Genomic DNA, 114227 nt, shown 5'->3' on the forward strand with positions numbered 1-114227 from the left:
CATGCTCTATCCGTGTACGATCCTGAAGGGTCGCGGCTCGACGGACACCCACATCACCATCGCCTTCGCGGGCGAGGGCCAGGACATCGACACCGGCGCGAAGGTCTACCACAACGCGCCCGACACCAGCTCGACGATCGAGTCCAAGTCGATCTCCAAGGACGGCGGGCGCACCAACTACCGCGGCCTCGTCCACATCGCCGACGGCGCGGAGAACTCCTCGACGGCCGTCGAGTGTGACGCGCTGATGTTCGACAACGAATCGACCTCGGACACCATGCCGTACATGGAGATCGAGGAGTCGAAAGTCGACGTTGCCCACGAGGCCACCGTCGGCAAGATCGGCGACGAGGACATCTTCTACCTCCAGTCGCGCGGACTGGACGACGACGACGCCAAGAAGATGATCGTCGCCGGCTTCATCGAGCCGATCACGGAGGAACTGCCGATCGAGTACGCGGTCGAACTCAACCGTCTCATCGAACTCGAGATGGAGGGGAGCCTCGGCTGATTGGGTCGATGAGCGAACGGAACTCACCCCGTCGAACGCGGTCGAACGGCCGATCGAACAGTGTCGTCAGCAGGCCGGCCCCGGCAGAACCGGCTTCGAGAGCCAGATACGCATGACAGGCGGAACGAACACCGGGACGACGCGGCTTCGGTGTTTCGACTGCGGATACGAGTACGGCTATCTGGGATCGAAACCGCACCCGGGTCGGTGTCCGTCGTGTGACTCGAGGTGCGTGTCGCCGGCCGGCGAACTCGTCGTCGTTGACGTCAAAAAGTGGCAAAACGCCACCGGGCTCTCGAAAATCTGGGTCCACACGATCGACGAACGGGACCGCCGGTTCCGGTTCGAGATCGCAGCGGCCGGAAGCGAGGGGAAGGTCGTCGCCGTGATCGTCGGAGAGACCGCGTTCGATCCGGCGATCGATCCGTCGCTCCGGCATCTCCCCCCTGTCGTTTCGGAGGTGGTCGCTCACCTCGGCGTCTCCGACCTCGAGCCGAGGCGGACGTCGCCCGCTTGAGTTCCAACGGGGGCGCCGTAACTGCCCGTAATGTTTAGCCGCTCGTTTGTTGATGATAGCGAGGCGAACCGAGGCGGCGATGGACAACCATTAGTTCCGGCCTGCGAACAGTCATCTATGGAGACGACGGACGCCTTTGCCGGCCTCGAGTGTGTCGACTGCGGGGGGAGCTACGACCCGGCCGACGTATCCCACCGCTGTCCCGACTGCGACGGCTTTCTCGACCCGACCTACGACTACGACGCGATCGATCTCGATCGGGAGACGCTCGCCGCTCGGCCGTTCGACTCGCTGTGGCGCTACGAGGAACTACTCCCGTTTACGCGTGAGTCCGCGGTGACGACGAACGAGGGCGCGACGGCGCTGGTCGACTGTCCCGACCTGGCCGACGAACTGGGTATCGACCGGCTCCTCATCAAGGATGAGGGCCGGAATCCAACCGGATCGACGACCGATCGCGGCCTGTCGGTCGCCCTGACGGCCGCCAGCCAGCACGGCGCGAGCGACGTCGCCCTCGCGACGACGGGCAACGGCGGACAGGCTGCCGCCGCGTACGCAGGGCGAGCCGGACTCGAGTCACACTCCTACGTCCCCTCGCGCTCGAGTTTCTCGAACAAGGCGATGATCAACGTCCACGGCGGCGACATGAACGTCGTCGGCGGCCGGTATGACGACGCCGTCGGCGCGTTCGAGGAGGGGCTGGCCGAAAACGACGACTGGTACTCGGTGCAGTCGTTCGTCATGCCGTACCGCCACGAAGGGGCCAAAACGACGCTGTACGAAATCGTGGAGGGACTCGAGTGGGAGGTCCCCGATATCGTGGCCTATCCGACCGGCGTCGGCGTCGGTCTCATCGGCGCGTATAAGGCCGCGACGGAGCTCCGAGAGCTCGGACTGGTCGACGACCTCCCCGGACTGTACGCCGCCCAAGCCGACGGCTGTGCGCCCATCGTCGACGCGTTCGAGAACGGCCACGACGAGCACGAGCCGGTCGAAACGCCGGATACGATTTGCGGCGAAATCGAGATCGCCGATCCGCCGGCGAGTGCGCGGGTGCTCGAGGCGCTGGCCGAGACCGACGGCGGTGCGGTTGCGACCGAGGATCGGGACATCCTCGAGGCCGCGGTGCAGGTGGCCCAGCACGAGGGCCTCGAGATGGCACCGAGTCCGGCCGCGGCCGCAAGCGGGGTCTGGGAACTCGCCGAGCGCGGCGAGTTCGACGGAAGCGAAACGGTCGTCATCGTTAACACCGCCTCGGGGAACAAAGAGGGGGACGTGCTGCGCAGTCACCTGATGAGTCAGGGCGTGTAGCGACGGTTGCGAGGCGCTCGACATCCGGCTACGGTTCGCTGCGCTGCGAAACTCGATTCGAGGAGAGTGCGGTTTCGGTATTCCGGAGTACCCGTGCAATTCGCAGTAGTACAGAGAAACAATCTAACGCAGCGGACTGTGATCTATCCACAACTGGCCGGAACTCCGTACAAGAGACAGGTCATGAAGAGATCTGGGCGTCTATCGGGCTCTCAAGGTACTTTCAGACTCATTCTTGATAGACTGCTTCGGGGTCAAGAGCGACGCAGTGGACCGTCCAGCAGTCACCCCGCTCGATGCCAACCTTGTGACCATTTCGACAATCCGTATTGGGTCCCCGCCCTCCATCGGGGCCACAACAGCCACGGTAGACCTCCAGATCTAGTGTCGTTTCGACCATGTCCTCCGGATTTAGCAGGGGCCAGCCGTCTGCCCCCGGAATGGGACTATCATCAGGGCTCTCCAGATAGCGTCCTTCCGAGACGTAATCCGGCTCACCAGCGCCCAATTCTGCCAGCTGCATCGGGCTTTTCTTCTCGGAGAGTAACGTCTCGTCAGTGAATTTGGTTATCGACCGAGTTACGGCTGTATCGCATTCCAGACATCGATAGACGACCATGGTTTCAGCTTTAATCTCTCCTGATAATAACTATGTCCGATTTACGCCCTGTCTCCTGCACGGCAGAGAGTATCTATCCTATCCGGCAGGTTGACCTGCGGTACATTGGCATTTGCAGTTGCGGAACCGGCTGTCGTATTTCCACAGCGAGTTTTCGATACCGAAATCACATCACCGACTACTGGCAACCACTGAACGTCAGCGAGGACTGAATCGGCCGGTCCGATAGCCGTCGCCGGCGTCCTCGTCAGTGTTCTGCTCGTCGGCGTTTTGCTCTCCACTCTCGTCGATATCGTCGTAGATGTCGATGTGGTGGACCGCACTCGGCGAGAGGAGTCGACCGCCCTCGAGTTCGAGCCAGCCGTTCCCGTGAACGACGATCGGTCCTTCGTAGAGTGGCTCGGCATCGGCGGCGGCCTCGTCGTAGATAACGACGTCTCGATAGGCGCGCGTAAGCGGGTTCATGTCGCCGCTGAATATCGATTCGGTGGAGGCTACCGGAAACATCGATACTGAGAGATGATAGCCGCCCAACTGATAAGTGTATCGCGATCGACAGCCGCGAGGTTAGTGTCGGCGTCAGTCGCCGTCAGTCGTCATTGTTCTCCGCCGTCGCACCGTCACCGGGCCCCTTCTTCGAGTTCTCGAGCGAGCCGGCTTTCGCCTCGTCGACGACGTCGATCGAGACGCCGGCTTCCATCCCGCGATTCCGGTTCGCGTCGCCGAACCCGGCGCTCAGCACGCGGGTGAGGGCGTCCTCGACGTCCTCGTCGAGTTCGGTGATCCGGTCGGATTCGACCTCGATGACGAACCCGGTGGTGATGTTCGGCGAGGTCGGGAGGAACAGCACTTCTCGCCCGTCTTCGGTGATTTTTCCGGTCTTGAACGCCGTCATCCGAAGGCCGTTCCAGGTCTCGAGTTTGACGGGTTTCTGGAGGGAATCTTGCTCGCCGAAGGCCGTTTCGGCGGCCATCTTCGAGGCGTTGTAGACGACTCGCATGACGGGGACGCGGTTCGCGACGTTATCGACGACGCGTTCGACGAGGCCGCCGACGGTCGTTCGCATGAGGTAACCGACGGAGAAGGTGAGAATGGTAAAGACGGTCAGTGCGACGATGACGCGGAGAAACTGTGCGAGCTGTTCGCGAGTCTGCTGGGCCTGCCCCCCGTCGCCCGGGATCAGCGGCTCGAGGGCCTCTGCCTCGAGGATGAGGCCGGGAGTGAGCCCCGCGACGAGCCCGTAGAGCCAGTAGATAACGTAGAGGGTGACGAGAATCGGGCCGAGGACGATGAGCCCGCTCGCGAAATCTCGCTTCCACGAAGCCATGTACACCAACTCACACTAGGGGATTATGAGCCCTTCCCTTTAGCGTCCGAGGATCGCCCGCAGGGCGAACCAGACGTTTTCCTTCCGTTCGGTGAGGCGACGATACATGTACGACTTCCACCGGTCGCCGTAGGGGATGTACTGGTAGACCGGATACTCCGCGGCGAGTTCGTACTGGGCGTCGTCTCGAACGCCCATGAGCATCTGAATCTCGAACTCGGTGCCGTGTTCTTCGTGGAGTTCGATCGCGCGCTCTATCATCGCCGGATCGTGGCTGCCGACCGCGATTCCGCGGTCGTAGTGTTCGAACGCGTACTCGAGCAGCGCCTCGTACTCGTGGTTGACTCGCGCCGAACTCGAGTACGAGATCTTGTCGGGTTCGTCGTACGCTCCTTTGACGAACCGGACCTTTCCGGGGACGTCTGCGAGCCGTTCGACATCCGCCCGAGTCCGTTTCAGGTTCGCCTGCACGCAGACGCCGACCCGGTACTCGTCGTCGCTGCCGTACTCGCGAGCGAGGTCTTCGAACGCGTTGAGCGTCACGTCGGTCGTCGTGTGGTCCTCCATGTCGATCCAGACGAAGACGCCGTGGTCGGCCGCCGCGGCGACGACGTCCTCGAGTTCCTCGCGGAAGACGTCCTCGCCGAGGTCGAGTCCGAGCTGGGAGGGTTTGATCGAGATCGCGGCCTCTAGATTCGAGTTCGCGATGTCGCCGGCCAGCGCGCGGTACTCCGCGGCGTCGGATCGCACGGGCGGGCGTTCGTCGTAGTGTTCGCCCAGCAGGTTGACGATCGCCCGGACGTTGCGGCCGTTGAGTTGCCGGACGTGATCGAGCGCCTGTGCGGGGGACTCTCCGGCAACGAAGCGGTTCGCGATCGGTGGAATCATGTTCTCTAGTTGGATTGCCAGTCCTAAGGGAGTTTGTGTGCGGAACGGTCCGTTCGCATTGGCCGTGGCGGATCGCTCCCGGCCGACGCTACAGCCAGAGATTGAGTGCGACGATCAGACACTGCGCGACCAGCACTGCGGCGAAGACGGCCAGCGTGGTGGCATCGAGGAGGAGCCGGAGTTCAGCCGACTCGTCGACTCCCGCGAGGGTTCGACCGAGCCAGCGGAAGCCTACGTACAGTCCGAGCAAGGCGATCGGAAAGGCCACGAGCACTGCCAGCGTCGATGCGTGCTTGGGACCGTACCGGTAGTGGGTGTCGACGGTAAAGCGGATACGTACCGTCTCAGCGAGGGTGCCGTACGACAGAGCGCTCACGATGGCGCTCGCACAGACGATGAACAGCCCGCCGAACGACGTCGGTCGAATCCGTGCCGCGGTACCGGTAGTGTTGTGTATTCCCATCGCGAATGGACACACGACGCGGCCCTGCAAAACGGCTCGAGCACGACTTCAGGTCGCGTAACTGCGACAGTCGCTTTCGCTCTGTAGTTCGGGAACACACCTACCGCAAGCGGGAAGGGTGGCGTCTGTCGGTCCCGTCGCCTCCGAAACGACGTTCGACGCGATCCCGTTCCCCATGTGTATTCAAAATCTGTATATGCTCTGTATGGATACTGTGGATAAGATATTAATATCTGTTTCACCTGAGGTCACGTATGACGGCAGGACCGCCGATTGACGACATCCACTTCGATGACGCACCGAACGTCGACTCCGTTCCCGGACCGAACACGCGAGCACTGCTCGAGAAACAACAGGAGATCGACAGCAGCGCGGTCGCCTATCCCAACGACATTCCGATCGCCTTCGAGGAAGGGAAAGGTGCGACGGTTCGCGACGCCGACGGCAATACCTACATCGACATGTTCGCCGGGATCGGCGTACTCAACGTCGGTCACTCGAACCCCTATGTCTTGGAGGCCGTCCACGAGCAGGCCGACAAGTTCGTCCATACCGTCGATTTCCCGACGGAAGCGCGACTCGAGTTGATCGAGAAGCTCAACGAGATCGCCCCGGCAGGCCTGAAGGACAACAACCGAGTCGTTTTCGGCGGTCCGACCGGCAGCGATGCGGTCGAGGCGTCGATCAAACTCGCCAAGTACAACACGGGCGGTGACGGCCTCATCGCGTTCCGGGGCTCCTACCACGGGGCGACGCCGGGCGCGATGAGCCTCACCTCGAACAAGAAATTCAAGGAGGCGTACACGCCGATGCTCCCCGAAGTTACTCACGTCCCCTACCCCTCGACGTTCGCCGACAACGAGGTCGGCGACGCGGAATCGATCTGCTCCCGGCCGGCCTCGGAGTGCTGTGGCTCTTACTCCTGTGCCCGCGCGCTCGAGGAGGTCCAGCAGGTCCTCGAGGATCCGTACGGCGGCCTCGCGAACCCCGCCGGGATTTTCGTCGAGCCAATTCAGGGCGAGGGCGGAATCATCGTGCCGCCGGAGGGATTCTTACAGGGGCTGCGCGATCTCGCCGACGACAACGATATCCCCCTGATGTTCGACGAGATTCAGAGCGGCCTCGGTCGGACGGGCGAGTGGTGGGCCAGCGACTGGCACGGCGTCACGCCCGACATTATGACCACTGCGAAAGCACTGGGAGGCGTCGGCTTCCCGCTTTCCGCGACGATGTACAAGGAAGAACTCGACACGTGGGGGCCGGGCGACCACGCCGGAACCTACCGCGGCCACGTCGTCGGCATGCGGGCCGGGACCCGCGCCATCGAGTACATCCAGGACCACGACCTGCTCGCACACGCCCGCGAACTGGGCGAGTACATTCGCGGTCGACTACAGGAAGCGGCCGACGGGAACGACCGCCTCGTCGACGTCCGTGGTAAGGGTCTCTTCATCGGTGCTGAGTTCGTCGACGCCGACGGCGCACCCGATGACGACGCCGTCGATGCGATCCAGCAGTACTGCTTCGAGCACGGGGTCCTGATCTGGACGGCCGGCCGACACGGCAACGTCGTTCGATTCGTCCCGCCGCTCGTGCTCACCCACGACCTCGCCGAGACCGCACTCGACGTGGTCGTCGAGGCCATCGATCACGTGACCGACGCGTAACGACCGACCGCAACTCACCGCAGTTCCACACCCCATTTCGAGCGTTTCTATGTCCGATACGGATCCCATCGAAACCGACGGCGCACCGAGCAACGACAACCCCTACTCCCAGGGCGTCCAGGCCGGCGACACGCTGTACGTCTCCGGCTACGGCCCCGTCGATCCGGAGACCGACGAGGTTGTCGATGGCGATATTCGAGAGCAGACCGAGCGCGTCCTCGAGAACATCGCGGCTGTCGTCGACGAGGTCGGCGGTGACGGTCTCGAGGATGTCGTCAAGGTCACGGTCTACCTGACCGATCTCGAGGACTACGACGCGGTCAACGAGGCCTATGGCGCGATGTTCGGCGAAGAGCCACCGGCTCGAGTCTGCGTGGAGGTCTCGCGGCTCCCGGAAGACGTTCGCGTCGAGCTAGACGCCATCGCGTACCTCGGGTAGTTCGCGTCGAACCCCGATCTGCTGTTCGATACGCTTACTGAACGGACCTATTTGTGGGGCCGGTCCGAAGGGGTACGTCCAGCACCGATACTCGACGCAGCTCCTGCAGACCGCACGGTGGAGCGGTAAACGTCGTTTCGACCACGGTTAAGTAGCTCCCCCGCCTACAACCGGCAAGAATGGCCTACGACGTGCGAAACAGGTTGACCGACCTCCGGCGGGAGCTCCACCGCTACCCCGAACCCGGCTGGCGGGAGTTCCGGACGACCGGCCGGATCGTCGAGGAACTCGAGCGGATCGGCGTCGACGAGATCGCGATCGGCCGCGACTGCCTCGCGAGCGACGCCCGAATGGCCGTCCCCGACGAGGCGGAGATCGAACCCTGGCTCGAGCGCGCCCGCGAGGCCGGCGTTCGCGAGGACGTACTGGAGCGGACGGCCGACGGACACACCGGCGTCGTGGCCGTCCTCGAGCGCGGCGAGGGGCCGTCGGTCGGCTTGCGGGTCGACATGGACGCCACGGCGATCAGCGAGTCAGACGAACCCGGTCACCGGCCCGCAGACGAGAGCTTTCGCTCGGAGCACGACGGTTACATGCACGCCTGTGGTCACGACGCCCACGTCGCGATGGCACTCGGCACGCTCGAGGCGGTCGCGGCGAGCGAGTTTACGGGGACGTTTACGGTGTTCTTCCAGCCCGCCGAGGAGATTTCGGGCGGCGGCAAGGCGATGGCCGAAGGGGGCTATCTCGACGACGTCGATTACCTGCTCGCCATCCATTTGGGGCTCGATCACCCGACGGGGTCCGTCGTCGCCGGCGTCGAGAAGCCGCTCGCGATGGCCCATATTACGGTGACGTTCGAGGGTGCGAGCGCACACGCGGGGAAAGCCCCCAACGAGGGTGCCAACGCAATGCAGGCGGTTGCGACCGCGATTCAGAACGCCTACGCGATTCCGCGCCACGCCGAGGGGATGACCCGCGTGAATTTCGGCTGCATCGAGGGCGGCACCGCGAGCAACGTCATCGCCGAGGAGATCACCATCGAGGGTGAGGTCCGCGGGGAGACGACGGCGCTGATGGAGTACACGCGGACGGAACTCGAGCGCGTCTGCTACGCCGCCGCGGAGATGCACGACTGCGACGTGACCCCGCGGATGATCAGCGAGTCGCCGAGCGTCGACAGCGACCCCGCGCTGCGGGATCTGGTCGGCGAGGTCGCGCGACGGACCACCGGCGTCTACGAGGTCATCGAGACCGCCGAACTCGGCGCAAGCGAGGACGCGACCTACCTCATGGAACGCGTCCAGGAGTCCGGCGGACTGGCCTCGTACGTCCTCGTCGGCACGGACCACCCGACCAACCACCAGACGCCCACCTTCGACATCGACGAGGAGAGCCTCGGGATCGGCGTCTCGGTGTTGACCGACACCGTCCTCGAGTGCGCCCGTCGACGACCCTGATCCCGCTCGCCGGCGTCCGTCGTTCTCGGTACGAACGCCGCGTCGCCACATGTGTTTCAAAACACATGTCTATCGAATCAGAAACATTAATTCGCGGGATGCCCGTGTACCCTGTATGAGTCAGGATGACGTGCCGGCGTCTCTGGAGACGGCAGCCGATGCCGACCGACCGCGCGGAATTCTTACGCCCTCCGATCGCGACTTCCTCCTCGGGCGAAAGACGGATTACACTGATCACTCGAAGAAACAGAAGCGCAACCGGATTCGCCGCCGCGTCCGAAACGCGGTTCTCGATTTCAGCATTCTGTTCGAGTACATGGAAGAGCGGGACCGAAAGACTGTCTTCGATCCCGACGACGACGAACGCGACGCCTACACGCAGGGGATCACCGATATGCTCGCCTTTCTGCACCTCGGGACGATCGGGTATCACACCCCCTTCAAGGACATGCTCTCGGAGGGCGTCGGCCAGGCCGAACAGCGTCTCGCAGGCTCGAACTACCGGATGGTCAACGTCGAGTTCAACGTTGAACCGGTGGGCCAGATCGACGTCGACGAAGTCGTCGCAAAACTCGAGAACGAGGAGTTCGCCCAGCTTACCGACGAGGAACTCCGCGCGTTCGTGCGCCTGTTGACTATGTCCGACGAGTTCTCGCCCGAGTCGGCCCGCGAGGAGATCAAGGACCGCGTCGACGAGTACACCAGTCAGGTCAGCGAGAGCGCCGCAGAGCGCGAGCGAAAACTCGAGGAACTCACGAACTGACCGTCGAGTGACGGCGTGACGTCGACTCGAGCCGAAGACGTCGAGATGACGTTTCGGTTCCGGCTTCGCCTTTTGTGACTTTCCGTCGTAACTCGGTTGCTGGCTCGAGCACGACGCCGTCCGTTCGAGCTCGTTTCTGTCCTCCGTCCGGCTCACTCCTGTTGTCTGTGATGACTATAGTATGTGGTTCGGTTTGTACTCAGAACGTTCATACGAACGCGTGCTTCCAGTAGATATCTAGTTACAACTTTCGCGTAGCCTCGGGTAGCGCATTACAATTGTGGGTTAATATGGAAATAATAAAACGACCGGTCGATATATCGCATCGTTGAATATCTCCGTAACCGACGCATCCGATAAACGTAATCTGTGTATGTTAGATACAAAAAGGAAATATTTATGCGAGAGACTGACAATTGGTCCGGTATGCTATCGCGAAGCATGGTAGATGCAACACGGGGACGGTGTGTGCAAACGGTAACCGGTTGCTCGAGTAGCGGGGGTGTTGAACCGTGAGCGACGCCGAGAAGGGGGCGATCGATCGGTTCTTCGACGAGCTCGATCCGATCGTCTTCGCGTTCGGTGCGCTGCTGACGGTCGGCGTGATCGTCGCGTTCTTCATCGATCGGAACTTCGTCGCAAATGGAATCCAGACCGTCCAGGGGGAGATGGTCGGCTACCTGAACTGGGCGCTGCTGGTGATCGTCTTCCTGATCGTCCTCTTCCTGTTGTTCCTGATCGTCGGCCCGTGGGGGAAGATCAAAATGGGGGACGAGGACCCCGAGTACAGCTTCTTCTCGTTTTTCACGATGCTATACTCGGCCGGATTCGCCGCGGGTGTCGTGTTCTGGGGACCGACGGAGGGGCTGTTCTACTACGCCGATCCGAACCCGCTGTTCGGCGTCGAAGCCGAATCCGGTGCAGCAATGTCGTACGCGATCCAGCAAACGCTGTTCCACTGGGCCCTGCCACAGCTCGCAGTGTTTACCATTATGGGAATCGCGATCGGCTACTTCGCGTACAACTACGATAACGTTCCGCTGCGGGTGTCCTCGGCGCTTACGCCGATTCTCGGGAAAGAAAACCTCGACGGCCCGGCCGCCAAGGTGATCGACATCCTCGCCGTCTTCGCGACGATCGGTGGGGTCGCAACCTCGCTGGGGTTCATCGGTAGCCAGTTCATCAGTGGACTGGACTACCAGTGGGGGATCGACATGGGCGACGCCGGCATCCTGATCGTGGTGACGACCATGACGATCCTGTTTACGATCTCGATGGTGCTCGGGGTCGACAGGGGGATCCGGCGACTGTCGAACTTCAACATGGGGCTGTTCGCTGTGATCATGGTCGTGACGTTTATTGTGGGGCCGACGATGTTCCTCCTGTTACTCGGTTCGCAGGCCTTGGGTGGGATGATCAGCGACTTCGTGTCGATGAGCCTCTACACCGGTGCCGGAGAGGAGGGTGCCACCGGCTGGGTCGAGGCTTGGACCGTTTTCTACTGGGCCTGGGCGCTCTCGTGGTCTCCGTTCGCGGGGCTGTTCATCGCCCGCATCTCGAAGGGCCGAACCGTCCGCGAGGTCGCGTTTACCGGGATCGTCGCGACGTCAGCGGCAACCATCCCGTGGTTCACGTTCGTCGGCGGTACTGCGGTGTGGGCACAGCACACCGGCGTCGCCGACTTCGGTGAAGTGATCGCGGGTGACGTCGGACCGGAGGTCGCCGGGTTCATCTTGTTCGATTCGCTCTCGCTCTCGATTGCCGGGGTCTCGATACCGATCGGTTCATTCCTGATACTCGGCTTCATGGTCATCGTGACGACGTTCTTCGTCACCTCGGCGGACTCCTCGACACTCGCCGTCTCGATGATGACCACCGGCGGTAAAGCGTCTCCGTCGACCATCAACCGCCTCTTCTGGGGAGTCGTCCTCGGTCTGACCGCCGCGATCCTCATGATCCTCGGCGGTGAGGGCGGTGCCGGCGCCCTGCAGGACGCAGTCGTCATCACGGGCGCGCCGTTCGCGATCGTCTGTTTCCTCGCCCTGCTCTGTCTAGTCAAGGACTTCAGCGGCAAGCGCGGTCGCGTGTTGCTTCAGGACAAGACGGTCATCTTCGGCTCGGCTCGAGGCCAGTCCGACGACGAGCCGTCGGCGGCCGCCGAACCTAGCGACGACGACTGACTCGTCTGCGAATTTCGTTTTTGTGCGTTACACTCCGAACAGTCACGTAGAACGTCGAGGGGGTGTCGTTGCTGCCCCGATGGGGCGTCTCCGTTGGCGACTATCGTGCTCATCTATAACAACATTTAATGTACGACGTACACATTATCTGTGTATGGATAGGGACACAGCGGAACCGAACGTGGACGCCTTCCCCGGCCCCAACGCCCAGGAGTGGGTCGAGTTCCACGGCGCGAACGCGGCACCGAGCGAGTACTCCCACGAGTTCGTCTGGGACGTGACCCGGGAAGCCGACGGCCCGTTCGTGACCGACGTCGACGGCAACGTGTTGCTCGACTTTACGTGCCACATTGGCGCGGCACCCCTCGGCTACAACAATCCGAAGCTTACCGACAAGCTTCGGGAGTTCGACCTCGTCGAGCCGATGAAGATCGCCGGCCAGGACATGTACTTCGGTGCCGGCCCGACCCCCGAGGAGTCCGACGTACCGGGCTCGAGTCACCTCATGGACAAACTCGTCGAGGTCTCGAGCCAGTACGATATGGACACGGTCTTTCTCTCGAACTCCGGCGCGGAGGCGATGGAGAACGCGATGAAGATCACTAGCGACTACCGTGCGCCGTCGAAGTACGGCGTTGCGTTTTCGGGGAGCTTCCACGGTCGCACCTTCGGCACGCTCTCGATCACGAAATCGAAGGAGGTCTACACGCGCCACTACCCACAGATCGACGGGATCGAGACGATCCCGTTCTGTGCCGATCGGGGCTGTGACGCGAGCACCTGCGACTGCGGCTTCTTTACGGGTGCCGGCTCGCAGCTTCGAAACTCCCTGTCGCCCGAGGGCGGGCACATCAACCCCGACGAAATCGCCTTCCTTACCCTCGAGCCCATCCAGGGTGTCGGCGGCTACCGCTTCCCCAGCGAGGCGTTCATGCAGGAGGTCGCAGACGTCACGGACGAGTACGACATCCCGCTGGTCGTCGACGAGATCCAGTCCGGCGTCGGCCGCACCGGCAAAATCTGGGCTTCGGATCACTACCCCATCGATCCCGACGTCATCTCCGCCGCGAAGGCGCTTCGCGTCGGCGCGACCATTTCGCGCTCCGAGATCTTCCCCAGCGAAAAGAACCGGCTGGGGTCGACGTTCGGCGGCGGCGATCTCCTGGGATCGATGATGGGGACGTTCACCCTCGAGGCCATCCAGGAACACGATCTGCTCGACAACGCAACCCAGCGCGGGGAGCAGGCCAAGGAACTGCTGCGCGACGACTCGCCCGACCACGTCCAGGACGTCCGTGGCAAGGGCCTGATGCTCGCGGTCACCTTCGATACGCCCGAACGGCGCGCCGCCGTGGTCAAAGAGTCGCTAAAGCGTGGGTTGTTGACGCTCGGCTGCGGAAAGAAGACGATTCGACTCCTCCCGCCGCTGGACTCGAGCGAGCGCGAGATCGAACTCGGAATCGGGATTTTCGTCGAGGCGATCGAGGCGGCCGGTGCGAGCGTGAAAGCCGCGTAATCGGATTTCGTTTTTTCGCCTCGAGCTTTGGGTTCGACATCCCTCCAGTGCCACGTTACCTACGTGTGGTGGCGCGCGCTGGACCGCGGTGAACGAAAGCGAGGCGCAACCATCGGGAGCGCCTCGAAAAGCGAACGGTGACCAGCGGGAACCGTGAGTCGAGTGAACCGCGGTCCGAAACTGCGCGAGGGACGAGCGAACGAACGGTGTGAGTGAGCGAGTCGGTTGGGGAGGATGTGGAATCCCTAGTCGCCAGTGTGAGCAGCCCACCTCGCTTTGTGAGTTATGGCCAACAGCTCTCAAATCGTGGCACCTAGGGTTTCCACACCCTCCCCAGCCGATTCGCTCGGTCGCTTCGCTCCCTCACTCATCCACCGGAAGACGCTTCGCGCCTTCCGAGCCATCATTCACTCCGTTCGTGATGACCTCGCGGTATTCGAACCGCGACTCACTGCCGTTCATCGCGGTTCAGCGCGCCACCAGTGTGCTCGGAGCGATTACTCGAGCGAGCGCTCGAGGACGGAAATCCCATCGAGTCCGTCCAGTGCCTCGAACACCCCCTCGAGATGCTCCCGGCCGCTCCCCTCGAGTCCGATGGTCACGGGAACCCGATTCGGTTCGTCGACGGGGCCTCGACGCGCACGCTCGAGGACATCCAACTCGGCCCCCTCGGACTCGACGGTCTCGACCACCGCACCGACAGTCGACGGCCACCCCGCGACGGCCAGCCTCGCGTCGGCGTAGCGTTCGAGTTCGTGGAGTCCGGTTCGGGTCAGTTCGGCGTGCTCGGTGAGATTGACGTTACCTCCCGAAATGACGACGCCAACGTGATGACCCTCGAGATTCAGATCGACCGAATCCGACAGCGCGGCCGCCAGCGGCGCGGCCCCGGCGCTCTCTACTACCGTCTTTGCGCGCTCGGCCAGCAGCGTTACGGCGGTCGCAATTTCGCGGTCGCTGACGCTCACCACGTCGTCGACGACCTCGCGGGCGTTCAGGAAGGTGGCCTCGAGCAGTCGCGTGTCCGCGATGCCCTCCGCGACGGTGTCGACGTCCTCGAGTTCGCGGATCTCGTCGGCCTCGAGCGACGGTTTCGCGTGATACGCGCCTTCGGGCTGGACCCCGATAACCCGAGTGTCCGGATCGTGGGCCTTGAGCACCGTCCCGATACCCGAGATCAGTCCGCCGCCGCCGATCGCCACGAGAACGGTATCGAGCTCCGAATACTGCTCGAGCAACTCGAGCCCGATCGTCCCCTGGCCGGCGATGACCGCCGGATCGTCGAAGGGGTGGACGAACGTCTCGCCGGTCCCGTCGGCGCGCTCTAAGGCGTACTCGTAGGACCGCTCGTAGATGTCGCCCTCGACGACGACCTCGGCACCGTAGCCGCGCGTCGCCTCGATCTTCGCGGCGGGCGTGACCTCGGGCACCACGATCGTCGTCTCGATATCGAGCAGTTGGCCGGCCAGCGCGACGCCCTGGGCGTGGTTGCCCGCGCTCGAGGAGATGACGCCCACCTCGCGCTCCTCGTCGGATAGCTGGGCCATCGTGTTGTACGCGCCGCGGATCTTGAACGAGCCCGTCCGCTGGACGTTCTCGAGTTTGAGCCCGACCGACGCGGCACCGCTCAGTTCGGCGAACGTGCTCGAGGTGTCCAGCGGCGTCCGATGAACCACGTCGTCGATCCGGTCGCGCGCGTTTTCGACGTCCTCGAGGCTGACGAGCGCGGACTCCGTCTCGCGCTCCCGGTTCATCCACCGCCCTCCGCGTCCGCTCGCTCGTCGACGGACGCTGGACCGTCGACATGGGGAACCGGATGCTGGTGCTCCAGTTCCCGGATCGTCTCGACCAACACGTCGACGCCGTGCTCGAGGCTGTCCTCGTCCACGTCGAACGTCGGCGTGTGATGGCTCGTCGGATGATCGGTGCCGACGATCAGGTAGGTCGCGAGTCCGCCGTCGCGCTGGACGCGCTCCATGAGGAAGGTCGCGTCCTCGCTGGCACCGAAATCGGCGGCGGGAACGACGCGATCGATCCCGCGGACGCCGTTTGCGACCTCGCTGACGAGGGCCTGTAGTTCGGGGTCGCTGTCGGCTCGCGGCGATTTGCTGACCACCTCGACGTCGGCCCGACAGCCGTGCATCGTCGCGGCCGATTTGACCGTTCGCTCGAGTTCGTCGGTCATGTACTCCATTAGCTCGGTGGTCTCGCCGCGGGCTTCGGTTTCCATATGGGCCTCCTCGGCGATGACGTTGCTCGCGGAGCCGGCCTCGGCGTAGCCGATGTTTACCCGGGTCATTCCGTCGGCGTGGCGGGGGATACCGTAGGCGTTGACGATCGCGGTCCCCATCGCGTGCATCGCGTTGTCGCCCTCGTTTGGTGCCTTCCCCGCGTGTGCGGAGGTGCCGTGGATGGTCGCGTCGATGTGGGCCATCGCGAGGGGTTTCTCGATTCCGGCTATCACTTCCCCCGTCGGGTGGTCGAGTCCGACGTGGGCCGCAAGGAGGTAGTCGAGATCGGCGGCAAAATCGCTCTTCGCCATCGGACAGCCGCCGCCGCTGGTCTCCTCTGCGGGCTGGAAGAAGACGACCAGGCGGCCGGAAAAATCGCTCTCTTTGATGGCCTCGAGGACGGCTAACCCCCAGGTCATGTGGACGTCGTGGCCGCAGGCGTGCATCGCGCCGTCGATCTCCGAGCGAAAGCCCTCGTCGGCCGGATCGTGTCCCGTCTCGTCGGACTCCTCGATGAACAGCGCGTCGATGTCGACCCGCAGCCCGATGGCAGGGCCCTCGCCGCGATCGATGACGGCGACGGCGCCGGTGTTTCCGCCGGCCATCCGGTCGAGCAGGTCGGGGTCGGCACCGCGCTCTCGCGCCCGTTCGTCCCACGACGCGAACCGGTAATCCTCGGGGACGGCCATTCGGTCCGCTGGATCGTAGGCGTCCGGGCCGACGGCCAACTCGTCGACGCCGATGGCTCGAATCTCCTCGACGATCCGTGCGGTCGTGTAGAACTCGCGCCACGCCGGTTCGGGGTGGCGGTGCAAACTGCGGCGGAGGGAAACGAGGCGGTCCCGTATCGGCTCGTTCATGCCAGTCACTGACGCGCCCCAGTGACTTAATTATACACAATGAGTGTTGACGCCGACTACACAAAAAGGATAAGAGAGACGATGACAACCGTAGAGTATAGCTGCGTTGCAGCGGCGATCACCGCGGTAGCGCACACATTCACCACTATGAGCACGAATCCAGACGTCGTCGTTCTACGAGAGGGAACGGAAGGGCTGTCGATGGAATCGTACGCCGAGACGCTTCGCGAACGGCTCCCCGACCACACCGTCGCGCTCGCGCGAACGCCCGAAGAGGAGCGCGAACTCGTCCCGCAGGCTCGGGTCGTAACCGGTATTACGATCGAGGAAGACCTCCTCGAGGCCGCCGACCGACTCGAACTGTTCGCGTGTACGTTCGCCGGCACGGATCACGTCCCGATGGACGCACTGGCCGAGCACGGGGTCGCCGTGACGAACGCTGGCGGGATTCACGCCCCCGGAATCGCCGAGCAGTCGATCGCGAACATGCTCGTCTTCGCCCGAAACCTCCACGAGGGCTGGCGGCGCAAGCAAAACGGCGAGTGGCGTCACTTCCAGTCCCACGAGTTTACCGACAGCACGGTCACGATCGTCGGCCTCGGCTCGATTGGTCAGGAGATCGTTCAGCGACTCGAGGGCTTCGACGTTGAGACGATCGGCATCCGCTATACGCCCGAGAAGGGCGGCCCAACCGACGAGGTCCTGAGCTTCGAGGAGGCGGACATTCACGAGGCATTCTCGCGAAGCGAGTACGTCGTCCTCGCCTGTCCACTGAACGACCTGACGCGCAATCTCGTCGACGAGGACGCGCTGGCGACGCTCCCGCCGAATGCAGTTATCGTTAACGCGGCCCGGGGCGGCATCATCGACACCGACGCGCTCGTCTCGGCGCTGCAGTTCAGCGGGATTCGCGGCGCGGCGCTCGACGTTACCGAGCCCGAGCCGTTGCCGAACGATCACGAACTCTGGGATCTCGAGAACTGCCTCATCACACCTCACACGGGCGGTCACACGCCGAAACACTGGGATCGGCTGGCCGACATCGTCGCGCACAATGTGAGCGCGCTCGAGGCGGGGGACAGTGAGGAACTCGAGAACGTCGTCTACCGGCCGGAGTCGAACTGACGAGACCGATGGCTACCGATAATCCGCCGTCCGCGACCGACGATTCGCCCTCGACGACCGACCATAGCGACCAGACGTCGACCTCGGACGAGACCCATCTGGGGCCGCCGGACGATCCGCGCGAGGGTGATCCAGCGGCGGACGCCCGAGCCGCCTACGACTACGTCGGCGGCGACGTCGATCGGCCCGAACTCGTCTCCGCCCTGCAGGAGCGAATCGACGGCGAGGTCCGGTTCGACGACTACTCCCGACAACTGTACGCGACCGACGCGAGCGCCTACGAGATGACCCCGATCGGGGTCGTACTCCCGCGCACGACGGCCGATGTCGCGAACGTCGTCGAATACTGTGCGGACAACGGGATCCCGGTGCTCCCGCGCGGCGGCGGCACCAGCCTCGCCGGGCAGGCGGTCAACGAAGCCGTCGTCCTCGATTTCACGACGCACATGGGGGACGTGCTCGCGGTCGATCCCGACCGCCAGCGGGCGAGCGTCGAGGCCGGCGCGGTGCTGGCCGACCTCAACGACGAACTCGCACCCCACGAGCTGAAGTTCGCGCCGGACCCGGCCGCCGGAAATCGCAGTACGATCGGCGGCGCTATCGGGAACAATTCGACGGGCGCACACTCGCTGCAGTACGGCAAGACCGACGCCTACGTCGAGGCCTGCGAGGTCGTCCTCGCCGACGGCTCCGTCGAGCGCTTCGGCGAGGTGACGGTCCGGGAGCTTCGCGAGACAGCGGACCCGGACGGAGAACTCCTCGAGCGAATCTACGAAGCCCTCCGGTGCGTCATCGACGAGGAGGCCGACGCGATCAGCGAGGTGTTCCCACAACTGAAGCGTAACGTCTCGGGCTACAACCTCGATCGGTTGGTCGCGGAAGCCTACGGGACGCCCGAGGCGTTCGACGAGAATTCCGAGGATACAGCGGTGATCGACGACGCCGCTCCCGACCCCGAGGCAACCATCAACCTCGCGCGGGTCTTCGCCGGCAGCGAGGGGACCCTCGGCGTCGTGACGGAAGCCTGTGTCTCCCTCGAGCCAGTGCCGGAAACCACGTCCGTCGCGCTCTTGACGTATCACGACCTGCTCGAGGCGATGGCCGACGTCGACACCATCGTGAAAAATCACGACCCGGCGGCGATCGAGGCGATCGACGACGTGCTGATCGACCTCGCCTCGAGAACGGAGGAGTTCGCCGACCTCGTCGACCGACTGCCCGCCGGGACCGAGACGGCGCTGCTCGTCGAGTTCTACGCCGACGACGACGATCACGGCCGCGAACAGGTCGCGGAGCTGCTGGCCGATCGGCTGCCGGACGCGGACGTGCCGGATCCAACGGCCGATGCGGAAGACGCGGACGCCGAGGGGAACGTGACTGGCGCAGGTGGCGGAGACGTGAGCGACCCCGTCCGCGCGTTCGACGCCCTCGAGGCTCACGATCCGGAAGGCATCGCCGAACTCTGGAAGCTTCGCAAGAGCGCGGCGCCGATCCTGCTCTCGCGAACCTCGGACGCCAAACACATCTCCTTCATCGAGGACACGGCCGTCCCGACGGAGAACCTCGCAGACTACGTCGCGGACTTTCAGGAGGTGTTAGCGGAGTACGACACGTTCGCCAGCTTCTACGCCCACGCCGGGCCGGGCTGTATGCACATGCGACCGCTGGTCGATACGAAGACAGAGGCGGGCCTCGAGGAGTTCGAATCGATCTCGGACGACGTGACGGACCTCGTCGTCCGGTACGGCGGTAGCGTCTCGGGCGAGCACGGCGACGGTCGCGCCAGAACGCAGTGGAATCACAAACTGTACGGCGACGACGTCTGGGAGCTGTTTCGGGAGCTAAAGACGGTCTTCGATCCAGACTGGCTGTTGAACCCTGGGAACGTCTGCGGCGACCACAGTATGACCGAACAGCTTCGGTTCGATCCCGACTACGAATTTGCGGCGGGATTCGAGCCGGACCTGAACTGGGAGAACGAGAACGGGTTCCAGGGCATGGCCGAACTCTGTCACGGCTGTGGCGGCTGTCGCGGCGATCAGGAGACGACCGGCGGCGTGATGTGTCCGACCTTCCGCGCGGCCGAAGAGGAGAGCCTGAGCACCCGCGGCCGGGCGAACATGCTCCGCAGCGCGATGAACGGGGAACTCGAGACCGACGCCACCGACGAGGAGTTCCTCGCCGAAATCATGGACCTCTGTATCGGCTGCAAGGGCTGTGCGCGGGACTGCCCGAGCGAGGTCGATATGGCCAAACTCAAGGCCGAAGTGGAGCACGCAAACCACCAGGAAAACGGCTCGAGCCTCCGCGACAAGCTCTTTGCGAACGTCGACCGGCTGAACGCCGTCGGCTCCGCGTTCGCGCCGCTCTCGAACTGGGCAGCCTCCCTGCCAGGTTCCGGAACTATCGCGGAGAAAACGGTCGGGATCGCACGGGAGCGTGACCTGCCGAAATTCGCGAGCGAGAGCTTCGAGGACTGGTTTGCAAAGCGCGGCCCGAAGATTTCGGAAGCCGAGGCCGACCGGAAGGTGCTGTTGTTCCCCGACACCTATACGAACTACAACCACCCGCGGGCCGGGAAGGCGACGGTACAGGTGCTCGAGACCGCGGGCGTCCACGTCCGGATTCCCGAGGGCGTCGCCTCGACGGGACGGCCGGCGCACTCGAAGGGCTTTCTCGACCTTTCGCGGGAGCGCGCCCGGACGAACGTCGACGCGCTCGGGCCCGAACTCGAGGACGGCTGGGAGGTCGTGCTCGTCGAACCCTCCGACGCCGTGATGTTCCAGTCGGACTACCTGGACCTGCTCTCCGGACCGGATGTGGAACGGGTCGCGGCGAACACCTACGGCGTACTCGAGTACCTCGATCAGTTCGATCTGGCCGGCGGACTGCCGACTGGGAACGGCGAACTCGGGGAACGGCTGACCTACCACGGCCACTGCCACCAGAAGGCGACGAAGAAAGACGGCCACGCGGCGACGGTGCTCGAGACCGTCGGCTACGAGGTCGACGCGCTGGACTCGGGTTGCTGTGGCATGGCCGGCTCCTTCGGCTACGAGGCCGAACACTACTCGCTGAGCCGGAAAATCGGCGACGTCCTCTTCGATCAGGTCGAAGCGAGCGACGGCGAGACGGTCGTGGCACCGGGTGCCTCTTGTCGGTCGCAGCTCTCGGAGTACGACGGCTGTGAGGATCCACCGCATCCGATCGAGAAGGTGGCCGCGGCGCTGTCGGCGTAACGGCGCTGCTGACGTCCGTCGGTCGGCGCGGTCGCCGGCCAGCGGGTTATTTTTCGAGGGATCATGAAGGGGAGTTCATGGAACGCCACCCAGCGACGCGAGGGAAGCAGCGATGAACCTCACCGGCATCGATCACTTCGTCCTCACCGTCGAGGACGTTGATGCGACCTGCGAATTCTACGAGCAACTGGGGGTGGAGGTCGTGACCTTCGACGACGATCGAAAGGCGCTGCGCTTCGGCGAGCAGAAGATCAACCTTCACCCGATCGACAACGACGTTGACATCGTTGCGAGAGAACCAACGCCCGGCGGGGGCGATTTCTGTCTGGTGACCGAGACGCCCATCGAGGACGTCGAACGCCAACTTCGCGAACTGGACATCGAGATCGTGATGGGGCCGGTCGAGCGCACGGGCGCGGTCGGACCGATTACGTCGGTGTACTTCCGAGATCCCGACGGAAACCTCGTCGAGATCGGTCGCTACGACGACTGACCGGTCGGAAAACGTTATTGAGAGTCAGCGTATTCGCCGTGTGAAAACCGAGAGTACGACTACCGCCCGCTACGGCCAGAGCCCGCGCGTCGCCTTCGCCTCGGCGATGCGCGATAGCGCGACGACGTAAGCCGCATCGCGCCAGGTAAGGTCCTTCGCCTCGACCTCCTCGCGGACGTCGTCCCAGGCGGAGAGCATCTTCTCCTCGAGTTCCTCGTTGACTTCCTCCAGCGTCCACTGACGACGGTTGATGTCCTGGAGCCACTCGAAGTAACTCACCGTGACGCCGCCGGCGTTGGCGAGGATGTCGGGGATAACCGTCACGTCGCGCTCATCGAGAATCGTATCGGCGGCGAACGTGGTGGGCCCGTTCGCACCTTCGACGACGATATCGGCCTCGATGGCGTCCGCGTTGTCGGCGGTGATAACGTTCCCGACGGCGGCCGGGATCAGCACGTCGACATCGAGTTCAAGGACATCCTCGTTGGAAATCGTTTGCGGAGCCTCTTGCTCGAGGACGGCCTCGGCCTCCTCGTCGTGGGTCGGAATCTCGTGCGTTGCGAGTCCGTCGGGATCGTAGAGCGCGCCGTTGACGTCCGAGACGGCGACGACCGTCGCGCCCCAGTCCTCGAGCAGGCGTGCGGCGTTCGCACCGACGCTGCCGAAGCCCTGGACGGCGACGGTCGTCTCGGAGACCTCGTTGCCCTCGTACTGAATCGCTTCACGGGCGGCGATCGCGGTCGAGCGACCCGGGGCTTCCTCGCGCCCGTAGGAGCCGCCGATGACGGGCGGCTTGCCGGTGACGACGCCGGGGATGGTCTCGCCCTGTTGCATCGAGTAGGCGTCCATGAACCACGCCATCGTTTGAGCGTCGGTGCCCATGTCGGGCGCCGGAACGTCCTTCGTTGGGCCGACGACGTCGCGCAGTTCCTCGGCAAAGCGGCGCGTGAGCCGTTCGGTCTCGTCCGCGGAGAGCGATTTAGGATCGATGGCAATGCCGCCTTTTCCGCCGCCGAAGGGGAGATCCATCACGGCACACTTCCAGGTCATCCACATCGAGAGTCCGGTACACTCCTCGGCGGTGACCTCGGGATGGTAGCGCAGGCCGCCCTTGTACGGCCCGCGCACGTCGTCGTGCTGGGCGCGGTAACCCGTGAAAACCTCGACCTCGCCGTCGTCGCGCTCGAGCGGGACCGATACCTGCTGGACCTTCGTCGGGTGTTTCAGCCGCTCGATGACGCCCTCGTCGACGTCGACGTGGGTCGCCGCACGCTCGAGTTGGCGTCGAGCGGTGACGAGCGCTGAGTCGTACTCCGTTTCGGGTTCGGCTTCTTCTTGAGTCGGTGTCGTAGACATTGTGAGTTGGGTATAGACGTGAATCGGGGGTTACGCCGTAAACAGCTTTCGAGGGAAGTCGGCCAGCGTCTCTGCACCGCTGCTCGTGACGTGGAACGTTTCGCTGATCTCCATGCCGACTGCTTCGGTCCAGATGCCAGGGATCATGTGGAAGGTCATGTTCTCCTCGAGGACGGTCTCGTCGCCGGGTCGGATGCTCGCGGTGTGCTCGCCCCAATCTGGCGGGTAGCCAAGTCCCATCGAGTAGCCGATGCGGTCCTCCTTCTCGAGACCGTACTGGGCGATGGTATCCCGCCAGGCTTTCTCGACGGACTCGCAGGTGACGCCCGGTTCGACGGCATCGAGTGCAGCTTCGATACCTTCGACGACGATATCGGCGGTCTCCTCGAGTTCCTCGGGCGGGTCGCCGACGAACGTCGTCCGCGCCAGCGGGGAGTGATAGCGGTGGCGACAGCCCGAGAGTTCGATGATGACCGGGTCGCCGTCCTCGAATGGGCGGTCGGTCCAGGTCAGGTGGGGCGTGTCCGTGTGGTCGCCCGACGGCATCAGCGGGACGATCGAGGGGTAATCGCCGCCGTACTCGTCGGTTCCGCGGATCAGTTGCTCGTAGATCGCGGCTGCGGCCTCGTACTCCGGCACGCCGTCGCCGATCGCGTCGATACCGGCCTGCATCGCGTTCTCCGAGATGCGGGCAGCCTGGCGCATGTACTCGAGTTCCGCCTCGGACTTCTTGATTCGAACCCAGCCGACCAGTAAGGTCGCGTCCTCGAACTCGGCGTCAGGGAGGTTCTGCTGGAGGCGAGTGTAGGACTTCGCGGTGAAGTAAGCGGCGTCCATCTCGAGACCGATCCGGCCGTCCGCGACCTCGAGATCCTCGAGGACGCCCGCGATGTAGTCCATCGGGTGAAGATCGTACGGCGAGTGGACGTGATCGTCGCTGTAGGACAGGATGCTCTCCTCGGAGAGGTGGGTCGTTGCTCGCGCGCCGCCTGCGTCCATCTCGCGGCCGACCCAGACGGGTTCGTCCCGCTCGGCCGTCACTACGACGGCCTGGTGGACGTAGAACGACCAACCGTCGTACCCCGTCAGATAGTTCATGTTGGCCGGATCGGAGACGACGATCGCGTCGAGGTCCGCCTCGTGCAATCGCTCTTTGGCTCGATCGACCCGGCGTTCGTACTCCGCCTCGTCGAAGACATCTCGTGGCATGATAACAGGGTCTCTACGAGGAGGATCGATCAGGAGTGCTAAAAGTTTTTCGTGTATTGCAGATACAGATACTGTTTACAGATTGGATAGGTGCTCGAACGGCCGAATTACCGGGTACAGCGACGTGGGGTGACGACTCGAGGCGGTATCGAGCGCCGGTTAGTACTCGAAGTTGGCAGTCGTCGGCTCTTCGCACCGAACCACCGGCGATTAAGACACGGGGGTTCGTTGCCGCGGCTATGGCACTACTCGAGACGATCGTGATCGCATTCTGGGCGATGTTACCCGCATACGTGCCCAACAACGCCGCGGTGCTGGCCGGCGGCGGACGGCCGATCGACGGCGGTCGAACGTGGGGCGATAAGCGTATGCTGGGCGACGGCAAGACCTGGCGCGGCACCGCCGCCGGGGTCGTCGCCGGGCTCGCGCTCGCGGGATTTCTGAGCCTCTTCGCCGGCGACGTGCAATCGGCGACCGGTTTCGATGTTCCCGCGTTCGAACCGCTCGCCGCGCTCGGTCTCGCGGCGGGAGCGATGCTCGGTGATATTCTTGCTTCGTTCTTGAAACGGCGGACGGGTCGTCAACGCGGTGCGATGTTCCCCGGACTCGACCAGTTGGACTTCGTCGTGGTCTCGCTGCCCTTGACCGCGCTGCTTTCGAGCGAGTGGTTCTTCGATGTGTTCACGTGGGAGGTCATCGCCGTCGTGGTGGTGCTGACGCCGATTCTGCACGTGACGACGAACATGATTGCCTACAAACTCGGGCTGAAGAACGAACCCTGGTGAGGGAACTCGAGTTTCTGTCGGTGGATCGCTCTCGAGCCGTAATTAGGAATTCAGGACGAGCGGCTCGTACCAGTCGCGGTTCTCCCGGTACCAATCGACGAACTGCGAGACCCCCTCGCGGATATCTCTCGACGGTTCGTAGTCGATCAGTTCTCGGGCTTTCGATACGTCGGCGTGCGTATGGCGCGCGTCGGCTTCTTTGGGGTCGGAATACTCGAGCCCGACGTCAGCACCGGTTTCTTCGACGATGTACTCGGCGAGTTCTTCGATCGTAATAGTTCCCGTCGAGCCGACGTTCATGACCGCTCCGTCGGCCGCGTCGGTCTCGAGGAGTGCGAGGTTCGCTTCGACGATATCGTCGATGTAGGTGAAATCGCGGGTCTGCTGGCCGTCGCCGTAGATCACGGGTGGTTCGCCGTTCAGACAGCGCGAAGTGAAGTTCGTTATCGCCATGTTCGGTCGCATTCGGGGGCCGTAGACGGTGAAGTACCGAAGACTGACCGTCGGGAGGTCGTAGACCTCATCCCAGACCCGACAGTAGTGTTCGGCCGTGAGTTTCGTCACGCCGTAGGGACTCTGCGGGACGTTCTGGTGGTCCTCGTCGTACGGAAGGTACTCGACCGCCCCGTAGACGGACGAGGACGATGCGTTGACGACCCGCTCGACGCCGTGATCGTCAGCCGCGAGCAGGAGGTTCAAGAGCCCGGTCGTGTTGATCTCGTGTGGCTTCTTAGGGTTCTCGACGCTGGTACGGACACCCGCCTGTGCCGCCTGGTGGTAGACGAACTCGATATCGTGACCCGCGACGACCTCGCGGACCAGCTCCTCGTCCGTGATGGATCCCTCGATAAACTCGTAGCGCTCACCCCCGAGTTCGCGACACCGCTCGATGTTTCGCTCTTTGATTCCGAGATCGTAGTACGGATCGAGAATGTCGAGCGCAACTACGTCGTGGCTCGACTCGAGGAGTCCCTCGGAGATGTGGGAGCCGATGAACCCTGCACCACCCGTTACGAGGACGTTCATACCCGCTCGAACGGTCGGGATTCGTTAGTGCGTTTCGGAGTCTCTCAGATCGAACCGACCTACTGGCCGGGGGCCGCTTCCGGCTGATTCTGGATTCGTTCCTCTGCGGTCTCTCGATCGTCCGGATACCCAACGTCGATTCTCCAGCCGTCCATCCGGATCGCATCGATGGTGCGGCCGGACTGGATCAGTAGGTCAATCGCGTCCGGGAGTTCGTACTCGCCGCGATCGGACGGCTGGACGAGATGACAGGCGTGGAAAATGGCGGGGGTGAACGTGTAGAAGCCGGTCATGACGAGATTCGACGGCGGTTCGTCGGGTTTCTCGACGACCTCGACGATCTCACCGTACTCGTTGGTGTCGAGGACGCCGTACCGCGAGGCCTCCTCGTATGGGACTTCCTCGACGAGGAACGCGGCATCCGCGCGGTCCTCTCGCTGGCGGTTGATCACGTCCCCGAGGTTCCCGCGGAAGACGTTGTCGCCCAGCATGAGGACGAAGTCGTCGTCGATGTGGGGCTCCGCCTGGAGGATGGCATGTGCGAGCCCGAGCTGTTCACGCTGGTGAGCGTAGGTGATGGGGGCGCCCTCGTACTCGTCGCCGTAGCGTTCGATAATCTGTTCTTTCATGTGGCCCACGACGACGACCAGTTCGGTGACACCGATCTCGAGGAGGTTGTCGAAGACGTCCTCGACCAGTGGCTTTTCGTCGACCTCGACGAGCGCCTTGGGCTTGTCGTCGGTGAGGGGCTCGAGGCGGGTGCCCTTTCCGGCTGCTAAGACGACTGCTTGCATGTCTGCAATGGTTCTGATGAGGCGACATATACTTTGTGAGCGATCCCTCATCTATCGAGGATATACGGCACGTCGAACGGAAGATTATTTATGACGGTTGTTCGGAATGCGCTCGAGATAGAGAGTAGGACGAGGAAGTAGACGACCGCGCCGAGTCCGACGAGGAGGACGACGAACACTTCGTTGTAGTCGGCGATCGAACGGGGTTCGCCGAGCGCTCGAGCGGCGTAGACAACGACTCCCATGAACAACGCGGCACTACACTGTTTTGCGATTTCACTGACCGGGATCCGAAACCCGACGTGCTGGCGAGCGTAGTAGTACCCGAAGGCGAGACCGACACCGGCGGAACTTGCCGTGGCAATCGCAGCACCAAGCCACCCAATGCTGTAGATAAGAGTAACGTTGAGTACGAGGTTCGACCCGATGAAGACCGCATTGGCACGGAACGCCAGATCAGGGCGGTCAATCGCGTTGAGAGTATTGAGGAGTTGCTTGTTGTAGGTGTATGCGAGGATACCCACCAGCAGAATAGGGAGTACCTGAGCACCGATTTCGAAGCCATCGCCGTAGACGAGCATTAGGCGATCACCGAGAATCACTGCACCGACGATTCCGGGAATGAGGAACAGTCCGGCGTAGGAGAGTGCGTCATTGGTGAGCGTGCGAACCATATCGGTGTCTCCGGAGACGGATCGCTTGCTCAACTCGGGAAAGAGGGTCGTTTGGATCGCACTGCCGAAGAGATCGAGGAACTTTGCGAGGGTGTAAGCGACCGCGTAGACACCGGTGAGACCCGCCGGCACGAACACCCCGAGTACGATAATGTCCATGTCGTTGAACGTTTTATTCCGCATGTTTCCGAGCCAAGAAAACTTTGCGAAGTCAAAAAGTCGGGTTACGTGGCGCCATTTGGGGAACACAATCGTCGGTCGCACAATCCAGATCCCGATTACGGCGATCACCGCGGTTCCGACGGCGTGACCGACCAGCATACCGGTGAGCTCCAAGCCGAGGACGACGAGACCGATCATCGCAATACTTCGAGCACCCTCTTTTACCGTGCTGAGCGGGGCGTAGACGTGGACGCGGTGGCTCCCTTTAAGTGCAGAACTGACCAGTTCACTGAAGATCGAGACGATCAACAGCAGGACGACAAATTCGGCGACGGGTCGTCCGACATAAGCGTTTACCTGATCGTGAAAAACCAGAACGCCGAACGCGACGAGAGCCGTGAGAACGGCCTTAACAGTCGCTCCGGCAGCGAGATATGCATTCGGCTCTTCGTCCTCGCTCATTCGCTTGACGATCGCCTGTCCGAAGCCGACGCTCTTGATGATCCCAAGCCAGGAGACGAGCGCGAGCGTCAGCACGTAGAAGCCGTAAATCTCTTCTCCAAGTGTGCGAGTGAAATATATAGTAGCGACGAAGCCAAGCGCTGAGGCAGCGAATTTTGAGACAAGATATATAATGGATGTTTGGCCCAAGCGCATTGGGTAGGTGGTTCTTTTAGATAGAAATGTATCTTGCGAAGGAGATACTTCATTTTCTGTTCCGTGTCCTTATCCGAACTGAATTTTGCCTACATTAATAAGTTAGGAATATAATTCATGGTGACTATCAATCAGATATATGCATATCATACAATATATTCAATCACATCTACTAATTGATGATTGCACTAATATTCATCATGATCCTTTTCCAAGTCTGTTCTATAATCCGAAATAGAACTGCACTAAGAAATGTAGTACGCCAAGAGAGATCATCCTAGCTTATTCGACACAGTGGTCAATTCTCTAAATAATATCCATATTTTCGAGCATTCTGTTTAATTCATCTATGTCAACTATAAGGTCTCTTCGGGTTTGATCACACTCAATATATCCGTATTGATGTCCCAAGGTGTTAGAAAGTATGAAGAATGTCGGCTTGACCCATTCTGGAAAGAGCTCAATAACTTTGCAATTATCAGGGGCGAATATTGTGTTTATTAGGCCTGCACCATGAGGTGAAATTATAATCTCAGCTCCAGAGAATGATTTTACTTGTTCTTGGAATGACAGTTCAGACAACACTAGCTCCTGAAATCCAAGTGGTTCTAGCAATTGCAGTACTGCGTCTTTGTTTTGTATTCGACGTCCGTGAGCATCTTCACGCGAAATTAGCACTTTGGATGAGAACGATCGATCACAATCGAGGTTTCTTATTGCTTGATCACGGAGCCAAGAATACGCGTTAGCAGAAGCATCCTTGTATGTTAAATCGTCTGAGCGTTGATGTTCTCTGTAAGTCTGAAGCGATTCTCGTCGACGCATTGAGGGGACAATCAACTGATCAACAGTCGCGTAGTTCCGATCCCACTCAATCCATTGGTCTTCAGTGTATCCAAGCAAATTGAGAGATTCTACGACCCATGAAGGCGGATCATTTCGAATTACCAATGTCGGTTGAGTCCCTGTTCTGTTGGCATACCGTTCAACACCCTCTAATCTCGTGAGCGAGTTCTGGATCCAATGATAGTATCCATCATACAAATTAACTAGTGAACAGACTGTATCAAAATCTGTTGTTCCATCCGCTCTTGATCGTTTCTGATGAGCGTACATTCGCAAAATTGTAGAAGGATGTTTAACGAGATCCCGCTCAAGAATATCTCGGCGAGATATGCAAGTTTCGAGGATAATATTCGAAGAACTTGTTACTCCAAGAGCCGTTGGACCAATTAAAGAAGCGTTCTTGAATTGGGTAACAAAGGGCTGTCCCAGTGAGCGGGTACCACACACCTGTTGTAGTTCTTTGGGTGGCGTTTTAATCCCAATAGGTTCCCTAACCTGAAGATTCTCTGAAGTACCAAATTTATAACTTGTCGATAATATCGTCATATCATGTAATTTTTCGCGTGTTAGAATTTTGAATTGGTTATCACAGAGATGTTCAACAATAGGATATGTGATGGGTGTTCCAATGGTATAAAGCGGAGAGGCGATACTGGCACGTGTTAGTCCGATAACACCATCACGTCGATATTTTTTCGAAATGGCTTCACGGAATTCGCTAATCGTTTGGTGGAAATTGGTCACTGTTCACTGAGATGTATCGCTTGTAGGAATACATTTTGCATCGGGATGATCTAAGGTTTTAATACCTCTATGATGGTGTACTAATTTATCTACCCACTGCTTGTGACGGACAAGGACAAGGACTGGAATCTCTTCCAATCCAAGTATTTTTGCGATTGAGAGGCGGTGCCGACCATCTACCAATAGTAGCTTTCCGCTTCGACCAATATCCACTACGATCTCATTCATCAACGCATTTAATAATCCTGAGCTTTTGAAAGCTTTTTTTTCCTCCTTGCGAACTAGACTGATTTGTTTCTGATATCCAATTTGTTCTATCATCTCATATATCCTGTCGATTTCCTCACACCGTTTCAATACATCTTCCTTATTTTTGGATCCGTGCCATTTTGGATTGTCTTCTGAAACATCATTTAATAATGTGCGCACTAGTTCTGTGTTTTCCCAAGGGGTATTGTTCCTATAACGGTCTTTCATAGATTTATATAAGACCGTATTTTGTATACACTTGTCTGTAAATAGCGTTCTGCTCCTATTTTTGAAACTTTGATCCCATTCCCCATCACGAATATTTCCAATATCAAAAATACGATTGACTGCATCTCCAGGAATGTCTGAAAACCTATTAATATCTTCTGGATTGACAGTTCTTAGTTCGAATAGATTGATCGGTATATTAGTTTGTAGTATATCTGGGGAGAGAAACCACTGATAATATTTTGGAGAATACTGCCAATAAATCCCTTCTACATACGGTGTTTGTACTAAGATATGTTCTATAGAACGCCGTATTAGATGGATAAACCCGTGTTCTTGAAACGATTCTTGGAGTTTAGATATATTTGCACTCATGAAAGTAGCACTCAACTATTACAAAGGGTGTGGTTATAGATTTCTATAATGAGATCACCAATTCGATCCCAACTCACATCACGAACTATTTCACGCCCGTTTGATCGTTGCTTTTCCCTTAGAACCTTCGTTAGTATTTGTGCAAGTTCAGACACGTCACTGCCGACACCAGAAAATGTGACCTTATGAAGCCTCTCTTTCACATCTCCTACTGGGGTTGAAACTACGGGGACATTACACGCCATCGCCTCCTTTACCGTGTTAGGAGACCCCTCATGCTTAGACGTTAAGACTAGTGCGTCGGCTGCGTTAATATAATAGATAACTTCCTTGTGAGGGACATTAGATATTGTATGTAATTTTACTTTTGTATCTAACTCCGATTGGGATTTTTCTACTACCTGTTCGGCTAATGGATAATTTTTTCGTTCATATTCCGGTGAGTACGGAAACAGTACATGCGTTCCATCGGTCTCCCACCCAATTCGTTCTCTAGCCGTCTTTCGATTGATTGGGTAGAATCGCTCTAAATCAACTCCACTCGGAATAATATTTGCTTCTTCGTAACCTAGCAGTTCCTTCATCTCTTGGCTTCGAACTGTTACAGCATCTGTTTGACGAACACAAGCTTTCGTTACCAGGCCATCAAACCCAACGACATCTGATCCCCATAATGTCAGCACTACTGGCATTTGAAACTGTGTCAGAGCATAAGGAGCAGTCAGGCCATAGTTCGCGTGTATGAGGTCATACTCTCCACGACGCAACTCTCGGCGAACCTTCGGAAAATACTGCAGATATTCTTTCAAACCACGTCGCGAACCCATGTCCCCATCTATCTGCTCTGCTCCTGGGACGACACAAACTGTACAGCCAACACCCTTGTTTTCGAGGGTCTCGATCTGTTGATCGAAAAAGACCTCCCTCGCCGTCACAAGATGCAACACGTGAAGCCTACCACTGGTAGTCATTTAGTCGTCAGTATAATTCACACGACAATCGGTTATACCCTTCGTTTGACAACACTCTCCAATTAAATAGTTAAAGAACCATAATTTACAACCGATGGACGGCCTACTCTATTCTGTTCATCCGGAGGTTTTAATAAATCCTCTATCATATACTCTGGTCTAAATGTTGGATCAAATCAGACCGATTCTTGCTTTTGACACCTCGGAATGATACTGTCAAACTCAACTGTCTAGTCTGTGGCCGAAACCTCACAATCGGAAATCAACTCCGAACTATCGACGTCGGCTAATCCGTACAGATAACCGAGCCCAACTGCAGCGGTAAATATGAAAATCGTCATGAATTGCTTTGCCTTCGGTAGTGAGGGCTGCCGGATCAGATTTTTCAGCCGCTCCGGAACGAACTCGAGCATGAGCCGCTTCAAATAGTCGTTCTTGTCCCCCGAGGCCTCTGGCAACAAGAGATCCATAATTCGTTTCGAGTAGCCCTGCCAGAACGACCGAAAAACCAACCACTGGAAGTCCCCACGGTAGTCGAACAGCTTGTGGTTCACCACTGCATCAGTATTATAAATCACACCTTTGCCGTACTTGTTGGCCATTCGAATACAGACGGGCGCTTCGTGGGCCTGAATGTGCCGATCACCCTTTCGACCAGTATTCTCGTCGTAGCCGCCGACGTTCAGGAAGACATCTCGACGAAACGAGATATTCGAGCCGTACGTATTCCGCAACTCTTCCATATGTTCGCCCATTCCACGTTCATCGCAGCCGACCAGCCAGTAGAACTCCTCGGGGAAAAAGTCCGGTTTTTTCGTCACCCAGTCAGGCTTCGCGTGGCCGCCGACGGCGATCGAGTCGCTTTCCTCGTACACTCGAGCCAGTTCGGCCACCCAATCAGGCTCAGCCACGGCGTCGTCGTCGATGAACGCCACGACATCTCCGGTCGCGATCTCGGCTCCTCGAGTCCGACTGTACGAGATCCCCTGATTCTCGTCGTTGCAGTGCAATACGACGTCCTCGAGGTCTCCGTAATCGTCGCAGACGCGTTCGAAGACGGGCTCGTTCCCGTCGACGACGATGACAACCTCGAGCGGATCGTACGTTTGCTCGAGAACGCTGTCGACACACTCGGAGAACACGTCGTAGCGTTCCATCGCGTAGGTGCAGATGACGACGGAGACCTTCATCGGGATTCGATTGCCGTGAACGGCGAATAAGCCTTTTCCTTCGGCTGACTCACAGGTTCACCGTATTCAGTCTCCGTTCACTATTGACGAAATTCAGCCCTACGTGGCCGTTACGACCCTGGATATCAAAACCCGGGCCGTAGATGGCAAGGCTTATTCTTGACTTGTGTCTGGTGGAACCTAATGAGTACAGATACCGAACACGTCGAGGGGGAGAGCGAAACGTCACCATCTTTCCTCGAGACGTGGACCGATTGGTATCACATCCCCGTTATCGGGGCCGTGATGCTGTTTATGTTCTGGGCACGGGCTCAGTCCTACGAGAATTTTATCACTGACGACGGGACACCCGCACTAGCGGCCGTCGACTCGTGGTATCACTGGCGAACGGTCGAGTGGACTTCGGAGAACTACCCGAACACGATGCCGTTCGAGATATTCACCGGCTTCCCAACTGGTCGATACGTCGGCCAGTTCGGGACGCTGTTCGACCAGATCATCGTCACGATTGCGATGATCGTCGGACTCGGTGATCCATCGACTGAAACCCTGTATCTCGTTTCCCTGCTAACTGTTCCAGCGATGGCCGCGCTCGTGGCCGTTCCGGTGTTCTTCATCGGTCGTCGACTGGGCGGAACGGTCGGCGGTATCGTCTCGATACTCCTACTCGCACTCGCACCCGGACAGTTCTTCTCGCGAACGACTGCGGGTCAGCTTCAACATCACGTCGCCGAGGTCCTGTTCATGGCGTTCGCTGTCCTCGCGATGATGCTCGCGCTGCGAGTCGCCGAACGCGAGCAGCCGATTTACGAACTCGTCGCCGACAGAGATTGGGATGGACTTCGAGAGCCCACGCTATACAGCGTTCTCGCTGGCGTCGCACTAACCCTCTATATCTGGGTGTGGCCTCCAGCCGTCGTGCTGATCGGGATATTAGCAATTTTCTTCACCGTTCAGCTGTGTCTCGACTACGTTCGCAACGTTTCACCCGATCACATCGCGTTTGTAGGCGCAATCAGTCTCGGAGTAACTGCAATCGGTGCGACGTTATTAATCGAGGAACCCGGAACGAGTACAACGAGTTTCGGTTACCTCCAACCGGTCAGTGCCGCACTCGTCGCCGGTGGGTGTGTGTTTATGGCGTGGCTCGCCCGACAGTGGAACGCATACGAGCTCGATCGCCGTTATTATCCGGGAGCAATTGCGGGTCTCATCGCTGTCGCGTTCGCTGTGATGTGGCTCATCCTGCCCGATCTATTCTCGACTATCGTTGACAACGCATCACGTCGTGTTCTGCCGTTCGGTGGCGGTGCTACTGATCAAACCATCTCCGAAGCCCGCCAACCAGCCGACTTCACCAGCCACGTCTTCAACGAGTTCGGCGCGGCGTTCTACACCATGCTCGCGGGACTGGCACTCCTGATCGCCCGGCCGTTCCTCGGGCGCGAGTACCGCACCGAGTACACGTTGATTGTCGTCTGGGCGCTGTTCCTGACGAGCATGGCCGCGACACAGATCCGGTTCGCCTACTACCTCGTGCTCGCGGTCGCCGTCGTCAACGCCGTCTTTGTTGCCGACGTAATCCGCATCTTCGATCTCGATATCAGAGGCGGCGTCGACACGCTTCGGGGAATCGAAACCTACCAGGTTATCGTCCTCATCATGGTCGTCTTGCTGCTGTTCGCCCCGCTGTTGCCGCCGATGGCGGCCGGCAACTCGACGTGGGAGCGCGGCGCACACGTCGGGCCGTCCGACGAAGCGATGACCTGGGAGGAGGCGAACCACTGGATGGCCAACAACACCCCCGAACCCGGCAACTGGGGTGACGCGGAGCACGCAGACCAACTCGACTACTTCGGCACGTACGAGTATCCAGACGGTGGTGATTACGACTACCCCGAAGGGACCTACGGCGTGATGTCGTGGTGGGACTACGGCCACCTGATAACGACCCAGGCCGAGCGGATCCCCCATTCGAACCCGTTCCAGCAGAACGCCCGTTCGTCCTCGGCGTACCTGACCGCCGACTCCGAGGAACGCGCCGAGTTGATCCTCGACGCGATCGCCGCGGGCGAATCGCCTGAGGACCACTCGAACGCGGAACTCGAGACCATGGCCGAAGACGCGACCCACGAGGAGATGCGGTACGTGATGGTCGATCACCAGATGGCCGGCGCGAAGTTCAGCGCCATCACCCAGTGGAGCGGTCCCGACTACAATCACTACTACGAGACGAGCGAATACGACGTCGGTGGCGAAGGGCAGAACCTCCCGGCGCCGAACGAGAACTACTACGACACCACGATGGCCTCGCTGTATCACGACGATGCGGACGGGATGGAACACTACCGGCTGGTCCACGAGAACGACGACTACGCGTTCGTCGGGTCGATGCAGACCGGCGATCGACTCAGTCCCCACTACTCGATGTCGATCTCGGAGTACAACGACCTCGTCGCCGCCAGTGAGGGGGGCAACGAACTCGAGACCGGCTGGAGCGAACAGACGGAACAGATCGCCGCGAGCTTAGCGCAGACGCGCGAGAACAACATGGTCGATCAGTCGCTCGGCATCCCGATGTGGGAGGCTGACCTCCTCTCGACGGTCAAGACCTACGAGCGCGTTGAGGGAGCGACGATCACCGGAGAGGTCGACGACGAGGAGAACGTACTCGCGGACAACGCGACGGTGACGGCCGAGATCGAACTCGAGACCGAACCCGGCCGAACGTTCACCTACGAACAGACGGCCGACGTCGCGGACGACGGCACCTTCGAACTGACCGTCCCGTACGCCACCAACGACGAACTCGGCGTCGACGACGGCTACACGGACAGTAGCGTCGAAGCGATCGACGGCGAGTACAACGTGACTATCGGCGAACCGGGCGAGGACGGCTTTGCCGGACAGACCGAGGTCGCCGAGACCGCAGTGGTCCAGGGCGACACCGTCACCGTCGACCTCGAGCAGGTCGAACTCGAGGATCCGGACGAGGGTGACGACGACGAAAACGGCGACGACGATGAAGAGGGTGCCGACGACGGAAACGGTGATGAAGACGAAGCTGCGGGAGACGAGGATGGCGCTGAGACTGAAGACGAGTAGTCGCCTCTCGCCCCGCTGACGACGGTCCGTTCGGAGATACTCGAGTGATTTTCGCTGCAGCCAGTTCCCGAGAGCCGTGGCATCGTCCAGCCGAAGCTACTGGATCGGTACAGAAGTCTGCGCGAGTAAAAAAGTTAGACGCCCAGTCCGGAACTCCCCTCGATCGATACGAGTGCGTCTCGATCGGCGATCGGGACACCGACGATCTCGAGTCCTCGATACACTCGTCAGCGCGTTTCGTCTCCGGACTCGCTCGCCACGCTCTCGTCGACGTCATCGTCGTCTCTCACCGGACCCAGCGCCCGAAACGCGATCGTCGGAAATCGCGGGACGACGGAACTGGGGCGCCGTCCGCTCCCGTTTGCAGGGAGGGGAACCCGTTTGATGACGCCTCGATCCGCGAGTTCGTAGAGGAACCGTTTGACCGTCCCCGTGGTCAGCGAGGATCGGTCGGCGATCTCCGCCGCGACCTCGCGGATGGGACGGTCGGCCGAGTCGACGGCGACGAGGTCCAGTAGGACTCGTTGGCGGGTTTCCGACAGTGCGAGCACGCGATCCAGGTGAACGCCGTCGTCGGGGACGTCGGCTCGAGCGGTCTCGAGGTGGTCGGTCTCGATTCGTTCGCTGCCGTCCTCGGTCGCGAGGACGGCTGCCCCGAACAGCGCCGCGAGCGCATCGTGGGCGTTGCCGTCGGCCCACATCGCCACCTCACGAATAGGTTCGTGGTCGAGTACGCCGGCCGCGAGTCCCGTCGATGCGCGATCGGTGATCACGTCGACGAGTTCGTGGTGGCGGTACGCCGGCACGGGGACGGTGGGATTATCGTCCGACCAGTCGTCGGGGACGCGCTGGCCGACGGCGACGGTCGACACGCTGTCGGACAGCGGTTCGAGCAGTTCGCAAACGCGGTCGTAGGAGAGCGTCTCGGGTTCGTCGTGGTGATCGATCGCGACGACTGCGCGGCGGTCCGGTCGGGCGACTCGGTCCCCAAGCCGTTCGCGCAACTCGTCGGTGCCGACGCCGCTCTCGGGAACCGGTTCCGTCGAAATCACCGACAGGACTGCCCGGTAGAAGGCGAAGGCGCTCTCGACGCGTCGCCCGTCGACGTAGACGAACCACGTCACCGGTTCGGTGCTGCCCGCACGCGTCGTCGTGCCGATCGCTCGCGTCGACTCGCTGAGCCGTTCGTTCAGCGCGTCGAACAGCGCGGTGACGATAGCCGAGGTTCCCGATCCCGCCGGGCCGACCACCGCGATCGGCGACGGTAACTCGCCGTCGAACACCGGCTCGAGCACGTCCAGCAGCTGTTCCAGAACGGGGCCACGGCCTACCGGGTCCGACCGGTGGACGACCGGGCTGAGGTCGGTTCGCTCGACGACGACCGATCGTCCCTGTCTCGCTGATCGCCGCCGAGCGATGCGTTCCTCCAGATCCATCCCTATGTCTCCCGTGTTCCCTGGGCCGATTCGGGTGCCGTTCCGAGGAGGGCCGACTCGAGCACCTCGAGCGTGTGCTTGATCTCGTAGCCGGTGCCGTGGCCCATCTGCATCGAGCAGGTCGGACACTCCGTGAGCCCGGTCTCGGCTTCTGCCTCCTCCATGTGGTCGAACATCTCTTCGCCGATCTTCATCGACGTCTCGTAGTTCTCTGCCTTCCAGCCGTAGGTGCCGGAGATCCCCGAACAGGAGTCGCCGACGTCGTGTGCGTCGATGCCGTCGATTGCGTCTACCACTTCTATCGTCTGGCCATCGAGGCCCTGGTTACGTGAATGACACGGTGCGTGATAGGCGAAGTCCTCGCCCTCGACGGAGGTTCCCTCGAGTTCGGTCTCGAGATCCTCGTGAACTCGGAGATACTCGATGGCGTCCCAGGTGTTTTCGGCAACGTCTTCCGTTCCCTCGAAGTCGAACAGTTCGGGGTACTCCTGGCGCAACGACATCGAACAGGAGCTACAGGAGGCGATGATATCGGCGCCGTCCTCGAGTGCGGCCCCGAGTTCGCTGACGTTCGTCTCGGCGGCCCGGCGGGCATCGTCTAACATGCCGTTGGCGAACATCGGGGTCCCCGAACAGGACTGATCGGGGACCATGACCTCGTAGCCGAAGTGCTCGTAGACCCGGACCAACGCCTTCCCGACTTCGGGGGTGTTGTAGTTCGAGTAGCAGCCGTGGAAGTAGGCGATGCGCTTGTCTGGGTTTTCGACTTTTGCGCCGCCGCGTTTCGTCCACCACTTTCGGAACGTTTCCGTGGCGAACTCGGGGAACTCCCGCTCGCCTGTAATGCCCAGCGTCTTCTCGCCCAGCCACTTCGTCACGGAGAGCCCCATCACGAAGTTCGCCGTCCGCGGGAACGTCGCCGCGATCGGGGCGAGACGGCGATAGTTCGCGAGGATTCGGTTTCGGATGTACTCGCGGGAGAGTTTGTCCATGTTCTCCTCGACGTACTCCCCGCGCGCCGTGTTGTGCATCTGCGAGAGCGGGACCTCGGAGGGGCAGGCGCTGTCACAGCGCATGCAGTTCGAACACTTCATCACCGAGTCGTCGATGTCGTGGTCGTCCTGCCGTTTGAGCCGCCACTGCTCGGGTCCCTGGAACTTCGGGCCGGGGAACTCGTCGTCGACCTCAGCGACGGGACAGTTAGTGTCGCAGGTCGAGCACTTGTAGCAGTTGTCCGCGTCCGGCCGGAGGTCCATGTCTTCGGCCTCGGGGAACACCTGGATCGGCTCGAACTCGTCGTCGCCCGGTACGTGGTCGTCGGTTGGTCGTTCTGCGTCGCTCATGAAATCGAGATCACCACTGTCTGTCGGTCGCTGTCGAAACGATCGCTCGAGTCGCGCGGTCGAAACGCCGGTCTCGAGTCGGTCACGCTCATTGTTCCGCCTCCGTTCCGGCCCGCGTCCCGGCGACGTAGCCCGTCGCGAGCGAGACGCCGGCACCGGACTTCTCGGCCGCGAAGTCGTACCCGCCCAGCACGGCGCCGGCCGCTCGCAGGTTCGAGAACTCCGGATCCTCGTTTCCGTCGAGCGGCCGGAGCTCGCGGTCGGCTGGGAGCCCGAAGCGAGCGTACGGCTGCTCCCCGAAGACGTCGTCGACGAACCAGTCGTAGCGGTCCTCGGCGTGGGGAACGTGGCAGTCGAAAAGCGGTTCGAACACTCGCTCGCGCTCGGATCGGACGCCCTTCCCGACCAGCCCGCCGGTCGCGAGGACATACTGGTCGGCGCGATAGGGGATCTCAGCCCCGTGGCGGTCGACGACGACGTGGTCGATACGAGCGTCGTCGCCGTCCTCGTCCTCGGTTTCGTATCCGATCACCGGTACGCCCGACGCCGTTCGGACGCCCGCGTCCTCGAGTGCGTCGTACAGCAGATCCTCGAGTCGCATCCCCGGCAGGCTCGGCGGTCCCATCGGGACCTCGAAGACGTCGACCCCGAGGGCGTCCGCGAGGTCGGCTCGCACCTCGTCCGCGTGCTCGTCGCCCAAAATCGCGGGGAAGCCGACGCGAGACTCGTCCTCGAGGTGGTCTCGAACCGTCGTCGCGAGCGCGTTTCGCGCGCCCGTTTCGTCGGAGCCGGTCGCCACCGTCTCGTCGTGATCGAGCAGGTGGGCGTACCGGGTCACCTTCGCGTCGTCCCGAGCGATGCCGGGGAACGAGACGGTGACGCCGCGGGCCGCAAAGGGCGCGCCGGCAGCTGCGAGATGCTCGGCGGCCAGCGGTGCTTCGAAGTCCGTTAACGTCTCGAAGCCGACGAGCAAGGTGTCTCGAGCGTCGCTCGCCAGTCCGTCGGCCGTCGAAAGGGGGTACCGCGCGGTCGGCTTGACCGTGCCGCCGTGGGTTGGGACGAGCGCGTTCGCGTCCGTGTGTGATCCTGCGTACGCGTCGCCCGCAATCTCGTCGAAGAAGGTGAGCGCCTCGCGGACGGCCTCGCTGCCGACGCGCTCGTAAGGGTGGCCCTCGGGGAGGGTCTCGAGCGCCTCGTAGGGATCGACGAGCGGTCCCTCGCCGTCGGGCGTGTAGCCCAGGATGTCGATCAAGCCGCTCGCGTGGCGCAACGTGCTCTGTTTGTACGTGACGAGTCGGACCCGGACGTCCCGTTCTGCGGCCGCGAGCGCGGCGGTTGCGCCGGCGAGTCCGCCACCGATGACGAGTACGTCGTCTTCGATCGCCATCTCAGCGGTCACCTCGGCCACTGCCTCGCTCCCGAGGCCCTCCGCGGCCGCCGTCAGTGCGCATCTCCGCCGTCGGCCGGCCGCTGTCGAAGGCCTCGTACTCGAGTGCGTCCGGGTCGTCTTCGTTCGCCGGATCCCGGTCCCGGTTCATCGTCGTCGCGTGCAGGGCGTAGTTGAGCATCGCCTGCGAGAGCTGTTCGCCCCAGAGGGCGTGTCGCTCGCCCTTCCAGCGCTCCTGAAAGAGTTCGTCGAGCGACGCGCGGACCGTCGCCTCGTCGTACTCGGGGTGGAGCTCGTTGGCCATGTTCGCACAGCAAAAGCCCCCTTGACAGTTGCCCATCGAGGCCCGGGTTCGGATGCGGACCGCGTTCAGGTCCGATCCCGACTGGCAGATCGCGTCCTGGACTTCCGCGCGCGTCACGCCCTCACACTGGCAGATGACGGGGTTCGCCTCGTCCGTGCCCAGGACGTCCGCGGCTCGGCTTCCCAACCGCTGTTTGCTCCGGCGGGCGACCGGCGAGCGGAGACCGAAATCGTCCATGCCGGCCTCGAGCGTCTCGATGTTCTCACTCCCAGGCAACGGCTCGTCGGCCGTCGCACAGGAGGCGTTTACGCCTAATTTGTCGCAGACGTGGTTCGAGATCTCCTCGGCCATCGCCCGGTAGGTCGTGAACTTCCCGCCGACGATACTGGACATCCCCGAGACGCCGTCGCGGTCGTCGTGGTCGAGCAGGAAGAAGTCCCGCGTGATATCCGTCGGGTCCTGCGTGCCGGTTCCCGGCGGTTCGTACAGCGGTCGAACGCCCCAGAACGAGCGGATCGTTCTCGCTTCCTCGAGGATCGGGACGAGCTCCGAGAGGGTGTCGATCATCTGGTCGACCTCCCACCGCTCCTCGGGGTAGTCGTCCGGATCCGACACCTCCTCGTCCGTCGTGCCGAGGATCGCCGTCGTTTCGTGCGGGACGATGATGTCGGCGTCACCCTTCGGCTTGCAGCGGTTGATCACGGTATCGACCTGTCGGACGTTCATGATCGTCATGACGCCCTTGGAGGGGCGAACCTCGACCTCGAGGTCGGCCATCGCGCCGATCTGGCCCGCCCACGCGCCCGTCGCGTTGACGACGTACTCGGCGGTGATCTCCTCGGTCGTTCCGGCAGCGTTGTGCGTCCGTTTGCCGGGTCCCGACTCGTGGCGCACCTCGACGCCGTAGATGTCGTCGCCGTCACGCAGGAGGTCCACTACTTCGGCGTGAGTCTCGACGCGTGCGCCGTGATTCTCCGCGTCGAGCGCGTTCGCGACACAAAGTCGGAACGGATCGACCGCCCCGTCGGGGACCTCGATCGCGCGCGCAACGTCTTTCGCGAGATAGGGTTCGACTTCGCGGGCTTCCCGACCCGAGAGGACGCGCGCGGGAATTCCGCAGTCACGACAGCCCTCGAGTTTCTCCCGGAAGTACTCGTCTGAGTCCTCCGGGCGCTGGACGAACAGGCCGCCAGTCATCTCGACGCAGTGGCCTGCGATATCCCGGAGGATTTCGTTCTCTTCGATACACTCGGTCGCACTGGCCTGATCCGACACGGCGTATCGGCCGCCGCTGTGTAAGAGACCGTGCATGCGGCCAGTCGTCCCGTCTGTGAGGTTTCCTCGTTCGACGAGGGTGACGTCGAGCCCGCGCATCGCCAGATCCCTGGCGATACCACAGCCCGTCGATCCGCCCCCGAGAACGAGAACCTCGGTGTGGTCTGCCATCCCTTCGTTCGTACCTAGATCTGCCTACTCTTTATTTTATCGGCGGTCGGCCAACGCCCATAACAACTGTCAGTGATTGATGAATGTTATCATGGAGTACGACGATCTCATGAGTAGAAACCGCATTTAGCCGCTTATTGCTGGGGTGTTGTGTCTTGTACGAACAACGAATCGGGGGCTGATGATAATATTATGTATACAATATTATGTTTGCAGTAACATTTATGATGATAGTGGATATTGTTTACCAGTATCACGCGACCACCAGTAAACTCGCGTGGACAGCACAAGGGGTGACTACTAGTGACAGACAATACCTACGTCGGTGCGGTAGATCAAGGGACGACTGGGACGCGCTTCATCGTGTTCGATCACGGTGGGCAGGTCGTCGCGAACGCATACGAAAAACACGAACAGATTTATCCGGAACCCGGGTGGGTCGAACACGACCCGATGGAGATCTGGGAGAACACAAAGAGCGTCATCATGCAGGCGCTCGGGCAGGCGGGAATCAGTCCCGACCAGCTCGAGGCCATCGGCGTGACCAACCAGCGGGAAACGACGCTGCTGTGGGACGCTGACTCCGGACGGCCGGTCCACAACGCCATCGTCTGGCAGGACCGTCGAACGACCGACCGCGTCGAAGAACTCGAGGACGACGGGCTGGTCGGCACCATCCGCGAGAAAACCGGCCTCGAGGCCGACGCCTACTTCTCCGCGACGAAGGCGGAGTGGCTGCTCGACAACGCCGACCCGATCAAACTCGAGCGCTCGCGGCCCGAGGATATCCAGGACCGAGCCGAGAAGGGCGAGGTTCTGTTCGGAACGATCGACACGTGGCTCATCTACAACCTCACGGGCAACCACATCACCGAGGTCACGAACGCCTCGCGCACGATGTTATACAACATCCACGACCTCGAATGGGACGAGGAACTCCTCGAGGAGTTCAACGTACCCGAAGCGATGCTGCCGGAGGTTCGTCCCTCGAGCGACGACGAGACCTACGGCACGACCGATCCGGAGGGCTTCCTCGAGTCTGAAATCCCCGTCGCGGGTGCGCTCGGTGACCAGCAGGCGGCCCTGTTCGGCCAGACCTGTTTCGACGCCGGCGACGCGAAGAACACCTACGGGACGGGCTCGTTTTTCCTGATGAACACCGGCAACGAGGCCGTCGAGAGCGACCACGGGCTATTGACGACGATCGGATTCCAGAAGTCCGGCGAGGATGTCCAGTACGCCCTCGAAGGATCGATCTTCATCACCGGCGCGGCGATCGAGTGGCTCGAGGATCTGACGCTGATCGACGATCCGGCGGAGACGGCGGAACTCGCCCGGAGCGTCGACTCGACAGACGGTGTGTACGTCGTCCCCGCGTTTACGGGACTCGGCGCTCCCCACTGGGACCAGCGCGCACGCGGGACCATCGTCGGGATGACTCGCGGCACGCGGAAAGAACACATCGTCCGAGCGACCCTCGAGTCGATCGCCTACCAGACGCGCGACGTCGCCGAGGCGATGGAGGCCGACTCGGGTATCGACATGACGAGTCTGAAGGTCGACGGGGGCGCGGTCAAGAACAACTACCTCTGTCAGCTCCAGTCCGACATCATCGGCTCGGAGATCGTCCGCCCGGTCGTCGACGAGACGACGGCACTCGGCTCGGCGTACGCAGCCGGGCTGGCCGTCGGCTACTGGGACGACGTCGACAGCCTGCGCGACAACTGGCAGATCGACCGCGAGTTCGATCCGAAGATGGACAGCGACCAGGCCGACGAGCAGTACGCCCGCTGGCAGACCGCGGTCGACCGATCGCTCGACTGGGCGCGCGACGGAGGAGGCGAATAGATGGTACTCGAGACCGCGTTGGGCGATCCGGTGTTCTGGATGGCCGCTCTGGCCGGCGGGGCCTTCGGTGCGGCGATCGGTGCCCTGCCGGCGTTCGTCTTTACCGGTTTCATGGTCATCGCCGGTGAGGCGGCAGCCTTCGCCGGGGCCGGGGACGAGATCACCGGAGCGATCGGCTTCGGACCGATCTTCGGTCCACATATCGCCTTCGCCGGCGGTGCGGCTGCAGCAGCGTACGCGGCAAAGCAGGGCTATCCGGAACTCGATGACGGAAAAGATATCGCCAGTGCGCTCGGCACACACCGTATCGACGTGCTGGCTGTCGGGGCGATTTTCGGCATCTTCGGGTTTGCAGCCACCGAACTGCTCAACTACGTCGGGTTCGGGACCGACAACATCGCGCTGATAGTGTTCGTCTCCGCGCTCGTCCACCGCGTTGTCTTCGGCTACGACATCATCGGCGAAGTCTACGGGGACAACCTCTTCGACATGGGTCCCGCCGAGCGCAACGAGGAGAACGCGCCCGGGATCTGGCTGCCGTGGCAGTACAAGTGGAGCGGCGTCGCGTCGATCGGGATCATCGGCGGTCTCATCGGTGGCTTCGTCTACCTCGTCACGGAGAGCCCCGTCCTGGTGTTCGGTATCAGTGCGGCCAGTCTGGTGTTCCTCAACTGTGGTGTCGACAACTTCCCGGTGACCCACCACATCACGTTGCCCGGTTCCGTCGGTGCGTTCGGCGCGCTCTCGGCCGGGATGAGCGAGCCGGTCGTGATGCTGTTCGCGCTCGGATTCGGCGTCTTCGGGGCACTCATGGGCGAGGTCTGTAACCGTGTGTTCTACGCACACGGCAAGACGCACGTCGATCCGCCGGCGTTCGGTATCGCAGCCTCAGGGCTGCTCGCGACCGTACTGGTCGCAGTCGGCGTCTTCGACGCGTCTATCTGGCCGACGTTCGGCTTCTGATAGCGACACCGCCACACACCGGCGGCTCATTTTTCGGGTTTTCGCACACGCGATCTCGAGTCGGTGGTCGCAGACGCAATCGGTCCTGTCAGTTATTTTTTGACGGCCGACGACGCCTCGAAACAGATCCCGTTACGTGGCCCCTTCGCTCTTCGGCGGTTCGGCGTTGTCTCGCACCGTGACGACGGGAACGTCCGACATTCGGACGACCTTCTCCGCCACGCTCCCGAGCAGGTACCGGTCGACGCCCCGTCTGCCGTGGGTCCCCATGACGACGAGGTCGATATCCGCGTGGTCGGCGTACGCGAGGATGACCTGATAGGGGTCGCCGACGTGGATAATCCCTTCCGTCTCGACGCCGTCGAACTGGCCTTCCACCTCCTCGACGATTTCGATCGCTCGTTCCCGAATCTCGTCCCGAAGGTCTTCGTGATCGCCACCGAGCATCCCGGACCGGGTTTCGTCAGAATCGCCGCCGAGCATTCCGGACCGCGTCTCGTCGGAGCGTCCGCCGAGCATTCCGGACGGCGACCGTTCGGCGTCGCCGTCGCCCGTATAGCCGACGTAGGAGGAGTTGACGACGTGCAGTACATGGACGGTCGCATCGTACCGCTCCGCCAGGTCCCTGGCGTGCTCGATCGCCGCGCTAGCGCCACTGCTCCCATCGGTCGGAAAGAGGATATCGGTGTACATGATTCGACCCCAAGCGAACACCTGGGCCGGTCTCTACCAGCACCACCGCATTAGAGCTTGGGGGTGTATTGCAAGCGACTTTATCGGAAGACCCGCTCTCGAGGCGCAAATCGATCGGCTGATCGATACGCTTCGTGCAGTCGAGAACAATTATGTGGATAGCCTCTCTTTCTCTGGCACATGTCCGAGTCCGAATCACAGTCTCCGTCCGAACTGGAGTTTACCGAACGAATGCAACGGGCGGATCAGTGGAGCAAGTGGATCGCGATGGCTCTCACCTTCGGATTCTTTTTCGTGACAGTGTTGCTCACGACCAGCGTCGAATTCAGTGCGGTCGTCGCGGCGGCCATGGGTATCGGGGTACGATTCGTCATCCCCTATCGGGTCACCATCTCCCGCCCTCCCGACGAACGCGAACCGCTCGTCGCGGATCAGGGGGCCGTACAGTTTCACCACGGTGCGGCCGGCGGCGCCCTGATATTCGGTTCGGTTGCGGCGGCCGCCGTGACAGTCGTCAACGGGGAGTCGACCACGGGACTGGTGGCGGGCGGGATCGGACTGGCCGTCTCCTACGTCGTGTTCTCGAGGGCGTTCCCTCGCGCTTGACCGATCGGCTGGCTTCGCTTCGGTCGGGCGTGCGGGCTCGCTACGGTTCGAACTCGGCCATTGTCGCTGCTGGTTCCGCAGCGTGCTGAACCGAACACAACTGATTTACGGGAGTAATACCCTTTGAATCATATGTTTAGCCAGCTCGAGATCGCGAGACGAGACGGGCGAAATCTCCTCCTCGTTCTCGCGATTATGATTCCCGTCCTGTTTTTCGTCGCCGACGGAGGGCTGGAGGCTCGAGTCGTCGCGGCCGTCCTCGGTGGTGTCCTCACGGCAGTCACGTTTCTCGCGGTGACGGTCGCGATCAACCGGTTCGGACCGGACTACTGAACGGTCAGCTGTAACTCATCGCCAGTACAATCGCGACCGTCTGGTGATTGCACCGGTAAATCGTTACAGCAGACCGTTTGAGCGCCGAGCGCGAGACGGCCCGTCGACGAGCGCACCTGCGCTGACCAAGCGGGGAGCGGACGCTGACGGAAATCCGGTCGCCGTCGGTCACAGCATCTTTATTCGCACTCGCCAACTGCCAGCTATGACCGCCGATCCGCCACTCGCCCTCGATATCGACGGCACGCTTACCCGTCCCGACCGCTGGGGTATCGATCCACGCGTTTTCGACCCGCTCCGCGACTGGGAGGCTCCCGTCGTGATTGCGACCGGGAAAGCGTTCCCCTATCCCGTTGCTCTCTGTCACTTTATCGGGATTCCGGAACTCGTCGTCGCCGAGAACGGCGGCGTCGTCTACACCGGCGACGACGTCTTTTTCACCGCCGATCGGGCGGCCGCCCAGGCCGTCCTCGAGGAGTACCGCGCCGCGGGGTATGACACCGGCTGGGGAGCCGAAAACACCGTCAACCGCTGGCGAGAGACCGAGATCGCGATCGATTTAGAACAGCCGATCGGCCCTCTTCGAGAGATCGCCGCCGAACGCGGCCTCGAGGTAGTCGACACTGGCTACGCCTACCACGTCAAGGACACGACGCCGAACAAGGGCGACGGCCTCGAGACGATCGCCGAGCATGTCGGCTTCGATCTCGCGGACACCGTCGCGGTGGGCGACTCGGTCAACGATGTCTCGACCTTCCAGGCCGTCGGCCGGAGTTTCGCCGTGGCGAACGCCGACGAAACGGCGAAGGCCGCGGCCGACGAGGTGCTCGAGGAACGCCACGCCGACGGGACGCTGGCGGTACTTGAGCGAGTTCGACCAACGGAATAACGGCTCCACCGACGAAGTTTCCGACGTCTGAACCGAATTTTCGACAGCCGAATCGAATGCTTCCGCGATGGACCGGCCTCGCGCACTCAGAACGTTTTTCTTCCGCCCGACGAACACTCGAGTATGCTCGCGACCGCTCTCGCCGTCGTCCTCGGTCTCGTGGTGACACCTGCGCTGTTCATCGCGGTCTACTTCGACGCCTCGAGAATCGACGTCTCGAAGCCGCTGCTGTGGGGGGCGGTTGCGGCGGTCCCCTTCGCACTCGGCATCGGCCTCTACCTGTTCGTCGACGCCGCGCCGATGACCGGCGTCATCATGACTGCCAACACCGGAATCGTCCTCTACGCCTTCGAGCGCGAGGTGACCCGCGGGGACGACGAACCCGCGGAACCGGGCGAACTGCTCGAGTAACGGATCGGGACGAGTCGCGTTTTTCGAGAGGAGGTTGGATCGATCGGGAGGTCGGACTGTCCAGATGGGTTCTCGTCCCGAAAACATGACAACGCAAATCCTATTTCTCCCCCTTGTGTCGACAAGCGTATGCCCGCCACGCGCCGTCGAGCACTGGTTGCCATCGCCGCAGCGGGCGGCGTCGCCGGGTGTACGGATCTGCTTTCTACCGGCGAGTCCGACGATACGTCACCGGCTGACCGCCGCGTCGATGCGTCGTACGAACCGGGTGACGGCGAGTGGATTCGCTCGAGTCGCTCATTCGCCAACGATCTGGTTTCCACCACGGCGCGCCCGCCGCGGGACGAACCGAACGAACGGTGGAGTGCCGGAGACCGCGGCTCCGTCCTCGACATCGCCGTGGTCGACGGCCGGTGTTACGTCGCCAACGACGAGGCGCTCGTGGCCCGAGACGCCGAGACGGGAGAAGTAGTGTGGCGCCACGAACTGGCAGAGAACAATCTCTTGCGAACCTTTCTCGAGGTCGAGGGAACGGTCTACTATACGGCCGATGGTGATCTGCACGGGCTTCACGCTGATACTGGCGATCGTCGATGGACAGTTGGCGGCGAGGACCGGTACGGAACGCTCGCACTTGCTGACGGCACGCTTCACTGGACGACCACGGAGACACACCGACTGCTCGAACCGGAAGGGGGCTCTCGACCGACAGCGCGGTCGGCGATCCCCCTCGACGGATACGAATCGCGCGTTCGCCCCTCGGAGCCGGCGGTCGTCGACGGATCGATCGCGCTCGGCGGTTGGCCGTACCGGTCGGGTTCGGCACCGATTCGCTCTCTCTCGCGTCGCGGCACGATCTGGAGCCGTCCGTTCGAACCGTACGTACCGACTCCGGCGATGGTCGGAAATCGCCTGCTCGCCACCGGCTACGACAACGATTCGAACGCGCTTGACGAAAGCACCGTCGCGTCGTTTGACCTCGAAACGGGTGATCCCCACTGGGAGACGACCGTTCCCGAACCGGTCGGCCAACCCGCCGTCGCCGACGGGATGATCTACACGGGCGGGAGCTACCCCAGTGAGTCGGCGACCGAGACTGGGCACCTGTTCGCCCTCGAGATCGAGACGGGCGAAATACGCTGGGAGATCGACACCGATGGTGCCTTTGCGGGGCATCCGCTCGCGCTCGTCGACGACGTCGTCGTTCTCGGAACGCGGACCGGGGTGATCGTTCTCGAGTAGCCGGCGACTCTCACCACCGGCCCAGATCTCCCGTTTCTGCTGGCGACCCACACCACGCACCTTTTGTCCGCCCCCGTTCAAGCGAGGGCAACATGAGCAACTCCGCCGAAACGGGCGTCGATACCGGAGCCGACGCCGACGAGGACGGCAACGAGGACGGCGGCCCGATGCAGGTCTCGAGTCCGGACTACCACAGCGAGAACCACACGGCGGCCCAGACCTGCGGCTGGACGGCCAACGCCTTACGCGGCGAGGGCAAGTGCTACAAGAACATCTACTACGGGATCGAGTCCCACCGCTGTATCCAGATGACGCCGGTGGTTCGGTGTAACGAGCGCTGCGTCTTCTGCTGGCGCGACCATCAGGGCCACTCCTACGAGATGGATGATGTCGAGTGGGACGACCCCGAGGCGGTCGTCGACGCCTCCTTGAAACTGCAAAAGCGACTCCTCTCCGGCTTCGGCGGCAACGACGAGGTGCCACGCGAGGTATTCGAGCAGTCGATGGAGCCGCGCCACGTCGCGATTTCTCTGGACGGCGAACCGTCGCTCTACCCCTACCTACCGGAACTCATCGACGCGTTCCACGACCGCGATATCACGACCTTCCTCGTCTCCAACGGCACCCGACCCGAGGTCCTCCGGGAGTGTGACCCCACGCAACTGTACGTCAGCGTCGACGCCCCCGAACGCCACACCTTCGACGAGGTCGTCGGCGCGATGGAAGACGACGCCTGGGAGAAACTCCTCGAGACGATGGACATCCTCGCCGAGAAAGACGAAACCCGGACCGTGCTCCGGACGACGCTCGTCAAGGGCGAGAACATGCACCACCCCGACTGGTATGCCGGTTTCTACCAGCAGGCCGATCCGGACTTCATCGAGATGAAGGCGTACATGCACGTCGGCCACTCGCGGGGCCGACTCGACCGCTCGGCGATGCCCGACCACGAGGAGGTCGTCGACTTCACCGAGCGAATCGGGGAGTACATGCCCGAGTTCACGGAAGTGAAGGACGTGCCGGCCTCCCGCGTCGCCTTGCTCTCGAAGACCAAAGACACCTGGGTGCCGAAACTGAAGAAGGGAAGCGAGTTCTGGGAGCGCGACCCGGTCACCGGCGACTGAGACGAGCCTCGGCTGACCCCTAAATCCCGACTAGTCGAGTACTGCGCCAGTTCGTCGAGAACCACCGGTGGCTTTTTGCCTCGACTCCCCAACGGTGTGGTACCGACGATAAACGCTCGCCAACTGCATCACAGTTTTGTTACGCATACCACATTCGGTATGCTTTTAGGTAGCTGTCCCATAGCCTCCGGTATGTCAGTGTCAGCCGAGTCTGCCGTCGGGCACGACGAACTCGCCGTGCTCAAACTGCTCGCACTCGAGGGCGGCCTCGAGGGCGACGTCAAGATCTCTTGTTCTCACCTCGCGGATCGACTGAATGCATCGAACCAGACCGCCTCGCGACGGCTCCAGCGCCTCGAGAGCGCCAGCCTGCTCGAGCGCGATACCGTCAGCGACGGCCAGTGGGTGGCGATCACCGACGATGGCGAGCGCGCGCTCCACGCCGAGTACGAGGACTACCGTCGTATCTTCGAGACGGACTCGGAAATCGAACTCGACGGCACCGTGACCAGCGGGATGGGCGAGGGCCGCCACTACATCTCCCTGTCGGGCTACATGCGACAGTTCGAGGAGCGTCTCGGCTACGAGCCGTTCCCCGGCACGCTGAACGTCGACCTGCGCGAGGACAGCGTCCGCCGACGCAGCGCCGTCGCCTCGCTCGAGCCGGTCCCGATCGACGGCTGGGAGGACGACGAGCGCACCTATGGCCCGGCGGTCTGTCACCGAGCGACGATCGAGACCGCCGAGGGCAACCGCTACGAGGACGCCCACATCATCGCGCCCGAGCGAACCCACCACGACGAGGACCAGCTCGAGGTCATCGCACCGGAGAAACTGCGCGAAACGCTCGGTCTCGAGGACGATGATCACGTCACCGTCTACGTGGGTGACCGCCGATGACGGGCCACCACGCGGGAACGCGATCGAACGCCGGCGGGGAAAACGGAACCGGTGCGACGGCGGCGGCCGACTCGGTCGAAGACGCACTCGACTCGCTTCGGGCCGGCGAACCGGTGCTCGTCCACGACGCAGCGGATCGCGAGGGCGAGACTGATCTGATCTACCACGCCGATAGCGTCACGCCGGAGGCCGTCGCTCGCCTGCGAAACGACGCCGGCGGGCTCGTCTGCGTCGCCCTCGGCCACGACCTCGCCGAGGCGTTCGACCTCCCGTTCTACACCGACGAAGTCGACCACCCCGCGAGCGGCGATCACGAACTCGGCTACGACGAGCGCTCGTCGTTCTCGCTGACGGTCAACCACCGCGACACCTACACCGGTATCACGGATAACGATCGGTCGCTGACGATTCGGGCGCTGGGAGAGGCTGCCAGCACACCCGGCAAGACCGATTTCGCCGAGGAGTTCCGTGTTCCGGGTCACGTCCACTTGCTCAAGGCCGCGCCCGACCTCGTCGCCCAGCGCGAGGGTCACACCGAACTCGGCGTGGCCCTCGCCGAGGCCGCAAACCTCTCGCCCGCCGTCGTCGTCTGTGAGATGTTGGACGACGAAACTGGCGAGGCGCTGACCCCCGTCGACGCCCGCGCCTACGCGGATCGGCACGGATTCACGTACATCGAGGGCAGCGAGATCCTCGAGCGACTCGGCTAGGCGAGTTGCGGATCGAACTCCGACTTCTACGGTTTGCTGTAACGAGTTACCGGTGAGACTGCAGGACAGTTCGCGGCCCCGCTGGAAATGATATACGGCAGACAGTATCAATCCCCGTCCAGTTCGGACGGCGTCCGTTCAGTTTCTGCTTCGGTGCCGTTCGTCGGACCGCTTCGATACACCGCATACAGAATGAGCACGGCGATCGTAAAGTCGAGACCGTGCTCGACGAGGTGGTGTATCGTCATCGGGACGAGTCCGAAGGCCGTTCCGAGTCCGACGACCGACCGCAGGGAGAGGAGTCCGAGCACGACCGTGATCAGCAGATAGCGCATCGACCGCCGGCGCGAGTACGCGACGACGCCACAGCAAAAGAGGATCGTCGTCCCGAGGACCGCGAGGACGAGCACGGCGAGTAACACTGGAGCCAGCTGGGGATCCAACCACGCGATGTCGAAGGGACTCGTGTGATCCATCTACACGATGGTACATCGGGATGACAACTACCTATGTGCTTCGGTCGGCTCCCTTTTGACGCATTCGTTCGAATCGACGAGACGGGTCATATGACCGGTTCTTACCTGTTGGGAACGATCAAAAGCCGTTATCAAGTCCCCAGCGTTAGTCAGTAATAGCAGTCATCCCTCGGTCACACGAGCGGTGAACACAGAGACAGATCGATTCCCCATGAGCGACACTCGAGATCAAATCAGGACCCACGTCCGAGCGAACGCCGGCATCCACTTCAACGAACTCGTCAGGGAGTCGGCGTACGCGCCGGGACAGATTCAGTATCACATCCGCCGACTGATCGACGCTGGCGACCTCGTCCGCGAGGAATGCTACGGCCAGACTCACTACTATCCACCAGCGTACGACGCGTGGGAACGCGGTGCGCTGGCGCTGTTTCGCCGCGAAACAGTCCGAGAAATCGTCGTCTATCTGATCGAACACGAGTCGTGTCGACCCGCAACGGTCGCCGACGACCTCGAGATTGCCCGGAGCACGCTCGAGTACCACCTCGACCACCTGGTCGAACGTGATATCGTCGACAAGACCTACGACGAGCGTAATCATGTCACGCTCGCTCTCGCGAATCCGGAGCAGACCGCGCCGCTGCTCTCGGAAGTGACGCCGACGGTTCCCGACCGGCTCATCGATCGGTTCACCCGACTCGTCGACGGGTTGCTCGAGGGGACGTCGTAATCGGGGCAGACGGAGCCGTCAGCGTCGACCTCGACGATTCGGCTCGAACGTCCTCGACGATTCGAATCGGCGAAGCGTCGAACGTCGGCCCTCGAGCCAGGTGAACGGAGCTGTCAACTCCTCCGGTCTGTTGTCAGTCATTTCCGGAGCAACCGCCAACCACCGTGCGGTTGAACTGATAATCAGTTACAACCGATCGTATCAGTCGTTTCTACTCCGTCGTTGGAGCCCTTCGACGGCGACCGCGAGCGAACCGGCGACCACGGTCGCGACGGCACCGAACTCGAGTAGCGTTTGAAACGGTGACGCCTCGTCTGCAGCGTCGTGGCCGTCCGGTCCGTGGTCGTGGCCGTCCGCTCCGTGATCGTGGTCGTCTGCACCGTGATCGTGGTCGTCTGCACCGTGATCGTGGTCGTCCGGTCCGTGGTCGTGGCCGTCCGCTCCGTGGTCGTGGTCTGCGTGGTCGTGCTCCTCCGCACCGTCGTCGTGTTCGGCGTGCTCGTCCGCGGGAAGCGCGGTCGCGTCGATCCACTCGCTGACGTAGGATCCGCCGGGTGCACCGGTGACGCGAAGTTCCCACTCGCCCGCGTCGGGAAGCGGCTGGACCGTCGCGTACGTGCCGTCGTCGGTCTCCTCGAGTTCGACTTCGATTTCCGTCCCGTCCCCGCCGCTCGCCAACAACCGAACGGGCCGTTCAGAGTCGACTGGAGAGTCGTTCTCGAGGAAGGCGACCTCGAAGACGATCGGTTCGTCCGTTCGAAGCTCGAACGACTCGTTAGTCGACTCGTTGACGACCGGGAGCGCCGTCACTTCGACGACCCCATCGTCGTACTCGTACTCGATGGTCGCTTCGATCGGTTCGTCGCCGTCCATGCCCGCGACTGCGGCGGTCGGCGCGGACGTGAGCAGTCCCGAGAGCAACAGAACGACGACCAGCAGCGTGACCTCGAGCCGGACGGCTCGAGCGATCCGCGTGATCGTCAACTGCCGGCCACTCCCGTCGCTTCCGCCGTCCGTACTCGTCGGTCGGGAACCGTCGACCGCATCCGTCGGTGGGGCCGACTCGAGTCGGCCCAGAAGAACGTACCGGGTGAGGCCGCCGAGCGCAAGCCCGGCGACGACGAGGATCAGTTTCGCAGCCAAGACGAGGCCGTAGACCGTGTCCGTGAGGCCGCTGGCGGTCGGGACGTGCCACGACGCGAGGACGAATCCCGTCCCGACGACGAACGTGACGCCGACGAGCGCGAGGATCGAGAACCGGCGAATCGTGGCTGCGAGCAAGACTGGGCGGTCGTCGGGGTGTGCGTTTCGAACCGTCGGCACGACGACGAACGCGAGGACGGCCAGCCCGCCGACCCAGAGACCGGCGCCGACGATGTGGACGAAATCCACGATCGCTCCGTTCAGTCGGTCGATCGCGGTCGCGGAGTGACTGGTCCACGCGATCGTTCCCGCGACGGCCAGCGCCCCGACGAACGTTCCGGCGAGCGCTCCGCGCCGCGGGAGCCGCCCGCGAGCCAACGCCGCGACGAACCCGGCGACGCCGACGGCGAGGGCGACCTGCACGAGCCAGGCCTGCCCGAGCGGCGTCTCCGTGAACTGGGTGATCGTCTCGATCGACAGCGGCCCCATTGCCGCGCTCCGAGCGAGTCCGAGCGCGAGCGCGCCCAGAGCCGCGAGTCCGGCAGCGCCGGCGAGGAGCGCGGTGAGTTGCCCGCCGATCCGTTCTCGTTGCGACGCGTCGGCTCGAGCGAACGCCGGACCGACCGCGACGGTTGCGATCGCCGGAATTCCGATCAGGCCGGCGACGCCGACGAGCAACAGCGCCTTCGCTCCCGCCTCGAACGGCGGGATCGACTCGTCTTCATCGCCCTCGCTCTCCTCGTAGGCCTCGAGGACGGCGTCGCGATCGAGCGGTTCGTCGCCGACGGCGAAGAAGAACGAGCCGGAGGTGGTGTGGCCGTCGTCGGCGAGCACCTCCCACTCGACGGTGTACATCCCCTCATCGCCGGTCGCGTCTTCGTCGATCGGGACGTCGACGACCTGCGTGTCGTCGGAGTCGATCTCGGACTCTTCGGAGACGACCTCGTCGTCGGGATCCACGACGGTGATATCTGCGTTGACGACACCATCCCCAGAGAAGTACAGCGTCACCTCATCGGGCAGTGAGTCGATCTGTTCGCCGTTACCGGGGTCGGTCTCGCTCAGGTAGGCGTGGGCCGCGACCGGGGTCGCGACGAGTCCGATCGCGAGCGCCATCACGACGAGCGCGACGAGCACCGACGCGAATAGCGATGTCCGAGAGAGCGGACCGCCGCCGTCGATCGACGATGTTATGTCCATCGGTTAGCGGAGGTTTCCGGAGTATCCGCCGCCGGAGTCGCCGACGAACTGCACCGTGTCGACGCCCTCCTCGACCTCGACGTGATCGACGAGTTCCTGAGCCTCCATGTCGACGATCGCAACGATGCCGTCGTCGTCCGCGGGCGAGATGAAGTAGCCGCCGCCGGCCACGCCGCTGCGGTGGAGGAACGGCGCGCCCTCGGGGCGGATGATGTCTCCGATGTCGACCGTCTCGACGATCTCGAGCGCGTCGACGTCGATGATCGACGCCTGATCGGTCTGCGTGTGGGCGGTAAACGCGTAGAGCGTGCCGTCGTCGGCCTCGTGATAGCGGAGGGCGTCCGGTCCCTCGTCGACGTTGACAGCGCCGTATTCCTCGCTCTCGTCGCTCGTCGCGTCGAGGAACCGGATACTGTTGCCGTCGAGAACGCCAAGGACCTCCTCGTCGGGGGAGAGATACATGCCGCCCGCGAAGTCGAGGTAATCGACGACCTCATCGGTCTCGGTGTCGACGACGGCAGTTTCGTCGCCGTGTTCGAAGTAGGCGAGTCCCGTCTCGGACGCGTAGGCCTTGTAGTGCGTACCCTCGTCCTCGTTCTCGAGTTCGATGTAGTCCGTCCGTTCGTACGCCTCGAGGTCGATGATCAGCGCCGCGGGGTCGTTGACGTTCGTCGCGTACCCCATCTCACCGAAGTCCTCGTGGTACAGCAGTTTGCCGTGGCCCTCGTTCTCGAGGCCCGACTCGACGATCTCCGTGACGTGGTGGGAGTCGGTGTCGATGACGTAGAACGTCCCTTCGTCGTCGCTGTGGACCCACATCTCGTCGTCGTTCGGGTGGTACATGTGCGTCGGATCTGGTCCGATGTCGACCTCGTCGACGATTTCGCGGGCTTCGGTGTCGATGACGAGCACCTGGGAGGGTGAGTCCCGAATGACGTAGATCTCGCTGTAGTCGGCCGTGATCCGCGGATCGCCCCAGCCCTCGTCCTCGAGCCCGTCGGTGATCTCGTCGACGACTGCTCCCTCTGCTGGATCGATGATCGCGATCGTGTTCGGAGCGAACGCGTAAATGAATCCCTCGCTTTCCTCATCGTTCGATTCATCTCCGTTCGATTCGTCGCCGTTCCCATTGTCGTCGCCGCTATCGTCGCCACCCAGGCAACCAGCCAGAGCGATCGCTGAACTGCCAGCGACACCCTGTACGAAACGTCGTCGATCGAGCAATACCTTCATATGAGTGGTATCTGTTCCACCTTTATTCGGGGTTCTGGTTCAATAGTAGAAATGCTGGTAAGGGATTCCATGTGCTATGGGTAGCGCCGAAACCATCCGATGTGCAGAGTATCAGTCGACTGGGCTTGGTATCGAGTATAATGGTTTGATGCCGTCCGTCTCGGCGGCGTCGGCCGGACGGTCCGATCGTCGTGTCTCATCGTGGAAATCGCGAACACTTAGTACGGTGGTGTTCAACACTCTCGAGCATGGGATTCGATGAGATGGATGTCGACACGATCTGGATGGACGGCGAGTTCGTCGACTGGGACGACGCACAAATTCACGTGCTCACACACGGACTCCACTACGGCACCGGCATCTTCGAAGGCGCACGCTGTTACGAGACCGAGGAGGGGCCCGCGATATTCCGCTGGGAGGAACACCTAGACCGACTGTTCGAGTCCGCGAAACCGTACGAGATGGACATCGGCTACACGAAGGAGGAACTCACCGACGCAACGGTCGAACTCATTCAGCGCCAGGACCTCGAGTCGTGTTACATCCGCCCGATCTCGTTCTACGGCTACAACTCACTCGGCGTCAGCCCGAAAGACTGCCCCACGAAGACGGCGATCGCCGCCTGGCCGTGGGGGACGTATCTCGGCGAAGAGGCCCTTGAGGACGGGATCGACGTGATGATCTCCACATGGCGCAAGCACGCCTCGAGTCAGATACCGACGAACGCGAAGACGACGGGGCTCTACGTCAACAGCATGCTCGCGGGCGAGGAAGCCCGCCGGAACGGGTACGCGGAGGCCATCGTCCTGAACAAGGAGGGTAACGTCGCGGAAGGCCCCGGCGAGAACATTTTCCTCGTCCGCGACGACGAGATCTACACGCCCGGGCTCTCGGAGTCGATCCTCGACGGCATTACCCGCGACACCGTGATCGAGATCGCGGAGGATCTCGGCTACACTGTCCACGACAACGTCTCGATCTCCCGCGGCGAACTCAACACGGCCGACGAACTGTTCTTCACCGGCTCTGCCGCCGAGGTGACGCCCATCCGGAAGGTCGACAACGTCGTCATCGGCGAGGGCTCCCGCGGCCCCGTCACCGAGGACATCCAGCAGCGCTTCTTCGACGTCGTCGAACGCCGAACCGACGCCTACGACGAGTGGTTCGAGTACGTCTAAGCTGACGATTCGTTCGTTGGTACCGGTATCTCGGCTCTCGGCTCTTTCGGCGATGATTCTCGAGTCGATCTCGAACTGGCTCCGTCGGTGGCTGTTCTCGGCGAACGCGTCGTTCACTCGCTACGCTTATTGAACGATGCTGTTGCGACGAATGGTTCGGAGAACACGAGTGTTCTGCTGACGCTGGCGGCAGTGAGTTCCACGTCCTCCCCAGCCGATTCACTCGTGCCAAGGGGCGCTCGCTCATCCCTCGCCCGGCTTTGAGCCACGTCTCGCTATTCGCTCGCCGTGGCACAGCGCGCGCCACCGCACGTGGGCAGTTCCAGCAGTATGTCTGTCACCTCTACTGTCCGTTGGCACTCTCGAGACGCCTCGAGACGCACCTGATTCCATCCTCGAGCACGATTTTAGCTACCCGTCACTTTCGTAGCGTTTTTGCCGGTTGTCGGGAAACGACGGGTATGACTACCTGCCCCTGGGACGATTGGAACCACATTCTCAAGATCGATCCCGACAAGGAGCTCCCCGAGGGCGTCACGTACGGTGATCTCTGTGCGACCGGCACCGACGCGATCGAAGTTGGCGGTACCATGGGTATCACCGAGGAGAACATGGAGGCCGTCGTCGACGCCTGCGCCGAACACGACGTCCCGCTCTATCAGGAGCCCTCGAGTCCCGACGTCGTCATCGACAACCGGGCGCTCGAGGGGTATCTCATCCCGTCCGTCTTCAACGCCGGGTCACCGTTCTGGATCACGGGGGCCCACAAGGAGTGGGTCCGGATCGACAGCAACTTGGACTGGGATCGGACCTGGACCGAGGCCTACATCGTGATGAACCCCGAGGCCGACGTCGCGACGTACACCGAGGCCGACTGCGACTTAGACGCCGACGACGTCGCGGCCTACGCCCAGATCGCCGAACGGATGTTCGGACAGGAGATCGTCTACGTGGAGTACTCCGGGACGTTTGGCGACGAAGAAATCGTCGAGGCGGCGGGCGAGGCAACCGAGGAGGCGACGCTGTTCTACGGCGGCGGCATCCACGACTACGACTCGGCCGCGACGATGGCCCGCCACGCCGACGTGATCGTCGTCGGTGACCTCGCCCACGACGAGGGCGTCGAGGCCGTCCGCCAGACGGTCGAAGCGGCGAACGACGCCTGAAAACGGCCGCTATTTTTCGACGAGGTCTCGAATCTTCGGCAGCACGTCGGTGACGTCCTCGCGCACCACCACGTCCGCTGAACTGTCGACTGGCGTCGACTCGAGGTTGACGATGCCGACGGTCGCTCCCGACGACGCGGCGAGTCGGGGCAGCGACGCGGCGGGTTCGACCACCAGCGAGGAGCCGATGGCAAGGAAGACGTCGCTTTCGCCGGCGAGCGAGCGGGCACGCTGGATGACCGCGCCAGGCAGTTGCTCGCCGAAGAGGACGACGTCGGGTTTGTAAACCCCGCCGCAGTCGCAGGTCGGCGGCAGTTCGCCGTTCGTGGCGCGCTCGAAGATCGGGTCGTCCTCCATACGTTTTCCACAGTCGATACAGCGTACTCGCTGGGAGTTCCCGTGAAGCTCGAGGATGGACGGTTCGTCCGTGCGCTCTTCTCTCACAGATGTGGCTGCTTCGCCGTGTAATCCATCCGTATTCTGCGTGAGGATCGCCTCGAGATTATCGTCCCGTCCCATCGCGGCCAGCGCTTCGTGGGCCGCATTGGGCTCGTACTCCCCGTCGAACATCACCTGTTGAAGTTCGATGCGATCCGCCCAGAACCCCTCCGGATTGCGCTGGAACCGGCCGTACGTAAACTGCCCTTCGTCGAACTTGTCCCAGACGCCGTCGTCGCCGCGAAACGTCGGGACACCGGAGGGTTGGGAGATGCCCGCGCCCGTGAAGGCGACGACGGTCTCTGCATCGCGGATATCGTCGGCGAGTCGCTCGAGATCATCCATATCGGAGGGTCGGACTGCAGGCTCAAAACTCGTTGTGGTGGTGGTGAACTGCGAAAAACACATATGCATAGAATAGAAAATATAGATACACAGATGGGGAGTAAGACAGTGAGCCTCAAGGACGAAACGTACCGGCGGCTCAACAGAGAAAAGCGGGACGGCGAAAGCTTCAGTGATGCAATCGACCGTCTGCTCGTTGAGGACGATACGAATCCGCTTCGAGAGCTAATCGGACTCGTCGATGAAGACGAACTTGAGAACGTTCGGACACGTTCGAACGAGTTCCGAGAAGATGTGAATAGCCGGTTCGGTAGCACTGAACGAGCTAACGAGGACCAGTAAATGGTTCTGTTGGACAGCTGTTTTCTCATCGATCTCTTCGCAGAAGACGCCGCTGCGATCGCAAAGCTGGACGAATTCAGTTGGCAAGAGGCGTCGGTATCTACGCTTACCGTTTCGGAAGTTGGGTTCGGACTGTCGAACACTGATCGAGAACGGTTCGAGACGATCGTTCAACGAGTGGACGTTCTTCCATACGGACTTACCGAGTCACGGCGAGCAATGAAAGAACAACGAGTGCTCCGTAAACAGGGAGAGCAGATCGGTGCTATCGACGTAATGATTGCAGCGACAGCGCTCGAGGCGAATAAAGCTGTCGTCACCAGAAACGTCGACGAGTTTCAGCGGACGAGTGCCTCGGTAACACCCTACTGAATTCCCCTAGCGTTCAGCCGGACTCGAACGATTGCGCTTAAGTTCCGGCGACCGGAATCAGGTGGTATGCAGGACAGAATTCACACTGCCGACGCCGAGCCAGGCGATCACGCGACTGTCGCCGGCTGGGTTCACGAGATCCGAGACCTTGGCGGAATTGCCTTCTTGATTCTCCGGGACAGCTCCGGAAAGATTCAGGTCAAATTCGAGAAAGACGACATGGACGAGGAACTCGTCGAAACGGGACTGGGCGTCTCTCGAGAGAGCGTCGTCAAGGTCACCGGCGCGGTCGAAGAGGAGCCGCGCGCGCCGACGGGCGTCGAGATCACGCCCGAGGAAGTCGAGGTCGTCGCACCCGCCGACCCCGAACTGCCGCTCGACCCGTCCGGAAAGGTCGATGCCGAGCTCTCGACGCGTCTGGACAACCGCACGCTCGACCTCCGCAAGGAGGAGGTCCAGGCCGTCTTCGAGATCCGCGCCGAGATCCTGCGCGCCGTCCGCGAGCAGTTCCGCGCGTTCGACTGCACGGAGATCAACACGCCGAAGATCGTCGCCACGGGGACCGAAGGCGGCACCGAGCTCTTCCCGATCACCTACTTCGGCGAGGAGGCCTTTATGAACCAGTCGCCACAGCTGTTCAAACAGCTCATCGCGGGCTCGAACGTCGAGCGCGTCTTCGAGATTGGCCCGATCTTCCGCGCAGAAGAGCACAACACGCCCCGCCATCTGAACGAGGCCACCTCGATCGACTTCGAGGGTGCGTTCTGCGACCAGAACGATGCGATGGACGTCGTCGAGGGCGTCGTCACGGCTGCCTACGAGGCGATTCAGGAGAACTGCAGCGACGAACTCGAGGCGCTCGGCCTCGCTGAGGAGTTCGAGGTTCCCGACGAGGCGTTCCCGCGGCTCAGCTACGAGGAGGCCATCGAGCGCATCAACGCGACGGGTGAACTCGACGAACAACTCGTCTGGGGCGACGACCTGCCGACCGAGGGCGAGAAGGCCCTCGGCAACGATGTCGGCGGCCACTACTTCATCACGGACTGGCCCAGCGAGATCAAGCCGTTCTACATCAAAGACCACGACGACGACGACCAGCTCTCGACGGGCTTCGACCTGATGCACCCGCGAATGGAACTGGTCTCCGGCGGTCAGCGTGAACATCGCTACGAGAAGCTCATCGAAGGCTTCGAACAGCAGGGGCTCGATCCCGATCAGTTCGAGTACTACACGAAGATGTTCAAGTACGGGATGCCACCCCACGCCGGCTTCGGCCTCGGCGGCGAGCGGCTGGTCATGACGATTCTCGGACTGGACAACATTCGAGAGGCTGTGCTCTTCCCGCGAGATCGCCAGCGTTTGTCGCCGTAGGCGACAAACCTGGGAGCCAGCAAGACGACCACGACTGGGAGACTCGCCGAAATCGTACGCGGGCGGCGGCCGCCGAAGCCGTCCGACAGGCTTCGGTACGTTCGCAACGGCGCGCTCGAGTCGATCCATCCCGAATCTTCACTGTTATATCGTCCGAGTCGAAATACCGTCCAATGCGTGAGGAGTCGACGGCGTTCGTACCGGGGCACATTACGGGCTTTTTCAGCGCTCATCCAGACGACGATCCGACGAAATCGGGCTCCCGCGGCGCAGGAGTGACGCTTACCGACGGCGTCGAGGTGACAGTCGAACCGGCCACTGATGACACGTCGACGGTCGTCCTCGACGGGCAAGAGTGCGAGGTCGATCCGGTCGAAACGGTTCTCGAGACGCTCGAGGTGAGCGCGCGAGTCGAGGCCGAATCGGAACTCCCGATCGGCTCCGGCTTCGGGGTCTCGGGCGCGATGGCGCTCGGAACCGCGCTCGCGGCGAACCGGGTGTTCGAGCGCAAGCTTTCCTGGAACGAACTCGTGACCATCGCACACGGAGCCGAAGTGCAGGCGGGAACCGGGCTGGGGGACGTGGTCGCACAGGCTCACGGGGGCATCCCGATTCGGCTGGAGCCGGGCGCTCCACAGGTGAACAAACTCGACGCGATTCCGTCTCGGGCGCGCGTGGAGTACGTGTCGTTCGGCGAACTTTCGACCGCGGACGTGCTATCGGGCGAGACCGACCAGCTCTCGGCCGCCGGAAAGCAGGCGCTCTCGCGGGTCGTCGAAGAACCGACGCTGCTCTCCTTTATGTACGCCTCTCGGCTGTTCGCCCGCGAAGCGGGGCTGTTGACCGAGCAGGTCGCGCGGACGATTGGCGACGTGACGGAAGCGGACGGACAGGCCTCGATGGCCATGCTCGGCGAGACCGTCTTTGCGCTCGGCACGGGGTTGTCGGACGCCGGCTACGAGCCGACGGTCTGTGCGACACATCCGGCGGGTGCACTGTTGAAGTAACGAGTTCCGTGGCGAGACAGTTTGGGTCGCTCGAGGATCGATTCCGTTTACCTCGGTCGTGAGTCAATTACGCGCGCCGAGCGGTCTGTATACGTTCGGTACGCTCCGCTTGTCGAGTCTGCGAAGCGATTCAGCTACCCACACGGCCCGCGGGGGAATATATCAGAACTCGATACTGTGGCCGGAGCTTTATTATGGTGGGTTTCAGTTATCCGGTCAAGTTTACGAATGTCTTCAACGACTGAAATTCATCAAAAGCTGTTTCGGCTGTACGAACACTACGTCGGTGAACCCGACTCGAGCAAGGACGTCTACGGCTACTGGATATTCATCGCCGGCTACCTCCTCGGTGCAGCCGGGATATTCACGTTCGTCGTCGGCTACGCCGGGAGTGCGGATTCCTACACGCTGATTCGGATCTCCGGCGTCACGGCGGCGACGGGGCTTGCGCTCTGTCTGTTCGGAATCGTCCTCATGCTCCCGGTACGACGGATCGGGATCTACGCCAGCGTGCTCGGACTCCTCGTCGCACTCGGCGGCGTCGTCTTCTTCGGGTGGGCCTACCCCTACAACTGGCGAGAGCTCGGGACCGACTACAGCGTCCAGGTCATCTCCGTCTACGCGCTCGGAATCGGCCTGATCGCTGGCGTCACAGCCCTCGTCCCCATCCTCACGGGACAGAAGGGGATGTTCGTCGAGGAGGAGGGTGCGACAGACGATCCGGACATTCTCACCGGCGACGCGATGGAGGGCGCCCAGTTCGCCGTCTTCCGTGACGAGAACGGCGACTGGGAGTGGAACGTCCTCCACCTGGAGGCGCTCGCGACGAGCAACGAGAGCGCCGTCACGCGACCCGACGCGACCGAGGGCATCGAGCGCGTCCAGTCCCAGATTAGCTCCGCGGGACTGATGGAGCTCACCACCTCCGCGTTCCGACTCTACGAGGACCGGGACGGCACCTGGCAGTGGACGCTCGCCCGCGACGATGGCAGCGTCGTTGGCTCGAGCACCGGCGAGTTCGACCAGCGCGACGGGGCTGAAAACTCCGTGAGCTTCCTCAAGGACCGCGGCCCCGAGGCAGACGTCATCGAGATCGAGGGCGCCGCGTTCACGTACGAGGAAAAACGCGACCAGTGGTTCTGGCAACTCGTCGACGACGAACGGAATCCGTTGGCCTCGAGCGACTCCGGCTTCGGAACCCAGGAGCAGGCCGAGGAGGCCGCACAGACGTTCGCGGAACGGTTCGACCGCGCGCGCCTGCTCGACATCGAACACGTCGGCGTCGAACTCGTCGAACGACCTGGCGGCTGGACGTGGCGCTTCGTCGACGACGGGGACGACGTCGTCGCGAGCGCATCGGACACTTTCGACAGTCGGCGCGACGCCGAGGAAGCCGCCGAAGCGTTGCTCCCCGCCCTGGAGTCGGCATCGATTACCGTGGCTGGCGAGCCGACCTACGAACTCTACGAGTCTGGCAGCGACTGGCGCTGGCGGCTCGTCGACGAGACCGAGCACGTCGTCGCCCGGAGTCCCCCCGAGATCAGCGAAGCGGCGGACGTCGAGTCGGCCGCCGATCGGTTCAGCGACGGAGCCCTCGAGGCCGACATCGTCGAAATCGACGAGGCGGAGTACGAGGTGTATCCGACTGCGACCGCGTCGACGGCTGCCGACTCGGACGATGACCTCCCGGCAACGGTGGACGACGCGGTCGCCCAGACCGACGGCGGCACGACGCTCGAGTACGACGATCAGACGGGGCCCGACTGGAACTGGCGGCTCGTCACCGACGATCGCGAGATCGTCGCCGCGAGCAACGAACCCCACTCGGACGCCGAGACGGCGTCGGAGGCGATCCAGCGGGTTCGCGAACAGGCCAGCGAGGCCGACCTCATCGAGTTCGAACACGCGGCGTTTCAGGTCTACGAGGCCGACTCCGGTGAGTGGCGCTGGCGGCTCATCGACGAGGACGGCAACGTTCTCGCCGACAGCGGCCAGGAACACACTTCGCGCGGCGAGGCCGCCGAGGCGATGATGACGCTGAAAGAGCAGGCCCCCGACGCCGAACTGCTCGAGATCGAGACTGCCGCGTTCGAACTGTTCGTCAACGAGGACGACGAGTGGGGCTGGCGACTCATCGACGAAGCCGGGAAACTCGTCGCCGAAGACCCCGCCACGCACCCGACTCGCGGCGCCGCACGACAGGCGATGAACCGACTGCTCGAGCACTTAGACTCCGACATTCGGACGATGGACGATGCGATCTTCCAGACCTACGCGGCCGAAGACTGGCAGTGGCGGTTCGTGCTGCCCTCGGGCGAGACCGTCGCGGAAGCCGGCGAAGCTCACCCGACCCGGGACGAACTCGTCGACGAGTTGGCGGACATCCGTCACTCGGCCGCCGCGGCTCACCAGCACACGATCGGCGATGTCGCCGTCCAACTGTACGACAGCGGCGGCTGGCACTGGCGGCTGCTCGACCGCGACCGCGAGGAGGTCGCGGACTCCACCGTCACCTACGACACGCGCGACGAGGCCACGAACGGCGCCGAGAGCCTGAAGGCTCACGCCGTCGACGCACCGATCTTTGCGATCGAGGACGCCGCAATTCGACTGGACGGCAGCGACGGGTGGACGTGGGAGCTCATCGACCGCGACCGCGAGGTCAGTGCGAGCGCGGTCGGTGCCGTCTCCACCAAGGCCGCCGCCATGGGTGCCATCGAGGACGTGCGCCAGCTCGCGCCGATGGCGGGTCGGGTCGACTTCGATGTCGCCTCCTTCGAACTCGTCGCCGACGAGGACGAGCGCTGGAAGTGGCGACTCATCGACGAGGACGGGCGGACGATCGCGACCGGCTCCGAGAGCCACGACTCGACTGAGGCCGCGCGCACGGCCCTCGAGAACGTCCGCGAACTGATCGAAGAGGCGAGCATCCTCGAGATCGACAGCGTCTCCTTCGAACTGCACACGGACGAGGAAGGCGAGGGCTGGGTCTGGCGGCTGGTCGACGAGTACGGCTCGACGATGGCCGAGAGCACCCAGACCTACGAGAGCCGCACCGACGCCCGCGAGGCGATGAACGACGTGAAAGCCCACGCCCCAGACGGCTGGATCACCTTTACCGAGTAAGCGTCGCTCGCCCGGACGACCGTCGACTGCCGACCGTTTCCGCTGTTTTTCGCCGTTTTTCACTCCAGACGACCACCGACTCGACGGGGCCGTTCCGGATCGATCGCGTGGGCGAGGAGTTCGATGTCGTCCGCGATCGGATACTCGAGGATCCGCGCCGGCTCCTCGAAGATTCGACCCGCGAGGAGTTCCGACACGCGCGCGATGGGGTTCCAGGTGTCGTAGTAGGCGTCGTACACTCCTTCCATGTCCGCCGTCTCCATGTATTGATAGGCCGTGTATCCGTCCGAACCGCGCTCGAGAACGATCGATTCGGTGTACATTGCCTCGGCTTCGAGCACTGCGCGGCTCCAGGATTCGATCCACCCGAGTTCGAGTTCGCCGGCGATCACGTCCCGGGAGACGGCCGCGAACCGGTCGGCGAACCGCTCGGAAACGCCGGATTCGAGGTCCAGCCGAACCAGCCCGACGTCGACCGCCGCCTCGTCGGGACCGATGACGGTCGTCGGTTCCGATCCGTCGGCCGCGATCGTTCGCGGCCGCGTAGGATGGACGGCGTGGACGAGCAACTCCCGATCGGCCGATTCGTCGGGTATAGAGAGCGCGTCGTGCGTCACGGGGAAGGCGTTGACAACCGTCGATTCGGGGTCGGACCATTCGGCAACGACGGTTCGGGGAACCTCGACGTACCAGCGGAGTAAGGGGTCCTCCCCACCGGATTCGAGGAACAACGAAGCCGTGCTCGCACCCTCGAGTCGGAGCAGACGGGTCGACTCGTGGCCGACGAGCGTTTCGGTGACGGAATCGGTGACCGATTCGACGCGGTCGTGATCGATCCGCCGGTCGACGAGAAACGCCGCTGCGTGCCGTTCCGTGACGGAACGTACCTCGTCGGTCGTCGACTCGACACGAGAACGGTACCGGGAGTAGGCGATTGCCGCCGCGGTCGCGAACGCGACCGCTGCGGTCGCGCCGAGGAGCGGCCCACGGCCGGGTCGATGGCGAACCAAATTTCGGACCATATCGTCGTTTTCGCCGACGACGCCGTCGGACTATTCACGAATCCTATCGGGGTTTTATATTCTCCGGGCGACACCCTCGCGTTATGAAATCGATGCGTATCGAACTGCAGTACGACCGAGACGCGGTTCCGCCGCTGCATCGAGGCATCTGCGAGTCGCCGGCTCTCGACCGGGAGATCATCGTCGGCGGGCAATCGGTCGACGGCGTCGAGACGATCACGTCGTTCGTCTACGGCGACTCCGAGGCCTACGAGTCGCTACTCGACGACCTCGAGACCGTCCTCGAGTACGATATCACGCCCTCCGACGACGGCTTCTTTCTCTATCTTCGCCGGGATCTCGGTCCGGAAGGGTTGTCACTCTTGAACGCGCTCGCACAGGAGACCGTCGTGGTCGTCCCACCCATCGAGATTCGTTCGGACCGAACGATCCGGCTGACCGTCGTCGGCCACCCGTCGGCGCTGACCGCCGTCGTAGAGGAGGTACCAGACGGAATGGGACTGGACGTCCGTTGGGTCAGCCAGGAGATTGCAGTCGCCGACGCGTCGGTGTCCGATCGACAGGCGGCCGCACTACAGGCCGCCTGGGATGTCGGGTTCTACGAGGTTCCGCGCGAGGGCGGTATCGAGGCTGTCGCGGCGGAACTCGACTGCGCTGTCTCGACCGCGTCGGAACTGGTCCGTCGCGGCGAGGCGAACGCCGTAGGGCGAGTCCTCGATAGCGGTCCGTAGGACGGTTCGGTAGCTCCGTTACTAATTCCTTCTTCAGATGTACTTTGACAGTATCGAGTAGCGCCTCAGCGATCTCAGTTCTCGTACGTTACTATATAGTAGCCACTGAAAGTCACTGCACACCTGATCGCACGACAGCTGTGCGATCAGTGTGTAAATCGTTTCAGTTGTTACTATAGGTGTGGCCTGCACTCACATTGCTCAGTACGTGACGGCGTCACCCTGTCCAGAATCGAACGACGTCCGTTTGCTCATGCTGTGTCCATGTCCAGCGTCTCTTCGAGAGGTTCGACACGAAACACGTAATCCGCGTAACTGTCAGCAAGATTCGTGGGACTCTCTTCGGCGGCATGCTCTTGACAGAGAACGGCCTCTGCCTCAACGGCACCGTGCCCGGTTTCTTCCTGATATCGCTCGAGGACGACAAACGTCGCCCGCTCGGTGCAGCCGCGACGGTGGCACTCGGGAGGCGATTCTGGAACTCCGTCCTCGCGTCGGTTCTCGTCGTCTGTTTGCTTCTCTCGGCTGTTTTCCGTGTCTGTCATCTTTACTCCGTAGGGAAGCAAGCGCGATAATGCTGTGGGCGTTCGCACTCTCGGTGATGCATAGGCGCTGTGAGTTGAGCACGGGTTGTTCGAACCATTCGAATTCTGATAGGAGTGTTGCGACCGACTCGGAGACGCCATTCAGCCGACGGAACACTTCGTTGAAACGCGAAACCAATATTGAGTGACAGCGATCGCTCGGTTGCAGACTTACCTCGGCAACATACCGCAGTCACTCGACGAAGCTGATTCGGTTAGACTGCGTCGCGTTTCTCACAGACGACGGTGTACGTGGTGCCGTGCGTGTAGGTGTCGACGATCTCGCTCGTATCGAAGACGACCTCGAGCGCCTCCACGACGTCATCGTCCGGATTCCAGTTCGCGTACCAGCGCAGGAAACGCCAAATGAACGGGTTCAGAACTCGAGCGGGGCCGTCGGGAAACGGTCTGACGTCGAACACAACGAACGTCGAGTCGGGGACCAGCGATCGGTAGACGGTCTCGACCGCTCGAGTGATATCGGGCATGACGGAGAGCGAGAGCGTCGCGAGCGCCGCGTCGAATGGCTCCTCGAACTCGACCGCCGTCGCGTCGGCGCGACGAACGTCGACGTTCTCCCAGCCGTGGGCGTCGATCCGCTCTCGAGCCTTCTCGATCATTTCCGGACTGTAGTCGACGGCGACGAGTTCGCCGGACTCGCCGATATCGGTGCGGATCCGCTCGAAGTTGACACCCGGCCCGCAGCCGATCTCCAGGACGCGGTCGCCCGACTCGAGCGCCAGTCGGTCGATGGCGGCTTCGCGCATCGGTTCGAAGTCGCGCTCGCTCATTCCGTACCAGTCGCTCCAGCGGTCCCAGACGGTGCGACTGCGCTCGAGGTGGTCGGCGTACTCGTCGTCTCTGCTTGAGCCGTCGTTCCCGGGCGTCGGTTCTCGATCTCGAGAGTCCGTGGCCATAGTCGAAGATCCGTCTACGCGGCTGAGTAATTTAACACGAAGCCTATCGGTCTTTATTAAGCGGCCTGCGGAGGACGGCGTCGATCCGTCGTACCAACGCCCTCCGACTCGTTCGGACTGGCATCTCGACCGGCCGCAGCTATAGTAACAACTGAAACGATACACACACCGATCGCAACGCCGTTCTGCGATCGGGTGTACACTGACTGTCAGTAGCTACTCTATCCGACGGATCGGTCTGTTTTTTATCGACCGAATCCAGTGATCGATCGTGACCGATTACGACACCGTCTCCGCCGACGTCGAGCACGAAGAGGAGATACCGGAGGACCATCCCAGATACCAGGACCTGCTGACGCGCCATCGGATCGAGAAAGGTGTCGAGAAGGGGATCACGCACCTACAGGGGATGCACGCCGAAGGTCGCGGGAGCGCCTTCGACTACCTGCTCGGTGAGGAAACGATTCCGAGTGCGGACGCGGCGGAGCGAGCGGCCGCGGCTCACCTCCTGCTGGCCGACCATCCCGTGCTCTCGATCAACGGCAACGTCGCTGCACTGGTTCCGGGCGAGATGGCCGACCTGGCCGCGGCAACCGGTGCGGACCTCGAGGTCAACCTCTTCAACCGCACGCCAGAGCGGATCGGCGCGATCGCGGCCCACTTGCGCGAGCACGGCGCGGAGGATGTCAAGGGCCTCGAGGCCGACGCTCGCATTCCGAACCTCGACCACCAGCGCGCGAAGGTCGACGAGGACGGGATCTACGCCGCCGACGTCGTGCTCGTCCCCCTCGAGGACGGCGACCGTGCCGAGGCGTTGAACGAGATGGGGAAAACCGAGATCGTGATCGACCTGAACCCCCTCTCGCGGTCGCCACGGGTCGCCGAGGTGCCGATCGTGGACAACATCATCCGCGCCGTACCGAACATGACCGACCACGCGCACGAACTGGCCGACGCCGACGAGGCGGAACTGCAGCGAGTCATCGACGAGTTCGATCGGGAGGCGGCGCTCGAGGATGCGGAAAATCGGATTCGAAGCGGGTTGTAACGTCAGTGGGGTCTTGGTAACCGTGGTTCCTGCCCCCTGTTATGATGAGTCGACCTGTCGATACCGTCTGATCAGGTAGATGATCACAGCGATCCAGAGCGCGCCCGCGAAGCCGTAGATCGCATCGCCGGCCGGGTTTGCCGAGTTGAACTGCAGCGCTGCCACGACGTACGTGAGCGCGGCGACCACCGCCGGACCGCCGACGTACGTGAGCCAACTCGGTCGCCACGAGGTGCCCGTCTTCGCGACGGCTCGCATATCCCGGACGAGCACGCCCGGCGTGAGCACCGACGTGAGAAGAAGTGCCAGTACGAGGCCGAACCCGGCGAAGAACACCGCGTCGCTTTCTGCCCCCGGCTCGAGAACCACCCAGCCGAGATACGCCCCCGCAGCCGGCGCGACGAGGGCGTGGGGGACGAGAAGTTTCCACCAGCCGACGTTGTTGTCGACCCTCGAGGCAAGCCAGCCGACGAAATCAGGCGCGAGCGGGTACGACCACGCGCTCCCGAAGATCGCTTTCCCCATCGCGATCAGTCCGAATGCGAAATTCACCAGAAAGACGAACGTGGATCCGAAGAGTCCTGCCACGGCGACGAGCAAAAACGCCATCGCGAGGTACTGGAGGGGCGAGTTCTCGGAAGCTATCGAATCGATGGCGAACCCGGCTGCGAGAAGGCCGAAGAGTGTGGCGAAGACGCCGGTGATGATCACTTGCCAGTTAAACGCGTTCCGGGCGTTCTCGCGCGTGAACTCGTGCTCGGCGACCAGATAGACGAGCGCCGGGAGGACGAACCCGGTTCCGAGCCCGAGAACGTGGACGAAGATGCCCGCGAGCGTCCGCTCCTCGAGGAGCGCCGGTCCTGGTTGCGTCGTCGATGTCGATGCCGTCGTCGTGTGATCGTGTTCGTTAGACATGTGTGCGTCGTGTTCTGTCGTCAGTGAGTGGCGTCAGCACGGGTGCGTTCAGTTCGAGTCTGTTCGCCCGGAGCGTACGCCCCCGGCGAGCACACCGCCGGTCCGAAGCTTGCGGGCGATCCGCTCGAGGGCCAAGAGGACGAAACAGACGACGAAGAGGTTCCCCGCCACTTCCCAGTACGCGTTCGAGCTCTGGACGATGGGATCGCTCGCGAGCAGCGGGGCGACGACCCCGACCGCAAAGAGGACCATACTCAACTGGAAGCCAGCGAGGACCAGTGTCCTGATCCCGGCCGGATTCCGGAGCCGGACGAAATCACCGACCGTGAGGGTGTCGAGCGGCGTTTCGTACGAGAGCGCGTCTTTCCCTTCGGGGCTCAGCGGCCACTGCGATTCCGGGTGGTTGATGTAGTACAGCGTGATCGATTCCGGGTACGTCTCAACGGCGATGACGTCCATTTCGAGGAGTTCGTTCAACCGGAGCCGGACGGTCTCTTTGCTCACGTCCGGGCGCACCCGGGCACGGATCTGTTCGGCCGAAAAGTACGGCCGGTCGGCTGCGAACATCGTTTCGACGACGTGTCGCTGGGTTAGTTTCTTGTTCAGATCGTCGTCGATCCGGGTGTCGATCCAGGGCGGGAGGGGAGCCATCTGTCTCTGTGCTACCAAATTCTGCTTGGGGGATATAAACCCACATTCGGATTTGGCGGCCGCCAAAGAGGAGTATTAGTTCACTGTAGCCTCCCGACGGATGATTGCAGTACTCGTAGCCTCTTTCTACTCAACGATCGACGGCCCGTGGCGACACGCCGTCCCGTTCACCCTCCCGGTCGATCTCGAGCGAGCCGTCGCCGCTGACGTACGGCAGCCGAGATCTGGCGCTTGCGACCGCTTCTTCGACCTGATAGTACGAGATCGAGAGGTACTCGCTCGCCTGGCGCGTGAACGAGTCGTCGACCTCGTAGTCGATGCCGTCGGAGCCGTTGAGACACTCCTCGTCGTAGTTGATCAGCCAGCGGCGGGCCAGTTCGACGCCTTTCTCGGCATCGTAGCCGCGGGCGACGTAGTGTTTGTAGGGGTGGCGGATCCACGAGCACTCCCAGTGGGCGTAGACGTCGACCTTTTCGGCGTTTTCGACCTCGTGGAGGACGATGTGCAGTTGCATGTCCGCCAGCGGCGACGCCCGCCAGACCCACGACCCCTCGGAGGTGTTCCCGTCCGTGCGGACCTTCAGCGACGCGATCGGGTTGCGCGAGAAACCGAGTTCGGAAAGAATCTCCTCGAGACGTTCCTCCGAGCAGCGGGTCGTCAGCGCGTACTCGTCGGCCGTGGTGTGGCTGACGGCGTAGCCGTCGAAGCTCCCGGAGATCAGGTAGTGGAGCTGTGGCCACGTACTTCGGCGAACGGCGTTGACGAAGTCCTCTCTGTAACCCATCGGAGACTGTACGAGGCCCACCGAAAAGGGTGTTCGGCAGGCACATGCGATATCGCCGAACGGCGAGCGGACGGCCATGCTACCGCCGGTAGTACTGTTACACTGCTCGCGATACTTGCTGTTATCACTGATGAACGAGTGGATCGATCCGCCGGACGACGATGTCGTCGCCCGTCTGGATCTCGACACGACGCAGGAAGCACCGGAGATTCGGCTCGTCGAAATCGTCGCCGACCTCGAGAGCGTCCCCGAAACCGAACTCGATCCGATATACAACTGCATCGACGAGGTGGTCGACTCGCTTTTGTCGTCGCCGCCGTCTCCGACCGCGAACGCGGAACTCGAATTTACCTACGAGGGATACCGGATTCACGTCCAACAGGGTGGGGCCGCCGTCTTTCGGGACGCGACCGCCTGAGGGCTCCGGCCGAGACCGAATCGGGTCGCCTCGACGACCGCCCGGACGATTCATCGGGTATAAATACCTCCTCCCGCTTCAGTCAACACATGGATACCTACGACCTGATTATGCGAAACGCCGAGGAGGTCGTCACCGACGAGGAGGTGCGCGAACTCGCCGACGACCCCGCCGGCAAGCGCGCCTACGTCGGCTACGAGCCCTCCGGCGTGCTCCATCTCGGGCACCTGCTGACGGCAAACAAGCTCATCGACCTTCAGGAGGCGGGCATGGAGGTCGTCGTCCTGCTCGCCGACGTCCACGCCTACCTCAACGGGAAAGGCACCTTCGAGGAGATCCGCGACACGGCCGAGCAGATGAAAGCCCAGTTCGTGGCCTACGGGCTCGACGAGGACAACACCGAGTTCGTCTACGGCTCCGAGTTCCAACTCGACGAGGAGTACACCCTCGATCTGCACGAACTCGAGCTTTCGACGACGCTCAACCGCGCCCAGCGCGCGATGGCCGAGATTCAGGGCGGCGAGACCGCAAAGGTCAGCCACGTCGTCTACCCGCTCATGCAGTGTCTGGACATCGAATATCTCGACCTCGATCTGGCCGTCGGCGGACTTGACCAGCGCAAGGTCCACATGCTCGCCCGCGAGGAACTGCCCGAACTCGGCTACGACGTCCGGCCCGCACTTCACACCCCGATCGTCGCCGATCTCACCAGCGGCGAGGGCAAGATGTCCTCGAGCGAGGGAGTTACGATCTCGATGGAGGACTCGACGGACGATCTCGAGGAGAAGGTCAACTCGGCCTTTTGTCCACCGACGCGGGATCCGGAGGGCGACCTCGAGAACCCAGTCCTCGAACTGTTCGAGTACCACGTCTTCCCGCGCTTCGAGGAAGTCGTCGTCGAGCGTCCCGACAAGTACGGTGGCGACCTGACCTACGAGGCCTACGAGGATCTGGCCGCGGACCTCGAGTCCGGCGAACTCCACCCCGCCGATGCGAAGGGGACGCTCGCGACTTACCTCGACGAACTGATCGCGCCGGGACGGGAGAAGTTGCTCGAGATCCGGGACTGAGCGGTCGGCCGGTTGACCAATCGGTCGACTGATCGACTAGTGGCCTAATCGACGGACTAGACCTCTTTGTTACACCGGCAGCGTGTCAGAATTTCGGCGATGCGTTGACGCTCGTTCGACGTGAGGGTAGGGTATGTCGTTTCATCTCACATCGGAACAGGAAGCCATCCGCGACGCGGTTCGGGAGTTCGGCGCCGAAGAGATCCGGCCGATCGCGGCGGAGTACGAAGCCGAGCAGCGGTACCCCGCGGATCTGCTGTCGAACGCGGCTGAACTCGACCTCGTCGCGCCACACGTCCCCGAGGCCTACGGCGGGGCCGGGATGGACGCGATTTCGACGGCCATCGTCACCGAACAGCTGTGGCGCGCCGATCCCGGCGTCGGCGGCTCGATCGCCGCGGCCGACTTCGGGACCGGGATGCTCCTCGAGTACGGCGACGAGTGGATGTGCGAGAAGTGGCTGCCGAAGGTGACGGCCGGCGAGACACCCATTGCGACGGGAATTTCGGAACCCGCACACGGCTCGAACGTGGCGGGGATGGAAACCCGTGCCGAAAAGGATGGTGATGAGTGGGTCATCAACGGCCAGAAAATGTGGATCACGAACGGCACCGTGGCGGACGTGACGATCATCATGGCCAAGACCTCGCCGGAGCAGGGACACGGCGGAATCACCGCGTTTCTCACGCCGACCGCCGTCGACGGCTACGACGCGACGCGGATCACGAACAAGTTGGGGATCAAAGCGCAGGACACCGCGGAAATCGTTCTCGACGGGCTTCGCGTTCCGGAGGAAAACGTCGTCGGCGAGGTCGACCGGGGCTTTTACCAGCTGATGGAGTTCTTCGCACCTGCCCGCGTCGACGTCGCCGCGCAGGCGACCGGGGTGGCACAGGCCGCACTCGAGGAGGCGATCTCCTACGCCACCGAGCGCGAGCAGTTCGATCGGAAGATTTCGGAGTTTCAGGCGATTCGGCACACACTCGCCGAGATGGCGACGAGCGTGGAGGCCGGTCGATCGCTGGCGTATCGGGCGGCGGCGAGCCTCGAGTCGGGCGACACCGACCGAGCGACGCGACTCGCCTCGATGGCGAAACTGTTCGCGAGCGAGCGCGCCGTCGAGGTCACCGACGACGCGCTGCAGGTTCACGGGGGAGCGGGCTATGTCTCCGATCATCCAGTCGAGCGGTTCTACCGGGACGCCCGGGTCACGAAGATCTACGACGGAACGAGCGAGATTCAGAAGGGGATTATCGCCGATCAGTTGCTCTAGACGAGGCTGTTCCGGGCCAATTTTTGCGAGAAGTAACGGTGACGTCGAATACGCTGCTCGCGCTGGCAACGATGATTTCCACGTCCTCCCCAGCCGATTCGTTCGCTCGCCCTGCTCGCTCACTCATCCCTCGCGCAAATCGTCACCCGCCCTCGCTATCGCTCGGTCGGCCGACGGCGCGCGCCACCGCACGTGGTTCGATTGGCTTCGGATCCCGCCGATTCAAGTACGAGCGCACCCCTCTCGAGTGCATGACCACGAACGAGACGCGACGATCGATCCTCGAGGCGCTCGCGGCGGGCCCGGTGTCGGGACCGCAACTGGCCGAGTCGCTCGACGTCTCGCGGGCGGCCGTCTGGAAACACATCGACGCGCTCCGCGATGCCGGTTTCGAAATCGAGAGCGGGCCGAATGGGTACGAACTGGCCGCGGTGACGGCGTACAACGGTCCCGCGGTCGAGTACGAACTCGAGGCCCCGTTCTCGATCGAGTACCACGACTCGATCGGGAGCACGAACGATCGCGCGCGCGAGTTGGCATCCGAGGGTGCGACCGACGTGGTCGTGCTCGCGGACGAACAGGTCGGCGGACGGGGACGCTTAGAGCGCGAGTGGTCGGCTCCCTCGGGCGGCGTGTGGCTGAGTATCGTTACGCGACCCGATATCGCGCCCGCGCAGGCACCGTTGTACACACTCGCGGTGTCGGTCGCGACGGCGCGGGCGGCCCGCGAGGCCGGCGTCGACGCGCGGATCAAGTGGCCCAACGACGTGGTCGTGCCCGTCGGCGAAGACGGTGAGTATCGCAAGCTCTCTGGGATCCTGACGGAGATGGAAGGCGAGACGGATCGCGTCGACTGGATCGTCGTCGGACCCGGCATCAACGCGAACATCGACACGGACGCGCTGCCCGAGGGCGCGACGAGTATCCGCGACGAGGTGGGCGACGTCGACCGTCGGCGATTCGTCCAGCGGCTGTTAGAGGAGTTCGACCGCTACCGGACCGACCTCGAGGCCGTCGTCCCGGCATGGCGCGAGCTGGCGCTGACGCTTGGCCAACGAGTGCGAGTCGAGCGGGCAACGGGCGAAATCGTCGGGGAAGCCGTCGACGTTACCGAATCGGGCGCGCTCGTGATCGAGACCGAGGACGGACAGGAGACGGTCGCGGCTGGCGACTGTGAACACTTGCGGCCGGTCTGACCCGCTCCATCCAAGACTGAGAGTCGATCGGTCACTCGGCGGCGAGCTGTTTTTCGTCCGCCCGTTCCCCCGGTTCCGACGAATCGACCCGGACGGTCAACACCGGAATCGGCGCGTGTCGAACGACGCGTTCCGTGACGCTGCCGAGTAAGAGTCGATCGATGCCACCGCGGCCGTGGGTTCCCATGACGACGAGGTCGCACTCGTCGGGCTGGGCGTGCTCGACGATGACGCGACTCGGCGACCCCTCGAGCACCCTCGTTTCGACCTCGACGTCGGTCGGCGCGAGTTCTTCGACCCGCTCGACGGCCGCCTCGCCCTCCTCGCGAAGCGCACCGGCGATCCCGTCCAGCGGCGTTTCCATGGGCAGGCCGCCGTAGCCGGCCACGCTGACGACGTAGATCGCCCGAACCGTCGCATGGTGGGCCTGCGCCAGATCGAACGCGTGCTCGAGGGCGCGTTCGACCTCCGGCGACCCGTCGGTCGGGACGAGGATGCAGTCGTACATGCTATATGTGAACTTTTAACACTCGATGGTATAATAACGTTGTTGTCGTGTTCCGCCACTGTCACTCACACGAGGGAGACCGTCGAACGTGCCGCTGACCGACGCGTTCAGCCCTCGAGAACGACTTCGCGCACGTCGTCGACGCCGGCCCGACGAACCACGGCCCGGACGGGGTCGCGGGCGCCCGTGAGGTTGTCCGAGTCGCCGTCGAGAACTAGCAGCCGCGCTTTCCGATCGGGTTCGACCAGCCCGTACTCGAGTCCGGCGATTTCCGCGCCGTTGATCGTCGCCATCCGGAGGATTTCGTCGGCCGAGAGCTCGGAGAGTTTGGCGAGGAACTCCATCTCCCGGAACATCGACGGCGAGTTGAGCATCACGTTGTCCGTCCCGAGCGCGAGGGTCGTTCGCTCGTTCAGTTCCGAATACGGCGAGAGCCCGACATCTGTCACGAGATTCGATCGGGGACAGACCGCGATCGGCACCTCTTGGTCCGCGATTCGCTCGAGGTGATCCGACTCGGGGTGGACGACGTGGACCAGAAAGTCGGGCTCGAGATCCAGCGCGGGGTGGATATCGCTCGCGTCGACTTCGCCCGCGTGGATGCCGAACGGTTTACCGGCCTCCAGCGTCGCCGCTCGCTCGTCGCCGAACTCGGCGTCGTTGGCTCCGCTGGCGCCGTAGCCGTCGCCCGCGTGCATTGCGTCGATCGAGCCACGACCGAAGGCGACGGTGTCGATCTCGAGGCCCTCCACTGCGGCCTCGAGCTGTCGGACGCCCTCGACGTCGCCCTCGCGGAACTCGAGACAGGCCGCGGTGCCGGCTCGCTGCATGAACCGGAGGGATCGATGCATGGCGTCGACGAGTTCGTCGCTCGATGCCTGCCGAAGTAAGCGGTGTTTCAGCCCGTCCGGCGGGGCAACCAGGTCCTCGAGCGAGAGCCCGCGACCCGCTTCCTTGGCGATCGAGTCGCCGATGTGCGTGTGGGCGTTGACGAACGCCGGGCAGATGATATCCGAACTGCCGACCGAGGCTTCCTCGATGGCCTCGATCCGACCGTCGTCGCCGATCACGATTCGTCCCTCCACCGGTTCGAAGTCGCGGCCGCGGAGAATCGTTCCCGTTCGTTCCATACCACTGTGTTCGCCCTGCGTGCCTTCAACGGTTCGGGGTTAGACGATCGACCGGTCAGCGAGAGCCTCCACTACGCCCCTCACGTACCGGAGTGAGACGGCAACACAGGCATATCGCTCGAGCGCATCCGTGCTAGCATGAACCAGATCGAGGTGTTCGAAGAGATCGACGCCCCGCCGGAGGTCGTCTGGGACGTCCTCCTCGAGTTCGAGAGCTATCCCGAATGGAACCCGTTCGTCCGGGCGATCGAGGGTGAACCAACCGAGGGTGAACGGCTTCGGGTGCAGATCGACCCGCCGAACTCCCGCGGGATGACGTTCAAGCCGGAGGTGATCGCCGTCGAAGAGAACCGCCGACTCGTCTGGCTCGGCCGACTGGTGGTTCCCTTCGCCTTCGACGGCTACCACGAGTTCCACTTAGAGCCGATCGAGGACGGTGAGTCGAGCGAAGCGAGGCGAACGCGATTGCTCCACCGCGAGACGTTCCGCGGCGCGCTCGTTCCCTTGCTGTTCGACCAGAAGTCTCTCGAGGCCGGCTTCGCGTCGATGAACGCCGCGGTCAAGAAGCGCGCCGAGGCGCGGGTCGAAGCGACGAAGTGAGGCTCACACCAGATCCGGAATCGCGTCGAGCCCCTCGATCTCGTACGTCGGCGCTCGCTCGAGGTCGTACCCCTCGCGGTGCGGTCGCCGGATGAAGGCGACGTCCATACCCGCGGCTTCGGCCGCCTGAATATCCACCCAGCTATCACCCACGTACAGCGCGTTCTCGGTGCCGAGTTCAGAGAGCGCGAGGTCGAGATAGTACGGCGTCGGCTTCTTGCGATCGATCCCCTGGACGGTCGGCTCGCGGCCGTACCAGTCGTCGAACCAGTCGAGGTCGTAGTGGTCGACGATGTTGCCGATCGTTTCGTGCTGGTTGTTGCTGACAATAGCTGTCGCCGTTTCGAGGCCCGTGAGCGCGTCGATGTCGTCGTAAAGGCGTTTCCGGCCGGCTTCGATCTCCTCGAGTTGGGCCTCGATCGCCGCGTATTCGCGCGCCGTCCAGAGCTCGTGGGGGTCGACATCGTGTGCGCCCGCGATGTCGTACAGTGAGTCGACGCTCGGCCTCAACAGCGTGCGAACGTGGTCGTCGGATGGGGCGATCACGCCGACATCCCCGAAAGCGTCGTACATCGCGTCGACCAGTACCGCCCGATCCGTCGGTGTCGTCAGTACGCCGTCGTTGTCGAAGACGACCGCGTCGTATTCCGTGGCCATCGAGTTCGTTTAGACGCAGGGGCTGAGAGGATTTCGGCGTTGCGCTCGCGGTTCCGTGGTCGTGAACACTCCCTCGGGGCGGGGACCTCGCTCGTCGATCACGGTGCATATGCAACCTCGCCGCTCACTTGCCGCGGCTCGCTACTCCTGTCACTGTGAACGTTCTCGAGCGACTCAGCGACACGTTGTCGATCGGCGGTGGAGACGTCGAATACCAGTGTCCGTCGTGCGGGAGCGTCGTCGACACGGCATGCGAGCGCTGTCCGAACTGCGGCGAACTCGACCTTCGCGAGCGGGGTCGGTTCGAGTCCGGATCGGAGTAGCAGCGGTCGGTTCGAACGGACGGCGATGCAAGATCGCTTTTTATATCGGTTCGGCACGCAGTCCGCAGGTTCAAATAGGGACGGGCGGCCAGCACCGGCGATGGACTCCCCAACCACCGCCCCTCACTCGAGGAACGCACACGGCCAGCCACGCTTTCCGCTCCGGGTGAACGATGGGCCATAGAGCGCTCGTCGCCTACCGGCGACCCGACCGGCGTTACGACATCCGCTACAGCCACTGGGGCGGCGACGGCGTCTCCCTCGCCGACCGGATCACTGCCGAAGCGCCGCTGGCCGACGGCGCGGTCAACCCAGATCTGCTCGCGAACGCGATCGACCGAGAACGGGTTCTTACAGCTCATCTCGACCCCTGTATTTACGAGCTGCTGTACCTCGTCTCCCCCGGGGCTGACTACCGAGTCTCGCCCTATCGCGTCTGCTGGCTCGAGTGGGGCGACGGCCGCGAGGACGGCCGCGGCGCGATCGTCGCCGTCGCGGACGACGCCGCCGACCGGCGCGTCCGAACGTGGTTTCGCGCGACCAAAACGGCCCTCGCCGACGTGATCGAGATGGGGGCGCTCTCGCGTCGCGCGGCCCAGGCCTACCTCGAAGCGCGCGTCTGCGAGGACGAGGACGGCACGGTCTACACGTATGGAGCGTCGAAGCTAGAGGACTCGTCGTACACGCCGACGCCGGACTGCTGGCTCGGAGACGAGCGGGTTCGAGAAGGCAACCGAGACTATCGCGAAAACGACGACGAGGAGGGTGGCAACACCTGATCAGTCAATCTCGCTCCAGCGGGCGTCGGCCAGCGTGCGCTGAACGACATCGTTACCGACGGCCTCCGCCAGCGTCTCGAAGCCGGCTCGCTCGCCTCGGCTGTCCGCGTTCGCGACGAGCCGCGAGACGATGAACTCCGGCGTCGACCGACCGACGGTGTCGAACCGTGGCTGGTAGTCGACCAGTAACTCGAGGTCGGGATTCAGCCCCTCCGCGAAGATGCCGTCAACGCGGGCTTCCGGCGGGAGCGGCTCCAGATCGTCCGCGAGATGGGTAACAAACACGCCCAGCGCATCGCGTTTGACGGAGAGCGTGACGAGGCCGTGGAGTAGATCCGCCGCGCTGCCCGGTTCGGTGATCGCCTCGAACTCGTCGACCAGCATCAGGGTACGTCCGCCGGCGGACAGTGGCGGCACAATCGAGCGCAGCGTCGACTCGAGGACGCCGGCGTTGAAACTCGCGTGCCGGCGGTGAAAGACCAGCGAGTCGACCGGCGTCACCTCGGCCCGGTCGGCGGGAACGGGCAGTCCCATCGTCGCCAGCAACACGACCTGACAGAGTGTCTCGAGCAGGGTCGTCTTCCCGCCGCTGTTCGCCCCGGTGAGGACGGAGACGCGCTGTTCGCCGGGGACCGCGTTCACGCTCGCCGGGACCTCGGTCACGCCGTGCTCGCCGAGGGCGTAGGTGACGGGCTGGACACCTTCTTCGTCGGTCGCAGCGAGCGTGAGATTGCGCGCGTTGACGACCGAGACGGCTGCGTCCTGTCCGTCGATAAAAGACGGCCGCGTACAGTCGTATGCCAGCGCGAACCGTGCCAGCGAGAGGTGGAGCGCGATGTCGTCGACCGCTGAGACGGCTTGGTCGGTGGCGTCGCGGGTCTCCTCGAGCGTCTCCTCGAGATCGCTCGCGACCGTCTCCTCACGCTCGTCGATCGCTGCGGTGAGATCGGTTCGAAGGGTTCGGAGCGTGGCTCCGACGAAGTCCGTCGCGTCTGTCGCGTCGGACGGCATCGCCTCGCGAACCTGATCGATCGTCACCTCCGTTTCGCTGAGGAGGTGGTCCTCGAAGGACTCGCGGAACTGGCCGACGTCGCGGACGCCGTCGGCGCGCAGTTCGTCGATCAGTTCGAGGGCGTTCGCGTCCATGTCCTCGATCGTGCCGAGCGCACCTCGCAGCCGATCGAGTTCGTCGTCGGCACCCGCACGAACTCGCCCGCGGTCGCCGTCGAGCGCCGCGAGGGCGTCGGCCGCCTCCGCGAGTCGCTCGGGTTCGAGATCGGCGATCGTCGCGAACGGGCCTGAGTCGACGCCGGCCTCGAGCAGGGCCAGGGCGGCCTCGACGGCCGCGTGTTCGCTCTCGTCACGCTCGTCGTAGTTAGCGTAGGCCTCGAGGACGGTCTCCCGATCGCTTTCCGACAGGGCGGCCCAGGCGTCGCGGGCCGCGAGGACGTCGTCCAATCGATCCTCCATCGCGTCGCGGGACGAAAGCGGCGTCAGCACGCGGATCCGGTCGGCCGCGCGCCGGGTGACCGCGTGGTCGACCGCCAGATCGAGCAGTTCCTTGTACGCCGAGCGCGCATCGCTCGTCGCTAGCACCTCCATCCCGTCGCCGCCCGTCGCGCGTCGCAGGATTCGCGTCGCTCGACCGCGGGCGAGTCCGGCGTCCGAGAGTGCCCGTACGTCGCCGCTCTCGATCGCCCGAATCGCGCGTTCGTTTCCCAACTCCTCGACTAACGTCGCCCGCGTCTTCGGCCCGACGCCCCAGTACTCCTCGAGTCGCATGTGTTCTGGACTCGAGCCAACCGTCTTGAACACTGTGTCATCGACTCGCGAGGAGTCCCCGGTCGTCGTGACATGGGACAGACCGGTTCCGAGCGTTCTTTGTCCAGCGTAGTCACGTTCGTGCCTGTCTGCTCACGAAGGCACCATCACGCGGGAGCGCCCCTCCCGCTCGTCCGTGTCAGCTCATCTGGATCGTGATTCGGATCCCGTGGCCCAATCTGCGGGTTTGTATGCATGTTCGTGGATATTAGCGTGGGTCGATGGCCACGGGTGAGGCACAAACACGGGGATTTTTATCTACTCGGGCGCCTACTCACTTCCATGACTGATGGGCGGGGCGAGACTCCCCGGCGAACAGGAATGACCGAGAAGTGTGGCGTCGTCGGCGTCTCACTGAACGGTCGAGACGCGGCACGACCGTTGTACTACGCGCTCTACGCACTCCAGCACCGCGGCCAGGAGTCAGCGGGGATCGTTACGCACGACGGCTTTCAACAGCACAGCCACGTCGAGATGGGACTCGTCGGCGACGTCTTCGATGAGGACGACCTCGACGTGCTCAACGGCGCGGCAGGGATCGGCCACGTTCGGTACCCCACCGCGGGGTCCGTCGACTCCTGCTGTGCCCAGCCCTTTTCCGTCTCGTTCAAAAGCGGCTCGCTCGGCCTGAGCCACAACGGAAACCTCGTCAACGCCGACGAGATCCGGGACGAACTCGCCGCCACGGGCCACGCCTTCACCAGCGACGGCGACACCGAGGTCATCGCCCACGACCTCGCGCGCAACCTGCTCGAGGAGGACCTCGTGCGCGCCGTCAAACACACGATGCAGCGCATCCACGGCTCCTACTCGCTGACGATCAGCCACGACGATACGATTCTCGGCGTGCGCGACCCGCAGGGCAATCGGCCGCTCTGCATCGGGGAGCTCGACGACGGCTACATCCTTGCCTCCGAATCGGCGGCGATCGACACGCTCGACGGCGAACTCGTCCGGGACGTCCGTCCGGGCGAACTCGTCGTCCTGCAGAAAGACGGCCAGGGATTCGACTCCTACCAGCTGATCGAGAACGAGAACACGGCCCACTGCTTCTTCGAACACGTCTACTTCGCGCGGCCGGACAGCGTCATCGACGAGACACTGGTCTACGAGGCGCGTCGAAACCTCGGTCGCAAGCTCTGGGAGGAAAGCGGCGTCGAGAGCGACGTCGTGATGCCGGTACCCGACTCCGGTCGTGCGTTCGCGGCCGGCTATGCCGACGCGGCGACCGAAACCACCGCCGATGGCGAGCCCCGGGAGGAGGAAGACGACGGCGTCGAGTTCGCCGAAGGGCTGATGAAGAACCGATACGTCGGCCGGACGTTCATCATGCCGACCCAGGACGAGCGCGAACGCGCGGTGCGACTCAAGCTCAACCCGATCAAATCGACCATCGAGGGCAAGACCGTCACGGTCATCGACGACAGTATCGTCCGCGGGACCACCTCGACGCAGCTCGTTCAACTGCTCAAGGATTGCGGGGCCGAGAAGGTCCACGTCCGAATCGGTGCGCCGCAGATTATCGCGCCGTGTTATATGGGTATCAACATGGCCACCCGTGAAGAGCTGATTGCCTCGGACAAGTCGACCGAGGAGATTCGCGACACGATCAACGCCGACAGCCTCGCGTACCTGTCGACCGACGCGGTCGCGGAGGTGCTCGAGAAGGATCGTCTCGATCTCTGTCTCGGCTGCGTGACCGGCGAGTACCCATACGATATCGACGGCGAGGAGACCGACCGCGACGTCACCCGGCCGGAACTTGGCGAGAAACCGCTGCACGCCGACGACTAACAAACGATTTCGCTGTCGTTCGAAAAACGCTCTGCGTATTCCGTGGTGACGGAAGGTGCAAAGCGCCATTCGAATCTCGAGCCAGCAAAGCTGGCCCTCGGTAAAGCGTTGATAAAAAGCACTCTCGTTCCCCTTCGCTTGTTCCAACCGCGTCGGGTCAGTCGTCGGCCCGCTCGCTCACTCCGTGCTCACGGATGCAACGGTGTCGTCCTCCGTGAGACCGACTGTTATGAGTAGATCACGTGCAACAGCACGTAAACCACGATCCCCAGCGAGAACGAGATCAGCCACAGCGCCGCCGCATATCGGCCGAAGCGGGCGTGGCTGGTTCGTCGCAGTTCCTCGATCGGGTGTGCGAACGCGAGCAAGAGCGCGTAGTAGACGAGCGGTATACAGACGATCGCGAGGAGGATATGAATCGCGAGGATCGGGAGGTAGACGAACTGGTATACGGCATCGGGTCCGGGAAACGGCTGTGCCCCGCCGGTCGCGACCAGCCGGTAGAGATAGAGCGTGAGGAAGGCTGCGAATAGGGCGAACGACGACAGCATCGCGACGCGGTGTCTATCGACGTTGCCGCGACGGATGGCCCGCCAGCCGAGCGTAATCGTTCCGATCGCCGTCGCGCTGATGAGGACGTTGACGTGCGGAATCAGATCGAGGAACCATTCCGGCGCTGTTGGAACCGTCGAGGACGGAATCTGGCCGCCCGCTGCGGCGAAGACGACCGCGAGCGAGACGACGCTCAAGACTGCCGTAAGGGAGGTGACGCGTTCTCGAGGGACATACTCCATATTTGGCCGTTCGGCCGCGGAAGGAAAGCGGTTTCTGTCCGGACTCGAGATCAACCGACTGACCCCGCCGATAGCGGTTCGGTCAGTGTTCGTACTGCTCGAGTACGTGTACCTAGCTCTGTAGCACAGCGCTTTCGCTGTGGAGTGTAGTTTTCGTCAGAAGTTATGCGTGGGTGATGTCCTCGGAGGAGATCACCTGCATCGTGTATGGTGGACGTCGTCCACCCATGCGATGCGTGGGACCGGATTTGAACCGGCGGACCCCTACGGGACAGCGCCCTCAACGCTGCGCCGTTGGCCTGGCTTGGCTACCCACGCTCGCTGCGTCTTTGTCTTTCTGCACTCAATCGTATCCAGTGTGATTATAAAAGCCCTTTCCTTTGTAGGCGCGCCTGCGGCGAGGTCACACGGAACTGACCCGTACTGAGGCGGTGATTTAAAATGCGACAGTTGCCAAAGGATACCATGGCTAAGTATTCGACCGGGTCCTCGTCCGGAGGCGGTGGGACGAACTGCGAACTCTGCGGGGCCGAGAGCAACAGGCTCCGGCTCGCGACCGTTGCCGGGGCCGAACTCGAGGTCTGTCCCGACTGCGCACCGCACGACGACAACCAGCAGAAGTCGAGTTCGCGGAACCAGCAACGCAGTTCCCAGGACAGCGGTGGAAGCGCCTCGAGCGACGGTCCCAGCCGCAAGCAGAAGGCGGCCCAGAACGTCGCCAAGGCGAACCCGGTCTGGGACGGTGACTCCGAACACTGGGAGAAAGAGGGGACCAACTACGACGACGACCCGCTCCCGTATCTCGTCTCGAACTACGGCGAGAAGCTGGTCGAAGCGCGCCAGGAGGCCGGGCTCCAGCGCGACGAACTCGCCGACGAACTCGGCGCACGCGAGAAAGAGTTGCTCGCGGTCGAACAGGGACGGGCGACGCAGGCCGGGGTCGGCGGCGGACTGATCGAGGCGCTCGAGGAGCGCTTGGATGTAACGCTCGCGGAGTGACGAGATCGACCGCGGCTGATGACACGACCGCCGGCGCGCCCCGATCGAACGCGACGCGGGCGGGCGATGCTCGGCAAGCAGACTTTTCATGGCGGACGACGGAGTTCACCCAATGACCGGGCAACGGGCGGCTCGAGAGCCGTACACGACGCGGTTCGAAACCGAGGTGACGTCGATCGACGGGCGTGAGGTCTGGCTCGAGACGAGTTACTTCTACGGTGAGAGCGGCGGCCAGCCGGCCGATCGCGGCACGATCGGCGGCATCGAGGTCGCGAACGTTCGGTACGACGACGGCGAACACGTCCACGTCCTCGCCGAGGAGCCGTCGTTCCGGGTCGGCAACCGCGTGCTCTGCTCGATCGACTGGTCGTTTCGGATGTACTGCATGCGTGCCCACACTGCCAGTCACGTGCTCTACGGCGCCGGCAGACGGCTTCTCGAGGACCTCGGCTACGGCGGCTTCGACATCAGCGAGGAGAAGGTCCGGGTCGACCTCGAGACGAGCACGGAACTCGACGACGAGACGCTGCTCGAACTGGATACGCTGGTCAATCGGGTAGTCTGGGAATCGCGGCCGGTGACGTGGGATGATATCCCCGTCGCGGACGCGCGAGAGCGCGAGGATATCGCGTTCAACGAGGCAACCGAGGAGGGTGCCTTCCGGAGGGGACGCCTCCGGATCGTGACGATCGGAAGCGAGGACGACAACGGAACCACCAACGGACTCGTTCGCAGGGATGGCGGCTCGAGCGACCCGTGGGACGTCGCGGCCTGTGGCGGAACCCACGTCCGCAACACGCGGGAGGTCGGCCCCGTGACCGTTCTCGGCCGGTCGAACCCCGGTAAGGGGCTGACGCGAGTCGAACTCGCGGTCGGCCCGCGCGCGATCGATCGCCGCGAAACGGAAAAGCGCGTCGCGCTCTCGTCGCGACGGGCGCTCGGCGTGTCCCTCGAGGATGTCGGGGACGAACTCGAACGACTCGAGGGCGAACGCGACGAACTCGCCGCCGAAGTCCGGTCGCTCCGCCGGGAACTCGTCGAAACGGACCTCGAGCGAGCGGAGCCGTTCGAGCGGGACGGACTCAAGTGGGTCGCGACGACGGTCGCGGCGGTCGACGTGAACGAGGCGGGTGAGATCGCGAGCGGGGCCGCGGATGATCTCGCCGATATCATCGTGATCGCCGGTGACGCCGGATCGCCGTATGCCGTCGTGGCTACGAGCGGGTCGCACTCTGCCGAGGCCGTGATCGACGACCTGACCGACGAGTTCGGGGGCGGTGGCGGCGGCTCTGCGACGCTGGCGAAGGCGGGTGGGTTCGACGCGACGCCGGCGGAGGTCGTCGCGAGTTTGACTGAGTAGCGAGCCACCCGTTTTTGTGCGACCTCTCGAGGCAGACAACGCCGCCCCGAGTTATTACTGATCTGCGAACGACCAACTCCTATGGGAGTCGATTACTCACGGCTGCGCGATCCGAACGCCGAATACACGATGCGTGATCTCTCGGCGGAAACGATGCAGGTCACCGGAGAGCGCGGCAACGGCCGGGACGTCGAAATCACGGATGTCCAGACCACGATGGTCGACGGCAACTTTCCGTGGACGCTCGTGCGAATCTACACGGACGCGGGCATCGTCGGTACGGGCGAAGCTTACTGGGGTGCGGGCGCGCCCGAACTCATCGAACGGATGACGCCGTTCCTCCAGGGGGAGAACCCGCTCGATATCGACCGGCTTACCGAGCACCTCGTCCAGAAGATGTCGGGCGAGGGTTCGATCGGCGGCGTGACGATAACAGCCATCTCGGGCATCGAGGTCGCGCTGCACGATCTGGCGGGCAAAATCCTCGAGCTCCCCGCCTACCAGTTGATGGGTGGCAAGTACCGGGACGAGGTGCGGGTCTACTGCGACTGCCACACCGAGGAGGAAGCCGACCCCGTCGCCTGTGCCGAGGAGGCCGAGCGGGTCGTCGAAGAACTGGGCTACGACGCGCTGAAGTTCGACCTCGACGTGCCGTCTGGCCACGAGAAAGATCGCGCGAACCGCCATCTTCGGGAGCCGGAGATCGGCCACAAGGTGAGCATCGTCGAGGCGGTCACGGAGGCCGTCGGGCACCGTGCTGATGTCGCGTTCGACTGCCACTGGACGTTCTCCGGCGGGAGTGCGAAACGCCTCGCGAAGGCCCTCGAGCCCTACGACGTCTGGTGGCTCGAAGACCCCGTGCCGCCGGAGAACCACGACGTGCAGCGCGAGATCACCCAGTCGACGACGACGCCGATCGCCGCCGGCGAGAACGTTTATCGTAAACACGGCCAGCGCCGACTCATCGAGAATCAGGCGGTGGATATCATCGCGCCCGACATGCCGAAAGTCGGCGGCATGCGAGAGACGGCGAAGATCGCCGACAAAGCGGATATGTACTACATGCCGGTCGCGATGCACAACGTCTCCTCACCGGTCGCGACCGTCGCGAGCGCCCACGTCGGTGCTGCAATCCCGAATTCTCTGGCCGTCGAGTACCACTCCTACGAACTCGGCTGGTGGGAAGATCTGGTCGAAGAGGACGTCATCGAGGACGGCTACATCGAGGTTCCCGAGGAACCCGGTCTCGGCGTGACCCTCGACATGGACGTCGTCGCGGAGCGGATGGTCGACGGTGAGGAGTTGTTTGATGAATCATAAGATTCATCAAACTCGCTGAGCTCTGCTCAGCGTTGTTTGACGAGGCGTAAGCCGAAGTCAAGCCAGCAAATCTTCGATTTGCGCTGTTCGACGCGGCTCACGCCGCGTCGGGCTCGTGACTCTTCGATTCACGATGTTCGATTGAGCGAAGCGTGAATTGCCTCGAGACGACCGTCCGAGACCCGTTTATACGATCGTCTCTCACATGGCTAGAAATGTGAGGTAGTAGTACGCCACATATTTACCTCGCTGGCCGTCGAGAGTCGAATCGTGAACTGGAACAGCGACCACGAGCACTGCGACCGACGAACTGCCACTGACGGTGGGATCCTGAATAACGAGACCGAATTCGAGAGCGGAGACGGCTCACACCACCCCGGTCCGCCGCGGTTCGTCACCGTCGGGGACGGTATCGTGAACCCGAACGGTCGGGAGATGGAGACGCGCGACGACCTCGCGCCGTGGAATCCCGACGGCGACGGGACCTACGAGTGGCACCTCGTCGATTCGCCGGACGGGTCGACTGCCGAACCAACCGATGAACTGGTCGCCGAGTTCGAACCGGACGTACCGGGCGTTTACACGCTCGCCCTCGAGGCACCCGATGGAATCCATCAGCTGACGATTCGTGCCTTCCCCGAGGCGGACGATGACGCGCCCCGGCCGCGGATCGAACTCGATGCGGTAATCGAGGACGAGCAGGTCGTCCTGTCGCCGATAGCGACCTGTGTCGGTGGCGAGCCGTCCGTCGAGTACTACGTCGACGACCGGGATGCGGACCTCCTCGAGTCGGACGGAACGATTTCCATCGACGCCGTGGACGAACCAGTCCGGATCTACGGGGTCGCCGTGGCCGAGCGCCATTCCGTGCCGGACGCGATCGAACTGGTCCCCGACGAGGAGACCGGGACGGTCCGCGTCGAGCACCCCTTCGAACCGCCGGCGTGGGTCGCGGACTCGATCGTCTACGAGATCTTCACCCGCCGGTTTCCCGATCAGGACGAGCCGACGTTCGAGACCATCGCGGACCGACTCGACCACCTCGAGCGTCTCGGCGTCGATGTCCTCTGGCTGACGCCGTTTCTCGAGGCCGAGAGCGGGTTCGGAACGCCGATGGCGCATGGCGGCCCCCACGGCTACAACACGCGGGACTACTTCACCGTCGACGCGGATCTCGGGACGATGGCCGACTTCGAAGCGCTGGTCGACGCCTGCCACGACCGCGGTTTCAGGGTCGTCTTCGACCTCGTGATCAACCACACCGCGGATACGCACCCGTTCTACGAGGCCGCGGCCGACGAGACTCATCCCCAACACGAGCGCTACTGCGACTGGTACCGGTGGGACGATTTCGAGGCCCGCGATCCGGACACCTACTTCGGCTGGGACGGGATCCCGAACCTCGACTACGGGAACCCCGAGGTTCGGGAGTACCTGCTTTCCGTCGTCGATTTCTGGGCCGAACGGGTCGATGGTATTCGGGCCGATGTCGCGTGGGGCGTCCCGCTGACGTTCTGGACGGAGGTCCACGACCGTGTGACGAGCGCGGACGGTGAGTTCTTCCTGTTAGACGAGACCCTTCCATCCGACGTCGAGATGGGCGGCGGGCGCTTCCACATGCACCACGACGATGTCCTTCACGACACGCTCGAGCGGTTGGGCGAGCGGTTCGGGACCGGGCAGTCGGCCATGGCTGGGACGGTTGGTGAGGCGGACGCCACCGACGCGACACCCGACGAGGAAGAAGACGCCGTCGCCGACGAGTTCGTGGATCGGGCTGCACACCTGGACACGTCGACCGCCGACGCCGTTCTCGACGCGCTCGAGGATCGCCCTCGACGCGGCCCTCACCCGGACTCGGAGTGGCTGCTGTACGTCGAGAACCACGATACTGACCGGTATCTCGACGAATACGGCCGAGAGGCACAGCGTGCCGCGGCCGCGGCGACGTTCACCCTCCCCGGGTCGCCGATGTGTTACTACGGACAGGAGACCGGCGTCCGCGGTCGGCGCGAGCCGATGAACTGGGGCGCGTTCGACGAGTCCCTGCTCGCGTACTACGAACGGCTGTTCGAGATTCGCCGCGAGGAGTCCGCGCTCCAGACCGACGCAAGCCTCGAGCGGATCGCCTACGAGTCGGAGACGGACGCCATGGTGGCGTTCGTCCGGTTTGTGCCCGAGGAGGACCGGCGAGTCGTCGTCGCGATTCACTTCGGCGAGGGAGCCGCGACGGTGGAACTCGAGGAGCAGGTCGACGAGACGGATCTGCTGACCGGCGAGTCGGTCGTCGATTCGGCGACCGGCGACATCGTCGTGGACAGCGTCGTCGTTCTCGAGAGCGAGTCGACGGGCGACTGATGCTGTCGACAGAAGCCGGTGTTGACGTACTCATGGCTCATTCTGGTAGTGCCGGGTACCGACAACGGACCGATATCGGAAAAAACGGCGTCGAATCGAGAGCGCTCAGCCTTCCATGCCGCCGAACGAGAGGCCGCTCTCGACGTAGCTCTGGGCGAAGAAGTAGATGAGCGCGACCGGGAGCGCAAACAGGATCGCAAATGCCGCGAACTCCGTCCACGGCGTGGAGTGACGGCTCCCGGTGGCTAGCCCGTAGAGTTCGATCGAGAGGGTCTCGTTCCCCGGCGAGAGCAGCGTCTGGGCGACGATAAACTCGTTCCAGCCCGCAAGGAACGCGAACACGAGGACAACGGCGAGCCCCGGTTTGGCGAGCGGGAGGATGATCTCACGCATCACCTGCCACTGGCTTGCACCGTCGACGATCGCCGCCTCCTCGTAAGAGACCGGGATGTTGTCCATGAACAGCTTCAACAGCCACGTGTTGAACGGAATCGCCCCGCCGGCGTAGAACAACCCGAGCACGAGCAGGTTGTTGTTGACGCCGAACTCGACGAACAGGGCGTAGAGCGCGACGAGAACCGCGATCGAGAGCCCCGCACCGACCTGCGTGAACAGGACGTAGCCGTAGAGGACGTTACTCTTGCCAATGAATTTTCGGCGCGAGAGCGCGTACGCGCCGGGCACGGCAAGCGTGATGGTCACGCTGACCGTGACGAAGACCACCACGAGGCTGTTCTGGAGCGCACTCCAGAATCGATCGCCGCCGAGGACGGTTCGATAGGCCTCGAGGTTGTACCCCGTCGGATCAGCGAACACGCCGTCGGACGTGAGCAGCGTGCTTCCCCCGGAGAGGGAGGCGGTGACCACCCAGTAGACCGGGAACATCAACACGAGCAGTATCGAGACGGCGAACCCGGTCGCGAGCGCCGTTTTCGCGACGTCTTCGGGTGTTCGACGGCCGGCCTTCAGATCGACGATCGCAGTGTAGAGTCCTTTCATCGTTATGCTGCTCCCTCCGCGATGTTCGTTTTCTTCACCGCGAGTAGCATGAACATCCCAATGATGATGATCGCGATGGTCATGATCGAAGAGGCCAGCGCGAACTGGTTCTCGATGATCGCTTCACGGTAGCCGTACACCAGAATGAGTTCGTTCTGGCGGGCCGGACCACCCTGATTCAATACCCACGGGATGAGGAAGTTCTGGAACGATGTCGCGGCCGTCAGGATCGACGCGAAGATGACGGGACCCTTGATCGACGGGAACGTCACGTTGACGAACCGATGGAAGAAGCCCGCGCCGTCGACTTTCGCCGCGTCCTGGAGCTCTCCGGGGACATCCTGTAGCGCACTCACGATGATGATGACCATGAACGGGTACGCAAGCCAGACTTCCGTCGTCACGTACGCTGCGAACGCGGTCCATCGACTCGAGAGGAACCCGACGGGAACGTCGGCCAACAGAAACTGCGGCGCGTTGACCGTCGTGAAGAAGACGATCGTATCGACGATGCCCGTAACCGAGGTTACGGCCCCGTTGTACATCGACAGGAACTCGTTCATCGGTCCGAACCGCGCCCCGCTAAACATCGCCCGCCAGATGCTGATCGTAAAGATCGGCGGGAACCCCATCGGAATGATGACGATTGCCCGCATGTAGCGCTTGCCTTTGACCCGCTCGTGGGTCAAAACCATAGCGAGACCGATGGCCAAAATCACCTTGAGCACGAGGCTCAGTGCCAGATAGAGCCAGGTAATGGACATCGAGTTCCAGAACTGCCAGTCGGTGAGCAGTTCGACGTAGTTGTCGAACCCGATGACCGACGTCTCGCCGCTGACGACCGAGCCGGCCGTCGTCGCGTCGGTTAGCGAGATGTAGAGCAGCATCGCGATCGGGTAGATCATGAACATCGAGAACAGCAACAGCCCGGGGAGCACGAGGAGCCACCCGATGAGATCTCTAGTCTCGAGGTTCAGATCGTCGACGAGTTCCGTTGTCGACCGTCCGGAGGGAAAGACACCCATTGTTCGTCGTCAGTCCCAGCTGCCGCGAATCTCGTCGGCTGCCGTTTCGAACGCGTCGGCCGCCGATTCGCTGCCGGAGAAGAGCTGATCGAGCGCGTCTTCCATCGGGGCCCAGACCGAGTCCATCTTCGCGTCTGCCGGCATTGGGACGCCCATATCGACGGTTTCGCTGAACGCGCCAACCGTCTCGCCGAGTTCGTCGCTGCCGACGTGGTCGTTGTGGACCGGAATCATGCCGTTGTCCGCGTTACTGGTGATCACGTCGTCGTTGGTGGTGTACCACTCGGCGAACTCCACGACGGCCTCGAGCGTCCCCTCGTCGGCTTCCTCGCCCTCGGTCGTGAAGTACCAGAGCGGAATGCCGGTCAACGGCGTCGGCTCGCCGCCGTCGGGCAGCGGGAGCGGAGCAACGCCCAGGTCGAGGTCGGCGTACTCGCCGGTCATCCACGGACCGTTGATCGTAAACGGCGCGTTGCCGTCGCCGAACGTCGCCTCGTGGGCCTCGTTGTCCGATGCGGAGGGCGTGTACGGGTAGAGCGACTGTTCGATGAACTCCCCGCCTTCGATCACGGCGTCCGAATCGACGCCCAGCTCGTCCGCCTCCTCGTCGAACAGCAGGCCGTCGAACGCCTGCAGGTACGCGCTCATGAAGTAGACGTCCGTCGGCGGGTAGGCGAGACCGTACGTCCCCTCGCCGTCGGGGTCGTGGTAGTCTTCCATGATCTCTTCCATCTCGTCGATCGTCTCCGGCGGCTCCTCGACCATCTCCCGGTTGTACATCAGCGTCACGGTCTCCGCCGCGTACGGGAGTCCGTAGGTGTTCCCCTCCCACTGGACTGCCTCCGCCGCCGCTTCCGAGTAGGTGTCCTCGAGATCCAGGCCGATGTCGTCGGTCGCATCGTACAGGTAGCCTTCGTCGTGATAGAGCCCGATCCAGTCGTGAGCCCAGGTGAAGCCGACGGGTCCCTCGCCGGCGGGGAGCGCCGTCTCGAGTTGCTCTTCCATCTCGTTGACGGAGTTCGAACCGAGGTCGTGGCCGGTCTCCTCGTTGAACTCGTCCAGGAAGTCGTTGAACTGCTCCCCTTCCGCGTCCTGGAACTCGTGCCAGAGCACTTCCGGATCGTCACCAGTGAACAGTCCCCCAATACAGCCCGCGAGCGTCGTTGCTGCGGCCGTTCCACCGACTCCCTTCAGGATTGATCTGCGGTTCATTGTCATGCCTCAATCAGTGATGTATTATGTATTCACATATTTAATAGTTGTGGGTATGGATTGTATAGACTCTCCCGAATAGATGTCTCTGAATTATTAATTATATATGCAGTAGATGGAGTCATATGCCTCATTATTGCCAATATTCGCGTACGATCGTAGTGTGTTGGCCGCTTAGTTCGTCTCCAATGTACGTTTCTTTCACGGAATGACTGTAACGTACCGACATCGTCCTCTCTAAAGTAGATGAAATAGTACACCACAGATTCAGATTATTGAGAAAGGGTTTTGTAGACGGTCGCCAAACCGTTCCTGTATGGCACGTGTTAGCGTCGACTCGCTCCGCAAGACATACGACCGCGGCTCGATCGTCGCCGTCGACGATCTGAATCTCGATATCGAAGACGGCGAGTTCATTACCGTCGTCGGTCCGTCCGGTTGCGGAAAGACGACGACGCTCCGAATGTTGGCCGGCCTCGAGGAGCCCTCCGGAGGAACGATCACGATCGGCGACGAGGACGTCACGGACGTCCACGCGAAAAACCGGGATGTCGCGATGGTATTCCAGAACTACGCGCTCTACCCCCACAAAACCGTCTTCGAGAACATGGAGTTCGGACTTCGGATGAGTACCGATTTCGATGAGAGCGAACGCGAACGCCGCGTCGTCGAGGCAGCCGAAATGATGGGGATCGCTGACCTGCTCGAGGACAAACCCGACGAGCTTTCGGGCGGGCAGAAACAGCGCGTCGCGCTCGGGCGGGCGATCGTTCGCGAGCCGGATCTCTTCCTCTTCGACGAGCCGCTTTCCAACCTCGACGCGAGCCTCCGGACGGAGATGCGCGCGGAGATCCAGCGCATTCAGGACGAACTCGGGATCACCGCCGTCTACGTCACGCACGATCAAGAGGAGGCGATGACGATGGGCGATCGGATGGTCATCCTCAACCACGGTATCCTCCAGCAGACCGGTCCGCCGACGGACGTCTACGAGAACCCTGTCAACCGATTCGTCGGCGGCTTCGTCGGCTCTCCGTCGATGAACTTCGTCGATGTCGATGTCGAACGGACGGGCGATGGGATCCGGCTGCTCGGTCCCGGTGACCGGTTCCAGTTCGACCTCTCGACGGCGTACGTCGACCGACACGCCGGGGAACTCTCGGCCGACCGATACACGCTCGGGATCCGACCGGAAAACGTCTCGGTCGCCGACGGAACGGCCGACAACACGGTCCGAACCACCGTCGAGGTCGTCGAACCCGTCGGCTCGGACAACTACCTGCACGTCGACATCGCCGAGGACTTCATCGTTCGGGTCGAGTCGACGATCACTCCGGAGACCGGAGAGCAAGTGACGTTGACGTTCTCGGAGTCCGATCTCCACCTGTTCGATCGGGATCGCGGCGTCGATATTTTCGGCATCGAGTCCGAACCGCCGGAAGCGCCGGCTCAGTAACCGGCTTCCGCGGCTCTGTTAAAATTGTAACTGTCTAATAAGTGTGGCGTGCTGAATACAGGGTGCGAATGTTTCATGCACAGATGGACCATTCGCAGCGATCGCCACCTATACGATTTTTGTGTGCCAGCACATACCAAGACCATGAATGGGACACCCGATGACATCGAATTTCTCGTCACGTCGGACCACCGGGTCGCCGTGCTAGACACGCTGGCCTCGGGTCCGAATGACCGTGACGCATTGCGATCCGCGACGGGGGCTTCGTCGCCAACCATGAGCCGAATTCTCACCGACTTCGAGAATCGCAATTGGATCGAACGGGAGGACCGGAGGTACCAGCTGACCGGTCTGGGCGAGTTCGTTGCCGATCGACTAGGGAAGTTTGTGGACGCGATGTCGATTGAACACCAACTTCGTGACGTCTGGCGGTGGTTACCTCATGAATTAGATGGGTTCAGCGTCGATCTGTTTACGGATGTGACGGTCACTCGCCCGAATGCCGGGTACCCCGATAAATCCACTAAACGCCGTATCGAGTTGATCACGGAGACATCTACGTGGCGTGGGGTTGGCGTGGCAATGTTAGGGTTACGGACGCTGGAGACCTCATTCGATCGGCTCCTCGACCAGCATGATGAGTTCCACTGTGAGTACATCTACCCGCCCGAAGTGTTCGATGAACTCCTATCGTGGGGGGACACGGAAACGATCATGGAGGCAGCCGACAGCGACAGCTACACCGTCTTGTTGCACGAGAACCTGCCAATGGAAGATCGGTACGAAATCTCTCTCTTCGACGATTGCGTGACCATCTGTTGTTACGATCACGAAAAGGGTGGATTACAGGCGCTCATCGAGACGACCAGTAGCGACATGCGAACGTGGGCGGAGTCGTACTACGAGCAGTTCCGTGCAGAAGCGCAGCCGCTCAGGGACGCATACGAACACGGGGTACTGCGATCGCTCGAATAGGCCGAATCACCGTGGGCTGACCGATTGGTTTTTTACGCCGTGAAAGATTTTGCACGACGAAGATCTTTCAGCAGGAATCTATAACGATTTTGCGGTCGCATCGTGTCATATGGGATCTGAAGCAGAAAACGGTGATCACATCGATGAATTTGAATCGGGATTTCTCGGCGACCTGATCCGCCCCGAGGATTCCGGCTACGACGACGCTCGCACAGTCTGGAACGGGATGATCGACAAACGTCCTGATCTGGTCGCTCACTGCCAAGACGTCGCTGACGTTATCAGCGCGGTCGAGTTCGCCCGCGAGCAGGACCTGCTCGTTGCCGTCCGCGGTGGGGGACACAACGCTGCTGGTCTCGGAACGTGTGACGACGGGATCGTCATCGACTGTTCCCCGATGAACTGGGTTGACGTAGACCCAGACACCCGGCGCGTTCGCATCGGCGGCGGTGCCACGTGGCGGGACGTCGATCATGCGACGCAAACGTTCGGACTCGCAGTTCCGGGTGGGGTCGTTTCCCACACTGGTGTCGCAGGTCTCACCCTCGGTGGCGGGTACGGCCACCTCCGTCGAAAGTACGGACTGACCTGCGACAACCTCGTCTCGGTCGATCTAGTCACTGCCGACGGCCGCTTCCTCACCGCCAGCGAGGATGAGCATCCAGACCTTTTCTGGGCGGTCCGCGGGGGTGGCGGTAACTTCGGTATCGTGACTGCCTTCGAGTTCGAGGCACACCCGATCGGGACTGAGCTGGCCACGGTGGAGACGTGGCACCCCATCGAGGACGCGGCGGCGGTCTTCAAGGCCTGGCGCGACTTCGTCGAGACCGCGCCGCGAACGGTCAGTGGGGAGGCGATCATCTGGGGCATACCGGAAGACCCCCACTTTCCGGAGGAGTACCACGACGACCCGGTCGCCATCATCACCGCCGTCCACGCTGGCGACCCCGAAGAGGGTGAGGACCTCCTCCGGCCGCTTCGGGAGTTCGGCTCGCCGCTGTTCGACTTCAGCGGTCGGACGCGATATCTCGACCTCCAGCAGGGGTTCGACCCGTTCTTCCCGGCCCACGAGCATCGGTACTATCAGGGTTCGGTCTACCTCGATTCGCTGGACGACGAGGTCATCACGGAGATCGTCGAGCGTGAGCCGTCGCGGCCTGACCCTCGGATACTCTACTACGTCTGGAACCTGGGTGGGGCAATTACCGAGGTTCCGGAGCATGCCACGGCATTCAACGGCCGAGACCACCCGTACCTTCTCGCCATCGACTGCAAGTGGGACGACTCCGACGCTGACGAGGCGATTCTCGACTGGGCGCGGTCCTTCCAGCGGGACGTGCAGGTCCACTCCCCAGGCGAGGGCTACCGAAACTTCCCTGGACTGGGCGAGGACGAGGACGGCGAACCCCAACGGAGCCCTCGTAGCGACGAAACGCACGACCGCTTAGTCGAGGTCAAGGACCAGTACGACCCGACGAACGTGTTCAGCCGCAATCACGGCGTTACGCCGTCCGAATCGGCGCGGACTGACGGAGGGACTGTCGATGAGTGAGTTTGGCGAATCGATGCCGGGTCCATCGGCGAAGGAGACCACAGTAGCAGAGCGACCAGCGACGCGACAATCAGGCTGGGAAACAACGGAGGCATCACCCGAAGCCAAACGGGAGCATCACAGGAACAGTATACAGACTGGATACGACGAGCTGGTCAGCGCGGCCGAAGCCACCGTCAGGGTGTATACGCCAGCGGACGCAATTGATCTGACCGGAGAAACTCAGGTCCTCTTTGTGGACGTCTGCGGCGCTGTCGAACTGTCCGACGGGATGATTCCCGGAGCCATCCACGCATCGAGGGGACAGCTGGAGGCTCATCTGGATCCCGACAACAGGCGGTACGTTTGTGCGCTCGACGATGCAACCGAGATCATCTTCTACTGTGCGGGTGGTGCACGCTCGGCGCTGGCTGCACAGCGGGCGCAGGAACTGGGATTCGACCGCGTCGGACACCTCGCCGGTGGGATCTCCGCATGGAAGGACGCTGGTGGACCGATGCAAGTGATCGTAGACCGTTGATGATCTACTATGTTCCCTGACCACATCGAGACGGACCGACTTGACCTCGAACGGATTTCGCACGACTCCGTCGATGTGTTCGAGCTTCACGAACTCTACTCCAACGGAGACGATACGGAGGAACTGTTCGAGTACTGGGATTCGTCTCCCCACGAGACGGTGAAAGAGACCTACGACTACGTGGATGAGGCTGAACGTCTGTGGAACGATGTTGAGGGTGCGAAATACGTGATCCGCCCGAAAGAAGAGGAAGACGGGGCAGGCGTCATCGCCGGAACGACGGGACTGTACCCAAATTGGGAAAAACGATCCGCCAACCTCGGAATTCTCCTCGATAAGCCATTTTGGGGACGTGGATATTCCGGTGAACGAGCCGATGCCATGCTGTCCGTCGCATTCGATCGACTCGATCTCGAACTCGTCGTCGCCGTCTACATCGACGGGAACGAAAAGTCCCGACGGGCGATCAGCAAGTACGTCGAACGGTATGGTGGCCAATACGAGGGCCTGCTGCGAAATTGGCTTCCGGTGGACGAGACCGTTGTTGATGCGCATCGATACTCGATTTCATGGGAAGAATACCTTGCGATGGCCGAATGCTGAGCGGTTGCCCCGTCGAGACCGATAGAACAGTTTCCAATTCGGAATTAACGTTTGCTGCACTCATCCTCTGTATTCAGCAGGGCTGCTGAAATCTATCACTGATTGAAGGTTTCAACAAGGCCACTTCCGCACATTCGGCCGGTCGATCGGCAGGCGCTCGAACTCGAACTGCGCTCGTTGTTCGCGTACTACTGTACTGATTCCGTTCGACCCTCTCGCCGAAACCGAGCTGACGCCATAGCTGTACATACTTCTGGCCGAAGAAGACCGAATGACTCGTTTAGACGCCGTTACTCGTGGCTCGCCGCCCTGCCACTTGTCTCGACAGTCGACGACTCGACCGCGTCGGCCGCCTCGAGCGCGCTGGCGGTCGCAAGGCGAATCGCGTGCGGCCAGCCGAGCGGGGTCGCGCTGTCCGGCGTGCCGTCGTCGAACAGCTGTTCCGGAAGATACGCACCGGGCCGGCGGAGCGAGCCGCCGGGCGCGACCAGCGCCAGTAACGCTCGAGCGCGGGCGTCGAACTCGGTGGCTCGGTCGTGGCCGTTCGAGTCGAGCAGGTCGCGGAGTTCGACGGCTGCATGGGCTCCCCACGCGGTCGTCACCGTCCAGATCTTCGCCTCCGCCTGCTCCCGGAGCCGCCAGGGGTCATCCTCGAAGCGCGCCAGCCCCTCGATCGGTCCCTCCGGATCGCGATAGAGCCCGTCGAGCGTCGTCTCGACGTGGGAGACGAGGCGGTCGAGTCGCTCGTCGTCGACGGCTGCGATCGCGTCGTACTCGTTGTGTGCCGACGCGAGCGCGAGCGTACTTCCGTCGAGGCGATCGTCGAGGTCGTCGCCGTCGAGGCGCATCGCGTAGCACTCGCGTTCGGACGCCCACAGGTCGTCGAACGCCTCGTAGACGCGAGTCGCCTGGGCTCTCGCGTGGGCCGCGACGTCCTCATCGACCGGCGCTCGAGCGATGGCGGCATAGGCCTCGAGGAACGTCGCCGTTGTGTGCGTAAACCGCCCGGTCATGTTCTCCCAGGCGTTCTGGACGCGCTCGGGCAGCCCGTCGTCTGCGAGGGTCGCGTCCATGCCCTCGAGCGCCGACGTTAGCGTCTCGTGAACCCGCTCGTCGCCGGAGTCGACCCGCCGGAGGTAGGTCGCGAGAAAGGCGGCGACGCTCGCCGTCTGATCGGCCTGGTAGTCTGCGGTGTTGTCCGCCTCGAGCCGACCGTTCGCCCAGCCCGGCGCGAGTCGGCCGTTGTACGGCCAGACGCGGTGGGGCCACGTGCCGTCGGGGCGCTGCGTGTCGGCGTAGAAGTTCGCACTCGCTTCGTGCCACGACTCGAGACCGAGTCCCGTCCGTTCGTCGGCGTCGAGGAGGAACCGGGAGATTTCGGCGTCGTCGCGGAACCAGGTGTAGCCGTAGCCGCCGGAGTAGCGGTAGAAGGGGTCGAACTCGGGACCGGCGATCCGCGCGCCCGTCGACGACCGTAGGAGACAGAGCGCCCGCAGATCCGCGAACCCGCGGTCGATTCCGGGTGCTGCGTCCGGAAGCCGGTCGCGAGCCTGACGGTGACCCGCGTCGACGATCGACTCGCGGTCCCCGTGAGCCATCGCGTTCGATCGCACGCGTTCGAGTGCGTCGTCGCGATCGGCTGTCTCTGTCAGGAGGGTTGCGACGGTCGCCTTCGGCGCCGAACCGGTCAGTTCGAACTCGACCATCGTAATCGGGCTGAGTCGGGCCTCCTCGTACCGGTCGTCGTCTTCGGAGCGCGGAAACGCCGCCGGCTCCGGCTCGAGTAACTCCTCGAAGCGCTCGGGGACCTGCCCTGACACGTCGATATCGGTCGACGCGGCGACGAAGTCGCGCTCGCTGTCGTGGTAGATTTCGACGGCGTCGCCGTGCCAGAGCTGGCCGATTCGGCTCGCTCGCCCCTCGGGGGCGAACCCGAAACAGGCCGTGATCGAGGCGTCGATGTCGGTCGCTGCGTCGTCGAGCACGAAGTGGGTCGTGTGACCGTGATCCACCGCGAGATCGTACTGGGTACAGCTGTAGCCGGCGACTTCGTGGACGGTTTCGACGACCGCCGTGTCTTCGACGTACCGCTGGTCTCCGTCCTCGAACCAGTGGGTTTCGCCGTCCAACTCGAGACCGAATCGGGAGCGTTCGATGCCGGCGACGCCGGAGAGCGGGTAGGAGTAGTCGCTGATCGATCCGTCGGGCGCGACGTGGACGAGTCTGTCGTCGAGACCGGAGAACAGTCCCGTTGTCGAGCGTCGCTCCCCGGGAAACCGCCGAGGGTCGCCCTGAGAGCGCTTGAAATCGTTGAGGGCGCCGTGTAATTCCATCGTACGTTCGGTTAGTGCCCGGACCATTAAATCTTGTTGAAAAATGTGTTCCTACTTTTCACGCAAGATCGAAGCGGCGTTCGGAGCGTTGGCGGGCGAGGAGTTGGGTTCCAGGGACCGACCGGCACAGTTACGGCGGTCTGCTGACGGCATCGAGACCCGGTGATCGGGAATCTTTTAGCGCAACCGGACAATTGTGAACTACTGAGTATACATGGATACCGACGATCTCGGCGACCTGCTCGCGCAGTTCGGCCTGTCAGCGAAGGAGATCGACACCTACCTCGCGATACTCGATCACGGCGAGTCGAAGGCGAGTACGATCGCCGACGCTGCGGACGTCTCGAAGCGGTACGTCTACAGCATCAGCGAGGAACTCGAGGATCGCGGCTTCGTCGAGGTCGACGACCACGCCGTCCCGACCGTTATTCGGCCCGTCCAGCCCGAGACGGTCATCGGCCGACTTACCGACAGCGTCGAAGCGATCGAGCCGGAGTTACAGTCGCGGTACACGACGACAGAGCGGACGGGCGAGCAGTTCGAGGTGATCAAGTCCCGCCAGACGGTGCTCAAACGGATCGAGGAGCTGTTGGCCGCCGCGGAGACGGAGGTCACCCTTTCGCTGCCCGTCGAGATTCTGCCCCAGATCCGCTCAACGCTCGAAGAGACCGTCGACCGGGGTGTCCTGGTCTTGCTCCTGTTAGGGGGCACCGACGACGATCAGGACATCGCTTCGCTCGCCGGGACGGCGAGCACGGTCCGGACGTGGGATGCGCTCGTGCCAACGATGCTCACGGTCGACGCCCAGCACGGACTGCTCGCTCCCAGTCAACTGCTGACGAGTTCGACGAGCGAGACGAAGGCGATCAGCATCTCACAGCCACAGCTCGCCCCCGTCTTCGCCGGCTCTTTTCTCGCGAACTACTGGCCGACCGCCGAGGAACGCTACGTGAGCGCACCCGGGGAACTCCCGCGGACGTTCGAGGGATTCCGCAACGCGGTCTTCCAGATCGCGCTCCACCGCGCCACGGACAGCCGGATCGAGGCGACCGTCACGGGGTCGCCCGTCGGGGACCGGGATCTCCCGTCGACGCTCTCCGGCGAGATCGTCGCCGTCCGACAGAGTCTCGTCCGCCCCGTCTCGTCGACGGTACCGATCGAGAACGCTTTCGAACTCGACGTCGACGGCGAGCGCTACACGATCGGCGGTACGGGTGCGTTCCTCGAGGATTTCGAAGCCGAATCGGTCACCGTCCGCGCGCTCGAGGAGTGAGGAACCGGGTAATCGGATTTTTCATCTGTGAGTAAATTTCTTGAGTCGGGGGCGTGAACGGTCCGTCGTGATGGATCGTCACTGCCACATTGCGGGAGGGATCGCCGATGTCTGAGCGTCAGTCGGTCAGAGATCGGGTCGTCGAGAGCGGCGTGATCGCCGTGCTCCGCGGAATCGACGAGGAACAGATCGTTCCGGTCGCGCGAGCGATTCACGAGGGGGGCGTCGACGCGCTCGAGATCACCGCGGACGGGACGCGTGCGAGCGAACAGATCGCCGCCGTCGACCGCGAACTCGAGGACACCGGCGCGATCGTCGGCGCGGGGACCGTCCTCGACGCGCCGACGGCCCAATCGGTAATCGACGCGGGCGCCGAGTTCGTCGTCTCGCCGCACACCGACGTCGAGACTGTCAGACTGTGTAACCGACAGGGCGTGCTCTCGGCACCGGGTGTCATGACGCCGACCGAAGCCGTCACGGCGCTCGAGGCCGGTGCGGACGTGCTCAAATTGTTCCCGGCCTCGACCGTCGGGCCAGGCCACATCGGGGCGATTCGAGGGCCACTCGGCGACGTCGACGTGATTCCCACCGGCGGCATTTCGCCGGCGAACGTCGAGTCGTACTTCGACGCCGGCGCGGTGGCCGTCGGTGCCGGCAGCGCGCTCGTCGACTACGACGCGATCGCCGACGGCGACATGGACCGCGTTCGGGAGACGGCAGCCGAGTTCGTCGAGACCGTCGAATCCGCACGGGACGACTGACCGCTGCCCGCGTTCGCAATTTACCGTTCATCGTCAGAATCCCGTCTACGGTGCAGAATTCCATTTCGGCGCGCGCGGACGTTCGTTTCGACGTTCGATACACTGGGTGACAGTCATCGGTATGCAGAGCGGAAACTCTTCGAAAACCGAAAGTTACTGACGGTGGCCGACCACCGTTCAAATATTTACTACGAATTGGGTAAACTTTTTGCAGCCGGGGATCCTTCGGTGAGCTATGAAAGCGATCGCTGTCGAACCCGGGGCCGGTACGCCCGTCCTCGTCGAAAAACCCCGTCCCGACCCGAAGCCCGGCGAAGCGCTCGTTCGCACGCTTCGCGTCGGCGTCGACGGGACCGACCACGAAGTCATCGCGGGCCACCACGGAAACCTCCCCGACGGCGCGGACCAACTCGTGCTCGGCCACGAGGCCGTCGGCGTCGTCGAGGACGCGAACGGGACCGATCTCGAGGAAGGCGAGTTCGTCGTCCCGACCGTTCGACGGCCGCCAAACGGGACCAACGAGTATTTTGAACGCGGCGAGCCTGACATGGCTCCGGAGGGGGAGTACGTCGAGCGAGGGATCGTCGACGGACACGGATTCATGGCGGAGTACTTCACCAGTCCCGCGGAATATCTCGTCCCGATTCCCGAACGGCTCGCCCCGCTCGGATTTCTGGTCGAACCGATCAGCATCAGCGAGAAGGCCATCGAGCACGCGATCGCCTCCCGATCGGCGTTCGACTGGGAGCCCGAGTCGGCCATCGTGCTGGGCAACGGCTCGCTCGGACTGATCACGCTCGCGATGTTCGAGGAGGTACTCGAGATCGATCGGACCTACTGTCTCGGCCGACGGGATCGCCCGCATCCGACGATCGACCTCATCGACGAACTCGGCTCGACGTACGTCGACTCCCGCGAAACGCCCGTTCCGGAGATTCCCGACGTTTACGAGCCGATCGACCTCGTCTACGAGGCGACTGGTCACGCGAAACACGCCTTCGAGACGGTCGACGCGCTCGCACCGAACGGCGTCGGCGTCCTACTCGGCGTCCCCGAACCCTGGGAGTTCGAGGTCGACGGCGGTCGCCTCCACCGGGAACTCGTCCTCCACAACAAGGCCCTGCTGGGGACCGTCAACTCCCACCGCGGTCACTTCGAGGCCGCGATCGATACGCTCTCGCAGCTCCCGACGTGGTTCACCGACGAGTTCGTCACCGGCGTCTACGGACTCGAGGAGTTCGAACGGGCGTTCGACACCGGCGATGATGTGGTGAAGACCGCCGTCGAGTTTAGCCGTCTCTGAGCACGGCTCGAGTTTGCGGCCACGATCCTGTTTTATCCTGACTCGATGCCGTTGGTGTCGATCGGCGAATAGAAACAATTACTATTATCGAAGTAAGTATTTGTGCCATGGGAGTCGATTACACGCAGCTTCACGATCCGAACGCCGAGTACACGATGCGGGATCTCTCGGCGGAGACGATGAACGTGACCCGGGAGCGCGGCAACGGCCGGGACGTCGAGATCACGGACATCCAGACGACGATGGTCGACGGCAACTTCCCGTGGACGCTCGTGCGAATCTACACGGATGCAGGCATCGTCGGCACGGGCGAAGCCTACTGGGGTGCGGGCGCGCCGGAACTGATCGAGCGCATGACACCCTTCCTGCAGGGCGAGAACCCGCTCGATATCGATCGACTCACCGAGCACCTCGTCCAGAAAATGTCAGGCGAGGGTTCGATCGGCGGGGTCACGGTGACGGCGATTTCGGGCATCGAAGTCGCGCTTCACGATCTGGCGGGCAAGATCCTCGAGGTACCGGCCTACCAGCTGCTGGGCGGGAAGTACCGCGACGAGGTGCGGGTCTACTGTGACTGTCACACCGAAGACGAGGCGGATCCGATAGCCTGCGCCGACGAGGCCGAACGCGTCGTCGAAGAGTTAGGGTACGATGCGCTGAAGTTCGATCTGGACGTGCCGTCGGGCCACGAGAAGGACCGAGCCAATCGCCACCTCCGCGGCCCCGAGATCGAGCACAAGGCCTCGATCGTCGAGGCGATCACCGAGCGTGTCGGATCGCGCGCCGACGTCGCCTTCGACTGCCACTGGACGTTCTCGGGCGGGAGCGCGAAACGTCTCGCGAAGCGGCTCGAGGAGTACGATATCTGGTGGCTCGAGGACCCCGTGCCGCCGGAGAACCACGACGTCCAGCGGGCGGTCACGCAGTCGACCACGACCCCGATCACCGTCGGGGAGAACGTCTATCGCAAACACGGCCAGCGTCGGCTGCTCGAGGAGCAGGCCGTCGATATCATCGCGCCGGACATGCCGAAGGTCGGCGGAATGCGCGAAACCCGAAAGATCGCAGACCTGGCGGATATGTACTACGTCCCGGTGGCGATGCACAACGTCGCCTCACCCGTCGCGACGATGGCCAGTGCCCACGTCGGGGCAGCGATTCCGAACTCGCTGGCGGTCGAGTACCACTCCTACGAACTCGGCTGGTGGGAGGAGCTGGTCGAAGAGGACGTTATCGAGGACGGCTACATCGAGATTCCCGAGAAACCGGGGCTCGGCGTGACCCTCGACATGGACGTCGTCGCGGAGCGGATGGTCGACGATGAGGAGTTGTTTGATGAATCATAAGATTCATCAAACTCGCTGAGCTCTGCTCAGCGTTGTTTGACGAGGCGTAAGCCGAAGTCAAGCCAGCAAATCTTCGATTAGCGTTGTTTGACGAGGCGTAAGCCGAAGTCAAGCCAGCAAATCTTCGATTTGCGTTGTTCGATTGAGCGAAGCGAAATCGAGCTCGGAAGACGAGTTTCGCGAGTCTTCCGTTGTTCGACTGAGCGAAGCGAAGTCAAACTCACAGAGCTTCGCTCTGGGTTGTTTGACGAAGCGTGAGCTTCGTCAAGCTAGCAAATCTTCGATTTGCGTTGTTTGACGAGGCGTAAGTCGCGTCGACGAACGTAACAGTTCAGCGAGTCGCCAGAGCAGGCCGGCGGCTCGGGGTTCTCGGGCGACGGTTTCGAGGGGGCACTGACAACAATCAAGGGGATACCGACAACGATCAGGAACACTCGCACGCGAACTGTACATCCTTCGAGAAAGTTCCAGACGCAAGACCGCCTGCATCCTCGAGATGGTGGTGCTGGGACGTGTTTTATTGTCCTCGTCGGGGTGGGACCGGGTATGTCGAGAGACGAGCGTCCTGTCAGCCGCCGCCGGCTACTGGGGCTGAGTGCCGGTATCGCGACCGCAGCAGGGATCGGAACCCTCTCGAGCGCGAGCACGCGTGTACAGGATGCCGACGACGGTACCGACGATCAAAACGGGACGACCGACGCCGACATGGCGGGACGGTACGCCGAAATCTACCAGGAGTCGATCGACGACGTTGTGCTCATCACCATCCCCGGCACCGGCGAGCCCGGTCAGGAGACGCCCGGCGGACTCGGTTCCGGGTTCGTGGTCGACGACCACGTGGTGACCAACTCCCACGTCGTCGACGGATCAGACGAGGTCGAACTGCAGTTTCGCGACGAACAGTGGCGAGAGGGGTCAGTCGTGGGAACGGACGTGCACAGCGACCTCGCCGTCCTCGAGGTCGACGACATGCCGGACGATACCGACGGGCTCGAGTTCGCGACCGACGGGCCGACGATCGGGGACGAAGTACTCGCCCTGGGCAACCCGCTCGGGCTCGACGCGTCGATCTCACAGGGGATCGTCAGCGGGATCGATCGATCGCTTCCCAGTCCGACGGGGTTCTCGATCCCGGCGGCGATCCAGACCGACGCCTCGCTTAACCCGGGTAACAGCGGCGGTCCGCTCGTGGACCTCGATGGCGAGGTCGTCGGCGTCGCCTTCGCCGGTGTGGAACAGACGATCGGATTCGCCATCTCCGCCGCGCTCGCAAGTCGCGTCGTCCCCGCACTCGTCGAGGACGGCACGTACGAACACCCCTACATGGGCGTCAGCGTAACGCCCGTCGGGCCACAGATCGCCGAGGCGAACGATCTCGAGGAGCCACGCGGCGTGTTGATCACCGAAACGATTCCGAACGGGCCCGCCGAGGACGTCCTCCAGCCGGCGACCGGCGTCGAGACAGTCGACGGGACGGCTGTCCCCGTCGGTGGCGACGTGATCGTCGCTATCAACGACGAAGAGATTCCCAATCAAGACCGGCTCTCGTCGGTGCTCGCCCTCGAGACGTCACCCGACGAGACGATTCCGATCGAGATTATCCGCGACGGCGAACGCGGAATCGGTGAGTTGACGCTCGAATCGCGGCCGGATGTCGATGCGCCGTGATCGCCACACGGTAGCCCCAGCATCGTTGCGCTGTCTGGGGACTGAGTCAGTATCTGACGACCGTACTTGTCTCTCCGGTGCCGATTGCGAGAGTCGATCCTCGGAACCCTGGCCAAGCCGAGGTTGTCGAGTTTCCGACAGAAACACGGGTTCGGCGATGCAGTAATCGTTCGGCTCAGGATTCCCCGTCCGCCCCTTCGGCGTCCTCGAGGTCGTCCAGTTCCTCTTCGCGAGGTGCGTTCTGGGTGCCGAGGTCGTCGCCTGCGTCCACCTGGTCGGGATCCTGATCGACCCGCTCGAGTTCGTCCTCGATCTCTGCCTCTCGTTCCGCCTCGTACTCGTTCGCTCGGTCTGCGTCGTCTTCAGCCATTGGTCACGGGTTCGGCCTCGAGCGGTTTGTTCGTCGGGCCGTCGCCTGCAACGTCGACCCGTTCGCGAGTCGAATCGTCGCCGGACACGAAAGACAGATAAAAGACGCCCCAGTGTGAACAGACAGACATGGACGTTCCGTACGACCTGACCTCGTACGTTCGGGTGTTGAAGATGGCAACGACACCCACGACTGAGGAGTTCCTTCAGGTATCGAAGATCGCCGGCGCAGGCATCCTGCTCATCGGGCTGATGGGCTTCCTCATTGGAGGCATCATGCTCGTGCTGACTGGTGGTCTCTGATGGGGATCTTCGCAGTCAAGACGACGGCGAGTCAAGAGCGCACCGTAGCAGACATGATCATCAACCGCGAGGAGCCCGAAATTCACGCTGCCCTCGCCCCCGACTCGCTGACCTCCTACGTGATGGTGGAAGCCGAGGGCAACGCGGTGTTGAACCGCGTGCTCGAGGACATCCCTCACGCCCGGAGCATCGTGCCCGGCGAGTCCGACATCTCGGAGGTCGAGCACTTCCTCTCGCCCAAGCCGGACGTCGAGGGGATCGCCGAGGGCGACATCGTCGAACTCATCGCTGGTCCGTTCAAGGGTGAGAAGGCCCAGGTCCAGCGTATTGACGAGGGCAAGGATCAGGTAACCGTCGAACTGTACGAGGCGACGGTTCCGATTCCGGTGACGGTTCGCGGTGACCAGATCCGCGTGCTGGATTCCGACGAACGGTAGTGAGTCGGTTCGCTCGGCGCTTCGCGCCGAGAGAGTTTTATACTAAATTTTGCAAGGAGTGGTGAGCGAACGCCGTGAGCGAACCCGACGCAGTAAAATTTAGCCGCGTGACGGTTCGCGGTGACCAGATCCGCGTGCTGGATTCCGACGAACGGTAGTGAGTCGGTTCGCTCGGCGCTTCGCGCCGAGAGAGTTTTATACTAAATTTTGCAAGGAGTGGTGAGCGAACGCCGTGAGCGAACCCGACGCAGTAAAATTTAGCCGCGTGACGGTTCGCGGTGACCAGATCCGCGTGCTGGATTCCGACGAACGGTAGTGAGTCGGTTCGCTCGGCGCTTCGCGCCGAGAGAGTTTTATACTAAATTTTGCAAGGAGTGGTGAGCGAACGCCGTGAGCGAACCCGACGCAGTAAAATTTAGCCGCGTGACGGTTCGCGGTGACCAGATCCGCGTGCTGGATTCCGACGAACGGTAGTGAGTCGGTTCGCTCGGCGTGGTCGTCAGGAGAGCGGCGAGAACGCGTTTCACTGAATTTATGCGAAGAATGGATACTGAGCGGAGCGAAGTACCCCGAAAACGAAATATCTAACCGAGTGACGGTTCGTTGGGACCAGATTTCCGTCTTGAATTCCCACGAGCGAAACCAAGTCGGTTCACGAGTCGGTTTTCGTTACCCGTCCTCTCGGGCCAGTTCCCCAACGGTCAGCCGAACCGGCAACTGGCCGACGGCTGTTCGAGCATGTTCTTTGGCGGCCGATTATAGTACCAACTGTAACTATGCACACACGGTCATGCGTCGATTACTGTGTACTGACGTTCAGTGGCTACGATCAGTTCCTACTGTCGTCTCGTGTGTGGTAACCATCTGGATTTTGACCTCGACCGGTGCTTCGGTGTGTGGCTCGATCGCCGCCACGAGTCGTTCGGACAGGGCCGGATCGAGGTCAGTTTCGGGACCGGTGATGGTGACGACGACCGTGTCGATCGACCGAAGTGGGTAGTCGTCGTCGAGTTCGACCGTTACCGTCTCGGCCTCGAAGGTGTCGTACTCCGAATCGGCGAGAACGGTGTCGACGCCGGTTTCGACGTCCGACTCGAGTTGCGTGGCGCGAACGTCGACGACCGTCGCGCTGACGAGCGGAACCAGCAAGAGCACCATAATCAGTCCGAGGACGGCCGCAAACGTAAGCGTCTGTCGACGGGCAGTAGAGACAGCGAACAGTCCTGTCGGCCGATATCCGCCACTCCAGAGAGTCACCAGTGCCGCGAGGTTGATCGACAGAGCGTTGACGAGCACGAGGATGAGCGCTCCAGCAGCCGCACCGTACATCCCCCAGGCGAGGGCGATTCCGACGGCTGCAGCGGGTGGAATCAGCGCCGCGGCGATCATCACGCCGACGATCGCCTCCGAGAGCTCTCGCGTCAGACTCAGGATGCCCGCGACGCCGGCACCGAGTGCGATGACCAGCGCGAGTAGGTTCGGCGCGACCCGCTCTTCCAGTTCCGCGACGGCGACGATGTCGATTCCCGCCGGCTCGAGGCCGGCCAGCCGGGCGAGACCGGCGAGCAAGATCGAGCCGACGACCGCGATACCGAGCCCGCCGAACTGGTAGGTGAGGCCAGTGGATCGGAGTTCGGGATCGGCGATGACGGTGCCGATGCTCGCGGCCAGCGCCGGACCGATCAACGGTGCGATCACCATAGAGCCAACGACGACGGCCGGCGAATCCAGTAACAGTCCGGCCGTCGCGACGAGCGCGCTGATGAACGTCATCGTCGCATAGACGGCGAACGAGGGGGTCAGATCCCCCGCTCTCGTCTGTAACTCTTGTCTCGAAATGCGGCCGTCGACGGAGCCGTCGCTGTCGTACTGTGCTTTGAGCCGTGCGAAGTCGTCGGACAGAATCGTTTCGGTGTCGATGACGACGATACTCGCGTCGTCGCTGATTCCGGCCCCGGTCAACCGGTCGAGAACCCCCTCGACGGCCTCACCTGGGAGGGGGAACCGGACGACGGCGACGTAGTCACGCCCGCTGATCTCGTCGCTGACGACGTAGTCGATCTCCTCGTCCTCGAGGATCCCGAGAACCGCCTCCTTTCGGCCGGTCGGGATCGTAACCTCGACGTAGCGCACGGCCCATAAGATGGCAATCGGTTATATACTGGTTTTCGACGGCGAGATGGGAGGTCACTTGGGGACGTGTTTCTCGACGTTCGACAGGTGTCGCCGCCTCGAGAAACGATGGCTGGTCGTGGCGAGTGAGAACCGCGTCAGTGCCGGTGAAACGACCGGACTATCGTTTCAGTTCGCGGGCGATCGCTTCCATATCCGCCTCATTTTCGATCTCCGCTAAGAGGTCCTCCCGACTTCGCACGTCTTCGGAATCCGCACCGTAGGCGCGAACGTATTCGGCGCGACTGTGCTCGGTGAAGGCGTGTCGGATCGCGAGGTAGCCGTCAGGAACAACGGTACCACAGACCTTACACTCCCGTCGCTCGTGCTCCGTCGCCTGATGGACGACGGTCGATTCGACGTCCTCGAACACCGCTCCGCAGCCGTCGATGCCGCATTCCCAGGCCATTCACTCTCACTGAAACTATCGAGCGGCCGGCCTAATGATCCTTTCGCAGCCGATTCGATAGTTACCGGTCGTCTCCCAACGTGGCTCCGCGCCCGATAGGGCTTCAACGGGCCGGCTCCAGGAGGAACTATGCCCGCTACGAATTACTTGGTGCGCTCCGCTTTCGACGCCGACAGCGTCCACCGTGCCGTCCAGCACACCGTTTCCGGTCCGCTCTAGGACAGCAGCGACGAGATGCTCGGACACTTCGAGCGGCTCCACACCCACGTCCACATGGACTTCATGCAGATCGAACTCTTCCGGAACGCGCTGTTTCCGACCGCCGAACGAATCGAGTACATCGCAACGTCCATGGACGCTCTGAAGCTGTTGTGTATCTACGTGGACGAAGACGCACTTCTCCTCGCGCTCGAGTCCGACGAACCGGTCGAGCCGATCGTCGCCGTCATCAAGGGAACCCTTGGCTGGCCGCCGAATCAGAATTCATAACTCGGCGGTCTCGAAAAAGGTTCTCGTGAGCGAGGGTACCGCTGTGGAAAGCCGAGTCGACTGTCACGTGAAGGTGCTCGACGAGTCGGTCGTCGAGCGAGCGATCGCCGCCGGTCTCGACGCCATCGTCTACGCGCCACACTTCACCCGATTACCGGAGATTCGGCGTCGAGCGAACCACTTCTCGAGCGACGACCTGCTGGTCGTCCCCGCACGCGAGGTGTTCACCGGCTCGTGGCGCGATCGAAAGCACGTCCTGGCGATCGGTCTCGAGGAGCCGGTGCCGGACTTCATCCCGCTCGAGGCCGCGATGGCGGAGTTCGAGCGACAGGGAGCGGCCGTGTTGGCTCCGCATCCGGAGTTCGCGACGGTGAGCCTTACCGAAGCGGATCTCCGTCAGTATCGAGACGCCATCGACGCGGTCGAAATCTTCAACCCGAAACATCTCCCGTCGCACAACCGACGGGCGCGCGAGTTGGCCGACCTGTTCGAACTCCCGCCGTTTACGTCGTCGTACGCCCACCTCCCGAGCACGGTCGGCGTCGCCTACACCCTGTTCGAGACCGAGATCGACTCCGAGGCCGACCTCGCGAGTGCACTCGCCGACGGCGTTTCCCGGCGCGTCATCCACCACACCGGCCGGCAGCGATGGCGAACGACCGCGAGCGAACTCGCCCATCTCTGTTACGAGAACACGTGGGAGAAGATCGACCGACTCTTTCTCTCGGGAACCGAGCCAACGCATCCGGATCACATCGCGTACAACGGTCGGTTCGACGATGTCTCCGTCTACTGATACTGTCGGACAGAAGTTAATGAAGAGAATTCGCCGGACGGGAGCGGCGAATTTTCACAATAGTTCTGTCCGACAGTATGAACGGGCGATTCCCGGCTACTGCTCTTCCTCGAGGGCGTCCGCGATTCGCTCGAGTTGCACCCCGACGTAGCAAAGTGCCTGCGTTTGCATGATCGCGGGGTCGTCGCTCCACTCGTTGGTAATGTAGGCCGCCTGTTTTCCGGCTCGGTCGAGCTGATTGGTGTCGTCCGGCATGGCCTCCGAAGCGTTCGACGGCGAGACCTGAAACGGTTTGGGTCAGTACGGCCACTCGATTCCTGACGGGTGTGTCCAGTGCGAAGACGCCGCACAGAACGAAACCGACGACGTGGATCAGACGCTCGAGAACATCACCGGCGTCGAAGTCGAATCGCAGATGGCCGAGGTTCAGGACGGGACGATCGAGGAGTGTCGGACGACCCTCGATGTCGTGTTCGTGCTGAATCGAGAATCGAATCACGGTGCAGAGACCGCGACCGTTCAGTTACCGTCCGCGCTCGACGCTTTGTCGCCCCCTTTGATCTTCGCCAGCGTGTCCGCGACCCGTTCCCAGTGGCTCCCTCGCCAGAAGTGCTGGCCACACGCTTGGCAGTACCAGATATCGATGTCGCAGGGCTCAGGCGCGTACTCTGGTGTCGACGCCGTTCGATCGATTCTCTCAAGCGGTCCGTTGCACCGGCCGCAGAACGCGGGTTCGTCGGCGAGCGTCAGCTCTACTCTCGCATCCGCGAGTTCCGCCAGTTGGGTCTCGACGTCGCGCGACTCGAGCAGAATCGAATCGTCCGCGCGGTTTGCGAGCGCGACGTCTCTCGTGACGAGGGTCCGATCTTCGGCTCGAGCGACCGCGAGCAACGCGTCGTCGGCCTCGAGCCCGCGGTCGCCGGCGTAGACGGTGTCGTGGTTGCACATCCGCAGATAGGAGACCACGCCACCGCACATGACGTCGAGGAGCAGGCGCATGTGATGGGAGCCAGTGCCAAAGCGGTCGTCGATCAGTGCAGGAACTCGCGCAGGTCCTCGAGCGCCCACGTGTTGATCACGTCCGCGGGTTCAGCCCAGCCCCGACGGGCGGTGTGGACGCCCCAGCGCATGTACTCGAGCGTCGAGGGCTGGTGGGCGTCGGTGTTGACCGAGATGGGTGCACCCTCCTCGAGGGCGGCCTGGACGGCGCTCCCCCAGAGGTCGAGTCGGCGCGGGTTGGCGTTGATCTCGAGGGCGGTGTTGTGTTCCGCAGCGGCTTCGCCGAGTCGCCGTGCGTCGAACTCCAGTCCGGAGCGCTCGTTGAGCAGGCGACCGCTGGGGTGGCCCAGCACGTCGACCGCGGGGTTCTCGATCGCGCGGACGAGCCGTTCGGTGGCCGTCCCCGCATCCTGATCGAGCGCGCTGTGGGGCG

General features: G+C 62.6%; 105 protein-coding genes, 1 tRNA gene and 1 pseudogene (1 of these 107 running past the window's edge). 60 read left to right on the forward strand and 47 right to left on the reverse strand.

Annotated elements, in window-relative coordinates:
* From NATTI_RS25015 to NATTI_RS0115385, 3 genes are all read left to right on the forward strand, one after another.
* The coding region (locus NATTI_RS25015) for a SufD family Fe-S cluster assembly protein (RefSeq protein ID WP_211215155.1) at positions 1-511 on the forward strand (511 nt) is incomplete at its 5' end.
* A gap of 112 nt (positions 512-623) precedes the next feature.
* Positions 624-1028 (forward strand): hypothetical protein, encoded by a 405-nt coding sequence (locus NATTI_RS0115380; protein ID WP_006090397.1) that lies wholly within the window; start codon positions 624-626, stop codon positions 1026-1028.
* Positions 1029-1145: 117 nt separating this feature from the next.
* The gene (locus tag NATTI_RS0115385; RefSeq protein ID WP_006090398.1) at positions 1146-2339 is read left to right on the forward strand and encodes a threonine synthase; all 1194 of its coding nucleotides are present in this window, start codon (positions 1146-1148) and stop codon (positions 2337-2339) included.
* 817 nt (positions 2340-3156) lie between these two features.
* Here the strand turns inward: NATTI_RS0115385 and NATTI_RS0115390 are convergent.
* The 4 genes from NATTI_RS0115390 to NATTI_RS0115405 form a co-directional block, all read right to left on the reverse strand.
* Entirely contained in the window at positions 3157-3465 is a 309-nt protein-coding gene (locus NATTI_RS0115390; protein ID WP_027119180.1) for a hypothetical protein, read from the reverse strand.
* 82 nt (positions 3466-3547) lie between these two features.
* Positions 3548-4285, reverse strand: a complete 738-nt coding sequence (locus tag NATTI_RS0115395) for a DUF502 domain-containing protein (RefSeq protein WP_006090400.1) — start codon at positions 4283-4285, stop codon at positions 3548-3550.
* 39 nt (positions 4286-4324) lie between these two features.
* A complete protein-coding gene (locus NATTI_RS0115400) occupies positions 4325-5173 on the reverse strand; it encodes a proline dehydrogenase family protein (RefSeq protein WP_006090401.1) in 849 nt (282 codons plus the stop codon).
* Between the two features lie 88 nt (positions 5174-5261).
* The gene (locus NATTI_RS0115405) at positions 5262-5636 is read right to left on the reverse strand and encodes a hypothetical protein (RefSeq protein ID WP_006090402.1); all 375 of its coding nucleotides are present in this window, start codon (positions 5634-5636) and stop codon (positions 5262-5264) included.
* 254 nt (positions 5637-5890) lie between these two features.
* Here NATTI_RS0115405 and NATTI_RS0115410 point away from each other — a divergent pair, with 254 nt between their 5' ends.
* The 6 genes from NATTI_RS0115410 (at position 5891) to NATTI_RS0115435 (ending at position 13661) form a co-directional block, all read left to right on the forward strand.
* On the forward strand, positions 5891-7303 hold the full coding sequence (locus NATTI_RS0115410) for an aspartate aminotransferase family protein (RefSeq protein ID WP_006090403.1): 1413 nt from the start codon (positions 5891-5893) through the stop codon (positions 7301-7303).
* A 49-nt stretch (positions 7304-7352) separates the two neighbouring features.
* On the forward strand, positions 7353-7742 hold the full coding sequence (locus NATTI_RS0115415) for a Rid family detoxifying hydrolase (protein WP_006090404.1): 390 nt from the start codon (positions 7353-7355) through the stop codon (positions 7740-7742).
* 179 nt (positions 7743-7921) lie between these two features.
* A complete protein-coding gene (locus tag NATTI_RS0115420) occupies positions 7922-9202 on the forward strand; it encodes an amidohydrolase (protein WP_006090405.1) in 1281 nt (426 codons plus the stop codon).
* 115 nt (positions 9203-9317) lie between these two features.
* Positions 9318-9965, forward strand: a complete 648-nt coding sequence (locus tag NATTI_RS0115425) for a hypothetical protein (RefSeq protein WP_006090406.1) — start codon at positions 9318-9320, stop codon at positions 9963-9965.
* 512 nt (positions 9966-10477) lie between these two features.
* Complete coding sequence (locus NATTI_RS0115430; RefSeq protein WP_006090407.1) at positions 10478-12145, forward strand: BCCT family transporter; 1668 nt, start codon at positions 10478-10480, stop codon at positions 12143-12145.
* A gap of 154 nt (positions 12146-12299) precedes the next feature.
* Entirely contained in the window at positions 12300-13661 is a 1362-nt protein-coding gene (locus NATTI_RS0115435) for an aminotransferase class III-fold pyridoxal phosphate-dependent enzyme (RefSeq protein ID WP_006090408.1), read from the forward strand.
* 497 nt (positions 13662-14158) lie between these two features.
* Here NATTI_RS0115435 and ilvA read toward each other — a convergent pair whose 3' ends face one another.
* Both ilvA and NATTI_RS0115445 read right to left on the reverse strand, forming a co-directional pair.
* On the reverse strand, positions 14159-15415 hold the full coding sequence (ilvA, locus tag NATTI_RS0115440; RefSeq protein WP_006090409.1) for a threonine ammonia-lyase: 1257 nt from the start codon (positions 15413-15415) through the stop codon (positions 14159-14161).
* Complete coding sequence (locus NATTI_RS0115445) at positions 15412-16752, reverse strand: amidohydrolase (protein ID WP_027119181.1); 1341 nt, start codon at positions 16750-16752, stop codon at positions 15412-15414. The genes ilvA and NATTI_RS0115445 overlap by 4 nt, the downstream gene beginning before the upstream one ends.
* A 147-nt stretch (positions 16753-16899) precedes the next feature.
* Here NATTI_RS0115445 and NATTI_RS0115450 point away from each other — a divergent pair, with 147 nt between their 5' ends.
* The 3 genes from NATTI_RS0115450 to NATTI_RS0115460 all read left to right on the forward strand — a co-directional run bounded on the left by NATTI_RS0115450 (position 16900) and on the right by NATTI_RS0115460 (position 21609).
* Positions 16900-17877, forward strand: coding sequence for an NAD(P)-dependent oxidoreductase (locus tag NATTI_RS0115450; protein ID WP_006090411.1), 978 nt, complete (start codon positions 16900-16902; stop codon positions 17875-17877).
* A gap of 8 nt (positions 17878-17885) precedes the next feature.
* Entirely contained in the window at positions 17886-21116 is a 3231-nt protein-coding gene (locus NATTI_RS0115455; protein WP_006090412.1) for an FAD-binding and (Fe-S)-binding domain-containing protein, read from the forward strand.
* 112 nt (positions 21117-21228) lie between these two features.
* Entirely contained in the window at positions 21229-21609 is a 381-nt protein-coding gene (locus NATTI_RS0115460) for a VOC family protein (RefSeq protein ID WP_006090413.1), read from the forward strand.
* A 69-nt stretch (positions 21610-21678) separates the two neighbouring features.
* Here NATTI_RS0115460 and gdhB read toward each other — a convergent pair whose 3' ends face one another.
* Positions 21679-22965 carry a glutamate dehydrogenase GdhB gene (gene gdhB / locus NATTI_RS0115465; protein ID WP_006090414.1) on the reverse strand — a complete coding sequence of 429 codons (1287 nt, stop codon included), beginning with the start codon at positions 22963-22965 and terminating at the stop codon, positions 21679-21681.
* Positions 22966-22995: 30 nt separating this feature from the next.
* Complete coding sequence (locus NATTI_RS0115470; protein ID WP_006090415.1) at positions 22996-24174, reverse strand: M24 family metallopeptidase; 1179 nt, start codon at positions 24172-24174, stop codon at positions 22996-22998.
* A 239-nt stretch (positions 24175-24413) separates the two neighbouring features.
* On the opposite strand from NATTI_RS0115470, the gene NATTI_RS0115475 reads away from it, so the two are divergent.
* Positions 24414-24959 (forward strand): CDP-2,3-bis-(O-geranylgeranyl)-sn-glycerol synthase, encoded by a 546-nt coding sequence (locus NATTI_RS0115475; protein ID WP_006090416.1) that lies wholly within the window; start codon positions 24414-24416, stop codon positions 24957-24959.
* A gap of 42 nt (positions 24960-25001) precedes the next feature.
* Here NATTI_RS0115475 and NATTI_RS0115480 read toward each other — a convergent pair whose 3' ends face one another.
* The 7 genes from NATTI_RS0115480 to aglG all read right to left on the reverse strand — a co-directional run bounded on the left by NATTI_RS0115480 (position 25002) and on the right by aglG (position 32875).
* A complete protein-coding gene (locus tag NATTI_RS0115480; RefSeq protein WP_006090417.1) occupies positions 25002-25985 on the reverse strand; it encodes a GDP-mannose 4,6-dehydratase in 984 nt (327 codons plus the stop codon).
* A 59-nt stretch (positions 25986-26044) separates the two neighbouring features.
* Positions 26045-26779, reverse strand: a complete 735-nt coding sequence (gene aglF / locus NATTI_RS0115485; RefSeq protein WP_006090418.1) for a UTP--glucose-1-phosphate uridylyltransferase AglF — start codon at positions 26777-26779, stop codon at positions 26045-26047.
* Positions 26780-26826: 47 nt separating this feature from the next.
* Positions 26827-28272 carry a flippase gene (locus tag NATTI_RS0115490; RefSeq protein WP_027119182.1) on the reverse strand — a complete coding sequence of 482 codons (1446 nt, stop codon included), beginning with the start codon at positions 28270-28272 and terminating at the stop codon, positions 26827-26829.
* 306 nt (positions 28273-28578) lie between these two features.
* Positions 28579-29862, reverse strand: coding sequence for a glycosyltransferase family 61 protein (locus tag NATTI_RS25450; protein WP_152423948.1), 1284 nt, complete (start codon positions 29860-29862; stop codon positions 28579-28581).
* 3 nt (positions 29863-29865) lie between these two features.
* Complete coding sequence (locus NATTI_RS25455; protein ID WP_006090421.1) at positions 29866-30714, reverse strand: ParB N-terminal domain-containing protein; 849 nt, start codon at positions 30712-30714, stop codon at positions 29866-29868.
* A gap of 11 nt (positions 30715-30725) precedes the next feature.
* Positions 30726-31685 (reverse strand): glycosyltransferase, encoded by a 960-nt coding sequence (locus NATTI_RS25460; RefSeq protein ID WP_006090422.1) that lies wholly within the window; start codon positions 31683-31685, stop codon positions 30726-30728.
* Positions 31686-31915: 230 nt separating this feature from the next.
* Positions 31916-32875, reverse strand: coding sequence for a glucosyl-dolichyl phosphate glucuronosyltransferase (aglG, locus tag NATTI_RS0115500; protein ID WP_006090423.1), 960 nt, complete (start codon positions 32873-32875; stop codon positions 31916-31918).
* A 183-nt stretch (positions 32876-33058) separates the two neighbouring features.
* Between aglG and NATTI_RS0115505 the strand changes: the two genes are divergently transcribed.
* Complete coding sequence (locus NATTI_RS0115505) at positions 33059-35980, forward strand: oligosaccharyl transferase, archaeosortase A system-associated (protein WP_006090424.1); 2922 nt, start codon at positions 33059-33061, stop codon at positions 35978-35980.
* Between the two features lie 227 nt (positions 35981-36207).
* On the opposite strand, the gene NATTI_RS0115515 is transcribed toward NATTI_RS0115505, so the two are convergent.
* From NATTI_RS0115515 to glpA, 4 genes are all read right to left on the reverse strand, one after another.
* Positions 36208-37416, reverse strand: coding sequence for a Cdc6/Cdc18 family protein (locus NATTI_RS0115515; protein WP_006090425.1), 1209 nt, complete (start codon positions 37414-37416; stop codon positions 36208-36210).
* Positions 37417-37418: 2 nt separating this feature from the next.
* Positions 37419-38759, reverse strand: a complete 1341-nt coding sequence (locus tag NATTI_RS0115520) for an anaerobic glycerol-3-phosphate dehydrogenase subunit C (protein WP_027119183.1) — start codon at positions 38757-38759, stop codon at positions 37419-37421.
* Positions 38760-38847: 88 nt separating this feature from the next.
* Positions 38848-40146: a glycerol-3-phosphate dehydrogenase subunit GlpB gene (gene glpB, locus NATTI_RS0115525; protein ID WP_006090427.1), complete on the reverse strand. Its 1299-nt coding sequence runs from the start codon at positions 40144-40146 to the stop codon at positions 38848-38850.
* 1 nt (position 40147) lies between these two features.
* Positions 40148-41896 (reverse strand): anaerobic glycerol-3-phosphate dehydrogenase subunit GlpA, encoded by a 1749-nt coding sequence (gene glpA / locus NATTI_RS0115530; protein ID WP_006090428.1) that lies wholly within the window; start codon positions 41894-41896, stop codon positions 40148-40150.
* Positions 41897-42199: 303 nt separating this feature from the next.
* On the opposite strand from glpA, the gene glpK reads away from it, so the two are divergent.
* Together glpK and NATTI_RS0115540 are read left to right on the forward strand one after the other, a co-directional pair.
* Positions 42200-43744 (forward strand): glycerol kinase GlpK, encoded by a 1545-nt coding sequence (gene glpK, locus NATTI_RS0115535; protein ID WP_006090429.1) that lies wholly within the window; start codon positions 42200-42202, stop codon positions 43742-43744.
* On the forward strand, positions 43745-44707 hold the full coding sequence (locus tag NATTI_RS0115540; RefSeq protein ID WP_006090430.1) for a hypothetical protein: 963 nt from the start codon (positions 43745-43747) through the stop codon (positions 44705-44707).
* A gap of 132 nt (positions 44708-44839) precedes the next feature.
* Here the strand turns inward: NATTI_RS0115540 and NATTI_RS0115545 are convergent, their stop codons facing one another.
* On the reverse strand, positions 44840-45400 hold the full coding sequence (locus tag NATTI_RS0115545; protein WP_006090431.1) for a universal stress protein: 561 nt from the start codon (positions 45398-45400) through the stop codon (positions 44840-44842).
* 180 nt (positions 45401-45580) lie between these two features.
* On the opposite strand from NATTI_RS0115545, the gene NATTI_RS0115550 reads away from it, so the two are divergent.
* The 8 genes from NATTI_RS0115550 (at position 45581) to ribB (ending at position 51615) form a co-directional block, all read left to right on the forward strand.
* The gene (locus tag NATTI_RS0115550; RefSeq protein WP_006090432.1) at positions 45581-46006 is read left to right on the forward strand and encodes a hypothetical protein; all 426 of its coding nucleotides are present in this window, start codon (positions 45581-45583) and stop codon (positions 46004-46006) included.
* 132 nt (positions 46007-46138) lie between these two features.
* Positions 46139-46339: a hypothetical protein gene (locus NATTI_RS0115555; protein ID WP_006090433.1), complete on the forward strand. Its 201-nt coding sequence runs from the start codon at positions 46139-46141 to the stop codon at positions 46337-46339.
* A 205-nt stretch (positions 46340-46544) separates the two neighbouring features.
* Positions 46545-47228 (forward strand): phosphoglycolate phosphatase, encoded by a 684-nt coding sequence (locus NATTI_RS0115560; protein ID WP_006090434.1) that lies wholly within the window; start codon positions 46545-46547, stop codon positions 47226-47228.
* Between the two features lie 123 nt (positions 47229-47351).
* Positions 47352-47639 carry a hypothetical protein gene (locus NATTI_RS0115565; protein WP_006090435.1) on the forward strand — a complete coding sequence of 96 codons (288 nt, stop codon included), beginning with the start codon at positions 47352-47354 and terminating at the stop codon, positions 47637-47639.
* A gap of 129 nt (positions 47640-47768) precedes the next feature.
* The gene (locus NATTI_RS0115570; protein ID WP_006090436.1) at positions 47769-48881 is read left to right on the forward strand and encodes an outer membrane protein assembly factor BamB family protein; all 1113 of its coding nucleotides are present in this window, start codon (positions 47769-47771) and stop codon (positions 48879-48881) included.
* Between the two features lie 92 nt (positions 48882-48973).
* On the forward strand, positions 48974-50005 hold the full coding sequence (gene twy1 / locus NATTI_RS0115575) for a 4-demethylwyosine synthase TYW1 (protein ID WP_006090437.1): 1032 nt from the start codon (positions 48974-48976) through the stop codon (positions 50003-50005).
* A 192-nt stretch (positions 50006-50197) separates the two neighbouring features.
* Positions 50198-50905 carry a DUF120 domain-containing protein gene (locus NATTI_RS0115580; protein ID WP_006090438.1) on the forward strand — a complete coding sequence of 236 codons (708 nt, stop codon included), beginning with the start codon at positions 50198-50200 and terminating at the stop codon, positions 50903-50905.
* Positions 50902-51615, forward strand: a complete 714-nt coding sequence (ribB, locus tag NATTI_RS0115585) for a 3,4-dihydroxy-2-butanone-4-phosphate synthase (RefSeq protein ID WP_006090439.1) — start codon at positions 50902-50904, stop codon at positions 51613-51615. The genes NATTI_RS0115580 and ribB overlap by 4 nt, the downstream gene beginning before the upstream one ends.
* Positions 51616-51722: 107 nt before the next feature.
* On the opposite strand, the gene NATTI_RS0115590 is transcribed toward ribB, so the two are convergent.
* Positions 51723-52091: a DUF7471 family protein gene (locus NATTI_RS0115590; protein ID WP_006090440.1), complete on the reverse strand. Its 369-nt coding sequence runs from the start codon at positions 52089-52091 to the stop codon at positions 51723-51725.
* Positions 52092-52302: 211 nt separating this feature from the next.
* Between NATTI_RS0115590 and NATTI_RS0115595 the strand changes: the two genes are divergently transcribed.
* Positions 52303-52821: a winged helix-turn-helix transcriptional regulator gene (locus tag NATTI_RS0115595; protein WP_006090441.1), complete on the forward strand. Its 519-nt coding sequence runs from the start codon at positions 52303-52305 to the stop codon at positions 52819-52821.
* A 201-nt stretch (positions 52822-53022) separates the two neighbouring features.
* Here the strand turns inward: NATTI_RS0115595 and NATTI_RS0115600 are convergent, their stop codons facing one another.
* Positions 53023-55164 carry a copper resistance CopC/CopD family protein gene (locus NATTI_RS0115600; RefSeq protein WP_006090442.1) on the reverse strand — a complete coding sequence of 714 codons (2142 nt, stop codon included), beginning with the start codon at positions 55162-55164 and terminating at the stop codon, positions 53023-53025.
* A gap of 3 nt (positions 55165-55167) precedes the next feature.
* On the reverse strand, positions 55168-56397 hold the full coding sequence (locus NATTI_RS0115605; protein ID WP_006090443.1) for a beta-propeller fold lactonase family protein: 1230 nt from the start codon (positions 56395-56397) through the stop codon (positions 55168-55170).
* Between the two features lie 248 nt (positions 56398-56645).
* Here NATTI_RS0115605 and NATTI_RS0115610 point away from each other — a divergent pair, with 248 nt between their 5' ends.
* Positions 56646-57575 carry a branched-chain amino acid transaminase gene (locus NATTI_RS0115610; protein WP_006090444.1) on the forward strand — a complete coding sequence of 310 codons (930 nt, stop codon included), beginning with the start codon at positions 56646-56648 and terminating at the stop codon, positions 57573-57575.
* Positions 57576-58036: 461 nt separating this feature from the next.
* On the forward strand, positions 58037-58741 hold the full coding sequence (locus NATTI_RS0115620; RefSeq protein WP_006090445.1) for a phosphoglycerol geranylgeranyltransferase: 705 nt from the start codon (positions 58037-58039) through the stop codon (positions 58739-58741).
* 9 nt (positions 58742-58750) lie between these two features.
* Here NATTI_RS0115620 and NATTI_RS0115625 read toward each other — a convergent pair whose 3' ends face one another.
* Positions 58751-59524 carry an SIR2 family NAD-dependent protein deacylase gene (locus NATTI_RS0115625; RefSeq protein ID WP_006090446.1) on the reverse strand — a complete coding sequence of 258 codons (774 nt, stop codon included), beginning with the start codon at positions 59522-59524 and terminating at the stop codon, positions 58751-58753.
* Positions 59525-59617: 93 nt separating this feature from the next.
* Here NATTI_RS0115625 and NATTI_RS0115630 point away from each other — a divergent pair, with 93 nt between their 5' ends.
* The 5 genes from NATTI_RS0115630 (at position 59618) to NATTI_RS0115650 (ending at position 65742) form a co-directional block, all read left to right on the forward strand.
* Positions 59618-59866 (forward strand): antitoxin VapB family protein, encoded by a 249-nt coding sequence (locus NATTI_RS0115630; protein ID WP_006090447.1) that lies wholly within the window; start codon positions 59618-59620, stop codon positions 59864-59866.
* A complete protein-coding gene (locus NATTI_RS0115635; protein WP_006090448.1) occupies positions 59867-60238 on the forward strand; it encodes a type II toxin-antitoxin system VapC family toxin in 372 nt (123 codons plus the stop codon). It begins immediately after the preceding gene.
* 66 nt (positions 60239-60304) lie between these two features.
* The gene (aspS, locus tag NATTI_RS0115640; RefSeq protein ID WP_006090449.1) at positions 60305-61609 is read left to right on the forward strand and encodes an aspartate--tRNA(Asn) ligase; all 1305 of its coding nucleotides are present in this window, start codon (positions 60305-60307) and stop codon (positions 61607-61609) included.
* A gap of 173 nt (positions 61610-61782) precedes the next feature.
* The gene (locus NATTI_RS0115645) at positions 61783-62616 is read left to right on the forward strand and encodes a pantoate kinase (RefSeq protein ID WP_006090450.1); all 834 of its coding nucleotides are present in this window, start codon (positions 61783-61785) and stop codon (positions 62614-62616) included.
* Positions 62617-62844: 228 nt separating this feature from the next.
* Positions 62845-65742 (forward strand): DUF1508 domain-containing protein, encoded by a 2898-nt coding sequence (locus NATTI_RS0115650; RefSeq protein ID WP_006090451.1) that lies wholly within the window; start codon positions 62845-62847, stop codon positions 65740-65742.
* Positions 65743-65801: 59 nt separating this feature from the next.
* Here NATTI_RS0115650 and NATTI_RS0115655 read toward each other — a convergent pair whose 3' ends face one another.
* Positions 65802-66764, reverse strand: a complete 963-nt coding sequence (locus NATTI_RS0115655; RefSeq protein ID WP_006090452.1) for a hypothetical protein — start codon at positions 66762-66764, stop codon at positions 65802-65804.
* A gap of 83 nt (positions 66765-66847) precedes the next feature.
* Here NATTI_RS0115655 and NATTI_RS0115660 point away from each other — a divergent pair, with 83 nt between their 5' ends.
* Positions 66848-67495 carry a helix-turn-helix domain-containing protein gene (locus tag NATTI_RS0115660; protein WP_006090453.1) on the forward strand — a complete coding sequence of 216 codons (648 nt, stop codon included), beginning with the start codon at positions 66848-66850 and terminating at the stop codon, positions 67493-67495.
* A 251-nt stretch (positions 67496-67746) separates the two neighbouring features.
* Here NATTI_RS0115660 and NATTI_RS0115665 read toward each other — a convergent pair whose 3' ends face one another.
* Together NATTI_RS0115665 and NATTI_RS0115670 are read right to left on the reverse strand one after the other, a co-directional pair.
* Positions 67747-68040 (reverse strand): hypothetical protein, encoded by a 294-nt coding sequence (locus NATTI_RS0115665; RefSeq protein WP_006090454.1) that lies wholly within the window; start codon positions 68038-68040, stop codon positions 67747-67749.
* A gap of 254 nt (positions 68041-68294) precedes the next feature.
* Entirely contained in the window at positions 68295-68996 is a 702-nt protein-coding gene (locus tag NATTI_RS0115670; RefSeq protein WP_006090455.1) for a class I SAM-dependent methyltransferase, read from the reverse strand.
* 271 nt (positions 68997-69267) lie between these two features.
* On the opposite strand from NATTI_RS0115670, the gene NATTI_RS0115675 reads away from it, so the two are divergent.
* Positions 69268-70044, forward strand: a complete 777-nt coding sequence (locus NATTI_RS0115675) for a 4-phosphopantoate--beta-alanine ligase (protein ID WP_006090456.1) — start codon at positions 69268-69270, stop codon at positions 70042-70044.
* A 39-nt stretch (positions 70045-70083) separates the two neighbouring features.
* Here NATTI_RS0115675 and NATTI_RS0115680 read toward each other — a convergent pair whose 3' ends face one another.
* From NATTI_RS0115680 to NATTI_RS0115690, 3 genes are all read right to left on the reverse strand, one after another.
* On the reverse strand, positions 70084-70959 hold the full coding sequence (locus NATTI_RS0115680) for a DUF4870 domain-containing protein (protein ID WP_006090457.1): 876 nt from the start codon (positions 70957-70959) through the stop codon (positions 70084-70086).
* 48 nt (positions 70960-71007) lie between these two features.
* Positions 71008-71610, reverse strand: coding sequence for a helix-turn-helix domain-containing protein (locus tag NATTI_RS0115685; protein ID WP_006090458.1), 603 nt, complete (start codon positions 71608-71610; stop codon positions 71008-71010).
* Positions 71611-71740: 130 nt separating this feature from the next.
* Positions 71741-72394 carry a hypothetical protein gene (locus NATTI_RS0115690; RefSeq protein ID WP_006090459.1) on the reverse strand — a complete coding sequence of 218 codons (654 nt, stop codon included), beginning with the start codon at positions 72392-72394 and terminating at the stop codon, positions 71741-71743.
* A gap of 130 nt (positions 72395-72524) precedes the next feature.
* On the opposite strand from NATTI_RS0115690, the gene NATTI_RS0115695 reads away from it, so the two are divergent.
* The 4 genes from NATTI_RS0115695 (at position 72525) to NATTI_RS0115710 (ending at position 76351) form a co-directional block, all read left to right on the forward strand.
* Positions 72525-72812 carry a HalOD1 output domain-containing protein gene (locus tag NATTI_RS0115695; protein ID WP_006090460.1) on the forward strand — a complete coding sequence of 96 codons (288 nt, stop codon included), beginning with the start codon at positions 72525-72527 and terminating at the stop codon, positions 72810-72812.
* An 89-nt stretch (positions 72813-72901) separates the two neighbouring features.
* Positions 72902-73882 (forward strand): tyrosine--tRNA ligase, encoded by a 981-nt coding sequence (locus NATTI_RS0115700; protein ID WP_006090461.1) that lies wholly within the window; start codon positions 72902-72904, stop codon positions 73880-73882.
* 133 nt (positions 73883-74015) lie between these two features.
* Positions 74016-75155: an acyl-CoA dehydrogenase family protein gene (locus NATTI_RS0115705; RefSeq protein ID WP_006090462.1), complete on the forward strand. Its 1140-nt coding sequence runs from the start codon at positions 74016-74018 to the stop codon at positions 75153-75155.
* Between the two features lie 251 nt (positions 75156-75406).
* Positions 75407-76351 (forward strand): biotin--[acetyl-CoA-carboxylase] ligase, encoded by a 945-nt coding sequence (locus tag NATTI_RS0115710; protein ID WP_006090463.1) that lies wholly within the window; start codon positions 75407-75409, stop codon positions 76349-76351.
* A 31-nt stretch (positions 76352-76382) separates the two neighbouring features.
* Here NATTI_RS0115710 and NATTI_RS0115715 read toward each other — a convergent pair whose 3' ends face one another.
* Both NATTI_RS0115715 and NATTI_RS0115720 read right to left on the reverse strand, forming a co-directional pair.
* Positions 76383-76859 carry a universal stress protein gene (locus NATTI_RS0115715; RefSeq protein WP_006090464.1) on the reverse strand — a complete coding sequence of 159 codons (477 nt, stop codon included), beginning with the start codon at positions 76857-76859 and terminating at the stop codon, positions 76383-76385.
* A 107-nt stretch (positions 76860-76966) separates the two neighbouring features.
* Positions 76967-77989 carry an amidohydrolase family protein gene (locus NATTI_RS0115720; protein WP_006090465.1) on the reverse strand — a complete coding sequence of 341 codons (1023 nt, stop codon included), beginning with the start codon at positions 77987-77989 and terminating at the stop codon, positions 76967-76969.
* 138 nt (positions 77990-78127) lie between these two features.
* Here NATTI_RS0115720 and NATTI_RS0115725 point away from each other — a divergent pair, with 138 nt between their 5' ends.
* Positions 78128-78589 (forward strand): SRPBCC domain-containing protein, encoded by a 462-nt coding sequence (locus NATTI_RS0115725; RefSeq protein WP_006090466.1) that lies wholly within the window; start codon positions 78128-78130, stop codon positions 78587-78589.
* Between the two features lie 3 nt (positions 78590-78592).
* On the opposite strand, the gene NATTI_RS0115730 is transcribed toward NATTI_RS0115725, so the two are convergent.
* Entirely contained in the window at positions 78593-79246 is a 654-nt protein-coding gene (locus NATTI_RS0115730; protein ID WP_006090467.1) for an HAD family hydrolase, read from the reverse strand.
* Positions 79247-79742: 496 nt separating this feature from the next.
* On the opposite strand from NATTI_RS0115730, the gene NATTI_RS0115740 reads away from it, so the two are divergent.
* Positions 79743-80348, forward strand: coding sequence for a DUF6735 family protein (locus tag NATTI_RS0115740; protein WP_006090469.1), 606 nt, complete (start codon positions 79743-79745; stop codon positions 80346-80348).
* Here NATTI_RS0115740 and NATTI_RS0115745 read toward each other — a convergent pair whose 3' ends face one another.
* Positions 80349-82130 (reverse strand): MutS-related protein, encoded by a 1782-nt coding sequence (locus NATTI_RS0115745; RefSeq protein ID WP_006090470.1) that lies wholly within the window; start codon positions 82128-82130, stop codon positions 80349-80351. It abuts the gene before it with no gap.
* A gap of 360 nt (positions 82131-82490) precedes the next feature.
* Here NATTI_RS0115745 and purF point away from each other — a divergent pair, with 360 nt between their 5' ends.
* Positions 82491-83963 (forward strand): amidophosphoribosyltransferase, encoded by a 1473-nt coding sequence (gene purF, locus NATTI_RS0115750; protein ID WP_006090471.1) that lies wholly within the window; start codon positions 82491-82493, stop codon positions 83961-83963.
* A gap of 227 nt (positions 83964-84190) precedes the next feature.
* On the opposite strand, the gene NATTI_RS0115755 is transcribed toward purF, so the two are convergent.
* Positions 84191-84757, reverse strand: coding sequence for a DUF420 domain-containing protein (locus NATTI_RS0115755; protein ID WP_006090472.1), 567 nt, complete (start codon positions 84755-84757; stop codon positions 84191-84193).
* Between the two features lie 233 nt (positions 84758-84990).
* Positions 84991-85075, reverse strand: a tRNA-Leu gene (locus tag NATTI_RS0115760).
* 147 nt (positions 85076-85222) lie between these two features.
* On the opposite strand from NATTI_RS0115760, the gene NATTI_RS0115765 reads away from it, so the two are divergent.
* The 4 genes from NATTI_RS0115765 to NATTI_RS0115780 all read left to right on the forward strand — a co-directional run bounded on the left by NATTI_RS0115765 (position 85223) and on the right by NATTI_RS0115780 (position 90794).
* Complete coding sequence (locus NATTI_RS0115765; RefSeq protein ID WP_006090473.1) at positions 85223-85756, forward strand: helix-turn-helix domain-containing protein; 534 nt, start codon at positions 85223-85225, stop codon at positions 85754-85756.
* Positions 85757-85868: 112 nt separating this feature from the next.
* The gene (locus NATTI_RS0115770; protein WP_006090474.1) at positions 85869-87116 is read left to right on the forward strand and encodes an alanyl-tRNA editing protein; all 1248 of its coding nucleotides are present in this window, start codon (positions 85869-85871) and stop codon (positions 87114-87116) included.
* An 81-nt stretch (positions 87117-87197) separates the two neighbouring features.
* Positions 87198-88436, forward strand: coding sequence for a mandelate racemase/muconate lactonizing enzyme family protein (locus NATTI_RS0115775; RefSeq protein WP_006090475.1), 1239 nt, complete (start codon positions 87198-87200; stop codon positions 88434-88436).
* Positions 88437-88706: 270 nt separating this feature from the next.
* A complete protein-coding gene (locus tag NATTI_RS0115780) occupies positions 88707-90794 on the forward strand; it encodes an alpha-amylase family glycosyl hydrolase (protein ID WP_019991944.1) in 2088 nt (695 codons plus the stop codon).
* 105 nt (positions 90795-90899) lie between these two features.
* On the opposite strand, the gene NATTI_RS0115785 is transcribed toward NATTI_RS0115780, so the two are convergent.
* The 3 genes from NATTI_RS0115785 to NATTI_RS0115795 are packed head-to-tail and all read right to left on the reverse strand — an operon-like array spanning position 90900 to position 94030.
* Complete coding sequence (locus NATTI_RS0115785) at positions 90900-91793, reverse strand: sugar ABC transporter permease (RefSeq protein ID WP_006090477.1); 894 nt, start codon at positions 91791-91793, stop codon at positions 90900-90902.
* 2 nt (positions 91794-91795) lie between these two features.
* A complete protein-coding gene (locus NATTI_RS0115790) occupies positions 91796-92818 on the reverse strand; it encodes a carbohydrate ABC transporter permease (RefSeq protein WP_006090478.1) in 1023 nt (340 codons plus the stop codon).
* A 9-nt stretch (positions 92819-92827) separates the two neighbouring features.
* Positions 92828-94030 (reverse strand): substrate-binding domain-containing protein, encoded by a 1203-nt coding sequence (locus tag NATTI_RS0115795; protein WP_006090479.1) that lies wholly within the window; start codon positions 94028-94030, stop codon positions 92828-92830.
* A gap of 316 nt (positions 94031-94346) precedes the next feature.
* Between NATTI_RS0115795 and NATTI_RS0115800 the strand changes: the two genes are divergently transcribed.
* From NATTI_RS0115800 to NATTI_RS0115820, 5 genes are all read left to right on the forward strand, one after another.
* Positions 94347-95486, forward strand: a complete 1140-nt coding sequence (locus tag NATTI_RS0115800) for an ABC transporter ATP-binding protein (protein ID WP_006090481.1) — start codon at positions 94347-94349, stop codon at positions 95484-95486.
* Between the two features lie 144 nt (positions 95487-95630).
* On the forward strand, positions 95631-96461 hold the full coding sequence (locus tag NATTI_RS27500; protein ID WP_019991945.1) for a helix-turn-helix transcriptional regulator: 831 nt from the start codon (positions 95631-95633) through the stop codon (positions 96459-96461).
* A 109-nt stretch (positions 96462-96570) separates the two neighbouring features.
* Positions 96571-98013 carry an FAD-binding oxidoreductase gene (locus NATTI_RS0115810; protein WP_006090483.1) on the forward strand — a complete coding sequence of 481 codons (1443 nt, stop codon included), beginning with the start codon at positions 96571-96573 and terminating at the stop codon, positions 98011-98013.
* Positions 98006-98533, forward strand: coding sequence for a rhodanese-like domain-containing protein (locus NATTI_RS0115815; RefSeq protein WP_006090485.1), 528 nt, complete (start codon positions 98006-98008; stop codon positions 98531-98533). Before NATTI_RS0115810 ends, NATTI_RS0115815 begins: the two co-directional genes overlap by 8 nt.
* Before the next feature lie 9 nt (positions 98534-98542).
* Positions 98543-99136, forward strand: coding sequence for a GNAT family N-acetyltransferase (locus tag NATTI_RS0115820; RefSeq protein WP_006090486.1), 594 nt, complete (start codon positions 98543-98545; stop codon positions 99134-99136).
* A gap of 290 nt (positions 99137-99426) precedes the next feature.
* Here the strand turns inward: NATTI_RS0115820 and NATTI_RS0115825 are convergent, their stop codons facing one another.
* Positions 99427-101469, reverse strand: a complete 2043-nt coding sequence (locus tag NATTI_RS0115825; RefSeq protein ID WP_006090487.1) for a glycoside hydrolase family 15 protein — start codon at positions 101467-101469, stop codon at positions 99427-99429.
* 214 nt (positions 101470-101683) lie between these two features.
* Between NATTI_RS0115825 and NATTI_RS0115830 the strand changes: the two genes are divergently transcribed.
* The 5 genes from NATTI_RS0115830 (at position 101684) to NATTI_RS0115850 (ending at position 107820) form a co-directional block, all read left to right on the forward strand.
* The gene (locus NATTI_RS0115830; RefSeq protein WP_006090488.1) at positions 101684-102742 is read left to right on the forward strand and encodes a TrmB family transcriptional regulator; all 1059 of its coding nucleotides are present in this window, start codon (positions 101684-101686) and stop codon (positions 102740-102742) included.
* Between the two features lie 107 nt (positions 102743-102849).
* Positions 102850-103503: a bifunctional 4-hydroxy-2-oxoglutarate aldolase/2-dehydro-3-deoxy-phosphogluconate aldolase gene (locus NATTI_RS0115835; RefSeq protein ID WP_006090489.1), complete on the forward strand. Its 654-nt coding sequence runs from the start codon at positions 102850-102852 to the stop codon at positions 103501-103503.
* A gap of 235 nt (positions 103504-103738) precedes the next feature.
* Positions 103739-104806 (forward strand): glucose 1-dehydrogenase, encoded by a 1068-nt coding sequence (locus tag NATTI_RS0115840; protein ID WP_006090490.1) that lies wholly within the window; start codon positions 103739-103741, stop codon positions 104804-104806.
* Between the two features lie 107 nt (positions 104807-104913).
* The gene (locus NATTI_RS0115845) at positions 104914-106152 is read left to right on the forward strand and encodes a mandelate racemase/muconate lactonizing enzyme family protein (protein WP_006090491.1); all 1239 of its coding nucleotides are present in this window, start codon (positions 104914-104916) and stop codon (positions 106150-106152) included.
* Positions 106153-106698: 546 nt separating this feature from the next.
* Positions 106699-107820 carry a S1C family serine protease gene (locus NATTI_RS0115850; RefSeq protein ID WP_006090492.1) on the forward strand — a complete coding sequence of 374 codons (1122 nt, stop codon included), beginning with the start codon at positions 106699-106701 and terminating at the stop codon, positions 107818-107820.
* Positions 107821-107995: 175 nt separating this feature from the next.
* Here NATTI_RS0115850 and NATTI_RS0115855 read toward each other — a convergent pair whose 3' ends face one another.
* Positions 107996-108190 carry a hypothetical protein gene (locus tag NATTI_RS0115855; RefSeq protein WP_006090493.1) on the reverse strand — a complete coding sequence of 65 codons (195 nt, stop codon included), beginning with the start codon at positions 108188-108190 and terminating at the stop codon, positions 107996-107998.
* Positions 108183-108320 carry a hypothetical protein gene (locus NATTI_RS26135; protein ID WP_019991946.1) on the reverse strand — a complete coding sequence of 46 codons (138 nt, stop codon included), beginning with the start codon at positions 108318-108320 and terminating at the stop codon, positions 108183-108185. The genes NATTI_RS0115855 and NATTI_RS26135 overlap by 8 nt, the downstream gene beginning before the upstream one ends.
* On the opposite strand from NATTI_RS26135, the gene NATTI_RS0115865 reads away from it, so the two are divergent.
* Together NATTI_RS0115865 and NATTI_RS0115870 are read left to right on the forward strand one after the other, a co-directional pair.
* The gene (locus tag NATTI_RS0115865; protein ID WP_006090494.1) at positions 108319-108492 is read left to right on the forward strand and encodes a protein translocase SEC61 complex subunit gamma; all 174 of its coding nucleotides are present in this window, start codon (positions 108319-108321) and stop codon (positions 108490-108492) included. The genes NATTI_RS26135 and NATTI_RS0115865 overlap by 2 nt on opposite strands.
* Positions 108492-108929: a transcription elongation factor Spt5 gene (locus NATTI_RS0115870; RefSeq protein WP_004217006.1), complete on the forward strand. Its 438-nt coding sequence runs from the start codon at positions 108492-108494 to the stop codon at positions 108927-108929. The genes NATTI_RS0115865 and NATTI_RS0115870 overlap by 1 nt, the downstream gene beginning before the upstream one ends.
* A gap of 816 nt (positions 108930-109745) precedes the next feature.
* Here the strand turns inward: NATTI_RS0115870 and NATTI_RS0115875 are convergent.
* Positions 109746-111062 carry a TIGR00341 family protein gene (locus tag NATTI_RS0115875; protein ID WP_006090499.1) on the reverse strand — a complete coding sequence of 439 codons (1317 nt, stop codon included), beginning with the start codon at positions 111060-111062 and terminating at the stop codon, positions 109746-109748.
* 160 nt (positions 111063-111222) lie between these two features.
* Positions 111223-111510 (reverse strand): DUF7565 family protein, encoded by a 288-nt coding sequence (locus NATTI_RS0115880; RefSeq protein WP_006090503.1) that lies wholly within the window; start codon positions 111508-111510, stop codon positions 111223-111225.
* A gap of 234 nt (positions 111511-111744) precedes the next feature.
* Here NATTI_RS0115880 and NATTI_RS0115885 point away from each other — a divergent pair, with 234 nt between their 5' ends.
* Together NATTI_RS0115885 and NATTI_RS0115890 are read left to right on the forward strand one after the other, a co-directional pair.
* On the forward strand, positions 111745-111999 hold the full coding sequence (locus tag NATTI_RS0115885; protein ID WP_006090504.1) for a hypothetical protein: 255 nt from the start codon (positions 111745-111747) through the stop codon (positions 111997-111999).
* A 43-nt stretch (positions 112000-112042) separates the two neighbouring features.
* Positions 112043-112795, forward strand: coding sequence for a PHP-associated domain-containing protein (locus NATTI_RS0115890; protein ID WP_019991947.1), 753 nt, complete (start codon positions 112043-112045; stop codon positions 112793-112795).
* A gap of 96 nt (positions 112796-112891) precedes the next feature.
* On the opposite strand, the gene NATTI_RS26585 is transcribed toward NATTI_RS0115890, so the two are convergent.
* Positions 112892-113050, reverse strand: coding sequence for a hypothetical protein (locus tag NATTI_RS26585; RefSeq protein ID WP_006090507.1), 159 nt, complete (start codon positions 113048-113050; stop codon positions 112892-112894).
* A 37-nt stretch (positions 113051-113087) separates the two neighbouring features.
* On the opposite strand from NATTI_RS26585, the pseudogene NATTI_RS27340 reads away from it, so the two are divergent.
* Positions 113088-113264 (forward strand): annotated as a pseudogene (locus NATTI_RS27340) (dodecin domain-containing protein); the annotation flags it as partial.
* Between the two features lie 50 nt (positions 113265-113314).
* Here NATTI_RS27340 and NATTI_RS0115900 read toward each other — a convergent pair.
* Positions 113315-113794 (reverse strand): Mut7-C RNAse domain-containing protein, encoded by a 480-nt coding sequence (locus tag NATTI_RS0115900; RefSeq protein WP_006090510.1) that lies wholly within the window; start codon positions 113792-113794, stop codon positions 113315-113317.
* A gap of 32 nt (positions 113795-113826) precedes the next feature.
* Positions 113827-114227: the end of a DNA polymerase/3'-5' exonuclease PolX gene (gene polX, locus NATTI_RS0115905; protein WP_006090512.1), read on the reverse strand. 1351 nt of this gene lie beyond the right edge of the window; 401 of the gene's 1752 nt are visible here — the last part of the coding sequence; its start codon lies off the right edge, out of view; it ends in the stop codon at positions 113827-113829.

This window comes from Natronorubrum tibetense GA33 (assembly GCF_000383975.1).
GTDB lineage: Archaea > Halobacteriota > Halobacteria > Halobacteriales > Natrialbaceae > Natronorubrum > Natronorubrum tibetense.

What these genes read in the sequence shown, in the direction of transcription:
- NATTI_RS0115380 (WP_006090397.1), top strand. Translation starts at nt 624, where the DNA reads ATGACAGGCGGAACGAACACCGGGACGACGCGGCTTCGGTGTTTCGAC.
- NATTI_RS0115385 (WP_006090398.1), top strand. Translation starts at nt 1,146, where the DNA reads ATGGAGACGACGGACGCCTTTGCCGGCCTCGAGTGTGTCGACTGCGGG.
- NATTI_RS0115390 (WP_027119180.1), bottom strand. Translation starts at nt 3,465, where the DNA reads ATGTTTCCGGTAGCCTCCACCGAATCGATATTCAGCGGCGACATGAAC.
- NATTI_RS0115395 (WP_006090400.1), bottom strand. Translation starts at nt 4,285, where the DNA reads ATGGCTTCGTGGAAGCGAGATTTCGCGAGCGGGCTCATCGTCCTCGGC.
- NATTI_RS0115400 (WP_006090401.1), bottom strand. Translation starts at nt 5,173, where the DNA reads ATGATTCCACCGATCGCGAACCGCTTCGTTGCCGGAGAGTCCCCCGCA.
- NATTI_RS0115405 (WP_006090402.1), bottom strand. Translation starts at nt 5,636, where the DNA reads ATGGGAATACACAACACTACCGGTACCGCGGCACGGATTCGACCGACG.
- NATTI_RS0115410 (WP_006090403.1), top strand. Translation starts at nt 5,891, where the DNA reads ATGACGGCAGGACCGCCGATTGACGACATCCACTTCGATGACGCACCG.
- NATTI_RS0115415 (WP_006090404.1), top strand. Translation starts at nt 7,353, where the DNA reads ATGTCCGATACGGATCCCATCGAAACCGACGGCGCACCGAGCAACGAC.
- NATTI_RS0115420 (WP_006090405.1), top strand. Translation starts at nt 7,922, where the DNA reads ATGGCCTACGACGTGCGAAACAGGTTGACCGACCTCCGGCGGGAGCTC.
- NATTI_RS0115425 (WP_006090406.1), top strand. Translation starts at nt 9,318, where the DNA reads ATGAGTCAGGATGACGTGCCGGCGTCTCTGGAGACGGCAGCCGATGCC.
- NATTI_RS0115435 (WP_006090408.1), top strand. Translation starts at nt 12,300, where the DNA reads ATGGATAGGGACACAGCGGAACCGAACGTGGACGCCTTCCCCGGCCCC.
- ilvA (WP_006090409.1), bottom strand. Translation starts at nt 15,415, where the DNA reads ATGAACCGGGAGCGCGAGACGGAGTCCGCGCTCGTCAGCCTCGAGGAC.
- NATTI_RS0115445 (WP_027119181.1), bottom strand. Translation starts at nt 16,752, where the DNA reads ATGAACGAGCCGATACGGGACCGCCTCGTTTCCCTCCGCCGCAGTTTG.
- NATTI_RS0115450 (WP_006090411.1), top strand. Translation starts at nt 16,900, where the DNA reads ATGAGCACGAATCCAGACGTCGTCGTTCTACGAGAGGGAACGGAAGGG.
- NATTI_RS0115455 (WP_006090412.1), top strand. Translation starts at nt 17,886, where the DNA reads ATGGCTACCGATAATCCGCCGTCCGCGACCGACGATTCGCCCTCGACG.
- NATTI_RS0115460 (WP_006090413.1), top strand. Translation starts at nt 21,229, where the DNA reads ATGAACCTCACCGGCATCGATCACTTCGTCCTCACCGTCGAGGACGTT.
- gdhB (WP_006090414.1), bottom strand. Translation starts at nt 22,965, where the DNA reads ATGTCTACGACACCGACTCAAGAAGAAGCCGAACCCGAAACGGAGTAC.
- NATTI_RS0115470 (WP_006090415.1), bottom strand. Translation starts at nt 24,174, where the DNA reads ATGCCACGAGATGTCTTCGACGAGGCGGAGTACGAACGCCGGGTCGAT.
- NATTI_RS0115475 (WP_006090416.1), top strand. Translation starts at nt 24,414, where the DNA reads ATGGCACTACTCGAGACGATCGTGATCGCATTCTGGGCGATGTTACCC.
- NATTI_RS0115480 (WP_006090417.1), bottom strand. Translation starts at nt 25,985, where the DNA reads ATGAACGTCCTCGTAACGGGTGGTGCAGGGTTCATCGGCTCCCACATC.
- aglF (WP_006090418.1), bottom strand. Translation starts at nt 26,779, where the DNA reads ATGCAAGCAGTCGTCTTAGCAGCCGGAAAGGGCACCCGCCTCGAGCCC.
- NATTI_RS0115490 (WP_027119182.1), bottom strand. Translation starts at nt 28,272, where the DNA reads ATGCGCTTGGGCCAAACATCCATTATATATCTTGTCTCAAAATTCGCT.
- NATTI_RS25455 (WP_006090421.1), bottom strand. Translation starts at nt 30,714, where the DNA reads ATGAGTGCAAATATATCTAAACTCCAAGAATCGTTTCAAGAACACGGG.
- NATTI_RS25460 (WP_006090422.1), bottom strand. Translation starts at nt 31,685, where the DNA reads ATGACTACCAGTGGTAGGCTTCACGTGTTGCATCTTGTGACGGCGAGG.
- aglG (WP_006090423.1), bottom strand. Translation starts at nt 32,875, where the DNA reads ATGAAGGTCTCCGTCGTCATCTGCACCTACGCGATGGAACGCTACGAC.
- NATTI_RS0115505 (WP_006090424.1), top strand. Translation starts at nt 33,059, where the DNA reads ATGAGTACAGATACCGAACACGTCGAGGGGGAGAGCGAAACGTCACCA.
- NATTI_RS0115515 (WP_006090425.1), bottom strand. Translation starts at nt 37,416, where the DNA reads ATGGATCTGGAGGAACGCATCGCTCGGCGGCGATCAGCGAGACAGGGA.
- NATTI_RS0115520 (WP_027119183.1), bottom strand. Translation starts at nt 38,759, where the DNA reads ATGAGCGACGCAGAACGACCAACCGACGACCACGTACCGGGCGACGAC.
- glpB (WP_006090427.1), bottom strand. Translation starts at nt 40,146, where the DNA reads ATGGCGATCGAAGACGACGTACTCGTCATCGGTGGCGGACTCGCCGGC.
- glpA (WP_006090428.1), bottom strand. Translation starts at nt 41,896, where the DNA reads ATGGCAGACCACACCGAGGTTCTCGTTCTCGGGGGCGGATCGACGGGC.
- NATTI_RS0115540 (WP_006090430.1), top strand. Translation starts at nt 43,745, where the DNA reads ATGGTACTCGAGACCGCGTTGGGCGATCCGGTGTTCTGGATGGCCGCT.
- NATTI_RS0115545 (WP_006090431.1), bottom strand. Translation starts at nt 45,400, where the DNA reads ATGTACACCGATATCCTCTTTCCGACCGATGGGAGCAGTGGCGCTAGC.
- NATTI_RS0115550 (WP_006090432.1), top strand. Translation starts at nt 45,581, where the DNA reads ATGTCCGAGTCCGAATCACAGTCTCCGTCCGAACTGGAGTTTACCGAA.
- NATTI_RS0115555 (WP_006090433.1), top strand. Translation starts at nt 46,139, where the DNA reads ATGTTTAGCCAGCTCGAGATCGCGAGACGAGACGGGCGAAATCTCCTC.
- NATTI_RS0115560 (WP_006090434.1), top strand. Translation starts at nt 46,545, where the DNA reads ATGACCGCCGATCCGCCACTCGCCCTCGATATCGACGGCACGCTTACC.
- NATTI_RS0115565 (WP_006090435.1), top strand. Translation starts at nt 47,352, where the DNA reads ATGCTCGCGACCGCTCTCGCCGTCGTCCTCGGTCTCGTGGTGACACCT.
- NATTI_RS0115570 (WP_006090436.1), top strand. Translation starts at nt 47,769, where the DNA reads ATGCCCGCCACGCGCCGTCGAGCACTGGTTGCCATCGCCGCAGCGGGC.
- twy1 (WP_006090437.1), top strand. Translation starts at nt 48,974, where the DNA reads ATGAGCAACTCCGCCGAAACGGGCGTCGATACCGGAGCCGACGCCGAC.
- NATTI_RS0115580 (WP_006090438.1), top strand. Translation starts at nt 50,198, where the DNA reads ATGTCAGTGTCAGCCGAGTCTGCCGTCGGGCACGACGAACTCGCCGTG.
- ribB (WP_006090439.1), top strand. Translation starts at nt 50,902, where the DNA reads ATGACGGGCCACCACGCGGGAACGCGATCGAACGCCGGCGGGGAAAAC.
- NATTI_RS0115590 (WP_006090440.1), bottom strand. Translation starts at nt 52,091, where the DNA reads ATGGATCACACGAGTCCCTTCGACATCGCGTGGTTGGATCCCCAGCTG.
- NATTI_RS0115595 (WP_006090441.1), top strand. Translation starts at nt 52,303, where the DNA reads ATGAGCGACACTCGAGATCAAATCAGGACCCACGTCCGAGCGAACGCC.
- NATTI_RS0115600 (WP_006090442.1), bottom strand. Translation starts at nt 55,164, where the DNA reads ATGGACATAACATCGTCGATCGACGGCGGCGGTCCGCTCTCTCGGACA.
- NATTI_RS0115605 (WP_006090443.1), bottom strand. Translation starts at nt 56,397, where the DNA reads ATGAAGGTATTGCTCGATCGACGACGTTTCGTACAGGGTGTCGCTGGC.
- NATTI_RS0115610 (WP_006090444.1), top strand. Translation starts at nt 56,646, where the DNA reads ATGGGATTCGATGAGATGGATGTCGACACGATCTGGATGGACGGCGAG.
- NATTI_RS0115620 (WP_006090445.1), top strand. Translation starts at nt 58,037, where the DNA reads ATGACTACCTGCCCCTGGGACGATTGGAACCACATTCTCAAGATCGAT.
- NATTI_RS0115625 (WP_006090446.1), bottom strand. Translation starts at nt 59,524, where the DNA reads ATGGATGATCTCGAGCGACTCGCCGACGATATCCGCGATGCAGAGACC.
- NATTI_RS0115630 (WP_006090447.1), top strand. Translation starts at nt 59,618, where the DNA reads ATGGGGAGTAAGACAGTGAGCCTCAAGGACGAAACGTACCGGCGGCTC.
- NATTI_RS0115635 (WP_006090448.1), top strand. Translation starts at nt 59,867, where the DNA reads ATGGTTCTGTTGGACAGCTGTTTTCTCATCGATCTCTTCGCAGAAGAC.
- aspS (WP_006090449.1), top strand. Translation starts at nt 60,305, where the DNA reads ATGCAGGACAGAATTCACACTGCCGACGCCGAGCCAGGCGATCACGCG.
- NATTI_RS0115645 (WP_006090450.1), top strand. Translation starts at nt 61,783, where the DNA reads ATGCGTGAGGAGTCGACGGCGTTCGTACCGGGGCACATTACGGGCTTT.
- NATTI_RS0115650 (WP_006090451.1), top strand. Translation starts at nt 62,845, where the DNA reads ATGTCTTCAACGACTGAAATTCATCAAAAGCTGTTTCGGCTGTACGAA.
- NATTI_RS0115655 (WP_006090452.1), bottom strand. Translation starts at nt 66,764, where the DNA reads ATGGTCCGAAATTTGGTTCGCCATCGACCCGGCCGTGGGCCGCTCCTC.
- NATTI_RS0115660 (WP_006090453.1), top strand. Translation starts at nt 66,848, where the DNA reads ATGAAATCGATGCGTATCGAACTGCAGTACGACCGAGACGCGGTTCCG.
- NATTI_RS0115665 (WP_006090454.1), bottom strand. Translation starts at nt 68,040, where the DNA reads ATGACAGACACGGAAAACAGCCGAGAGAAGCAAACAGACGACGAGAAC.
- NATTI_RS0115670 (WP_006090455.1), bottom strand. Translation starts at nt 68,996, where the DNA reads ATGGCCACGGACTCTCGAGATCGAGAACCGACGCCCGGGAACGACGGC.
- NATTI_RS0115680 (WP_006090457.1), bottom strand. Translation starts at nt 70,959, where the DNA reads ATGTCTAACGAACACGATCACACGACGACGGCATCGACATCGACGACG.
- NATTI_RS0115685 (WP_006090458.1), bottom strand. Translation starts at nt 71,610, where the DNA reads ATGGCTCCCCTCCCGCCCTGGATCGACACCCGGATCGACGACGATCTG.
- NATTI_RS0115690 (WP_006090459.1), bottom strand. Translation starts at nt 72,394, where the DNA reads ATGGGTTACAGAGAGGACTTCGTCAACGCCGTTCGCCGAAGTACGTGG.
- NATTI_RS0115695 (WP_006090460.1), top strand. Translation starts at nt 72,525, where the DNA reads ATGAACGAGTGGATCGATCCGCCGGACGACGATGTCGTCGCCCGTCTG.
- NATTI_RS0115700 (WP_006090461.1), top strand. Translation starts at nt 72,902, where the DNA reads ATGGATACCTACGACCTGATTATGCGAAACGCCGAGGAGGTCGTCACC.
- NATTI_RS0115705 (WP_006090462.1), top strand. Translation starts at nt 74,016, where the DNA reads ATGTCGTTTCATCTCACATCGGAACAGGAAGCCATCCGCGACGCGGTT.
- NATTI_RS0115710 (WP_006090463.1), top strand. Translation starts at nt 75,407, where the DNA reads ATGACCACGAACGAGACGCGACGATCGATCCTCGAGGCGCTCGCGGCG.
- NATTI_RS0115715 (WP_006090464.1), bottom strand. Translation starts at nt 76,859, where the DNA reads ATGTACGACTGCATCCTCGTCCCGACCGACGGGTCGCCGGAGGTCGAA.
- NATTI_RS0115720 (WP_006090465.1), bottom strand. Translation starts at nt 77,989, where the DNA reads ATGGAACGAACGGGAACGATTCTCCGCGGCCGCGACTTCGAACCGGTG.
- NATTI_RS0115725 (WP_006090466.1), top strand. Translation starts at nt 78,128, where the DNA reads ATGAACCAGATCGAGGTGTTCGAAGAGATCGACGCCCCGCCGGAGGTC.
- NATTI_RS0115730 (WP_006090467.1), bottom strand. Translation starts at nt 79,246, where the DNA reads ATGGCCACGGAATACGACGCGGTCGTCTTCGACAACGACGGCGTACTG.
- NATTI_RS0115740 (WP_006090469.1), top strand. Translation starts at nt 79,743, where the DNA reads ATGGGCCATAGAGCGCTCGTCGCCTACCGGCGACCCGACCGGCGTTAC.
- NATTI_RS0115745 (WP_006090470.1), bottom strand. Translation starts at nt 82,130, where the DNA reads ATGCGACTCGAGGAGTACTGGGGCGTCGGGCCGAAGACGCGGGCGACG.
- purF (WP_006090471.1), top strand. Translation starts at nt 82,491, where the DNA reads ATGACCGAGAAGTGTGGCGTCGTCGGCGTCTCACTGAACGGTCGAGAC.
- NATTI_RS0115755 (WP_006090472.1), bottom strand. Translation starts at nt 84,757, where the DNA reads ATGGAGTATGTCCCTCGAGAACGCGTCACCTCCCTTACGGCAGTCTTG.
- NATTI_RS0115765 (WP_006090473.1), top strand. Translation starts at nt 85,223, where the DNA reads ATGGCTAAGTATTCGACCGGGTCCTCGTCCGGAGGCGGTGGGACGAAC.
- NATTI_RS0115770 (WP_006090474.1), top strand. Translation starts at nt 85,869, where the DNA reads ATGACCGGGCAACGGGCGGCTCGAGAGCCGTACACGACGCGGTTCGAA.
- NATTI_RS0115775 (WP_006090475.1), top strand. Translation starts at nt 87,198, where the DNA reads ATGGGAGTCGATTACTCACGGCTGCGCGATCCGAACGCCGAATACACG.
- NATTI_RS0115785 (WP_006090477.1), bottom strand. Translation starts at nt 91,793, where the DNA reads ATGAAAGGACTCTACACTGCGATCGTCGATCTGAAGGCCGGCCGTCGA.
- NATTI_RS0115790 (WP_006090478.1), bottom strand. Translation starts at nt 92,818, where the DNA reads ATGGGTGTCTTTCCCTCCGGACGGTCGACAACGGAACTCGTCGACGAT.
- NATTI_RS0115795 (WP_006090479.1), bottom strand. Translation starts at nt 94,030, where the DNA reads ATGAACCGCAGATCAATCCTGAAGGGAGTCGGTGGAACGGCCGCAGCA.
- NATTI_RS0115800 (WP_006090481.1), top strand. Translation starts at nt 94,347, where the DNA reads ATGGCACGTGTTAGCGTCGACTCGCTCCGCAAGACATACGACCGCGGC.
- NATTI_RS27500 (WP_019991945.1), top strand. Translation starts at nt 95,631, where the DNA reads ATGAATGGGACACCCGATGACATCGAATTTCTCGTCACGTCGGACCAC.
- NATTI_RS0115810 (WP_006090483.1), top strand. Translation starts at nt 96,571, where the DNA reads ATGGGATCTGAAGCAGAAAACGGTGATCACATCGATGAATTTGAATCG.
- NATTI_RS0115815 (WP_006090485.1), top strand. Translation starts at nt 98,006, where the DNA reads ATGAGTGAGTTTGGCGAATCGATGCCGGGTCCATCGGCGAAGGAGACC.
- NATTI_RS0115820 (WP_006090486.1), top strand. Translation starts at nt 98,543, where the DNA reads ATGTTCCCTGACCACATCGAGACGGACCGACTTGACCTCGAACGGATT.
- NATTI_RS0115825 (WP_006090487.1), bottom strand. Translation starts at nt 101,469, where the DNA reads ATGGAATTACACGGCGCCCTCAACGATTTCAAGCGCTCTCAGGGCGAC.
- NATTI_RS0115830 (WP_006090488.1), top strand. Translation starts at nt 101,684, where the DNA reads ATGGATACCGACGATCTCGGCGACCTGCTCGCGCAGTTCGGCCTGTCA.
- NATTI_RS0115835 (WP_006090489.1), top strand. Translation starts at nt 102,850, where the DNA reads ATGTCTGAGCGTCAGTCGGTCAGAGATCGGGTCGTCGAGAGCGGCGTG.
- NATTI_RS0115840 (WP_006090490.1), top strand. Translation starts at nt 103,739, where the DNA reads ATGAAAGCGATCGCTGTCGAACCCGGGGCCGGTACGCCCGTCCTCGTC.
- NATTI_RS0115845 (WP_006090491.1), top strand. Translation starts at nt 104,914, where the DNA reads ATGGGAGTCGATTACACGCAGCTTCACGATCCGAACGCCGAGTACACG.
- NATTI_RS0115850 (WP_006090492.1), top strand. Translation starts at nt 106,699, where the DNA reads ATGTCGAGAGACGAGCGTCCTGTCAGCCGCCGCCGGCTACTGGGGCTG.
- NATTI_RS0115855 (WP_006090493.1), bottom strand. Translation starts at nt 108,190, where the DNA reads ATGGCTGAAGACGACGCAGACCGAGCGAACGAGTACGAGGCGGAACGA.
- NATTI_RS0115865 (WP_006090494.1), top strand. Translation starts at nt 108,319, where the DNA reads ATGGACGTTCCGTACGACCTGACCTCGTACGTTCGGGTGTTGAAGATG.
- NATTI_RS26135 (WP_019991946.1), bottom strand. Translation starts at nt 108,320, where the DNA reads ATGTCTGTCTGTTCACACTGGGGCGTCTTTTATCTGTCTTTCGTGTCC.
- NATTI_RS0115870 (WP_004217006.1), top strand. Translation starts at nt 108,492, where the DNA reads ATGGGGATCTTCGCAGTCAAGACGACGGCGAGTCAAGAGCGCACCGTA.
- NATTI_RS0115880 (WP_006090503.1), bottom strand. Translation starts at nt 111,510, where the DNA reads ATGGCCTGGGAATGCGGCATCGACGGCTGCGGAGCGGTGTTCGAGGAC.
- NATTI_RS0115885 (WP_006090504.1), top strand. Translation starts at nt 111,745, where the DNA reads ATGCTCGGACACTTCGAGCGGCTCCACACCCACGTCCACATGGACTTC.
- NATTI_RS26585 (WP_006090507.1), bottom strand. Translation starts at nt 113,050, where the DNA reads ATGCCGGACGACACCAATCAGCTCGACCGAGCCGGAAAACAGGCGGCC.
- NATTI_RS0115900 (WP_006090510.1), bottom strand. Translation starts at nt 113,794, where the DNA reads ATGCGCCTGCTCCTCGACGTCATGTGCGGTGGCGTGGTCTCCTATCTG.